The 90,846-nt window shown below is 39.1% G+C and carries 77 protein-coding genes and 3 pseudogenes (1 of these 80 only partly in view); 32 read left to right on the top strand and 48 right to left on the bottom strand.

Features of this window, described 5'->3' with window-relative positions; genetic code table 11:
- Positions 1-203 precede the first annotated feature (203 nt).
- Positions 204-371 carry a hypothetical protein gene (locus LG402_RS20625; RefSeq protein ID WP_162557025.1) on the bottom strand — a complete coding sequence of 56 codons (168 nt, stop codon included), beginning with the start codon at positions 369-371 and terminating at the stop codon, positions 204-206.
- A 383-nt stretch (positions 372-754) separates the two neighbouring features.
- On the opposite strand from LG402_RS20625, the gene rpmH reads away from it, so the two are divergent.
- The 7 genes from rpmH (at position 755) to LG402_RS20590 (ending at position 6,265) form a co-directional block, all read left to right on the top strand.
- Positions 755-898 carry a 50S ribosomal protein L34 gene (gene rpmH, locus LG402_RS20620; RefSeq protein ID WP_036933424.1) on the top strand — a complete coding sequence of 48 codons (144 nt, stop codon included), beginning with the start codon at positions 755-757 and terminating at the stop codon, positions 896-898.
- A 17-nt stretch (positions 899-915) separates the two neighbouring features.
- Positions 916-1,275, top strand: a complete 360-nt coding sequence (gene rnpA, locus LG402_RS20615; protein ID WP_071788569.1) for a ribonuclease P protein component — start codon at positions 916-918, stop codon at positions 1,273-1,275.
- Positions 1,239-1,499 (top strand): membrane protein insertion efficiency factor YidD, encoded by a 261-nt coding sequence (gene yidD, locus LG402_RS20610; protein WP_072070482.1) that lies wholly within the window; start codon positions 1,239-1,241, stop codon positions 1,497-1,499. The genes rnpA and yidD overlap by 37 nt, the downstream gene beginning before the upstream one ends.
- Positions 1,500-1,501: 2 nt before the next feature.
- Positions 1,502-3,142: a membrane protein insertase YidC gene (gene yidC, locus LG402_RS20605; RefSeq protein ID WP_109409833.1), complete on the top strand. Its 1,641-nt coding sequence runs from the start codon at positions 1,502-1,504 to the stop codon at positions 3,140-3,142.
- Between the two features lie 130 nt (positions 3,143-3,272).
- Positions 3,273-4,637, top strand: a complete 1,365-nt coding sequence (gene mnmE, locus LG402_RS20600; RefSeq protein ID WP_109409832.1) for a tRNA uridine-5-carboxymethylaminomethyl(34) synthesis GTPase MnmE — start codon at positions 3,273-3,275, stop codon at positions 4,635-4,637.
- Positions 4,638-4,840: 203 nt separating this feature from the next.
- Positions 4,841-5,020, top strand: coding sequence for a hypothetical protein (locus tag LG402_RS20595; protein WP_088494147.1), 180 nt, complete (start codon positions 4,841-4,843; stop codon positions 5,018-5,020).
- 783 nt (positions 5,021-5,803) lie between these two features.
- Positions 5,804-6,265 (top strand): DUF1097 domain-containing protein, encoded by a 462-nt coding sequence (locus LG402_RS20590; protein ID WP_166539278.1) that lies wholly within the window; start codon positions 5,804-5,806, stop codon positions 6,263-6,265.
- A gap of 100 nt (positions 6,266-6,365) precedes the next feature.
- Here the strand turns inward: LG402_RS20590 and LG402_RS20585 are convergent, their stop codons facing one another.
- The 11 genes from LG402_RS20585 to LG402_RS20535 all read right to left on the bottom strand — a co-directional run bounded on the left by LG402_RS20585 (position 6,366) and on the right by LG402_RS20535 (position 21,353).
- Positions 6,366-7,145 (bottom strand): ABC transporter ATP-binding protein, encoded by a 780-nt coding sequence (locus tag LG402_RS20585; RefSeq protein ID WP_227336228.1) that lies wholly within the window; start codon positions 7,143-7,145, stop codon positions 6,366-6,368.
- Positions 7,146-7,225: 80 nt separating this feature from the next.
- A complete protein-coding gene (locus LG402_RS20580; protein ID WP_166539276.1) occupies positions 7,226-9,307 on the bottom strand; it encodes a TonB-dependent receptor in 2,082 nt (693 codons plus the stop codon).
- Between the two features lie 147 nt (positions 9,308-9,454).
- Positions 9,455-10,495, bottom strand: coding sequence for a FecCD family ABC transporter permease (locus LG402_RS20575; protein WP_227336227.1), 1,041 nt, complete (start codon positions 10,493-10,495; stop codon positions 9,455-9,457).
- Positions 10,492-11,499 (bottom strand): FecCD family ABC transporter permease, encoded by a 1,008-nt coding sequence (locus tag LG402_RS20570; protein ID WP_227336226.1) that lies wholly within the window; start codon positions 11,497-11,499, stop codon positions 10,492-10,494. The genes LG402_RS20575 and LG402_RS20570 overlap by 4 nt, the downstream gene beginning before the upstream one ends.
- Before the next feature lie 6 nt (positions 11,500-11,505).
- The gene (gene fepB, locus LG402_RS20565) at positions 11,506-12,462 is read right to left on the bottom strand and encodes a Fe2+-enterobactin ABC transporter substrate-binding protein (protein ID WP_227336225.1); all 957 of its coding nucleotides are present in this window, start codon (positions 12,460-12,462) and stop codon (positions 11,506-11,508) included.
- 189 nt (positions 12,463-12,651) lie between these two features.
- Positions 12,652-13,446 (bottom strand): energy transducer TonB, encoded by a 795-nt coding sequence (locus LG402_RS20560; RefSeq protein WP_166539272.1) that lies wholly within the window; start codon positions 13,444-13,446, stop codon positions 12,652-12,654.
- Positions 13,447-13,473: 27 nt separating this feature from the next.
- Entirely contained in the window at positions 13,474-16,518 is a 3,045-nt protein-coding gene (locus LG402_RS20555) for a TonB-dependent receptor domain-containing protein (protein ID WP_227336224.1), read from the bottom strand.
- Between the two features lie 41 nt (positions 16,519-16,559).
- On the bottom strand, positions 16,560-17,921 hold the full coding sequence (locus LG402_RS20550) for a porin family protein (RefSeq protein ID WP_227336223.1): 1,362 nt from the start codon (positions 17,919-17,921) through the stop codon (positions 16,560-16,562).
- Positions 17,922-18,131: 210 nt separating this feature from the next.
- Positions 18,132-18,893 carry a Slam-dependent surface lipoprotein gene (locus LG402_RS20545; protein ID WP_227336222.1) on the bottom strand — a complete coding sequence of 254 codons (762 nt, stop codon included), beginning with the start codon at positions 18,891-18,893 and terminating at the stop codon, positions 18,132-18,134.
- A gap of 446 nt (positions 18,894-19,339) precedes the next feature.
- The gene (locus LG402_RS20540) at positions 19,340-20,209 is read right to left on the bottom strand and encodes a LysR family transcriptional regulator (protein WP_166539268.1); all 870 of its coding nucleotides are present in this window, start codon (positions 20,207-20,209) and stop codon (positions 19,340-19,342) included.
- Between the two features lie 175 nt (positions 20,210-20,384).
- Positions 20,385-21,353, bottom strand: a complete 969-nt coding sequence (locus LG402_RS20535; protein WP_166539267.1) for a nitrilase family protein — start codon at positions 21,351-21,353, stop codon at positions 20,385-20,387.
- Between the two features lie 199 nt (positions 21,354-21,552).
- Here LG402_RS20535 and umoA point away from each other — a divergent pair, with 199 nt between their 5' ends.
- Together umoA and LG402_RS20525 are read left to right on the top strand one after the other, a co-directional pair.
- On the top strand, positions 21,553-22,089 hold the full coding sequence (gene umoA, locus LG402_RS20530; protein ID WP_166539266.1) for a UmoA family flagellar biogenesis regulator: 537 nt from the start codon (positions 21,553-21,555) through the stop codon (positions 22,087-22,089).
- 251 nt (positions 22,090-22,340) lie between these two features.
- Complete coding sequence (locus tag LG402_RS20525; RefSeq protein ID WP_166539265.1) at positions 22,341-23,204, top strand: ATP-grasp fold amidoligase family protein; 864 nt, start codon at positions 22,341-22,343, stop codon at positions 23,202-23,204.
- A gap of 81 nt (positions 23,205-23,285) precedes the next feature.
- Here the strand turns inward: LG402_RS20525 and fdhD are convergent, their stop codons facing one another.
- Entirely contained in the window at positions 23,286-24,116 is an 831-nt protein-coding gene (fdhD, locus tag LG402_RS20520; protein WP_166539264.1) for a formate dehydrogenase accessory sulfurtransferase FdhD, read from the bottom strand.
- A gap of 178 nt (positions 24,117-24,294) precedes the next feature.
- Here fdhD and fdnG point away from each other — a divergent pair, with 178 nt between their 5' ends.
- From fdnG to LG402_RS20485, 7 genes are all read left to right on the top strand, one after another.
- Complete coding sequence (fdnG, locus tag LG402_RS20515) at positions 24,295-27,342, top strand: formate dehydrogenase-N subunit alpha (RefSeq protein ID WP_227336221.1); 3,048 nt, start codon at positions 24,295-24,297, stop codon at positions 27,340-27,342.
- An 11-nt stretch (positions 27,343-27,353) separates the two neighbouring features.
- Entirely contained in the window at positions 27,354-28,292 is a 939-nt protein-coding gene (fdxH, locus tag LG402_RS20510; RefSeq protein WP_036933457.1) for a formate dehydrogenase subunit beta, read from the top strand.
- Positions 28,289-28,945 carry a formate dehydrogenase cytochrome b556 subunit gene (gene fdoI / locus LG402_RS20505; RefSeq protein ID WP_227336220.1) on the top strand — a complete coding sequence of 219 codons (657 nt, stop codon included), beginning with the start codon at positions 28,289-28,291 and terminating at the stop codon, positions 28,943-28,945. The genes fdxH and fdoI overlap by 4 nt, the downstream gene beginning before the upstream one ends.
- Before the next feature lie 207 nt (positions 28,946-29,152).
- Positions 29,153-30,073: a formate dehydrogenase accessory protein FdhE gene (gene fdhE / locus LG402_RS20500; protein WP_109409811.1), complete on the top strand. Its 921-nt coding sequence runs from the start codon at positions 29,153-29,155 to the stop codon at positions 30,071-30,073.
- Positions 30,074-30,088: 15 nt separating this feature from the next.
- Entirely contained in the window at positions 30,089-31,480 is a 1,392-nt protein-coding gene (gene selA, locus LG402_RS20495) for an L-seryl-tRNA(Sec) selenium transferase (RefSeq protein ID WP_166539262.1), read from the top strand.
- Positions 31,477-33,339, top strand: a complete 1,863-nt coding sequence (gene selB, locus LG402_RS20490; RefSeq protein ID WP_227336219.1) for a selenocysteine-specific translation elongation factor — start codon at positions 31,477-31,479, stop codon at positions 33,337-33,339. Before selA ends, selB begins: the two co-directional genes overlap by 4 nt.
- Positions 33,340-33,446: 107 nt before the next feature.
- The gene (locus LG402_RS20485) at positions 33,447-35,096 is read left to right on the top strand and encodes an LTA synthase family protein (protein WP_227336218.1); all 1,650 of its coding nucleotides are present in this window, start codon (positions 33,447-33,449) and stop codon (positions 35,094-35,096) included.
- A 123-nt stretch (positions 35,097-35,219) separates the two neighbouring features.
- Here LG402_RS20485 and LG402_RS20480 read toward each other — a convergent pair whose 3' ends face one another.
- The 9 genes from LG402_RS20480 to LG402_RS20440 form a co-directional block, all read right to left on the bottom strand.
- Complete coding sequence (locus LG402_RS20480; RefSeq protein ID WP_227336217.1) at positions 35,220-35,648, bottom strand: TOBE domain-containing protein; 429 nt, start codon at positions 35,646-35,648, stop codon at positions 35,220-35,222.
- A gap of 314 nt (positions 35,649-35,962) precedes the next feature.
- Positions 35,963-36,991, bottom strand: a complete 1,029-nt coding sequence (locus LG402_RS20475; protein WP_166539258.1) for a glycosyl hydrolase family 8 — start codon at positions 36,989-36,991, stop codon at positions 35,963-35,965.
- Between the two features lie 72 nt (positions 36,992-37,063).
- Entirely contained in the window at positions 37,064-38,023 is a 960-nt protein-coding gene (galU, locus tag LG402_RS20470) for a UTP--glucose-1-phosphate uridylyltransferase GalU (protein ID WP_227336216.1), read from the bottom strand.
- A 170-nt stretch (positions 38,024-38,193) separates the two neighbouring features.
- Complete coding sequence (locus LG402_RS20465; protein WP_109409805.1) at positions 38,194-39,105, bottom strand: sensor domain-containing diguanylate cyclase; 912 nt, start codon at positions 39,103-39,105, stop codon at positions 38,194-38,196.
- A gap of 39 nt (positions 39,106-39,144) precedes the next feature.
- Positions 39,145-39,615, bottom strand: coding sequence for a cellulose biosynthesis protein BcsD (gene bcsD, locus LG402_RS20460; protein WP_036933477.1), 471 nt, complete (start codon positions 39,613-39,615; stop codon positions 39,145-39,147).
- A 15-nt stretch (positions 39,616-39,630) separates the two neighbouring features.
- Positions 39,631-43,329, bottom strand: coding sequence for a cellulose biosynthesis protein BcsC (locus LG402_RS20455; RefSeq protein WP_227336215.1), 3,699 nt, complete (start codon positions 43,327-43,329; stop codon positions 39,631-39,633).
- A gap of 11 nt (positions 43,330-43,340) precedes the next feature.
- Complete coding sequence (gene bcsB / locus LG402_RS20450) at positions 43,341-45,692, bottom strand: cellulose biosynthesis cyclic di-GMP-binding regulatory protein BcsB (RefSeq protein ID WP_227336214.1); 2,352 nt, start codon at positions 45,690-45,692, stop codon at positions 43,341-43,343.
- Between the two features lie 2 nt (positions 45,693-45,694).
- Positions 45,695-47,815 (bottom strand): UDP-forming cellulose synthase catalytic subunit, encoded by a 2,121-nt coding sequence (bcsA, locus tag LG402_RS20445; RefSeq protein WP_166539255.1) that lies wholly within the window; start codon positions 47,813-47,815, stop codon positions 45,695-45,697.
- 171 nt (positions 47,816-47,986) lie between these two features.
- Entirely contained in the window at positions 47,987-48,385 is a 399-nt protein-coding gene (locus tag LG402_RS20440) for a hypothetical protein (RefSeq protein WP_109410096.1), read from the bottom strand.
- A 1,363-nt stretch (positions 48,386-49,748) separates the two neighbouring features.
- Between LG402_RS20440 and LG402_RS20435 the strand changes: the two genes are divergently transcribed.
- From LG402_RS20435 to LG402_RS20425, 3 genes are all read left to right on the top strand, one after another.
- Positions 49,749-50,300, top strand: a complete 552-nt coding sequence (locus tag LG402_RS20435) for an NADAR family protein (protein ID WP_227336213.1) — start codon at positions 49,749-49,751, stop codon at positions 50,298-50,300.
- A gap of 157 nt (positions 50,301-50,457) precedes the next feature.
- Positions 50,458-51,369, top strand: coding sequence for an N-acetylglucosamine kinase (nagK, locus tag LG402_RS20430; RefSeq protein WP_166539253.1), 912 nt, complete (start codon positions 50,458-50,460; stop codon positions 51,367-51,369).
- A gap of 87 nt (positions 51,370-51,456) precedes the next feature.
- Entirely contained in the window at positions 51,457-52,041 is a 585-nt protein-coding gene (locus tag LG402_RS20425; RefSeq protein ID WP_109410099.1) for a rhomboid family intramembrane serine protease, read from the top strand.
- 19 nt (positions 52,042-52,060) lie between these two features.
- Here LG402_RS20425 and satP read toward each other — a convergent pair whose 3' ends face one another.
- Positions 52,061-52,624: an acetate uptake transporter gene (gene satP / locus LG402_RS20420; protein ID WP_109410100.1), complete on the bottom strand. Its 564-nt coding sequence runs from the start codon at positions 52,622-52,624 to the stop codon at positions 52,061-52,063.
- A gap of 346 nt (positions 52,625-52,970) precedes the next feature.
- Here satP and LG402_RS20415 point away from each other — a divergent pair, with 346 nt between their 5' ends.
- Both LG402_RS20415 and LG402_RS20410 read left to right on the top strand, forming a co-directional pair.
- A complete protein-coding gene (locus tag LG402_RS20415; RefSeq protein WP_413685695.1) occupies positions 52,971-53,378 on the top strand; it encodes a YgiW/YdeI family stress tolerance OB fold protein in 408 nt (135 codons plus the stop codon).
- Between the two features lie 467 nt (positions 53,379-53,845).
- On the top strand, positions 53,846-54,295 hold the full coding sequence (locus tag LG402_RS20410) for a DUF411 domain-containing protein (RefSeq protein ID WP_166539251.1): 450 nt from the start codon (positions 53,846-53,848) through the stop codon (positions 54,293-54,295).
- Between the two features lie 129 nt (positions 54,296-54,424).
- Here LG402_RS20410 and LG402_RS20405 read toward each other — a convergent pair whose 3' ends face one another.
- Positions 54,425-54,694 carry a DUF7000 family protein gene (locus tag LG402_RS20405; RefSeq protein WP_413685694.1) on the bottom strand — a complete coding sequence of 90 codons (270 nt, stop codon included), beginning with the start codon at positions 54,692-54,694 and terminating at the stop codon, positions 54,425-54,427.
- Between the two features lie 540 nt (positions 54,695-55,234).
- Between LG402_RS20405 and LG402_RS20400 the strand changes: the two genes are divergently transcribed.
- Positions 55,235-55,474 (top strand): BrxA family protein, encoded by a 240-nt coding sequence (locus LG402_RS20400; RefSeq protein WP_001353740.1) that lies wholly within the window; start codon positions 55,235-55,237, stop codon positions 55,472-55,474.
- A gap of 187 nt (positions 55,475-55,661) precedes the next feature.
- On the opposite strand, the pseudogene intI2 reads toward LG402_RS20400, so the two are convergent.
- Positions 55,662-56,639 (bottom strand): annotated as a pseudogene (intI2, locus tag LG402_RS20395) (class 2 integron integrase IntI2).
- 331 nt (positions 56,640-56,970) lie between these two features.
- On the opposite strand from intI2, the gene dfrA1 reads away from it, so the two are divergent.
- From dfrA1 to LG402_RS20355, 8 genes and pseudogenes are all read left to right on the top strand, one after another.
- Complete coding sequence (gene dfrA1 / locus LG402_RS20390; RefSeq protein ID WP_000777554.1) at positions 56,971-57,444, top strand: trimethoprim-resistant dihydrofolate reductase DfrA1; 474 nt, start codon at positions 56,971-56,973, stop codon at positions 57,442-57,444.
- A gap of 129 nt (positions 57,445-57,573) precedes the next feature.
- Positions 57,574-58,206 (top strand): type B-2 chloramphenicol O-acetyltransferase CatB2, encoded by a 633-nt coding sequence (locus LG402_RS20385; RefSeq protein ID WP_012477387.1) that lies wholly within the window; start codon positions 57,574-57,576, stop codon positions 58,204-58,206.
- A 71-nt stretch (positions 58,207-58,277) separates the two neighbouring features.
- Entirely contained in the window at positions 58,278-58,802 is a 525-nt protein-coding gene (sat2, locus tag LG402_RS20380; RefSeq protein ID WP_000704156.1) for a streptothricin N-acetyltransferase Sat2, read from the top strand.
- 57 nt (positions 58,803-58,859) lie between these two features.
- Positions 58,860-59,695, top strand: a pseudogene (aadA1, locus tag LG402_RS20375) (ANT(3'')-Ia family aminoglycoside nucleotidyltransferase AadA1).
- 28 nt (positions 59,696-59,723) lie between these two features.
- Positions 59,724-60,221, top strand: a complete 498-nt coding sequence (locus LG402_RS20370; protein WP_001444089.1) for a hypothetical protein — start codon at positions 59,724-59,726, stop codon at positions 60,219-60,221.
- A gap of 60 nt (positions 60,222-60,281) precedes the next feature.
- Positions 60,282-60,653, top strand: a complete 372-nt coding sequence (locus LG402_RS20365; protein ID WP_000119696.1) for a hypothetical protein — start codon at positions 60,282-60,284, stop codon at positions 60,651-60,653.
- 409 nt (positions 60,654-61,062) lie between these two features.
- Positions 61,063-61,440, top strand: a complete 378-nt coding sequence (locus LG402_RS20360) for a hypothetical protein (RefSeq protein WP_001271300.1) — start codon at positions 61,063-61,065, stop codon at positions 61,438-61,440.
- A gap of 22 nt (positions 61,441-61,462) precedes the next feature.
- A pseudogene (locus LG402_RS20355) lies at positions 61,463-61,615 on the top strand (IS256 family transposase); the annotation flags it as partial.
- Between the two features lie 55 nt (positions 61,616-61,670).
- On the opposite strand, the gene LG402_RS20350 reads toward LG402_RS20355, so the two are convergent.
- The 20 genes from LG402_RS20350 to asnC form a co-directional block, all read right to left on the bottom strand.
- Complete coding sequence (locus tag LG402_RS20350) at positions 61,671-63,287, bottom strand: Tn7-like element transposition protein TnsE (protein ID WP_000251879.1); 1,617 nt, start codon at positions 63,285-63,287, stop codon at positions 61,671-61,673.
- Positions 63,288-64,814 carry a TnsD family Tn7-like transposition protein gene (locus tag LG402_RS20345; protein ID WP_001243518.1) on the bottom strand — a complete coding sequence of 509 codons (1,527 nt, stop codon included), beginning with the start codon at positions 64,812-64,814 and terminating at the stop codon, positions 63,288-63,290.
- 2 nt (positions 64,815-64,816) lie between these two features.
- A complete protein-coding gene (locus LG402_RS20340; RefSeq protein ID WP_001276994.1) occupies positions 64,817-66,484 on the bottom strand; it encodes an AAA family ATPase in 1,668 nt (555 codons plus the stop codon).
- A complete protein-coding gene (locus LG402_RS20335; protein ID WP_000267723.1) occupies positions 66,481-68,589 on the bottom strand; it encodes a DDE-type integrase/transposase/recombinase in 2,109 nt (702 codons plus the stop codon). Before LG402_RS20335 ends, LG402_RS20340 begins: the two co-directional genes overlap by 4 nt.
- Positions 68,576-69,397, bottom strand: coding sequence for a TnsA endonuclease N-terminal domain-containing protein (locus LG402_RS20330; protein WP_001029679.1), 822 nt, complete (start codon positions 69,395-69,397; stop codon positions 68,576-68,578). Before LG402_RS20330 ends, LG402_RS20335 begins: the two co-directional genes overlap by 14 nt.
- A gap of 490 nt (positions 69,398-69,887) precedes the next feature.
- Entirely contained in the window at positions 69,888-71,714 is a 1,827-nt protein-coding gene (gene glmS, locus LG402_RS20325) for a glutamine--fructose-6-phosphate transaminase (isomerizing) (RefSeq protein ID WP_227336210.1), read from the bottom strand.
- A gap of 159 nt (positions 71,715-71,873) precedes the next feature.
- Positions 71,874-73,247, bottom strand: a complete 1,374-nt coding sequence (glmU, locus tag LG402_RS20320; RefSeq protein WP_227336209.1) for a bifunctional UDP-N-acetylglucosamine diphosphorylase/glucosamine-1-phosphate N-acetyltransferase GlmU — start codon at positions 73,245-73,247, stop codon at positions 71,874-71,876.
- 152 nt (positions 73,248-73,399) lie between these two features.
- The gene (locus LG402_RS20315; RefSeq protein ID WP_006534340.1) at positions 73,400-73,816 is read right to left on the bottom strand and encodes a F0F1 ATP synthase subunit epsilon; all 417 of its coding nucleotides are present in this window, start codon (positions 73,814-73,816) and stop codon (positions 73,400-73,402) included.
- A 21-nt stretch (positions 73,817-73,837) separates the two neighbouring features.
- Entirely contained in the window at positions 73,838-75,220 is a 1,383-nt protein-coding gene (atpD, locus tag LG402_RS20310) for a F0F1 ATP synthase subunit beta (RefSeq protein ID WP_023583323.1), read from the bottom strand.
- A gap of 34 nt (positions 75,221-75,254) precedes the next feature.
- Positions 75,255-76,118, bottom strand: coding sequence for a F0F1 ATP synthase subunit gamma (atpG, locus tag LG402_RS20305; RefSeq protein ID WP_036933511.1), 864 nt, complete (start codon positions 76,116-76,118; stop codon positions 75,255-75,257).
- Positions 76,119-76,176: 58 nt separating this feature from the next.
- Positions 76,177-77,718, bottom strand: coding sequence for a F0F1 ATP synthase subunit alpha (gene atpA / locus LG402_RS20300; protein WP_109410108.1), 1,542 nt, complete (start codon positions 77,716-77,718; stop codon positions 76,177-76,179).
- 14 nt (positions 77,719-77,732) lie between these two features.
- Entirely contained in the window at positions 77,733-78,266 is a 534-nt protein-coding gene (gene atpH, locus LG402_RS20295; RefSeq protein ID WP_072071086.1) for a F0F1 ATP synthase subunit delta, read from the bottom strand.
- 12 nt (positions 78,267-78,278) lie between these two features.
- Positions 78,279-78,749 carry a F0F1 ATP synthase subunit B gene (gene atpF / locus LG402_RS20290; protein WP_072071087.1) on the bottom strand — a complete coding sequence of 157 codons (471 nt, stop codon included), beginning with the start codon at positions 78,747-78,749 and terminating at the stop codon, positions 78,279-78,281.
- 61 nt (positions 78,750-78,810) lie between these two features.
- The gene (gene atpE, locus LG402_RS20285) at positions 78,811-79,050 is read right to left on the bottom strand and encodes a F0F1 ATP synthase subunit C (protein ID WP_004246596.1); all 240 of its coding nucleotides are present in this window, start codon (positions 79,048-79,050) and stop codon (positions 78,811-78,813) included.
- A 45-nt stretch (positions 79,051-79,095) separates the two neighbouring features.
- Positions 79,096-79,920, bottom strand: a complete 825-nt coding sequence (atpB, locus tag LG402_RS20280) for a F0F1 ATP synthase subunit A (RefSeq protein WP_072071088.1) — start codon at positions 79,918-79,920, stop codon at positions 79,096-79,098.
- 31 nt (positions 79,921-79,951) lie between these two features.
- Positions 79,952-80,329: a F0F1 ATP synthase subunit I gene (gene atpI / locus LG402_RS20275; RefSeq protein ID WP_109410109.1), complete on the bottom strand. Its 378-nt coding sequence runs from the start codon at positions 80,327-80,329 to the stop codon at positions 79,952-79,954.
- Between the two features lie 613 nt (positions 80,330-80,942).
- Complete coding sequence (gene rsmG / locus LG402_RS20270) at positions 80,943-81,569, bottom strand: 16S rRNA (guanine(527)-N(7))-methyltransferase RsmG (RefSeq protein WP_115351346.1); 627 nt, start codon at positions 81,567-81,569, stop codon at positions 80,943-80,945.
- A complete protein-coding gene (mnmG, locus tag LG402_RS20265; protein WP_109410111.1) occupies positions 81,566-83,464 on the bottom strand; it encodes a tRNA uridine-5-carboxymethylaminomethyl(34) synthesis enzyme MnmG in 1,899 nt (632 codons plus the stop codon). The genes rsmG and mnmG overlap by 4 nt, the downstream gene beginning before the upstream one ends.
- A 377-nt stretch (positions 83,465-83,841) precedes the next feature.
- Positions 83,842-84,282, bottom strand: coding sequence for an FMN-binding protein MioC (mioC, locus tag LG402_RS20260; protein WP_166539247.1), 441 nt, complete (start codon positions 84,280-84,282; stop codon positions 83,842-83,844).
- 100 nt (positions 84,283-84,382) lie between these two features.
- Positions 84,383-84,844 (bottom strand): transcriptional regulator AsnC, encoded by a 462-nt coding sequence (gene asnC / locus LG402_RS20255; protein ID WP_069367404.1) that lies wholly within the window; start codon positions 84,842-84,844, stop codon positions 84,383-84,385.
- A gap of 159 nt (positions 84,845-85,003) precedes the next feature.
- Between asnC and asnA the strand changes: the two genes are divergently transcribed.
- A complete protein-coding gene (gene asnA / locus LG402_RS20250; protein WP_227336208.1) occupies positions 85,004-85,996 on the top strand; it encodes an aspartate--ammonia ligase in 993 nt (330 codons plus the stop codon).
- Here asnA and viaA read toward each other — a convergent pair whose 3' ends face one another.
- Together viaA and ravA are read right to left on the bottom strand one after the other, a co-directional pair.
- Positions 85,997-87,454, bottom strand: a complete 1,458-nt coding sequence (viaA, locus tag LG402_RS20245; RefSeq protein WP_227336207.1) for an ATPase RavA stimulator ViaA — start codon at positions 87,452-87,454, stop codon at positions 85,997-85,999.
- Between the two features lie 7 nt (positions 87,455-87,461).
- Positions 87,462-88,961, bottom strand: coding sequence for an ATPase RavA (ravA, locus tag LG402_RS20240; RefSeq protein WP_227336206.1), 1,500 nt, complete (start codon positions 88,959-88,961; stop codon positions 87,462-87,464).
- Positions 88,962-89,241: 280 nt separating this feature from the next.
- On the opposite strand from ravA, the gene rbsK reads away from it, so the two are divergent.
- On the top strand, positions 89,242-90,171 hold the full coding sequence (gene rbsK / locus LG402_RS20235) for a ribokinase (protein WP_109410115.1): 930 nt from the start codon (positions 89,242-89,244) through the stop codon (positions 90,169-90,171).
- A gap of 68 nt (positions 90,172-90,239) precedes the next feature.
- Here the strand turns inward: rbsK and mdtD are convergent, their stop codons facing one another.
- Positions 90,240-90,846, bottom strand: the 3' portion of a protein-coding gene (mdtD, locus tag LG402_RS20230; protein WP_109410116.1) for a multidrug transporter subunit MdtD. It continues 788 nt past the right edge of the window; 607 of the gene's 1,395 nt are visible here — the last part of the coding sequence; the start codon falls outside the window, past its right edge — the gene reads right to left on this strand; it ends in the stop codon at positions 90,240-90,242.

The following is a 90,846-nucleotide window of genomic DNA, read 5'->3' as shown; positions in this document are numbered from 1 at the left end:
GGCGGACTCCCCTAAAAAAACAAGACTAAAAAATAAACAGGAAAAATGCAGTTGTACAATGTAGCTAAACACAGCGTGCTTAAACACAAAGTGCACAACATCGTTCCTCTTCAATTCTTAATAAGGAACAACTCTTGGTGACAACGATTTATTTACATCGTGATTCACGATCGCAGACTGGCTATTCTGATCGTGACGGGGGATCATATCGCAAAATGAAACGAAGATCCTCTTTCTTTTGCACAGTTTTTATGGTTTTTATCCACAGGCTTGATGATTTGTGATAATTCACCAAATGAAATATGCAAAGGCGTTCTAGTGTACTTGAGTCGCCCTATAAATAGCAATTGGGGATAACTTTCTCTTTGCATAAATCTCTCCTTCTTATAGTAAGTGATCAAATATCTCTCACTTGATCCACCAAAGATCCTTGCGCTTTCACCATGAGTCCGTATAATCTTGCACCCTGCGTGCTTGTACCAACAAAGTCACTTATTAAGGCTCTCTTTTAGGTCGCTAATAAGCGTACTCGTTGCGCATAAGTCAGGATTGATTATCGGGTTTGCTAAAAAAGACGACAAAAATCGGTACTTAAAGCGTCATCTTGATTGACGCATTTGAGTGATTTTATTACAATCCCGCATCTTTCCATCATTGATGCTGCGATTGAAGTACCGGTTTGTTTATTTATTGCACGCCTGTCTGTCAACGCATTTGCTGAATCAGTAATTATATTAAGTAGGTAGAAATCGCCATGAAACGCACTTTTCAACCGTCTGTACTGAAGCGCAACCGTAACCACGGCTTCCGCGCTCGTATGGCCACTAAAAATGGTCGTCAGGTTCTGGCTCGCCGCCGTGCGAAAGGCCGCTCTCGTCTGACCGTTTCTTCGAAATAATAAAAGCTAACCATTCCGTGGTTAAGCTCGCTTTTCCAAGGGAGTTACGTTTGTTAACTCCCAAGCATTTCAATTTTGTTTTCCAGCAGCCACAACGCGCGAGTTCACCAGAAGTTACTATTTTGGGTCGCCAGAATGAGCTGGGGCATCCCCGCATCGGTCTAACAATCGCAAAGAAAAACGTTAAACGTGCTCATGAGCGCAATCGTATTAAACGATTGGCCCGTGAATACTTTCGTTTACATCAGCATGAATTACCGCCGATGGATTTTGTGTTATTAGTAAGAAAAGGGGTTGCTGAACTTGATAACCACCAATTGACGGAAGTGTTGGGTAAATTATGGCGTCGTCATTGTCGCTTGGCTCAAAAGTCCTGATCTTGCTGATTAGGGGCTATCAACTGGGGATTAGTCCTCTGTTGGGGCCTCGTTGTCGTTTTAATCCTACGTGCTCTCATTATGGAATTGAGGCATTGCGCAGGTTTGGAATGATAAAAGGTAGTTGGTTAACAGTGAAACGCATATTAAAATGCCACCCTTTACACGAAGGTGGTGATGATCCTGTCCCACCTAGAAAAAACGACGATAACAGAGAAAATTAACGATGGATTCGCAACGCAATCTTCTATTCATCGCTTTGCTGTTCGTTTCTTTCCTGATCTGGCAGCAGTGGGAGGGTGATAAAGTTTCACAAAACACCACCACTACTACTCAGATCTCGCAACAAGCGGACATGCCAAGTAGTGATAGTCTTGCTGTAACTGGTAACAGCAATGAGCAGGCAAAATTGATTACCGTAAAAACTGATGTACTTGATCTTAGTATCAATACTCAGGGCGGTACAATCGATGAGGCTGATTTGTTAGCCTATCCCGCCGAGCTTAATTCACAGACACCTTTCCGTTTACTGGAAACTACACCTCAATTCCTGTATCAGGCTCAAAGCGGCTTAATTGGCCCAGATGGTCCAGATCAGAAATCTCGCCCAGTTTATACTGCTGATAAAAACGAATTTGTACTTGGTGAAAACCAGGATGAATTACGTGTACCTATGACTTTTGTGAATGAAGAAGGCGTAAAATTCGTCAAAACCTTTATTCTGAAAAAAGGTCAGTACGATATCGGTATTGAATACAAAATTGAGAATACAACAGATAAAACACTGACAATGAACTTCTACGGTCAGTTAAAACAATCTGTTAAATTGCCAGAAAGCCGTGATACTGGTAGCAGCAACTTTGCGCTACACACTTATCGTGGTGCGGCATATTCCTCAGATGAAACCAACTATAAAAAATATAGTTTTGGTGATATCGAAGATAAAAACTTATCTCTAACCACGAATAATGGTTGGGTTGCGATGTTACAACAATACTTCGCAACAGCATGGGTTCCTTCTAAAGATAGTCAGAACAATAACTTCTACTCAATTACTTTAGAAAACAAATCCATTGCTCTGATTGGTTATAAATCAGCACCTGTCACTATTGCACCAAATAGTACAGCTGACATCACCTCTACATTATGGGTTGGCCCTGAAATTCAGTCTGAAATGTCCGCTATCGCGCCACATTTAGACCTGTCTGTAGACTACGGTTGGTTATGGTTTATCTCTCAACCACTGTTTAAACTGTTGAAATTCCTTCACAGCTTTATCGGTAACTGGGGCTTCTCCATCATCATGATCACCTTTATCGTTCGTGGTATCATGTACCCGCTGACCAAAGCGCAGTACACCTCCATGGCGAAAATGCGTTTACTGCAACCAAAACTGGCTGCTCTGCGTGAACGTATTGGTGATGACAAACAACGTATGAGCCAAGAAATGATGGCGTTATACAAACAAGAGAAAGTGAATCCTCTGGGTGGTTGTTTACCACTGATTATCCAGATGCCAATCTTCCTTGCGTTGTATTACATGCTGATGGGCTCAGTTGAATTACGTCATGCTCCATTTATGTTATGGATCCAAGACTTGTCTGCGCAAGACCCATACTACATCCTGCCATTATTAATGGGTGTAACGATGTTCGTCATTCAGAAACTGTCTCCAACAGCAGTAACTGATCCGATGCAACAAAAAATCATGACCTTTATGCCGGTTGTGTTTACCGTATTCTTCCTGTGGTTCCCATCAGGTCTGGTTCTGTACTATATCGTCAGTAACTTAGTGACCATTATCCAGCAGCAGTTAATTTACCGCGGTCTGGAAAAACGTGGCTTACACAGCAGAGACAAAAAATAAGGTCACATGAGGAAAAACCTCTTCCTTGGTTACATTCAAAGGAAAGTGACATAAAATAGCGAAGGCGGTCTACAATGACCGCCTTCTGTTTTTTATATTGATATGATTATTCTGATTAAGCGAGTACACCATGCATAGCACTGATACTATCGTCGCTCAGGCCACACCTCCGGGAAGAGGCGGTGTTGGTATCCTACGCGTTTCTGGCCCAAAAGCGGCTCTTGTGGCACAAACCGTTCTAGGTAAGTTGCCTAAACCTCGTTATGCTGATTATCTGCCATTTCGCAATGATGACAACTCAGTACTTGATCAGGGTATCGCCCTTTTCTTCCCTAATCCGAACTCATTTACAGGTGAAGATGTTCTAGAACTACAAGGCCATGGCGGCCCCGTTATTCTAGATTTATTACTAAAACGTATTTTACAAATTCCTGGTGTGCGTATTGCAAACCCTGGGGAATTTTCTGAACGTGCATTTTTAAATGACAAACTCGATTTAGCACAAGCAGAAGCGATTGCTGATTTAATTGATGCTAGCTCAGAACAAGCAGCACGTTCAGCAATTAATTCATTACAAGGTGCATTTTCCTCTCATATTAACGAGATGGTAGAGTCGTTAACTCATCTACGTATCTATGTTGAAGCGGCTATTGATTTCCCTGATGAAGAGATTGATTTTCTTTCTGACGGTATCATTGAAGGAAAACTTAATACCGTTATTGCTGAATTAGATGATGTTCGTGCTCAAGCTCGCCAAGGTAGCTTGTTACGTGAAGGGATGAAAGTGGTGATCGCAGGTCGTCCAAATGCGGGTAAATCAAGCCTATTAAATGCATTAGCAGGTCGAGAAGCGGCTATTGTCACGGATATCGCTGGTACAACTCGTGATGTATTACGTGAGCATATTCATATTGATGGTATGCCTTTGCATATTATCGACACTGCAGGCTTACGTGAGGCCAGTGATGAGGTTGAACGCATTGGTATTGAACGAGCTTGGAAAGAGATTGAACAAGCAGATAGAGTGCTATTTATGGTTGATAGCACCACAACCGATGCAACAGCGCCTGAAGATATCTGGCCTGAATTTATGGCACGTTTGCCAGACACCTTGCCTGTTACTGTTATTCGTAACAAATCAGATTTAACCGGTGAGAATGCCGAGATCACGGCACAAGGTAACTACCCGATGATCCGCTTATCTGCTCGTGATGGAATGGGTATTGAGTTACTTCGTTCCCACCTAAAAGAAGCAATGGGCTTTAATAGTAATACTGAAGGTGGTTTCTTGGCTCGTCGCCGCCACTTACAGGCATTAAATACCGCTGCAGAACATTTACAGCAAGGCCATGAACAACTGGTTTATGCAAAATCCGGTGAATTGTTGGCAGAAGAGTTAAGACTGGCTCAGCAAGCATTAAGTGAGATCACCGGTGAATTTACCTCAGATGACTTATTGGGTCGTATTTTCTCTAGTTTCTGTATCGGGAAGTAACCACTAAATCTTACCTGCTATACCGTGTAACTTTCAATTTAACGGTTATGGCAGGTAGAGTTCGATTTACACACTATAGTCGTTTTTTAATAATTAAGTGATAGTTTTACTCCTCCTTGTAGTTCATTTTTCAAACAATTAATCTTTGTTTATACTAATCAACATTGCTATATTTTCCGGAAAGAAAATCATAGGAGATATCTATGGCCACGACTTCTTTTAGCAAAAATTTTATTGTTAAGGACAAACAGTCTATTGAACTTATACAGAATGCTTTAAGTTATCCTCGACATATAAAAATAGTAAAACGGAATTACGAAACAGAAAATAGACAAGGAATTGCGTTATTAAAACAACGATTGTCCAACTTGGAAAACTACTAAAAGAGTTTGATAAAGAAACAACAATTAAACTCTTAAGTAGTTTTTCTAATAATTTAAATTGTGATGTTGAGAAATTTTTAACTTCTTCTACTAAAGCAATAAGATTTGAGCAAACTAATAATGCACGAACCTATTTAATATTAAATGATAATGGTGAAATTCTTGCTTACTTCTCTTTATCCTTTAAAGAACTTATTCTTGATAATGCAAAAATAAGTAAAACAAAAATACAACAACTCGATGGAATTTCTAAAAAAGCTGAAAGAATTAAAGCTTTTCTTATTGGTCAAATTGGGAAAAACACATCTATAATAAATAACTCTATTTCTTTAAAGTTAATCTTGAATGAGATTTATGCTGTCTTATCAGAAGCAAAAGCCCTTATTGGTGGTAGGATCATTATATTAGAATGCGAAAATAATAAAAATCTAGTTCAACTTTATGAAAGACATGGTTTTACACTAATTGAAACCGAGAACAATTGTCCTTATTCTCTCCGCACTCTTTATATTCATATTATTGAAGAATAATAATAAATTAAATATCAATAAATAATACTTAGTTAAAATATTTATTTTTACATTTAATAAATAAAACTGATTACGCAATCGTTTACTTTTTACTTTTTCTATCTTGAATAAAGATCAATATATCTAACACGTATTAATACCATTATTAATGGTGCTTTTTAATGATCTAAATATAGAAAACCAGTCAATGACAATGCTAAACTTCGTTTTTAGTTAACTGGGTAAATATCCCCCTTATATTTAAGAGTCTACCGTGAGAACGCTTTATTTTACTGCGCTGACAACAGGCATTCTTTCTGCCATTTGGGCATTTGTTGCTAATCAATTTGATTTATTAAGCTGGGCTGGCTTTTTGGGTTGTACCGCCTATTTTGCTTATCCTAAAGAAGGTATTAAAGGATTAGCTGTCACCATGGCTACCATTATGAGTGGCGTGATTTGGGCATTGGCGATTATTTATGGTAGCCAAGTCTTTAGTGATATTTCTATTTTTGGCTATGCTGTCACTGGTGTTATTGCCTTTGTGATGTGTATTCAAGCTAAAAGTGCACTACTCGCTTATATTCCCGGCACCTTTATTGGAGCATGTACTATATTTGCCGCTCAAGGGGATCTCTATCAAACCATCCCTTCATTAATCGTTGGCGTTCTATTTGGGTATTCGATGAAAATGAGTGGACTTTGGGTTGCCAACAAATGGCCAAAAACAGCGTAATTTGTTTATGCTAACTCAAATCTAAAAGCGGTATTTAGTTATGCTAAAGCCGCTTTTTTATTTCTTAGCTATATAGCCAGCAATATAGTTGGTTATATAGTTAGCAAGGCACAATCATCGGTGTCCCAACAACAGGATCAGGAATAATTTGGCATTCCAAATCAAAAACCTGTTTGATTAACGCTTGATTGATAATAGATTTTGGCTCTCCTTGCGCAATGATTTTTCCTTTCACCATCACCACTAAATTATCGGCATAACGACACGCTTGGTTTAAGTCATGTAAAACAGCAACGACAGTGCGTCCTTGCTGCTGATTAAGTTTTCGAAATATATTGAGTAACTCAATTTGATAAGCAATATCTAAATATGTTGTTGACTCATCTAGCAGTAAAATCTCAGTTTGTTGCGCCAATATCATCGCCACCCAAACACGTTGCCGTTGACCGCCAGATAACGAATCCACTGTTTTATCTGCAAATTCCACAATTCCAGTCTCTTTCATTGCCGTTTCTACGGCTAACTTATCTTCTCGGCTCCATTGATGCATAAAACTTTGATGAGGAAATCGTCCTCTTGCGACTAAATTAGCCACAGTGATCCCAGAAGGTGCTTGCATCGTTTGTGGTAATAACGCGATTTGACGAGCGAGTTTTTTAGTCGGTAATGACGTTAAAGGCTGAGCATCTAATGAAACATGGCCTGATAATGGTTTTAATAAACAGCACAAGCTACGCAGTAGCGTTGATTTACCACAACCATTGGGACCTATAATGACAGTGACCTTTTTATCAGGAATAGAAAGCGAAATATCTTGGCAAATTGTTGTCTGCTGATATCCCAACTTTAAACTGTGTGTCTGTAATCGGCTATTATGCATAACATTATCTTTTTATTGAATGATCACATTAAGCAAAATAAGGGTGATAAATTAGCATCACCCTTTGCTGTGATTTATATTTAGAAACGAACTTCTACTGAAGCACCAACCATACGAGGACGCTGATAAATGGCAGTATCTTTATTATTATCTGGAATAAGAATTCGTTTATCAGAATCAAATAAATTCTGAGCAAATAACGTCGTTCTACCCCATTTAAAATTATAGCCAAGCTGTAAATTAGCTAACCAAAAACTATCTACTTTGCCGCTATCTGCATTATTTGCATTCGAGAAATAATCTCCCGAGAACTGAACATTACCGCTAATATCCATCGCCTGAGTTAATTGATATTTAGCACCGACATTCGCAGTATAACTTGGTGCTCGAGCTAATTCTTTCCCTTCAATACCACTGTTACCAAAATCTTTGATTTTAGTTTTTAATAAACCAACACCTGTATTTAATTCAAGCGAGTCTATTGGTTGATAAGCAATTGTTAATTCGGCACCGTAAGTTTCAACCTTTTTCGCATTACGAATAGTGGAAGAGTTTGGTCCTAAATAGAATGGCAGTTGCATATCTTTATAGTCGTTGTAGAACAAGTTTGTCATCACACTTAACTTGTTATCCAACAGGCTATTACGTGTATAAAGGCTATAGTTCCACACATATTCTGGAGAATAAACATAAGTGACAATTGGCTTACCAATCGTCACACCTGCGCCACCACCGTTATAGCCTCGACCGACAGCAAAACCGACGGTTTGATTCACACCCGGTTTCCATGCGATATCAGCTTTAGGCAAGAAGGTGTTATAGGTTTCATCAAAATCGATAGCAACAGCCGCACTTCCCCCATTACGAGTGTGGTGCTCTCGTTCAAAACGTCCTGATAACGTGACATCAATTTCAGGAAATAGTGCGTAAGTTAATGAACCATAAGCGGAAGCCGTTTCTGTTTTATCATCAAAATAGCTACCCCCAAAGATATTCACAAATTCATCTTGTTTGGCGTGGAAATAACGTAAACCAAAAATCCCGCTTAATGCTTCACTGTCCGTTTTAAAACGGAGCATAGGTTCAAATTCAAACTCTTTAGCATCAATATCTGCACGAGGGCTTTGTGCTTCCGTTAGGCGACGTGTTGAAAAATCAGTATAAATCAGTGTATTTTCAACACTTAAATTGTCATTCGCTTCCCATGTAGTATTTAAAATACCACTGGTTGTTTTACGTTTAATCACAGGACGAAAACGTGAAGGGGCATTTGGCGCTAAATTACTTGCCATATTGGCTTCATTTTGCGGTGATCGACTATCAAGATGGCTAACTGTTAGCTTGGCCTTAAAATCAGGATTATCTAAAGAGTCATAAAGTAGTTTCCCACGGAATGTATTGGAATGGATATCGCGCGGATCACCCGTTGGTGAATATTTATCCATATGCACAAAGCTTTCACGCTCTTGTCTTTCTGCGGTAAAACGAAACGCTAATTTATCTTCAATCAGTGGCCCAGAAGTCATGACTGCATATTCACGAAGATCTTGCTGACCTGCACCCAGTTTTACTGCATTTTCCCAATAGAATGTTGGGTCTTGAGTTTTAACCAAAATTGCACCAGCAATAGCATTACGGCCTTGCACATAACTTTGTGGATCACGGAAAATTTCAACCGTATTCACATCCCACAAGGATTGAGCACCATAACCAAATTCGTTATAGGTAAATGAGCGCCCATCAACAGAGAAATTAACTCTAGGTCGAGTACCACCGAGGAAAGCAATAGCACCTTGAGCTGGCCCTGAGCCATCAACACCACGAATAGCAGGTAAAGCATTGCTGTTTCCGTTATCAACAATATTCGGTGTCATTTGCAGTAAGGTGTTCACATCTGCATTCGGTGTGGCTTCTATTTTTTTCGCATCATAAACCGTGACACTCGAGCCTGTGTCATAGATAGATTTATTGAGTTTTTCACCAGTTACAATTAACACATCCACTTTTTCGTCGTGTTTTTTGTTATCTTGTGACGTTGATGTTTTTTCTATTTCTTGTGCATTTACATTAGGAACAGCAATACATAAAGTTCCTAATAAAGCCGTTTGCACTAGTGTTGTTATTGTGGCTTTTTTAGCGCGTAGTGTAAGAACAGTAGACATAAGTCTATACCTTTCATGCCATAGAGCATGCCATTAGACGATTTATAAAATACCCACATTACATCCCAAACGTTTAATTAGTCTTTCTGGCGACCATCCCATGACTTATCCTTAAGTTATTAAATATTTATTTCCTTTATTATTATTTTAAGTTCTCTGTTTTTTTGTCAGTAACCACAACAAATAAAGTCCACCAATAACACCCGTCATTAAACCTACTGGCATCGTGACATCAATAGGTAGGCGTTGTGACAATACGTCAGCAGAAAGCAAAAGAAGTGCTCCCATTAATGCAGAGCCGACGATGGGTAGCTTTCCTGAGTGGCTTAATCGGATCACTAATTGAGGTGCCGCGAGTGCAACAAAAGCAATCGGCCCTGCACTGGCAGTCGCTAATGAAGCGAGTAATACAGCACTAAAAATCATCACCCATCTTACTCGGCCAACATTGACGCCCAATTGTTGGGCCATATCATCGCCCATTTCCATTAAAGTGAGTGATTTAGCATAAAAAACAATAAGGGGAACAAGCAGCAGTAAACCGATAAAAGTAGGGTAAACATGCTGCCAAGTACGAGCGTTTAGTGAACCAGCAAGCCAAAGATTAGCCATAATGGCATTATCAATATTGCCTTTTACCAACAATAAACTATTAAAGGCATGTAAAATGGCACCGACGCCAATACCGATTAAAATCATGGTGTAACCAGACATAACACCATTTTTTAATGACAGTAGATAAACAATTAGCGCCGTTGCCATTCCGCCTATTAATGTAGAAATAGCGATATCCACAACCGTGCCATTAAAAATAATGATTTGAAGTAATGCCCCTGTTGCTGCACCTGTTGTAAAACCAATAACATCCGGTGAACCTAAAACATTACGAGAGATCGACTGGAAAATAGCGCCTGAAATACCTAATGCAGCTCCAACCCCCATAGCAGTAAGTAGACGAGGCAAACGGATATCCATGACAATTTTCTCTTTGATACCACCTTCTGATTGCCCGACAACAATATCTATTAATGTAGAAAACTCGATGGGAAACTTGCCCGTTGTCAATGCAAAGAAGGCGAGAGAAATCACCAATAAAAACAAGATAAAAGCGATGACGATATCTTTAAGAGAGAAGTGCCAAGACCATGTACCCAATTGGCAGATAATCTCATTATTTTTAGGTTTCATAATGTAATGATCCGCCAACGTTTAACCAGATAAATAAAGAAAGGCCCACCAATCAGTGAAATCATAATACCGACACTAATTTCGCCTGGTGTACCGATTAATCGCCCTAAACAATCTGCCATCAGCATGACTAACGCACCAATTAACATCGACATGGGTAAGATCCGCCGATATTCAGCACCGACTAAACGACGAGCAAAATGAGGGGCTGTTAAGCCTAAAAAGCTAATAGGGCCAACCGCTGCGGTAGCACTTCCAGCAAGAAGAACTATTGAAAATGCCGACAATAGCCAAACTCGTTTTTGGTTTGCACCTAACGCATGACTAATATCATCACCTAATGTCACGATATCTAACGAGCGTGTTAGCGAGTAAGCAATCACACTTCCAATCACAACCAACACAGTAATTGGGTACAGAACATCGAAACTACGCCCTTGCAATGAACCCACAACCCAATGACGGAATTGATCAAAAACACGTTCATCACTATTGACCGTAACAAGTTGAGTAATAGCGAGTAAAACGACAGAAAGGGCAACACCTGCAAGCACCATTCTCACAGGATTAAGTCCGTGTCTTACACCACCAAGAAGATAAACACCAACACCCGCGCAGAATGCCCCTAATAAACCAAACCACATATAAATAGTGACATCAGTGATCCCCGTTAATGCAATAACAGAGACGATCGCCACCATTGCTCCAGCATTAATGCCAAACAGCCCCGGATCGGCAAGTGGATTACGTGTTAAAGCTTGCATTAACGTTCCTGCTCCACCTAATGCAACGCCAATCACTATTGCTAATAATGTGCGAGGAAAACGTAGATAACGTACTAATAAGTGCTCACTATTTGTCGTATCAAAATTGGCAAAAGCCTGCCATGTTGTATACATAGAAACATGCCTGCTTCCAACAAATAAGCTTAATAGTGCAAAAAAGAACAATAGGAGAATAGCGCCTCTTATTCCCCACTTTATGCTGTGGTGAGAAGTAAACATACGTTATTACTTATGCTGACTAAAACGCGCGACCATATCACTGATAATTTCTTGCGCGCTGTAATAATCAATACGAAACGAGTTTGCACCTAAACCATAAACTTGCTTATTTTTAACAGAAGGCAGATTTGCAAGAATAGGATCAGCCATAAATATATCGGCTTCTTTAGCGGTTCCACTTAATAGAAACGTTGTAGGTGCAGTGAGTTGTGTTAAATGCTCATATTGAGCCCACACAAAATCTGAAACGGGTTTATCTTTCGGTTGCCAAGCAAGATCTACACTTTCAATGGTGAAACCGAGTTGTTGTAATAGTACTGCATGAGGACTGGTAGGTAATGAAACGGGATTAACAGTACCAGCACCAAAATAAGAGATAATATTGACCTGACCTTCCGGCAGTTGTAGCGCCTCTTTCCCTTCTTTTACTAAGCTTGCAAAATGCTGCAATAGTATATCCGTCTCTTTTTCTTGGCCTGTCGCTTGTGCCAATTGTAAAGCCAAGCTTTCCCAACTCTGTTTGCCGTAATCTAAAACAATAGTCGGCGCGATTTGTTGAAATTGTTCAACTTGTGGATAAACCGTATCACCACCATTTACGGAAACAACGATTAAATCAGGTGAATAAAGATAAGCCATCTCTAATGAAACACTGCCTGCTGACCATAATTTTTCAACCGCTCTTTCTTTTGCCACTTTATCCCATTGAGCAAAATATTGCCCATTTGCTGCGGTTGAACTTGCAACGACGGGGGCTTTCATTGCGAGTAATGTCCCTGTGATAGAAACCGATGCAGATAAAATACGTTGTGGTTTTGCTTTTATTTCAACTTTAGAACCATCCACGCTAGTAAATGTACGAGGCCAAGATTCACTATCTGCACCCACATCAGAAGCGCTAGCGGTATTAACAAAGAGAGAGAAAAGGAAAAAAAAGGTAGTAGAAACAGCGGATTTAAACATAACTAATTTCCAAGTAAGCAAGCTTTACTTTAAATAATAAATATAATTATTAATGTTAATCATAATCAATATCATTAACAACAAACATTTATGTGCTTGTAATTGGAAAAATGCGAATGAGTGCACAAAAAACAACTTTATAAAAAAGCACTTAAGTCTAAATTCAACTTAAGTGCTTTCGCTAGCTCACTAATTTAATTGAAAATCTAATGAGACAATTAAAGGGTTCAATAGGTTTTCAGGTTTAGGGCCTATGGGCTTTACACGTTTAACCGCAGCAATAGCCGCATTATCAAGAGAAGAAATACCTGAGGTACTTTCTATCTCAACCCTTGAAATTGTACCTTCTGATGTTAGTGAAAAACTCACCACCACCTGACCTTCATGTTGCATGCGACGAGCTTGTGATGGGTAGCGTTTATGACGCTCTATTTCTCGGCGCAGTGAACTAATATAGTGATTGTCAGATTCACCTTGCCCTATTCCTTTCTCGCTTAACGCATGACTTCTTCCTGCTAACGAGCTTGCCGTATGTTGCGTTAAGCTTTCTGCCGAGGCTTCTGAAGCTGTTTGCGCTATTTGGCTTTCTAAATCACGCTGTTTTGTCGGCTCTATTTTTTCTTGCACCACCTGTTTTTTTACGGGTGTAATTGGTTTTAGAGGTATGGGCTTTTCTTTTATTTTTTCAGGTGTTTTTTTTGGTGCTTCAACAAACTCCCCTTTTTCTGAACTTGGTAAAACAATGGCGCTGTCTTGAGGTTCAATTTTTTCAATCGGCTCAGGCACCACTGTAGATTGTTGAGGTGATGAAAATACCACTTGGTAAACGGATAATGTATTTTCTTGTTGCTGATGAATATGGTGTGCACTTTCTGTCATAGAAAGTGAACGCAACACCCAACTTAATACGCCGATATAAACTAACGATATGCCAATCAGCCAATAATAAATATTAAACGGATGCCTGACAGAAAGTGCCAACATAAATAAAAGCTCCTTACTCTCTTTTAATTAAAATTGTGCAGTCACACCTAATCGGAATGTTCTTCCCGGCGCAGGCATACCTGATCGCGTTAAAGGATCAATGTAGTATTCGTTTAATAAATTACTGCCTGTTATTTCAAAAGATAAATTAGGGCTATACTGATAGTTAATATAAGCATCAACGGTAAAGACTTTTGCCCAACGCATTGGGTTGTTATTTCTGCCATACATTTCTCGTGGTAATTTTTCTTTTAGCCATTTCTCATCTTTATTTTCCACTTCTGATGAATAAAGCCAACGACTACCAATTTCTAATTTATTGTCGAACCAACGAGTCCCTAAATGTAAATTAACCGAATATTTAGGTTGGATAGAAGTACGTAAAAAACCACCAGGATAACCGCCCGTCATACACTCTTTAATCCCCAAGAAACCAAAGGGATCATAGTGACTAAAGGCATTTTTATCACATACTTTATTTTTATGGCTATAAACTAAAGCCGTATCCATAAAAATAAATCCATTATCAAAGCGAGCTTGAACCTCTAATCCCTCTAATATTTGCTTTTCAAATTGTCTAATTTGCCAATTCGAATCTCTATCAAACACATTTTCAATATTGGTATGAAAATAATTTATTTTAATATCAGCATGGCGCTCCACATTTAGCCAATTTGTCAAATCGAAAACAACCCCAAATTCTGTACTTTTCGCACGCTCGGGTTTTAATTTAAAACCGTAATAACGCGCTTTTGACCCAGAAAAACCACTGGTATCTTCAAATAAATTAGGTAAACGTAGCTGCTCAGTATAACGCCCATAAAAACGCAATATATCGTTGGCATAAATCGTCGCAGACACTAAAGGGGAAAATGCGCCATGATGATAGCTGGGCTCTGGTGCAAAATTATCTTTATCATCAAGATAAATAGGTATTGGATTAGAAACACCCATTTCATATTTATTAACGGCTTTACCTGTAATTGGATCAGGTACTTTTTCATTAATATCAACATAGCCATTTAAGAAGATGTTTTTACTTTTAGGTAACTCTCCATTTTTGTCATAAAGTAAGACTGTATATTCAGTGATCATAGGACGTTTTTGAGAAGATTTTATGTTGAGATTTCCTTGTTCATCATGAAGAAAATCATCCTGCATCATATTAACTTGAACTCTTTTTATTTCATTTCTATTAATAGTCTTTTCTTTTATTTCTAATGATAAGTTTTCATATTCAGGATAAACAAACTTAGATTGCATAAACTTACGTATTTTTTTGTCTATTTCTGGATTATGTCGAAAATTTTTAAGTTCTTCCGGTAAACCCTCTACATCAATACTATGGTAGGCTCTATATAATAAATATTCCTCAGCAGTTAAAGTTCGTCGATAAGGAAGAATAAAACCTCTTATTGATGGGGATTTCCCATAACCTTTTACGTTATTCCGCCGCTTATTATTTAAAAAAGTATCGGTTAAATGATAGTAATGATATTTGCCGCCAGCAGTAATGGCTAACCAAGAAAGTGGCTTCCAATCTGTGGAAAGGGCTAAATTAATTTCATGACGTTGCCCTGCTCGCCCTGCGGTAACAAAATCAAAATTTTCAGGAATTTTAATTTCATCACTGTCTAATTTTTCAAATTGATAATTACTGGAAAATGAAATAGAAAATTGAGGTGATAATTTAAATATCGAGGATAAATCCACGCCATAGCGGTTATTTTTTTGATAAAGAGAAGCTGTATCAATAAAATGGGTATCTACTTTTGCATCCCATTTAGATAAATACCTTTCGTCATAATCAGTCTCCATTGAGACTCTGGGTTCACCACCACGAGTATTCGTATGCCCTGAAGTTAAATTACCCCATAAACGTAACAGTAAATCCGCTTGCTTATCTTCTGGTTTCCACTGATAAGTTAATATTCCCGCCTGTTGATTAATCGTTGCTAGTGGCCATTGAGTCACGACATTTTTTTCGTAACGAGCCCACTCTAATCTCAGAGGCATAATATCGCCAAACAGTAAGTCTGTGTATCGATAGTTAATTGAAAAACGATGTGTTGATTCAGGGAATAATGTTCCTTTTACTAAAAAGGAACGATTACGACTGGAGGTATTAGGGACTTCATTACCAGGACGATAAATATGAGCAATAAAAGGAACATAAGGCGTTAATCTTAATTTATAATCAATAGAATGGATTGCCTTCATATCATCCGTTTCTAGATAAGCTTTTGTATTTCTTTTTCCCGCTAAATAATTTCCTTTTTCTCGCAGTGCATAAGCAAATAATAAATTAAATTTTTCTTCTTCAAAACCAATCCCAAGTCGAAATGAATGGTCATGAAAATTCCAATCTTTATTTTTTTGAGGGGTTATTTCTAAAGCAGGATCAACGACCTTTGAACCATGATGATAGAAATAAGGATAATTGCGATAATCTCCAAGCATATCTAAATAGACTTCTTTATACCGTGTGGAGTTATTACTGATATCCCCTTTAAAATTGATACCAAAAGAATCGCCAATAGGCACAATATCTCGAATATCTAAGGTTTTTACCGCAATACCCCCGCCAATACCGGTTTTCATATCGGGTGTTAATGAGGGACCTTTTTCAATATAGATACTGCTAATCAGATTAGAATCAATATAGTTACGATTAGATGCACCACTATAACCTCGATAAACAGTAATTGCCTGCTCTGTCCCATCCACAGTAACAGGTATTCGACCTTGCCCTTGAATACCCCGAATATTAGGATCAAGTGCTCCCCCATTACGCGCTTCACCACTATAAACACCAATGGCGCTTTTTAGTAAATCAGCGGGAGAAACGCCTTGATAACGCTCTAGTAATTCTTTGCCTAAATAAACATTAGAGACATCTTTCTCATAAACTTGTGAATAACCCTGTTTATCTTTTTCTTTATTATCAGAAATCTGAATATGACCAAGATCGGTTTTATCTTCTTTGGCTTGCAGATAAAAGCAAGGAGAAAATAGCGATAGAGAAACGAAGATTGAAACAATTTTTCGCTTTCTAAAAAGCATTACATGCATTGTTTTACCTATTCAATTAATAAAGGAAGTAACTTATTTAATTAAAATTGTTTTTCTAATTTAAATAACACTTCATGTTGCTGATATTGATATAACCAATCCACATTGCTTAATCTTCGGGTATAACGTAATTCTATTGTTGGATAAAACCCTAAAGTAACAGGTGATTTATTTTTAATGTTGGTTGTAAAAATAAAACCATTATCTTTTCTTCTCTTCTTTAATAAAGAGTTATAGTTATTAAAGTATTTAAATTGATACTGTAAAAAGAGAGAGATATGCCAATTCACTGACAGTGGATAATAAACGCCAGTTTTTATACCATACAGCTGATAATTTAATAAAGTATTTTTTTTACGATCTAACTGATAATTTAATTGATTAACTAACTGCATTTTATTATTAAAATAATAGTTATGGTAAGTACTATAACTTACTCGCTTACTATTTAAATTATTTAACGCTTTTTGATATTTCTTTATTTTATAATCAAAACTTAAATTAATAGTTTGCTTTTTATTAATAAAATAATAAAACTGTGTTTCATTTCCCCACGCTTGATATTCATATTGTTCCCGTGATGATTTTATTTCGTAATAAGGTGTTATTGACCACTGATATTGCGGTTTTTGATAGCGGTAGCCCAGCTGTGTATATAATGCAAAAAAATTGGCGTTACGGTGAGAATGATAATCTATATATCGAGCATAAGTATAAGAAGAAAAAGTATGATGAGAATAAATAATAAAAGGTTGATAAAAAGAAAAATAATGAGTAATTCCTGTAGATGCAATAGGTTTTGCACCTCTTAGCGTCGTTTTTCCTTGAGTGGATTGAGAGACAATTTTTTCAGATAAGTAAGGTGCATGATTAATATTATCGTCATAAAAAAAACCAAGTTGATAGAAACGCTGGCCTTGAAAATAAGAGGCTAACTTAACCTTATAAAACTCAATAGATTGGATAATATTTTTAGATAAATTAACGATATTGCTCAGTTGATTAAGTTGTTGCTGTGCTTTTTTATATTCTCGTAAATGAAAATAAAGTTGAATTAGCCCGGTTTGGGCTGGGATAAAATCGGCTTTTTGCTTAAGTTGTTGCTGATAATAAAATTCAGCATTTAAAAAATCACCTCTATTTTGTGCCAGTAACGCCTTTGCGTAATTAACAAGTAACACTTCATGTTGGGGTTGTTGTTGATAATAAAGCAGTGAACTTTCTGCTTTTTGCCACTGTTGTTGTTGCAAATAGTGATAAAGTTGCTGACCTACTTTAGCTGTACTCGTTGTTTCAAAATAATAAAATGGCTTGTCACGCCTCTCTTTTGCACTCCCATTAAATGAAAATAAAATGAGCAGTAAAGCCAATACCCCTCTTATTAAGAGTTGATAATAATTCATGACATATCCTTATGATAATAAGAAAATAATTCCTTTAAATCAGCTTAATTTAGATAAAAAAAAACAGATAACCCTATACCAGATTATCTGTTGCTAACATTTAGCATAATGACCACTAATACCACTTTAAAAGAATTAACCGATTGTATTACCAGACAAATTTATAATATCTTTTTTGAAAAAATCAAGAAGCATCCATGCTGCTGTCATTTATTCGCTATCACTACTATCTTTCGTGCCACCAAAACTAATATCTTTTGTATGGTCAGAACTGAACACCATAATACCCGCTAATGCCTCTGCACTTTCACCAAAGAAAGCCCCTTCAACAACCCCTGATGTTGCCCCTTCATTTGCATCTGCAGAAAACGTCACTTCATTATTTGCGGTATAAAGATTTCCACCTGCTAACTCAACAGTACGTTGACTATTAACCAATGAACCTTCAATTTTCTTTTGTGAAAAATCAACATCAAATGTACCAGTCAGTAGGTTACTACCACTATATTGACTAATACCTGTTACGGTATAAGTAGCGCTATCTGTTGGTAATGTGGTTGTGACATCTTTACCGATATAATAGGTTTGATGTGTCGCATCCGTTGCTGATGTTGTTTTTGCCCAGTCACCAAAATAGACATTGGCATCAGTAATTTTGGCAAAGTGGAAAACCCCCATATCACTATGTTGATGATTGGATTGGACTGTATAAATTCCATTACTGTCCGCCCCACCACTCATTCTTGGCGATGTTAACGAAGCAAAGCTAAGTTTTGCACCATTCCCAATAGTTTTTATCCCAACACCTGGTTCTCCACCAACTGATTGATGAGGACCTCGATTAACTGCATCACTTGCTCCCACTTCCATTGTTGTAAAAGAACCACTTTGATTAGAATGAATTTCAGCTTGCACCGCATGTGTGCCCATTAATACGAATAACGCACAAGTTATTTTATTCAGTTTTTTCATAATAATTTCCATATTATTCATTGGAGGGTGTGGCTACTTATTATAAATAAAATAATAAGTAGCCACTTACAGAGGTAATTATATTTTATCTTTTCAACTTCACTGGCGAATATAAAGCTTGCTGTGTTGTCGGTGAACTATATTAAATAAATTTCTTTCATTGTAAATAACTCTTTTTAATAACAATGATTTTAATTAGCCTTATTTATGTCAGGGAGATAAATTTAATATGATGTTTTAATTTAACTTTTTATTAAAACACGTTAAAAAGTCATTATTATTTTATGTTATTTTTTGTGAGCAATCTCGCAATTAATTAAATCACTTTGTTTTAAAACTAATTAATATTTATTAGGTGTTTTATCTTTACTATAAGGCTATATATTAAAAATACAATCATCACTAAAATTAAAAACCATTATTATTCATAAGATTTTATTTATTTCCTAAGAAATTATATTTATAAGAAGATCACGCTCTTTATTTTTAATATTATTATTCCAAATAATACCTATTTCCCATTGTGTATATAAACCAGAAAGCGGTAATAGTGTTACTTTTTGTTTATCACAGATAAGTTCTGCACTTTTAGGAACAAGAGCTACCCCCAAACCTGCTGCAACTAACGCCAATTGTGTTTGAATATCTTGTGATTGTTGTAATACTCGAGGCTTTATTTGATGATATTTTAAAAAATCATGGATCTGCTGATAAAGCTTTTTTCCTTTTTCAGGCACAAGTTGAATAAGCCCAAGCGTCTCAAAATAGTGTAATGGATTATCATCCACCTCTAATACCGTAATATTTTGTATTGGAACAGCTAACATTAGTCTCTCTTGTGCTAATTGGAGACCTTTTAATGGCTCAGAAATAGGCAAACGTGAAAAAGCTAAATCCAATTCCCCTAAAAGTAATTTCTCTTCCATTATATTAGAGGGCATATCATCAATATGAACCGTAATATCTGGATAATCTTGCTTAAACTTAGCCAATAAAGGGGTAATAAAGCTTAATGATGACAAACCAAACCCAGCATAAAGCTCGATCTTTTGAGGCTCAATTAATTGGCGAGCCTGTTTTTCTAAAAGATAAACTTCTCTTAATACTGATTGACATTGATTGAGTAAATATTGCCCTTCTAGGGTAAGTTTTGCACCTTGGCGCCCACGTTGAAAAAGAGTAATACCCAATTGAGATTCTAATGTTTTTATTTGTTTAGTGAGTGCAGGCTGACTAATACAAAGCCTTGATGATGCTTCACCAAAATGTTCAGTTTCAGCCAATACAACAAATGCATTCAATAAACGAGTGTCCATGATTAATCATTAATCCCACATAGTTTTTCCTTTTATTATTCTATCATAGAATAAATAAATAAAATTAATAACCAAGACCAACAAGCTGATAAATAAAGTGTTCTATCTTCCTTTGAGATTATTCTCTAGCCAAAACAAAAACAGCTAACAAAATGTGAGCTGTTTTTTTATTAAATTATGCTTTACCAAATCGCACCGAAATAGGATCTTGCTCGTTACCAAATGTCGTTGTCAAAATCGAATACAGTTCAGGCTTTCGCCCTGTTAGCCAGCGTCTTCCTGTAGAGTTTTCTAATAATGTAAGGTCAATATCGGCAATTACCATATCATCGTTAATGGCGCAGCTTTCTTTTACGATCCTCCCATAAGGATCAATAATCATCGCATTACCTGTGCGAATTTCTTCCTCATCTCGCCCAACTCCATTACTAAAGAGCACAAACATCCCATTATCATGGGCTCTTGCTGGTAACCAACGCATTAACCAACCTCGTCCATGCTCTCCTTGAAAAGCATCTTGTAATGATTGTGGATCTTGATGTCTATTTTTCCAAAGAGCCATAGGAATGGGCTTCATGCTATATGGGCTACATGAATTTGTGCCTCCCGTTTGATGAGGCGCGAGCAAAATATCAGCACCTAATAATGCATTAGCTCGCGCATTTTCAACCAAATTATTATCCCAGCAAATGAGTATCCCCATTTTGATCCCCCAAGGGGTATCAAATACAGTGTATTGCTCACCACTATTGATGATCGGATGTTCGAAGGCATGTAATTTACGATGTTTATGTAATAAACCATCAGGCATACAAACAACCCATGTATTATAAAGAGAGTTATCTTCATCCCGTTCGATTAACCCAACACCGATCGCCATCTGATGCTCTATCGCTTTTTGTTTTATTAATGCTAATGATCTACTATCCGAAATTCTTTCACTTAATGCATACACTGATTGATCTGATAATTTAGGAACATGCCAATACCCCGTAATACACATTTCAGGAAAAACTAAAATATTTACCTTTTCAGTCGCCGCTTTATCAATAAACTGATGAATTTTCGCTAAATTATTAGTTTTATCGTTCGCCTTATGTTGAAACTGTACTGTCGCGACACGCAATGTTTGGAATGTATTCATACGTTTTCACCTATTAACTCTCATATTCTCTCATTATAAAAACGTATTTTTTGCTCAAAATACAATCACTTATTTTTTCTTTTAAATAACCATTTGGAATCGATAGGGGTTACAGCAAGAAATAACCGGGTTCTACATCTCTGTTTCACGGAATAGATACCTTATTTTCTGGCATCATAATGGCAATAAAGGAGTATTTATGTTTGCTAAGTTCCTATTTATAATTCTTTCATTATTAGGATCCTCTGTTTCCTGTTTTGCAGGAAATGGACTGGTGGACAGAACATGGAACGCCACAGGGCTTGATACACAAAGCTATCGACAAGCATTAAGACAACCTACGGCAAGCTCTCGGTATACTCTTTTTAATATCACCCCTGATATGCCTGTTCCTGGTGGTACAAACCACTCTGATCATCAAGGCATTCGTTATATTGCAATGAAATATGGCCCTTATGGTCAACCTGAACACTATAAAACCTACCAAATTATGTTTTCTCATTATTCAAATAGCAGTACAAAAAAAATTCGCTATTTAGGTGAGCTATATACCGTTGTCGGTGATATCTATTTAATCGATCCTTTTGCAACAACCAATGAATGGCAACGTGGTCGTAGTCAAATCGTTGAAGAATATTATGAAATATTAGATGCTCACGGAAATAGAACTGGCAAAGGATTACGCTTTAATAACTGGGATAAACCTATTCATATAACCAAGTGGTCGCCTAATTAATATATTCTTAATCAATCTTTACGTTTATTAATTATCTCTTAATGTCGCTATTTTTATATTAATTTAAAATAATTCCAGCCAATACTCTCTATGTTGACGTATTGATATCCATATTAATAAAAATTAAAAATAGATATTGTTTTTATATTACTCATTTAAAACCTTACCACTACATTGCTAAATTAATACTCCTTTAATATAAATTTAATTATTTCTTAATATAAAAAATAAACACATATATAAATTAGCTTATGAAAATTATAGAATATTATTTCAAACAATTTCGTACTATCGCATTACCTGATCGTGTGTATTTAAAGAATAAGTTTATTCGTAATTTAGGTTATCAACCTAATTTTAAAATACCAACATCACTTAATGAAAAAATCAATGCACGTATGTTATTTGATAGAAATCCAATTTATACGCGTTTAGCAGATAAGATTAAAGTGAGAGACTATGTGATAGATAAAATAGGCCCATCTTATCTTGTTCCTATTATTAAAACTTATTCACACCCTGATGAAATAGATATCTCTCAACTCCCTCCACGCTTTGTATTAAAATGCAATCATGACAGCGGAAGTACAGTGATATGCCTTGATAAATCAACCTTTGATTTTGAAAAAGCAAAGAAAAAACTCCATTTTCATTTAAAACGTAACCTCTATCCAGTAACGCGAGAATGGCACTACAAAAATATAAAACCTCAAATTCTTTGTGAAGAATATATTGATTTATTCAATACACAAAGCCCAATGATCCCAACAACTTGTCGTATTCATTGCTTTCATGGTCAACCTCATTATGCCGAGATTGATATCTCTGACACCAAAGGAAATGAGTATATAAATGTGTATGATACAGACTGGCGGCTACAACCCTTCACATTAGAAGATCCCAACACGCCAGAACCAGTTGAAAAACCAATCCAATTTGAAAAAATGTTGCAGTTAGCCACAAAAATGGCTGATAACTTTAATTATTGCCGTGTTGATTTTTTAATGTCTGAAAATAGACTTATATTTAGCGAAATGACCTTTACTCCAAATGCAGGGCGCATTCCGATTAAGCCACAAGAATGGGATTACACACTAGGTAAACTGTGGTCATAAATATAAATAAAGTGAAAGATCAAATAGGTGTAATGCGAGAATATATAGTCATTACACCTATTTTAATGTGTTTCATGCTCATTAATCAGTCAGTCGTTGTGGATGAGTAAACACGGTTGCTCTTCCTCGACGACAAAAACCCACCAGCGTCACATTATATTTATTAGCGACTTCGACAGCTAAAGAGGTTGCCGCAGAAACTGCAAATAATATTTCGGCACCACACATCGCCGCTTTTTGCACCATTTCATAACTGGCTCGACTAGAGACTAATACCGCACCTTCACTCCATTGCTCTTGTGCTTTCATACCTAAAAGCTTATCAAGTGCGACGTGACGACCAACGTCTTCACAGCCACCTTGCATTTCCCCCTCTGGTGATAACCAAACAGCCGCATGAGTACAGCCAGTTAATTCACCAATTTCTTGAACGGTTGTCATCTGCTCTAATGATTTATCAAGATTTGAAAGTGAAAATGTTTGTGTAAAAGGTAATGGCGTAATAGGACGAAAAATCTCTTCAAGTTGCTCCGTTCCGCAAATCCCACAACCTGTACGCCCGGTCATATTACGGCGTCGCTCTTTTAATCCCATAAAACGTCGGCTTGATAATTCAACTTGAACTTCAATGCCCCCGTTACAATTTTCAACAATTTCAATACTGCGAATTTCATTAGAAGACTTTATAATGCCTTCGGATAAAGAAAATCCGACAGCGAACAACTCTAAATTTTTAGGGCTTGCCATCATAACAACGTGAGAAATTCCGTTGTACACTAATGCAACAGGAACTTCGAGTGCAATATAATCGTCTTCTTGTCTGTTAAGCGATCCTTTGTGTTGCACAATTGTTTGATCTACGCCAATGATTACACGTTTAGTTAACAATTTTGTCGATTTTGTTTCATCCATAAGATGAATTCCTAAATTTATTAATACATAATAACAATATGGGTAAAACGATTTTACACTACCTATCAGGCAATGAACCTGATCCTATTAAGGATAATAGGAATAAAAAAACAATCAGCTCCATTTTCGTGAAGAAAATCAGAGTCAGTAAAAGCAATGTATGATGAGGAGAGACCCCATGCAGGTCAGCAGAAGACAGTTCTTTAAGATCTGTGCTGGCGGTATGGCAGGTACTACAGCGGCGGCGCTCGGTTTTGCACCAGCAGTTGCGCTAGCAGGCTCGCGTCAGTATAAACTACTGAGAGCCCGCGAAACCCGCAATACCTGTACGTACTGTTCTGTCGGTTGTGGACTATTAATGTATAGTCTGGGCGATGGCGCGAAAAACGCAAAAGAAACAATATTCCATATTGAAGGTGACTCAGACCATCCAGTAAACCGCGGTGCATTATGCCCTAAAGGTGCTGGTCTTGTGGATTTCATCCACAGTGAAGGTCGTTTAAAACACCCAGAATACCGTGCACCCGGCTCGGATAAATGGGTAAAACTTTCATGGGAAGAAACGTTTGATCGTATTGCGCGCTTAATCAAAAAAGACCGCGATGCCAACTTCGAGAAATTCAATAAAGAAGGTGTAGAAGTCAACCGTTGGTTAACAACTGGTATGCTTTGCGCCTCTGCAGCAAGCAATGAAACTGGGTTTTTAACTCAGAAATTCTCAAGAGCTCTTGGGATGCTAGCTGTCGATAACCAAGCGCGTGTCTGACACGGACCAACGGTAGCAAGTCTTGCTCCAACATTTGGTCGCGGTGCGATGACCAACCACTGGGTTGATATGAAAAACGCCAACCTTATCGTCGTTATGGGCGGTAATGCGGCAGAAGCACACCCTGTGGGATTCCGCTGGGCGATGGAAGCTAAAATCCATAATAACGCCAAGCTCATTGTTATTGATCCTCGCTTCACCCGTACTGCGGCTGTTGCGGATTTCTATACGCCTATTCGTTCTGGTACTGATATTACGTTCTTATCGGGCGTTATCTTATATCTGCTCGAAAATAAGAAATATCAAAAAGAATACGTTGAGGCTTATACCAATGCTAGCTTGATTGTCCGTGAAGACTATCACTTTGATGATGGTTTATTCAGCGGATATGATGCAGAAAAACGTAAATATGATAAAACCACTTGGAACTACGAGATGGATGAAAATGGTTTCGCAAAACGCGACACCACATTACAACATCCTCGTTGTGTCTGGAATCTGTTAAAACAACACGTTAGCCGTTACACGCCTGATGTGGTTACTCAGATTTGTGGTACACCAAAAGATGATTTCTTAAAAGTCTGTGAATATATTGCTGAAACAGCAGCGAAAGATAAAACAGCGTCTTTCCTGTATGCATTAGGCTGGACTCAACATACTGTTGGTGCCCAAAACATTCGTACCATGGCAATGATCCAATTACTGTTAGGTAATATGGGTATGGCTGGTGGCGGTGTTAACGCACTACGTGGTCACTCCAATATTCAAGGCTTAACTGACCTCGGTCTATTATCTCAAAGCTTGCCAGGCTATATGACTCTGCCTTCTGATAAGCAGACTTCATTAGAAACCTACTTAGCTGCGAATACGCCAAAAGCGACAGTACCGGGACAAGTTAACTACTGGGGCAATTATCCTAAATTCTTCGTCAGCATGATGAAGACATTCTATGGAGATAATGCTCAACGTGATAATGATTGGGGCTTCTCACTGTTACCTAAGTGGGACAAACCTTATGACGTTCTACAATACTTCGACATGATGGATAAAGGTGAAGTCAACGGTTACATCTGCCAAGGCTTTAACCCAGTTGCATCATTTCCGAATAAGAACAAAGTTGTTCGTTCATTATCAAAACTGAAATTCCTTATCACAATGGATCCGCTAAACACTGAAACTTCGTGTTTCTGGCAGAACCACGGTGAAGAGAACGACGTTAAAACAGCAGATATCCAGACAGAAGTCTTCCGTCTGCCAACAACCTGTTTCGCAGAAGAAGACGGCTCTATCGTTAACTCTGGTCGCTGGTTACAGTGGCACTGGAAAGGGGGAGATGCCCCAGGTGTTGCTATCCCTGATGCTGAGATTTTATCTGGTATTTTCCATCGTTTACGCCAACTCTACAAAGAAGAAGGCGGCGCGATGCCAGAGCAGGTGTTGAACATGACTTGGGATTACTTTGATCCTGATAATCCAACATCCTCAGAAGTTGCACAAGAAAGTAATGGTAGAGCATTAGTCGATTTAAAAGACGCTGATGGCAATATCATTCTGAAAAAAGGTCAACTGCTTAGCTCGTTCGCTCAGTTACGTGATGATGGTACCACAGCAAGTGGCTGCTGGATCTTCGCAGGTAGCTGGACAGAGAAAGGCAACCAAATGGCTAACCGTGATAACTCCGATCCATCAGGATTAGGTAATACATTAGGTTGGGCATGGGCATGGCCTCTTAATCGTCGCATTATTTATAACCGCGCATCGGCAGACCCACAAGGTCAACCATGGGATCCTAAACGTAAATTAATCGAATGGGATGGCAGCAAATGGACAGGTATTGATGTACCTGACTATAGCAACGCTGCACCGGGTTCTGATGTTGGTCCATTTATTATGCAGCCGGAAGGTATGGGACGTCTGTTTGCTATCGATAAGATGGCAGAAGGTCCATTCCCTGAGCACTATGAGCCAATTGAAACACCATTGGGTACTAACCCTCTGCATCCAAATGTGATTTCAAACCCAGCAGCACGTATCTTTAAAGATGACTGGAAAGATATGGGTAAAGCAGAAGATTTCCCATATGTCGGTACAACTTATCGTCTGACAGAACATTTCCACTTCTGGACTAAACACGCGCGCTTGAATGCGATTATTCAGCCACAACAATTTATTGAAATTGGTGAGCGTTTAGCCGCAGAAAAAGGCATTGTTCAAGGCGATACCGTTAAAGTCAGCTCAAAACGTGGTTATATCAAGGCCAAAGCTGTGGTGACTAAACGTATTAGAACTCTTGATGTGGATGGTCGTAAAGTAGATACCATTGGTATTCCTATCCACTGGGGCTTTGAAGGTGTTGCAGTCAAAGGCTTTATTGCTAATACGTTAACGCCATTTGTTGGTGATGCAAATACACAAACGCCTGAGTTTAAAGCGTTCCTTGTTAATGTGGAAAAGGTGTAAGGAGATAAATTATGTCACTGCAATCCCAAGACATTATTCGTCGCTCTGCCACCAATTCTCTTACTCCCGCACCTCATGTGCGGGATTACAAGGAAGAAGTGGCAAAACTTATCGACGTAACAACCTGTATCGGCTGTAAAGCCTGTCAGGTTGCTTGTTCTGAATGGAACGATATTCGCGATAAAATTGGCACTAACGTTGGTGTTTACGATAACCCAACTGACTTAACGGCAAAATCATGGACAGTAATGCGCTTCTCTGAAGTTGAAGAAAATGGCAAGCTGGAATGGTTGATCCGTAAAGACGGTTGTATGCACTGTGCTGACCCAGGCTGTTTAAAAGCTTGCCCAGCAGAAGGTGCCATCATTCAATACGCTAACGGTATTGTTGATTTCCAATCAGAACACTGTATTGGTTGTGGTTATTGTATTGCTGGTTGTCCTTTTGACGTGCCTCGCATTAACGAAGAAGATAACCGTGCTTACAAATGTACGTTATGTGTTGACCGTGTTGAAGTCGGCCAAGAGCCTGCATGTGTGAAAACGTGTCCTACAGGAGCGATTCATTTTGGTTCGAAAGAAGCGATGATCAATCTTGCAAGCGAACGTGTTTCAGAACTGCAAACTCGTGGTTATGACAACGCTGGTCTTTACGATCCACAAGGTGTGGGTGGTACACACGTGATGTATGTTCTCCATCATGCTGACAAACCAAACCTGTATCATGGTTTACCAGAAAACCCAGAAATTAGCTCAACCGTTAAATTCTGGAAAGGTATCTGGAAACCATTAGCAGCAGTTGGTTTTGCCGCAACCTTCGCGGGTGCAATTTTCCATTATTTAGGTGTCGGTCCAAACCGTACAACTGAAGAAGATGAAGAAGAAGCGCTCAAAGAGATGGAAGCATCTTCTAAAACACAGACCTCTGTGAATAAGGAGGAGCAGAAATGATGAAGAAGAAAGGCGATAAAATTCTTCGCCACACCGCTTCTGAACGTATTAACCATTGGTTAGTAGTGATTGTATTTCTGTTTACTGCTATCAGCGGATTGGGTTTCTTCTTCCCATCTCTGAACTGGTTTATGAATATTTTAGGTACACCAGAACTGTCGCGTTTATTACACCCATTCGTGGGTAGCGTGATGGCGTTTCTCTTTCTCTTTATGTTCTTCAGATATCTGAAGCACAACTTTATTGATAAAGATGACTTAGTCTGGGCTAAAAACATTCATAAAGTACTGCAAAATGAAGAAGCTGGTGATATTGGCCACTACAACTTAGGTCAGAAGGGCATTTACTGGACATTAAGTATCAGCCTGATCTTACTAACAGTCAGTGGTGTTATTATTTGGCGTCCTTATTTCGCAGATTATTTCTCGATCCCAGTGATCCGAATTGCCTTATTAGTCCACTCATTATCAGCAATCTTACTGATAATCACCGTATTTGTTCATGCTTATGCGGCGTTCTGGGTGAAAGGTTCAATTCGTAGCATGATTGAAGGCTGGGTAACTCGTGGTTGGGCTAAAAAGCATCACCCTCGTTGGTATCGTGAAATTCTCGAAGAAGAGAAAAAAGAAGCCGAAAAGCAGTCACAGAAATAATGCCCTAAAGTGTATTTCTGAACAAACGGAGGCTTGTTAGCCTCCGTTTTTTATTCAATTTACGTCTGGTTTTAAGGCGTAAAAAAACAATAAAATCACGCTATTATTACCCACTGTCATGGCTTCATGTCTGTATTTGATTTATTCTGAAGCCAAACCCTGTGGGTATTCACTATAAAATTTAAGATAATAGGAAGATAGAACGTTATGAGTATTCGCATCGTTCCTAAAGAGCAATTAGGTAAAGAGCAATCAGAAAAAGGGATTAGTTTCATTCCACCGGTATTATTCCCTAATCTAAAAAACCTTTATCAACGTCGTGCTGAACGTTTTCAAACGCTTGCAAAAGATAATCCTTTTGCAGACTACCTTGAATTTGCAGCTGAAATTGCTAAGGCTCAAGAAAAAGCACTCCATGACAATCCATTAGTCATTGATCTTGCGCCACTTCTCACACAGCAAGCGGGTATTGCACCTTTAGATAAAAAAACATTCAAACGTAGTAAACATTGGCATGCTTTATTAGCCTCGATTATTGCTGAATTACGTCCAGTTGTACCAGAAAGTGTCACTATCACATTAGAAAACCTATCTAAAGCTTCTGAAACTGAATTAGAAGAGATGGCGACAGCATTACTTAATGATGAATATTCAAAAGTATCTGCGGATAAATCAGTCTTTATTTGGTCTGCATTATCCCTTTATTGGGCACAATTGGCCTCTAATATCCCAGGTAAAGCAAAAACAGAATATGGTGAAAATCGCCAATTCTGTCCTGTTTGTAACAGTATGCCAGTGACAAGCATGGTACAAATCGGAACAACACAAGGCTTACGCTATTTACATTGTAATTTATGTGAAACCGAGTGGCATGTTGTGCGTATTAAATGCACCAACTGTGAGCTAACAGGTAAATTAAATTACTGGTCATTAGACAGTGAAAATGCTCCAGTTAAAGCAGAAAGCTGTGGTGACTGTGGAAGCTATCTGAAAATTTTATATCAAGAAAAAGATGCCAATGTTGATGCTGTTGCTGATGATTTAGCGTCTATTGTTCTTGATGCAAAAATGGAAGAAGAAGGATTTGCTCGTAGTAGCATTAACCCATTCCTGTTCCCAAATGAATAATAATTAGGTACTAGTATGACAAATGATACGCGCTCACTTTACAGCCAGCTACCGTCTATTGATAAGTTGCTGCATCAAGAAGAAATTCAGGCTTTAGTTACTTTTTATGGTCAGACATTTATTACTGAGCATTTACGAAAGTTACAAGAAGAAGCGCGTATCATTATTCGCCAAGATAATAACCTACCAGCATGGCATAACCAGTGGGCGAATGAATTACAAAATCGCATTACATTACAACGAAAATCGTCAATTAAACCTGTTTTCAATTTAACAGGGACTGTTTTACACACTAATTTAGGCCGAGCATTAATGGCTGAATCTGCTATCGAAGCCGTTAGCCAAGTTATGCGCGCCCCTGCAACCTTAGAATATTCTCTCGATGGTGCCTCAAGAGGACACCGTGATCGCGCTATCGCAGATTTGTTATGTGAATTAACGGGGGCTGAAGATGCCTGTATTGTTAATAACAATGCTGCCGCCGTTTTATTGATGCTTGCAACTGTTGCACCCAATAAAGAAGTCGTGGTTTCCCGTGGTGAATTAGTGGAAATTGGTGGTGCTTTTCGTATCCCTGATGTGATGACACAAGCGGGTTGTACACTCAAAGAAGTGGGTACAACAAATCGCACTCATCTTAAAGATTATCGTAACGCCATTAATGAAAATACGGGATTGCTGATGAAAGTTCATACCAGCAATTACGCTATTCAAGGTTTTACCGCAGAAGTTCATGGTGATGAATTAGCCGCTTTAGGTAAAGAGATGAATTTACCTACCGCTATCGATTTAGGCAGTGGCTCAATGACTAATTTAGCTGCTTTAGGTTTACCTTCAGAGCCGATGCCTCAAGATTATCTACAACAAGGTATCGATCTTGTTACTTTCTCTGGTGATAAATTATTAGGTGGCCCACAAGCAGGGATAATCCTTGGTAAAAAAGTGTGGATTGAGGCTATTCAGCGCCACCCTTTAAAGCGTGCATTACGTGTTGATAAAATGACATTAGCGGCATTAGGCGCCACATTACGCCTTTATCAGCAACCAGAAAAAATGGTAGTTGAAATTCCGACATTACGTTTGTTAACTCGGACACAAACAGAAATTAATGATATGGCGCAACGGTTATTGCCTCATTTTCAGGCATATTATGGGGATAACTACCATATCACGATATCCTCATGTGCTTCTCAAATAGGCAGTGGTTCGTTACCTATTGAAAGTTTACCAAGTGCAGCACTTACCTTTGAAGCCAAAGATGGAAAAGGTAGCCAGTTAGATGCGCTAGCTGCGCATTGGCGTAATTTAGAAAAGCCGATTATTGGTCGAATTACTGATGGTCGCCTGTGGCTTGATCTGCGCTGTCTTGAGGATGAAAATGCATTAATACAGGCACTTTTACTATGATTTTTGCGACAGCAGGTCACGTAGACCACGGAAAGACCACACTTATACAGGCCATTACTGGGGTAGATACTACTCATTTACCTGAAGAGAAAAAACGAGGCATGACCATAGATTTAGGTTATGCCTATTGGCGTCAAGATGACGGAACGTCTATTGGTTTTGTCGATGTGCCCGGTCATGAAAAATTTCTTTCCAATATGCTTGCTGGCGTTGGTGGGATCTCTCATGCACTGTTAATTGTGGCTTGTGACGATGGTGTTATGGCCCAAACCATTGAACATATTTCTATTTTACGCCTTGCTGGCTGTCCTCAAGTTACCGTTATTCTCACCAAAGCAGATCGTGTTACGCCCGAACGGATTGAAGAAGTTCGTTCACAAACAACTGATGTATTAGCCAATTTAGGCTGGCAACAACCTGATATTTTTGTCACCTCAGCCCCTTCAGGTGAAGGTATTCCAGCGCTTCGTGACTACCTTGTTGAGTTGCATCAACAAGAGCAACAACACCCTCAATGGCATAAGCGTTTTCGTTTAGCAATAGACCGTGTTTTTAGCATTAAAGGGGCAGGATTGGTTGTCACAGGTACCGCACTTGCAGGGCAAATTTCTGTTGGCGATACATTTTGGCTAACTGGCGCAGATAAACCCGTAAGAATAAGAGCCTTACATGCACAAAATCAACCAGTAAAAAGTGCTGGAGCCGGTCATCGTATTGCCATTAATCTCACTGGAGATGTCAGTAAAGATAATGTCTCTCGTGGCGATTGGTTGCTCTCTCAAGAACCTAACTACCAAGCCCATAAAATATTAGTCAGTTTAATTGCAGATGAACCTTTAAAGCATTGGCAGCCTGTACATATTCATCACGGTACTCGCCATATTACAGGCCGTGTTGCGCTCTTAAATGATGCTAACGAAACACCTCAATTAGCTGAGCTTATTCTTGATGAACCCCTTTGGCTGGTGGATAACGACAGGCTTATTTTACGTGATATTAGTGCCCAACGTACATTAGCCGCAGCGAAAGTCTTACATTTGCATTCGCCACGTAGAGGCAAACGACAAAGTGAGTTCTTAGCTTGGCTACATCAACTAGATAATGCTGATAGTGTCAGTGCCAATTTAGCGTTATGTTTACCAAAAGGTGAATTATCTCTAAATCAGTTTGCTTGGGCTCAGCAATTAACTGAAAGTGCGCTCACTCAGCTACTAGAAACATTTGATCTAATTAACGTTGCTGGCGTTATTATTTCTAAGGAAAATGCTGATAATGCAAAACAAAAATTACTCAATACACTTGAGGAATATCACCAACAACATAATGATCAAATGGGCATCGGACGTTCACGTTTAAAACGTATGGCGTTACCAACTTATCATGATGAGTTGGTTTATCACCTAATTGATCAATTACGAAAAGATGGTGCAATTAGCCAAAGTCGAGGTTGGCTTCACCTTCCCACCCATGGTCTTGCTTTTTCTCCAGAACAAGATGCGTTATGGCAACATGCTAAAGTCTATTTTGAGCAATCTGAACCTTGGTGGGTACGTGATCTTGCCAATGAAATGAAAAATGATGAAAAAGAAATTCGCTCATTATTACGCAAAGCCGCACAGTTAGGTTTAATTATCCCAATTATTGCTGATCGCTACTATACCCATACATCTATAGAAAAATTCGCCTCCATTATTGTGAAATATAATGAGAGTAATGGCAGTGTCACCGCAGCGGATTTTCGTGATGAATTATCTGTAGGGCGTAAATTAGCAGTACAAATCCTAGAATATTTTGACCGTACAGGTTTTACACGGCGCAAAAAAGATCTTCATATTTTACGAGATAAAGGGCTATTCTAAATAAAGAATATAATTAGGCTGAATAATCTATTCAGTCTAATTAAGGTTATCGCCTACAATATTTGTAAAATTTAAATCCATTCTTTATGGCTATACTCGGAAGAGATATGAAAAAACTATTAGGAAGTGCTTACCTTGCACTTATTCTTATTGGCTCTCTGTTTATTGTTTTTGAAAAAGCGAGCCTTATTTATACAGCCCTACTCTCTGTGGGTGCTTATTTTATTCTTTTTTCTCTTTTCTTTATTTTATCAGGACGTATTTTATTTTCTGTCATTACAACAGGTACGCTTTTCCTGATCACTAAGTTTATTAACCAACTTAAAGTCCATTATTACAAAGAGACATTAATGTTCTCTGACTTTGATTTAGCTTTTGATAGCTCGAATTTAGGGACATTAGGACATTATTGGGAAGCCGGTGTGGCATTGGTTGCAATGCTAATATGGCTTCTTATTAATATGTTGATTGCTTGGCGTTTTTCCAAAAAATCACGCCCAGCTTTACGTATAAGTAGCTTACTGCTAATGGTTGTTGGCGTCATTACTATCCATTTTACTGTTGAAAAGTGGCAAGCTGAATGGGAAGGCACATTACCTGGTGGCCGCGGTACCGTCACTAATTTGATTATGTCTGGTTACCAAACGACATATCACCCTCCTTATTTTAAAGAAAGTGCTGATTACTTCCTTGAAAAAGCAAATAAAACGGTATTACCTGAGACACAAACTGACATAAAGCCCGATATCATCGTTTTATTACAAGAATCGACGGTTAATCCTTCCATTTATCAATTTGATAAAGATCTCGCATTACCTAATTTATTCATGTTCCAAAAAGATGAAGGTGTGAGTGCTCAAAGCCCTTTACGTGTACAAACCTTTGGTGGTGGTACTTGGCTTTCTGAGTTTTCCATCTTAACTGGATTAAATACTGACGATTTTGGTGCCCGTAAGAATTCGGTATTCTATTTTGTTGTCGATAATCTTAATGAAAGTTTATTCCGTCAACTCAAAGCTGAAGGCTATTACACGGTTTTACTCACCCCATTTAATCGCAGTGCTTATCATGCTGGTTATGCTTACGAGCAAATGGATGTTGATGAAATTATCCAACCACAAGAGTTAGGTTATCCTGGGCATTTGGAAGAAAATCTTTGGAAAATATCAACACAAGATATGCTGGGTTATATCGAGGAAGTTCTTAAAAAACGAACAGATAAACCTTTATTTATATTTTCATTAACGATGTATGAGCATGGCCCTTATGATGAATCTCATACTGATGATTACCAAATTACGGGTCAAACAGAAAGCAGTAATGCACCGGGTAAATTTAGCCACTATATGGAAAAAATTATTACCAGTGATCCGGCAATTAAAGATTTCTCTAATTTTGTCGCCCAAAGAGAAAAACCGACAATGTTTCTCTATTTTGGTGATCATCAACCTAATATTGAATTAAATAATTACCAATCACCATTTACTAACCCTGCACATATCACTCAATTCACATTGAGAGACAACCTAACGCAAGGTGCGTCACTTTCAACGGGTGAGTTAACGGATATTAGCTTCTTAGGTGGCATGATACTGGAGCGCGCACGTTTACCATTATCACCTTTCTATAAAGCCAATATTCAAATGCGACACTTATGTGAAGGTAAATTAAATGACTGTGAAGACGAAAAATTAATTAACAGTTATAAAAATTATATTTACGACACTCTGAAAGTTGCAGGTGTCGCTGATGATTAATTTTTGTCACTTAAATAATGGATGATCGGGATTAAAAATCTGATTAATATCAACGAAAAAGAGGCTAGTTATTTAGCCTCTTTTTTTATCTCTAAACTTATTATCTCAAAAGATTGAATACTATTATTTACGCGTTGCAACGATCACACTAGATGCTTTCACTAATGCTAAAACATCACTGCCTTTTGCCAACTTCATCTCTTGTAAGCTTTCATTTGTAATAACAGCTGTCAGTTCTAAGCCTTTAGCTGTTTCTAAATGAACGGTCGAGTTCACTGCGCCTTGCGCGATTTGAGTTACTTTACCTGCAAATTGGTTACGCGCAGAGAAATTTAAACCGCAATCAGGTAGTGCTAAGACAACCCACGGTGCTTTAATGATGGCAATTGCTTCGCCATCTTTTTTGATCTTTAAACTGTCACAGCTCTCTTTAGTAATAATTGTGGCAAGTTTTTCACCATGCGCTAAAGATAAAATCACTTCGCTATTAACGGCACCTTCAATAATATCAATAACTTTACCAACTAACTGATTGCGTGCTGAAACTTTCATTTATCCACCTCTATTATTGATGAGAAATTATATTAATAACACTATTAAGTCACTGAGATAACTTTAGCATAAATATCATTAAATAAATTATTCTTAGATCATGGTTTAAAGTTTATTTATTATTTAAAAACATAGCGTTATAAATAAATAGAGATAGCGAAAACAAATAATAACCACGTAAACTAATAGAAATAAATTCAGGGAGTTATCTCTTTTTTTATTTTTATCATTATTGCCATAAACAAAATAGATAACTTAATTAACCTATTAATTAAAAGTAATTTAAGCTATCTATAATTTTTAATTAAAAATACTTATTGCCCGTTTTGAGCAAATGCTGCTAATAAATGTAAAGCGGAAGAGTAATAATCCGTATCTTTACTTAAATCAACATCTTCAATTGGGGTTTTCATTGTTAAATCTCTCACCGCCATCATACCTGGTGTGAGGTTATATTCCGCACGCTCTTGGCCATCAATACTGACCCAAGCTGGGGTTTTATAACGATCAAATTGTTGCCAATATTGCACAAAGGGTTGTAAAGCTAATTCATCATGTGCCCAAGCTAAATACAGCGGAATACGTATTGCATCAAAGCTAAATCGTGCTGGCCATTTCTCACTAGGCTCTATTTTTCCATCAGGATATAAACTCACCCAATCTGTTGGTAATTGATATTCACCAAAGTGCATATTTCTTAGCAAAGATTGGCTATCATTAATTAACGCTTTCCAGCGAACATCTTTGCTTGTACGGTAAAAATCTTTCCATGCCGGAAAAATAAAATAAGATGGATTAATAATAATTTCTTCCGGTGTTTTAAAACCATTAATACCCGGTAGTAAAACGGTATAGTTTTTTGTTTTAACTAAGGTGTGCTCTAAAATAGCGTGCTGAATAGAATCAGAGGCTGAAAGATAACTTTCATCATTCCATTTTTCACCAGCTTTTAATAATGCCCACGCAATTAAAATATCACCATCAGTGGCATTATTAGGATCAGGGGTATGTTCACTGTTTTCTGGCTCATAACGCCATTTAAACAGCCCTAAATCGCCTCGATAAAGAGAGGCTGCAGTCCAACGCCACAGCTTATTGAATGTCTCACGATCATCACTCATTACCGCCATCAACATCCCATAGCCTTGACCTTCAGAGTGCGAGATATTGTTATTGGCACTGTCTATAACACGCCCATCATCCTTAATATAGCGCTCTTTAAACTGCTGCCATCCGGTTTGAGTATCTGCTGCCTGTATTGAGGGAGAAACCATAAGCAACAAACCTAAAATAAAAAAGGTAAAAAATAGATAATTACAACGAGATAAGTGCCCAAAAGACATTGCCTTTCTCTCCTGCTATTGCCGACCGTTATCTTATTTCGGTCGGCACATTGCATGTTATTTCAAGGTAACTCAAAAGATAGCAACTATCTTTTGTTCTTCATTAATTTCGTCTTCTTCTATGACTTCTGTTTTGGGTAACAATGTTTTTTCACAAAAATCCTGCATCCAAGAAGCGAATTCTTCTTTTAAAACGGAATTATGTAAACCATATTCAACAAAGGCTTTCATATATCCCAGCTTATTACCACAGTCATGAGATTTACCCACTAAGGTGTAAGCTTCAGCCGTCTCTTTTTTCAATAATAAATCAATCGCATCAGTTAACTGAATTTCACCACCGACGCCTGCTGGTAAACCATCTAATAATTCCCAAATAGCAGAAGAGAAAACATAGCGACCTACTACAGAAAGATTAGAAGGTGCATCTTCTGGATTTGGTTTTTCCACGATACGACGAATAGGAGCCCAATTACCTTGAGGACAGAAAATTCCTTCGCAATCCACAACACCATATTGTTGCACTTGACTCATTGGTACTGGTTCAACCATGATTTGGCTACGTTCTGTTTTTTCAAAACGTTTGATCATTGCTGATAAATTATCATGTTTAGGATCACAATAGTGTGCATTCAATAAAACATCAGGGAGTAAAACAATAAATGGATTATCACCTATCACAGGGCGTGCACAGCAAATAGCGTGACCTAAACCTAATGCATGACCTTGACGAATTTGCACAATTTTGACATTTTCAGGGCAAATTGAACGTACTTCTTCTAATAATTTATTTTTAATACGCTGTTCAAGCATATTTTCTAATTCAAAGCTGGTATCAAAATGATCGGCAATTGAATTTTTAGAAGAATGAGTGACTAAAATAATTTCCTCAACACCCGCCTGAGCACACTCTTCAACAATATATTGAATTAAAGGGCGGTCAACGATAGGCAGCATTTCTTTAGGAATTGATTTCGTTGCAGGTAACATACGAGTACCTAATCCAGCAACAGGGATAACAGCTTTCATCATAATAAAATCCTCTAATAGATATTTATCTAAAACTAATATTTAGTATTATTTTAAATTACTTTTATATTTCATCAGAAACACGAGATATATTTTAAATATATAGTTATCTCTCTCTTCATTAAAAAGAGATAATATTATTTTATATATCTTTATTTAAAACTTTCTTCTATTTAAAACCCAGAATAAAACCCGTATTTATTACCACCCATCTCTTTTATGGAATAAAGTGTTTCATCTGCAGATTTTAATAATTCAGATAATGTCTTTCCGTCTTTAGGATATTCTGCAATACCTAAGCTAATGGAAGGCGTTAACATATAGTCTGAATTAATATTGATAGGCTTTTCCATTGATTTCCAAAGTGATTCTATGATTTCTAATAGAATCACTGAACAAGAACGTAATCCTTTAGGGAAAAGCACAGCAAACTCATCACCGCCAAGACGGCCACAATAAACTTCGCTGTTTTCTAATTGTGATAATCGCTTTGATATTTCACACAATACTTTATCACCGGCATGATGCCCAAATTGATCATTAATTGCTTTGAATTTATCACAATCAATAATACCAAGACAAAATGAAGATGGATGTGAAATATTTAATCGCTCATTTTCAATTTTTTCAACAATACTTAATCGATTTGATATTCCGGTTAATGAGTCAATATAGCTTTTACTAAATAACTCATTTCTTAACTCTACTTTATCAGTAATATCCAAGCTAATAAATACATAATGAGAAATTAAATTATCTTTATCAAATACAGGAATAATACTAATATCTTCCCATACTTCTTGTTGAGATTCATTATTTCTCTTTGCTTCTAATCGATAGACACCTTTATTATCATTATTACCGTTTACACAATAATTGATTTGATTCTTATCAATTAAATAAAACAAGTTGTATTTTTTATCTTTTATATTTTCAAAATGAACGTTATTAAATTCACAATATTTTTCATTAGCATAAACTATAGCGCCATTAATATCAGTTACTAACATCATAAAAACATTATTAGTAAACTGCTTTATTAATAAGCATTTAGAATTATCATCATTAAATATCATTTCATTCATTTTTGACCTCCGATGCTCATCAATAAAGCATATATATTATTATTCAGCTGATGAATTATGTGCATAGCGAAAAATAAAGACATCTTTAGCATCAGTAGGTTGACGATGCACTTGCATTTTTGCATTGCCACCTTGATGGGTTAACCAACCCTCATATAACCCCTCTAATACGCCAGCACTTGCAACACGCCACTGAACATCATCTTGGCTTTGCGTAAAATGAGGCCATGCACAGTGCACTAATAAAAGCTCACTCATTGCAGGAGATATGGTGACAAAACCCCATTTGAATAACGTTAATACGCGATTGATATGTGATTCAAGTAATTGAATGTTTTCACTTTCTGGCAAAGGATAGCGTAAGGCAATATCTTTACCAATATTTCTTAATTTACTTTCGGCGGTAGAAATATCATTGTCATTTAATACTTGAAAAAATAATAATTGAGTTAGATCTTGCCAGCCGCTTTCAAAAGGTAATTGTAAGATATCACTGTCATGCTTATTCATTATTTGTTTCCTTAATTATTTAGACAGAAAGTCTGGAGTATATTTTAGGTGTAACCACATATTATCTTCAGCATAATCACCGGATGTATCATGCGATAAGCTGACACCTAACTCGGTTTCTTTGTTTAAATAATATTTCGCGTCTAAACCTAATCTGTAAGTAATATTTGTTTCGTCTTTTTCTTCATAACGAGATTTAATACGAGGATCGCTCGCGTTATGTTTATTTAAGGCGTCCTGCATATAACTATGTGTTGGAAAATAATCACTGCCTTTTTGTTTGTAACTTTGTATACCTATCGCACCATTTAAGGACACTTCACCTTTTTCAAAACGGCGGGTATAAGCAACAGGTAATGAAACAGAAACATAATCTTGTGGACTAAAGTAACCGCCATGCCCTAATGAGAAGTTATTTTGGTTATTTCTAAAGTTCATATAATCAACATGCACACCAGCTTTCACCTCTTGCTGGTCATCTTTATAGAACTTAGCGTAAGATCCCATCCATGCTTTCACTTCATCATTACTCGCAACACTTTTACCTTCATAGTTATAAAAACCACCCCCGACATAAGCGCCAACTTTGCCATCATCCCAAGCATATTGAGCTTTGGCACCATTACGTGTTACACGGCCCCAGCTTTCACCCGTCGTAGGATCAGTGCGTCCCATATAAGAAAGTAGACTATCTTTGATAGCTCTGCGCTCTGCAGTCAGTGTTAATTGCCCATTTTGGCCAATTTTAGGTGAATATGTGAGACCACCGACAACCGTTGCCGTATCTTTACCTAATGGTGTTGAGCCAACATCAAAGCTGACATTCTTGTCAGATAAACGTAGTCCTAATTCAACACCAGAAGCACGTTGGCTACCGGCTTCATCGGTATTAATTTTGTTTTTCTCATCATGGTTATCGCTATTTTTAGCAAAACGTTCAGCATGTTGAAGCTGACCTGTACCAAAACGATTTGCTCTCTCACCAGAAACTGAGCCACTCGTCATAGAAACTGGAGTTACATTAAATTCCCAGCGGAACTCCTCTCCAGGAACACTTGAAATACTGATTGGTGCAGAAATTTCAGTGACATTAGATAATCCTTTATCACCATTACGATGACGTACAACAACACCGCCTTGTACCCACGGTGAAACTTTTTCTTCTAACTCACGGATAGAACGTTGAACAGAAGCCATCTCTTTACGTTCATAGATAGAACCTGCTATGGCTGTATTATCGCTCTCTAATGCGCGTAATTGGCCCGCAGAGGTATTCAATGCACTATCATTGCTTTGCCATTGTGCGCTGCGTAACAAGGTTAAAGCTTTACGGTTTTCACCGTTTAATTGTGCTATTTGCGCTGCTTGTAATAAATAAGCAGGTTGTGAAGAAGACGGAATTTGTTGCAATAACTGCTGTGCTTTTCGGCCATCTTGTTGCGCTAATGCAACTTCTATTTGAGCTTGGATTAATTTAGTATCTTTTCCTTGCTCTTTTTCCAAATAAGAGAGAATTTTATTCGACTGTTCAGGCATAGATTGCGCTAAATAAACACGACTTAATGCCATTAATAAATCAGGATCGTTAGGGGATGATTTTAAAGCAACAACGAGTGTGTCATAAGCCGCTTTAATTTCACCTTTTTCTCGTAAGCTATCAGCTTGCGCAACTTTAGTGGCAACTTCTAAACGTTTTTTCTCAACAATCGGTGTTTCTTGTTGTAAAGCGGGATCATTAATCAAGCTAGATGCCTGTGTATAATGGCCTAACTCATTGAGAACGTTGATGTGACCTGCGTAGTTTCCTACCGAGCCTTTAGTGCCTTTAGCAATATCATTTTCAACTAACTGCAACGCTTCATCGTTTAATCCACTGCTTACTAATCGTTCTGCTAATTCACCTACATCATTTGGATAATCAGCAACTTGATTAATTAAAGGACGCAAGGTATTACGTACAGCAACAAGATTGCCAGCTTGGCGATAATGCTCTGCTTGCGCAAGTTGACGATGAAAACGAGCGCGCTGTAATAACTCTTTTTCAGCTTCTGTCTGTTGATTATGACTACTTAACAAGTTAAAAACTTTATCCCACTCTTTTTGCTCAACATAAAATAGAGAAGCGACGTAGTCTGTATCTCTTGTTTTACGATTTTGTAATTGTGAAATAATATTTTTTGCACCAACACTATCGCCATCAGCAGCCATTAAACGAGCTAAATCAAGATAAACCCAGTTATTTTGTGGATTCTTACGTTGTGCTTGTGTCAGTAATTGTCTTGCTTGAACACGATTACCATTTTCTAACGCTTTTTGTGCTTCACGACGTAATGTCTCTGAAGGATCTGTATTTGCAGTAAGTTTTTGACGTAAAGAGGCTGATTGTTGAGCCAGTAATTGCTCTGCTTTCGTATTTTGCCCTTCCTGAACCAATAAATAGTAGTAAGCTGAAATGACTTTTTCATTACGACTATTTTGTTGATAAAGACTGGCTAATAATTGGTGAGCAGCGGGTAAATTACCTTGTTTACGTAATAAATCAGCTTGTAGCAAATTAGCGGATAATCCTTTCTCACCTGAAGCGCCCGTTAAAGGTGCTAACTTATCAAGTGCCTGTTGAATATTTCCTTGTTTAGCACGTTGTTGCGCATCACGTAATTGTGCATAGAAACCAGCATCTTCAGCTTGTTGTTTCCATTTACTGCCCTGCTCGCCACCTGATTGTGCGGCTTGATTTAATAAGCGCTGACCTGTTGCTAAATCACCTGAACGTAATGCGGTATAACCTAACCCTGCTAATGCTTGTGCATCATTATTATCCGCTGCTAATGCTTGTTTAAAATAACCTTCAGCTTCTTTTAATTTGCCTTTATTTAAAGCGGTATAACCTGCTTGACGAGCATTGCCTTGAATAGCGCCTTGGAAATGTTCAGCAACGGCTTTATCATTCGGATTTGCTTGTAAATAGGTTTTATATAACACCTCATCATCAGGGCGAACATTCAACCATAGTAGTGCTTGGCGAAGGCCTTTTTTTGCTGACTCATCACCTGAAACATTACCTAAAATTGTTATCCCTTCACGACGAGTTTCTTCATTATAAGTTAGCGTCAGCCCTAACGCTCTTTGTGTTTCTTTATTATCAGGCATTAATGCTGCTCGTTGTTTTAGCCCTGAAATGGCTTGTGGCAACATAGCCGGCACACCTGCCATTGTCTGATAATATTCTAATGCCAGTGTTTCTGGTGGCTCACTGCTAACAAATAAACGTTGATACGCTTTTATCGCTTCTTCATGTTGCCCTTTCTTTGCCAATTCCCTGGCATAACCTAATTGTTGATCACTAAATTGTGATGAGCGGATGTTCTTTAATCCTTCAATACGTGGATCTTGCGGTGCGACTTGTGCAAGTTTTTCGCGCCAATAGGTTGCTTGCTTTTCATTCCCTTGCTGTGCTGTAAAGAACGCCATTAAATATAAAGCGTCTTGGTTATTACTTTCCATAATCAACACTTTTTGCAGTGCTTCTACTGCACGCGCATCATGCGCTCTACCATGCCAATAATTAGCTTGTTCAATAAGAGAGCTTACAATATTTGGATCAGTAGCTGTTGTATTTACATCATTCGCTGTGGCTTGTACTTGGCTTGAAGCGCCTAAAATACAACCTGCATAAATAACTTTAACGATGATGTTAAGTGCGTGGTTTTTCATCCCATATACTCCTATTTACCTGAACGATGCTGTGATATCTGATGTAAACGACGAGTTGAACGACGTTGTAACCAGTAATAAGTCACTAAGCCCGTCAACGCACAAAAACCAACAGCTAAAAGACCAAGCAAATACACATGCCTAGAGCTATACCAAAGAAATTGTTGTAATAAAGGTAAGTCACCTTGAGAGAAGTGTTCTCCTAAATGGAAACTTCTTACCGTGTCTTTACCACTAATCAGAGTGATGTCGCCTTTTATGGCTGCATTTATTTCAGCTAAATTTAAATCGTTGATAATGGTCTTTATTGAATCATTACCTTTAGCAGTCACTAATACGACAACCCTATCGCTCGCCCAAGGTGAGATAAAACTCACCATGCCACGCCAGTTGTTTACGGAAGAGAGATAATTAGCGGCATCACCACTTTGAGATAAATAATCACCAGCAATCCAGCCTTTCGCTTTATCAAGCAACGACTGTGATTTGATCTCGATATTTTTATTTAAAAAAGAGAATGCCTGTTGTGAAAAACGTGCTGGTAAAAAATCGTCACTGTTTAATGAGCCAATTGCTAATATATCTTGTTGAGAAAGGTTATTTTTCTCTAGCGCTTTAGCCCCTAAGAAAACAGAAGCATGAGAAACTGGTGTACCCGTGGAATAGCCTGATCTCGCCATTAAATTGACTAAGGTATAAAGCTCTTCTGTTGTCGGATTTTCAGGTAATAACAGTGTGGTTTGTGAAAAATCAGCACGACGACTAAATGGGAATGAAGCCCCTGAAAAATACGCCAAGTTCGGCATTCTTGAATAGTGCCAAGTATTTTTAAATTGCAGCGTTGATTGCGGATCAATTCGGCTAATCAAGCTACTGCCATCCGTTAAAATACAAGGAGAATCATCAGGCTCACGTAAATCAAAATAAAACTGCAATTGATTTTGGCTATAAATTTGACGAGGGTTTAAATAGAGAGTGCTGTTTTGCTGTTCACTCTCCATACCTAGCCATTGTCTTAACATACCTAAAGGTTCTGAACGTGCTGGATATAACGCACCTAAGAATTGATTATTCAAAGAAGCAATCAATGAAGAACGACGGCTATTGAGCTTATCTGAATGAGGAAAAACATATTTCAATTCTAAAGGTAACGCATCACCATCCCACCAAAAAAGATCGGGTGATACACGAAATGAAAACTGATTCGGCGCATGATTAATACCTTGACGCGAGAAATCATCGCCACCATTAGCAATTTGACCCAATGTGACCGGTTTATTGGTATTTAACCAACGTGGTGCATCGTAATCTTTTCGTACAGCCAATGTTTGAGAAGGTACAACTAAGTGATCGTTTTGTGGCAGTTTACCGTTATTTAGCGCCCATACTGCTTGGCGTAATGATTTCTCATTATCACCACTGATCAGTAATAATTTGAAAACAGGATCAACGGGGTTATCAACAATAGTTAATTGCCCACTATTTCCTGAAGGTAGAGTAATACCAGCAATAGTTTGTCCGGAGTAACCAACTAAAATACCGTCACTTTCAGGTAATTGGTTCATTAGAACGGGTAAATCAACTTGCTTAATATCATGACTAAAACTACCAAACCATGATGCCGCAATCGCTGCTGTTGTTACCTCTGCATGGTCAGGTTTATCTGACAATATGATAGGTAACGAGGTCGCTGTCATTCTGTCGGGATCAAAGAACGGTAGGGGCAATCGTTCCAGACTGTACCCGCCATTAATCCAGCGACCTCGATAATCTAATGATGAATCAGGTGAAATAACGAGGCTAAGTCCTTCAGCTAATGGTGGTGTACATTGATTTTCATCTAATGCATCACGACTTGCTAAACGGAAACTCAGATTATTCACATTCGTCAACATCATTTCAGGGATTTCTAAAACATACTCATGCTCTTGCCCACCTTCTTCTAAAGGTAGAAATCCCATAGGTTGACCATTTAACATTAAATGAAGTGTTTGATCCGATTGAACTAATCCTTGAGATGCTTTCACTTTCATTGTTAGTGTGGCGTTATCGATAAATAAATCATTCGCCATATTAAAAGTCACACCAGAAAGTAATCGTCTTCCTGATAATACGATAGGCGATGGGTTTCCCATCTGTGCCAACGTTAATTGCTCTTCGATATTACGAGCTTCTGATAATGCCACATCTCCCATTCTGATAGGGTTATTGGCATTTTGTTGCACTGGTGATTGAGTATAAGAAGTCGGGTCAGGCAAAAATTCACCACCGAGTTCTAACATACCTGTCGCAGCTTGAGATAAATTAATACTCGCAATCGCTATAGCAGTCAGGCTTAGCATTAATGTCAGTTTCTTTTTCATGCTTAGTCATCCCCGTTAATAGATTGCACAGAGAGTGAAGTTTTAGCTTTGGTTCTTGTTGCTACTGGTTTTACTTTTTGACGACGACCAAAGAACAATTCAAAAATACAACGCGTAATTCCTGCCAATTCTTTAAAAGGTTTATCTTTGTAATCTGTTTGATGTATCCATGCATCTGCACGACCAAAGATAATGCGCACCAATTTACGGCGAACATTTAAACTGATAGGTAAGAATTCAAGGCGTAATTGATTGTTTTCTAAACTAACCATTTCAGCAGGAACTGAAACCTCATCACGCTGAACATTTAACGTGATTGATGTGACATTGCGTTGGCGTAATTCCGTCATTTTATTCACTGCGATACGAACACCACCCATTGAAATATCTTCAGTGGTAGTACTTAATTCCGCACCATCATCAAAATGCAATGTAATAGGAAGAGAGGCTTTAATTCGAGTATGTTTACGAATTTGGCGTGTCTCTTTACCAACAGCAATCGATGCAAGAATAATAAATAAGCTGTAAGTTGCCCAAGTCAGGTTTAAAACAATAACTAGAGGATCAATACCTTGGAAATCGTTTAATAAATAACGAATAACGACCCATGAAATACCCGTGATTAAAAGAAGAGCAGTAATAATCAAAGGGCGTACAGTGAGGTAATCCATATAGCTTTTATCTAATAAATCACCTTTATCTGTTACGTTGAATTTACCTAATTTTGGTGAAACTAAGCTGAGTAGCGTAGGTAAAACCAAGCCAAAAGCCATCACAGTTTCATAAATTTCACCCCAGAAAGAATAACGATATTTACCGATATTTTTTGAGTTTACATAAACCGACATGATTAAGTGTGGCAATGCATAGGCGAATATCATGCTGGCAGATGAAGCAATAATATTGAGGTTAAATAACATAAACAGTAACGGCGCAGTCAAAAAGATAATACGAGGCAAACCGTACTGAAAATGGAGCATGGCATTGAGATAACATAGGCGCTGAGGAAATGTTAAACCACGGCCTAACATTGGATTATCAACGCGGAATATTTGTGTCATTCCTCTCGCCCAACGAATACGTTGGTTAACATGTAATGCTAAACGTTCTGTGGCAAGGCCTGCTGCTAAAGGAATATCAATAAATGCAGAGTTCCAACCTAGACGCTGTAATTTCAGTGCTGTGTGGGCATCTTCTGTTACTGTTTCAACGGCGATACCACCGATTTCTTCAAGCGCACTACGACGCATAACCGCACATGAGCCACAGAAAAATGTCGCATTCCAGTTGTCATTACCACGCTGTACAGGGCCATAGAAAAGTGCGCCTTCATGTGGTGCATCTTTAGCGGCACTTAAATTACGTTCAAAGGGATCTGAAGAATAGAAATAGTGAGGTGTTTGAATAAGCGCTAATTTAGGATCTTCAAGGAAGCTACCGACTGTTGCTTGCAAGAAAATACGAGTTGAAATATGGTCACAATCGAAAACGCAAATTAGTTCACCATCTGTTAATCCCATCGCGTGGTTTAAGTTACCTGCTTTGGCATGATCATGAACTTCACGTTCAATATAAGTTACACCCACATCACCAGCGAATTGTTTAAACTCTTCACGACTACCATCATCAAGGATATACACTTTCATTTTATCTTGAGGGTAATCGATAGCCTGTGCGGCTAAAACTGTATCACGTACCACATCTAAACTTTCGTTATATGTTGGTATATAAATATCAACAGTTGGCCATTGAGAAACATCTTTAGGCAAAGGGGCTATTTTTCTATTTAATGGCCATGATGTTTGGAAATATCCTAAGACCAAAATAATCCAAGAATAAATCTCAGCCATAAATAAGCCACTACCTAAAACAGCTTCGATAGTTGTATTAAAATTAAGGGTATTTGTCGCACGCCAGTAAAGATAACGTGTTGACATCAACAACGATATAAAAACCATTGTTAACAATCGTTTTTTTGATTTTTTAAAGCCGATAACAAATAACAACAATATATTGATAATACCGAATATATATTGTTGCTCGGCGCTCATTGGCATAACAATGAGTGAAAACATTGTTATCAATAAGAAAGCCGTAATTAATATTTTAAATATTTTATTCATAAACCCATACCTTTGTCATCGCCATAGATCTTTTCTTAAGACAAAGGTTGCCCGTCGATATGAATAGATATCGAAAAGAAATAAACCTAGCTTAAAAAATAAAATAACAATGGCTAAAGATTGACACCAGTCAATATTATTTATTTATACAAAGAGTGTTACTTATTTGAATTAAACAGAGGCAATAAATGACAATATATCTTTTAGTGATATATTTTCATGTGCATGAACTCTATCTGTTTCATTGCTATCAAATATTTTATTATCTGCTAACAAATTTTTCTTACTCTTAATTAAATTGTCTTTCTTTGCTTTAACAACTAAAGCATCCTGGTGATAAGAAGGAGTTGGCGAAACAGTAATAGGTTGTTTTAGTTCATTTTTCACGGTGAGTGAAGTTTCTGAAAACGTATTATTACTTAAATTACTAATTTTATTATTATCTTCACTACTTATAATTATTGGTTCTATTTTATTATCAACATCTTGCGTTACAGAAGAAGGAAACTCTTGAAAAGCAAAAGCATCCTCCTGGAACTTATCTTTTAAGTTACTTATATCATCATACATAGTGTGGCCCCTTTAATAACAGCACATTAAATCTTGTTCAATAATTTGATGCTCATACAAAATAAGAGTGTGTGATCCTTAGAGATAAATTCAAAACAAATTTAAATATATCTTTATAAATCCACATTTAAACTCTTATTAAACTATCAATTAATGAACATCAACTATGTAGGGTAAATTAATCTTATAAATACTGATTTTTTTAATTTCAAATAAACACCATCTGATTAAGAGCAATGATTATTTAAATTAAATTGTATAATTATTTTAATCAAAAAGACAACATCAAAAAAAGCGTAAAAATTTAAGCGATACTCATTTTCACTTCATAAATTTGGGTATTTTTACTTAATTTCACATTCATTGTTATCATCGAAAATAGCGTCTTTTTTACCCCAAAAAACACAATTAAAAACCGGATAATAACTACTATTAACTAATAACAATTTGTATAAATTTTATAAAAATAAAATTCTAAAATAATCATTAATTAATATTATTTCCTCTAAAAACTAAAGAACCTTTCAAGATCAAATTAAAAAAATCCTCATATTTTAATTAAATTCATTCTCTAAAAAAGAGCAGAAAAAATGTTAAATATTATTAATTCATATTGATCATCATCAAAAATGATTTATTTTTTACACTCAAAAGGTGAATTTATTGCTTTTTATCATATTAAGATGAGCAGTTTTTATTGAAAAAAAATTAAATACATCAGAGTTGGTTAAGTTTTAGAAAAAACACCCTAATAAAATAGACAAAAATAGATTATCTAACTATGAGTAGTATCACTATTTGTTTATGGTAAATACCACTAAGAATAACCTGTATTTTAGGATAATTAACTTAAGTTATATTTTATACTTAAAACAGTATTGTTAATTTAGCTTAACAACCTAACAAGCGTGACCTAGTTCAAATTATAAATGTAACGATGAAAAAACACGATACAACAAACGTAACCATTTGAATTTTATTCAAAAATAATAAAATAATAGTTATATATACCAATAATTAGTACAAATACCCATAATTATATTTTTTTATATTAAAAATACTTAATCAACTACATCTTTATACTAATAAGATATTGTCATTTTGAGATAATCCTTTTATGTAACTATATAAAATAAAATACTTTTTAGATGGTTTTTTTAAGAACAATCCTACGGGTTTAAGTTCTATTTTTTTTATGATTTGATAGAAACTAATCAAAATAAGACGTGTAATTATATCAATATGAACAAATAGCGGAATCGCTTCACCTACTCACAGAATCACAAAAAGGCACTCTATCCTTCTTTACTTCTATGCTATCTTTATTAGATAAACAAAAAGCCTTCGTGATAATGGAAAGAAAATGGATTTAGAACAATTAAAGAAAGATTTCCGTACAGGTAAGAAAATAAAATTTGTTTACTTTTGGGGACACAAAAGTAAAACAGATGAAGTCACAAAAAGCTGCTTTAGCCAATGGTATCCAGCCCCCTTTATCTTAGATGATATTCGTTACATCAGTGCTGAACACTATATGATGGCAGAGAAAGCAAAGCTTTTTAATGATATAGAAATACGAGAGCGTATTATAGCAACATCAAATCCTGGTACAGCTAAAGCACTTGGTCGAGAAGTAAAAGGATTTAACCAAGAAATTTGGGAGCAGCAACGTATGGATATCGTTATTCGAGCCAATATCGCCAAATTTTCTCAAAATAATGCATTGGGTACTTTTTTAATTTCCACAGGCAATCGTGTGCTTGTGGAAGCAAGCCCCGTTGATAAGATATGGGGAGTAGGTTTAAGTGAACAAGACAAAGAGATCAGTAATCCCCTTTTATGGAATGGATTAAATTTATTAGGCTTTGCTCTAATGAAAGTACGTAGTGTTTTAATGGAAGGCAGTCATCAATAGGTAAAAAAAACTCAACTGTCACCAATCACTGTTACTTTTTACCTAGTGTATATAAACAGTAGAGATAACTTAAATATTGACTGAAATAGAAATGGCACGGTATCAACAATCTTGTTGTTACTATAAATAATATTTACAGAATAATTAAGAGACTGATATGTATTATGGTTTTGATATGGGCGGCACAAAAATTGAGCTTGCCGTTTTTGATAAAGATCTGACTCAAGTGTGGCAAAAACGTGTTCCTACACCTAAAAATGACTATCAGTCATTATTGAATGTTTTTAAGGAGCTAACTTTAGAAGCTGACAACGAATTAGGATGTAAAGGAAAGATCGGCGTAGGTGTGCCAGGCATTGTAAATGCAAAAGAAGGAACCGTGTTTACCACCAATGTTCCAGCTGCCAAATACAAGCCTATGGTTCATGATCTCGCACATATACTCAACAGGCCCGTTAAAGTTGAAAATGATGCCAACTGTTTTGCCTTATCAGAAGCTTGGGATCCTGAGTTTCGCCATCATCCTTCTGTACTTGGCCTTATTTTAGGTACAGGTGTCGGTGGTGGTTTTGTTGTTGATGGCAAAGTGCTTTCTGGAAAAAATGGCATTGCTGGTGAAATTGGCCATATGAATTTAAATGTAGATGCAGATAATGTCATAGGCGATACCATGCCAAAAATTATCTGTGGTTGTGGTAAAAAAGCGTGTTTTGAAACTTATTTATCAGGCCGAGGCTTTGAACGTATGTATAAAGCTTTCAATCATACGCCACAAAGAGCTGTTGATATCGTTGAGCAATATTATGCTGGGGATAAGAAAACAGAAGAACATGTTGATCGTTATATGAAAGTACTTGCGATTTACCTTAGTAATATTCTTACTGTACTTGACCCACATTTAATTGTTATTGGTGGTGGATTATCACAATTTAATGCATTGTATGACCAATTGCCTGAATATCTCTCACACTGTGTCTATGGAAATGCGCAAATTCCAGCAATAGAAAAAGCGCGTCACGGTGATGCAGGTGGCGCCCGTGGAGCTGCTTGCCTTAATTTATTAGACTGATAAACAAAAAAGAGCCTTTCTTCTTTTATTAAAGGCTCTTCTATCAAAACGGTTTTATCTACGTCACTCTGTATTAAGGCTATCGTTATGGATAAGATTTGGTTTAAAAAAAGATTAACCTTTCTTGGTGGATTAACGATCACATTAATCCTACTTCAATTAATTGGCTCTTTATTGCCTATTTCTCTTCTTCAATGGGGAATTATTCCAAGAACAGGAGAAGGATTAATTGGCATCTTTATCGCCCCTTTTGTACATGGTTCTTGGTCTCACCTTTTTAGTAATCTACTTCCTCTTCTTATTCTTAGCTTTTTATCCATGACGCAATCTTTACGAGAATATGTTTTATCAAGCTTATTCATTATTATCGTAAGTGGTTTGTTGGTTTGGATTTTTGGACGAAGTGCTATTCATGTTGGTGCAAGTGGCTGGATCTTTGGATTATGGTCTTTATTGATTGCTCACGCTTTTACTCGACGGAAAATTATCGATATTGTCATTGCCCTTTTTGTTTTATTTTATTATGGATCAATGGCCTATGGGTTAATTCCAGGTCAATTAGGTGTATCGACTGAATCACATATTGCAGGTGTGGTTGCTGGGTTACTTTATGCATGGTGTGCAAGAAAATTAGTACGACGAAAAAGCCAAGTAGTAGAAGTGGCTAAATAACCACTTCTTTATAAAACAGTTACTTGTGACCAATTGGCAGTATTGTTCTGCCATACATCTCATTTAATACTTCAGCCATTGCTAGATAAAAAGCACTGGCGCCACAAATAATACCTTCAAAGCCGGCAATTTTTAAAATCAGTGCATTACCAGTGATATTTCCAATCGCCAGTAGGGCAAATAAAATTGTCAGGCTTAAAAAAACAAACTGTAATGCTCTATTGGCTTTTAATGTGCCAATAAACATGAAAAAGGTAAATATTCCCCATAATGCTAAAAAGACACCTAAAAAGAGAGGGGTTGTTGGCTCACTTAAGCCCATCACGGGTAATAACCAAATTCCTACCAATGTTATCCAAAAGAAACCATAAGAGGTAAATGCGGTTGCGCCAAAAGTATTGCCTTTTTTGAACTCAAAAATACCAGCAATAACTTGTGCGATCCCACCATAAAAAATTCCCATACTCATAATGACTGAGACAACAGGGAAAAAACCGGCATTATGTATGTTCAACAAAATCGTTGTCATACCAAAACCCATTAAACCTAATGGACCCGGATTGGCAATGCGTTCGTTAGTCATAAAACCTAAAACCTCTAAAAATAATAGGGGAAAATTAAAAAAAATTTGAAGGCGCTGGATAATAAGAGGTAATAGATCTAAAAACAATGATCCCGAAGGGTATATTTTTGAATAACCGCTAGCACCGATCCCAAGGGGAAATAACCAGTGGATTTAACTTAGAGAAAAGAAGTATTTAGTGATAGATGCTTATATCAATAAAAAACACAAAGAAAAATAAAGAACTACAATTTAAGGGGTAATATCAATCAGTTGATATATTAATACTAAAATTTACCTTAACATGCGGTTTTATACATGAAAATGAAATAAAATCTAATTCATTAATTAGTTGAATTATTAACCTATAAGTGAGCTTGTTATGAAAAAAATTCTAGTATTATTAATTGGTAGTACGTTAGCGTTTGCATCTCAAGCAAATACAACACACCAAGGTGGTTTTCAAGGTTCAATTCAAGCACCAACAGAACAAGGTGGATTTAAAGGCCCTTCTATTAGTGAAACTACGGTTGCTAAAGCAAAAGATCTTTCTGATGACACATGGGTTATCTTAACGGGTAAAATTACCAAAAAAATTGGCGATGAGCTGTATGTTTTTGAAGATAGCACCGGCGGTATCAATGTAGATATTGATAATAAAAGATGGCGCGGACAAACAGTCACACCTGAGAATACAGTCAGAATTGAAGGTAAGGTTGATAAAGAGTGGACAAGTACTGAGATCGATGTAAAACAAATTACAATTATTAAATAATTAATATCAAATAATTTGCATCTAAAGCCAACCAATATACCTTACAAAAAAGCCAATTAATTGAATAAGTTGGCTTTTTTTATTTTTTAAATTCAATCAATAAAATTGTACACCTTATACAAATTTATCCGCTTTAACTTCAAGTTAAGCTTAGGTTTATACTCACTATCAGTTAAAGCACAATCACTCTTCGCAAGAGGTGATTTAACTAATGAGATACCCTCATAATCATTTACATCCTAACTCTATGTTTACCCTACTTTCTCCATTTTTAGCCTGCTATGCAGGCTTTTTTCTTTTTATATCAACAAATCATTAAGAAAAGAATAAACAGAGTATTATTTATATCTTTGTTTTCTATAAATATTTTTTTACAAAATTCTACGTGTTTATACCTTTATTAAATTGACCTTCCCGTAGGGGGAAAGATTATTGTCTCTCTATCAATTTAATGAAAGGAATAAACAATGAAAAATTTATTACTGACTTCTATCATTGCAATCTCAGCTTTTACAAGTACAGCTTATGCTTCTAATCATAATGTTGTTGAGGTTTATAAAACAGAGAGTTGTGGATGCTGTACTTTATGGGCTGATGGTGTAAAAGAAGCTGGCTTTAACGTTAAAGTGAATATCGTTTCAGAAACTCAATTAATGGAAAAATATCAACAAGCAGGCGTGCCAAATAATTTATTAAGTTGCCACTTGGCAACTTACCAAGGTAAGGACTTAGTTGGACATATCCCGGTTGATAGCTTAAAAAATATCGACTTAGTGGATAAATCGAAATCGGGCATTGCTGTTGGGGGAATGCCTGCGGGAAGTTTAGGTATGTATGCTGGTGATTATAAAGAGCCTTACCAAGTTATTGCTTTTGATAAGTCAGGTAATCAATCTCTATTTAAGTCTTACAACTAGGTTTTTCTTACTTATTTTTCTTAATTAGTTTTGTTCTTACTGTAGTGTTGTTTTAATAGCGATATATCTCTCCGATAGTGCTATTTTCCTCTGTCTGTTATCGATTTGCGGGCAGAGTTTTATCGCTTATCAAGATGCTTCTCGTTGCTTTATTTCATCTGTTATTTTTGTTGTTGTTTTTAAGGCTTCTTGAAAGATCTTGTCTGTCCGTTTTCTATTCCATTTACTTGTTTTTAGTAATTCCCAGTAATCTTGTTGAACAAGTGCATTTTGCCCCATTAACCATAATTCAAATTGAAGGGATTGGTGATTTAATACAATACCCAAACGTAATTTTCGCTCACGTAAAAAATCATCAAAAAAAGGAAAATAAGTAAAATCTAAATACCCAGGGGAAATATTATCTATCGAAAATGTATCTGGTAGATAGTGTGGGCGGACAAAATAGTTGGGAACTGGGAGGGGTGGAAATGGAGTTTTTAAGGATTATTTAGGGAAGAGTGACAAAATAGATGGGAACTGGGTGTAGCGTCGTAAGCTAATACGAAAATTAAAAATGACAAAATAGTTTGGAACTAGATTTCACTTATCTGGTTAACTAATCTAGCTAACCTGCCGCTCAGCTTAGTACGATCCTATATCCAACTGATCATAATCCTTTCATCAGTATCCCAAATTAAATCCCCCTCCTAGACTGCCTCACCAACACTTTACAGTGATCCCGTATTTCCGGACAGGTGATTGATTTTTTTCGCTTGTACAGGTGTTAAGCCACAGTTATCTTGATGTGGACATTATGCATTGTAATAGCCCATTAACATGCGCTAAGAGCATAAATTAATATACAGTAACAAGCATTACGAGGTGCTAATGTTTGGAAAGCAGCCTCTTCCAACTACAATAATAAGTTAACTATCCTCCACCCACAAATAATTACAAATGACCCCTTTCCGCTATAACTCCGATCTCACCAGCGGCTCGCTACAAACCCGAGAGTGTCGCATTATTACTGGCTTGTTACTCCAAGAGCTTGATGAAGCTGCCTGGGATAAAGCCATGTATAAGGAAAATGTGCTTCAGAAACGCACGCAATCTACGGTAAGACGTATTTCTTCAGCGCTTAGAAAACGCCTAGAACACCTAAGCTCTGACTTTTGGGCTTTTGCGTTTTTATGTTAGGCATTGTCTGGCAACTGGAGGAAGTGTAATGACCATGAATGGTCACTGTGATTGACAGTATCTTGCTTAAACTTATCTGAACAATGGTAGAACTGGCTCATATTTATCCCCTCTATGATTGTTTATCTTTTTCACCATAAAAAGTATCAGGGGCTACTCAGGGCTACATAAAGATATTTATCTACTTTTACTGATTGATAAGTAGCATCAGTCCATCCGCAGGACTGGTGGTGCCGGCAAAATGCTGACCCAACACATGCGTATAGATTTGCGTGGTCTTAACATCGTTATGCCCTAAGAGTTCTTGCACAGTGCGAATATCACGCCCCGCTTGTAATAGATGCGTAGCAAACGAGTGACGAAATGTATGACAAGTGACACGCTTGCTAACGATGCCTGCTTTTTGTACGGCTGCCTTCAATGCCTTTCGCGCAACGGAGTCATGCAGATGATGGCGGCATAATTTGCCGTTATACGGGTGGTTGCAGAGCGTGCTGGAGGGAAAGACAAACATCCACGCCGCTTGTCGATAAGCAGAAGGGTATTTGTGATCTAAAGCAAAAGGCAGCGATGGCCCTACGCCTTGTAAGTTGTCGTCTTGCTGAATAAGCCGCGCTTGCTCAATGAGTTATTTTATTGCTGGGATTAGGCGCGTGGGCAGTAGGCTGTTTCTGCTTTTCCCACCCTTACCGTCATGCACAGTGATGCAGCCATTATCAAAATCAAAATCTTTAACCCGCAAACGCAAGCATTCATTAATGCGCAAACCTGCACCATACAGCAGCGTAAAAATAACTTGGTTGCGAGTATCCATAACCTGCAAAATGCGTTGCACTTCATTTGCAGAGATAACAGAGGGTAGCCGTCTAGGCTTGCTTGCAGGGATATAATCAATATCGCCCAACGGCTGTTGTAAAAACCTGTTGTACAAAAAAGCTAGGGCATTTAAAGCGATTTTCTGCGTGTTTATGGCTACATGTCTGCTGTTTGCTAAGCTGGATAAAAACAGCCTGACCTCTTCACTGCCCATGGTCTGAGGATGACGTTTTTTGTGAAACAGAATAAAACGCTTAATCCAGTGCAGGTAAGTTTTTTCAGTTTTCAGCGCATAACCTTTTTGTCGCATATCCGTGCGTATAGAATTTAAAAATGGACTGTTAGACATAAAACGCTCCTTGTCTTGCAACTGTCTGCCTATACAGCCTATTCTAGCTGGGATTTAAAAAAGTGCCTGTTTTTTACGCCTAGAGATGCTTGTTTACCGGTAGAGTTTTAATTTAATGCTAAATAAATTAAAATGTTATGAGTTCTTTGGGTGAGATAATGTGCATCGTGCAAGCAGGATAGACGGCATGCACGATTTGTAATAACAGAGTGTCTTGTATTTTTAAAGAAAGTCTATTTAATACAAGTGATTATATTAATTAACGGTAAGCATCAGCGGGTGACAAAACGAGCATGCTTACTAATAAAATGTTAACCTCTGAGGAAGAATTGTGAAACTATCACTAATGGTAGCTATATCGAAGAATGGAGTTATCGGGAATGGCCCTGATATTCCATGGAGTGCCAAAGGTGAACAGCTCCTGTTTAAAGCTATTACCTATAACCAATGGCTGTTGGTTGGACGCAAGACTTTTGAATCAATGGGAGCATTACCCAACCGAAAGTATGCGGTCGTAACACGTTCAAGTTTTACATCTGACAATGAGAACGTATTGATCTTTCCATCAATTAAAGATGCTTTAACCAACCTAAAGAAAATAACGGATCATGTCATTGTTTCAGGTGGTGGGGAGATATACAAAAGCCTGATCGATCAAGTAGATACACTACATATATCTACAATAGACATCGAGCCGGAAGGTGATGTTTACTTTCCTGAAATCCCCAGCAATTTTAGGCCAGTTTTTACCCAAGACTTCGCCTCTAACATAAATTATAGTTACCAAATCTGGCAAAAGGGTTAACAAGTGGCAGCAACGGATTCGCAAACCTGTCACGCCTTTTGTGCCAAAAGCCGCGCCAGGTTTGCGATCCGCTGTGCCAGGCGTTAGGCGACGCGTGGAGTCGCTCTAGAATTTTCGGGTACAAATTTTATGACGAATTATTTTGAGAGTCCCTTCAAAGGGAAGCTTCTGACTGAGCAGGTGAAGAATCCGAACATCAAGGTAGGGCGGTATAGCTACTATTCCGGCTATTACCATGGGCACTCGTTTGATGATTGTGCTCGCTACCTTCTACCAGACCGTGATGACGTTGATCAGCTGATTATCGGCAGCTTCTGCTCCATCGGATCAGGCGCAGCTTTTATTATGGCTGGGAATCAAGGCCACCGATATGATTGGGTCTCTTCTTTCCCTTTCTTCTACATGAACGAGGAGCCCGCGTTTGCAAAATCAGTCGATGCATTCCAGCGGGCTGGCGACACAGTTATAGGAAGTGATGTGTGGATCGGTTCGGAGGCCATGATCATGCCCGGGATCAAGATCGGGCATGGAGCGGTGATAGGTAGCCGCGCTTTGGTTGCCAAAGACGTGGAACCCTACACCATAGTGGGGGGAAACCCTGCAAAGTCGATTAGGAAGCGCTTTTCTGAAGAAGAAATTTCTATGCTTTTAGATATGGCTTGGTGGGATTGGCCGCTGGAACAAATCAAGGAAGCAATGCCTTTTCTTTGTTCGTCTGGCATTGCCAGCCTGTATCGTCGCTGGCAAGGCACAAGCGCCTAACAATACGCTACACACGGACAAATTACTCGCTGCGCTCCTAATTTGCCGGTGAGCGTGGCGTTAGGCGTCATATGAAGATTTCGGTGATCCCTGAGCAGGTGGCGGAAACATTGGATGCTGAGAACCATTTCATTGTTCGTGAAGTGTTCGATGTGCACCTATCCGACCAAGGCTTTGAACTATCTACCAGAAGTGTGAGCCCCTACCGGAAGGATTACATCTCGGATGATGACTCTGATGAAGACTCTGCTTGCTATGGCGCATTCATCGACCAAGAGCTTGTCGGGAAGATTGAACTCAACTCAACATGGAACGATCTAGCCTCTATCGAACACATTGTTGTGTCGCACACGCACCGAGGCAAAGGAGTCGCGCACAGTCTCATCGAATTTGCGAAAAAGTGGGCACTAAGCAGACAGCTCCTTGGCATACGATTAGAGACACAAACGAACAATGTACCTGCCTGCAATTTGTACGCAAAATGTGGCTTTACTCTCGGCGGCATTGACCTGTTCACGTATAAAACTAGACCTCAAGTCTCGAACGAAACAGCGATGTACTGGTACTGGTTCTCGGGAGCACAGGATGACGCCTAACAATTCATTCAAGCCGACACCGCTTCGCGGCGCGGCTTAATTCAGGAGTTAAACATCATGAGGGAAGCGGTGATCGCCGAAGTATCGACTCAACTATCAGAGGTAGTTGGCGTCATCGAGCGCCATCTCGAACCGACGTTGCTGGCCGTACATTTGTACGGCTCCGCAGTGGATGGCGGCCTGAAGCCACACAGTGATATTGATTTGCTGGTTACGGTGACCGTAAGGCTTGATGAAACAACGCGGCGAGCTTTGATCAACGACCTTTTGGAAACTTCGGCTTCCCCTGGAGAGAGCGAGATTCTCCGCGCTGTAGAAGTCACCATTGTTGTGCACGACGACATCATTCCGTGGCGTTATCCAGCTAAGCGCGAACTGCAATTTGGAGAATGGCAGCGCAATGACATTCTTGCAGGTATCTTCGAGCCAGCCACGATCGACATTGATCTGGCTATCTTGCTGACAAAAGCAAGAGAACATAGCGTTGCCTTGGTAGGTCCAGCGGCGGAGGAACTCTTTGATCCGGTTCCTGAACAGGATCTATTTGAGGCGCTAAATGAAACCTTAACGCTATGGAACTCGCCGCCCGACTGGGCTGGCGATGAGCGAAATGTAGTGCTTACGTTGTCCCGCATTTGGTACAGCGCAGTAACCGGCAAAATCGCGCCGAAGGATGTCGCTGCCGACTGGGCAATGGAGCGCCTGCCGGCCCAGTATCAGCCCGTCATACTTGAAGCTAGGCAGGCTTATCTTGGACAAGAAGATCGCTTGGCCTCGCGCGCAGATCAGTTGGAAGAATTTGTTCACTACGTGAAAGGCGAGATCACCAAGGTAGTCGGCAAATAATGTCTAACAATTCGTTCAAGCCGACGCCGCTTCGCGGCGCGGCTTAACTCAAGCGTTAGAGAGCTGGGGAAGACTATGCGCGATCTGTTGAAGGTGGTTCTAAGCCTCGTACTTGCGATGGCATCGGGGCAGGCACTTGCTGACCTGCCAATTGTTTTAGTGGATGAAGCTCGTCTTCCCTATGACTACTCCCCATCCAACTACGACATTTCTCCAAGCAACTACGACAACTCCATAAGCAATTACGACAATAGTCCATCAAATTACGACAACTCTGAGAGCAACTACGATAATAGTTCATCCAATTACGACAATAGTCGCAACGGAAATCGTAGGCTTATATATAGCGCAAATGGGTCTCGCACTTTCGCCGGCTACTACGTCATTGCCAACAATGGGACAACGAACTTCTTTTCCACATCTGGCAAAAGGATGTTCTACACCCCAAAAGGGGGGCGCGGCGTCTATGGCGGCAAAGATGGGAGCTTCTGCGGGGCATTGGTCGTCATAAATGGCCAATTTTCGCTTGCCCTGACAGATAACGGCCTGAAGATCATGTATCTAAGCAACTAGCCTGCTCTCTAATAAAATGTTAGGCCTCAACATCTAGTCGCAAGCTGAGGGGAACCACTAGTGTCATACGAACCTCCAAGAGACGGTTACACAAACGGGTACATTGTTGATGTCATGTATGACAATCGCCCAAGTAAGTATCCAGCTGTGTTCAGAACGTACGTCCGAATTCCAGACTATGTCGAACTAGATAACGCGGAGGAGCTGGCCGACGCAATCATTCGAGAGGTTGAGTTAAAGGAGGCATGGCTCACAAGGGTCTTGGGGAACTCAGCCGATCCTGACGCTTCTGTGGGCAAGTGGGACCGGCGCCTAGCGCAGTGCGGTGGTATTGATGAGATGTCAAGTGGGGTGCAGGCAACATACTTCAGTCCAAACGGTCAGCTGGTCGGCTTAGTGGCATACATTGATGCCGAATGGATGGATGAATAGCTCTGACGTTACGATTCAGGTGAGACAACCAGATGGGCATTGCGTACAAGCTCAGTTGCCACCGATGTGGCTACGAGTCTGATCTTCTTTACCTAGGCCAAGGTATGGCGATGCTTCCTGAGCAAATAGTCGGAACGTGCACATGCTGCGACAATCTAACGACGATTTCTATAAATGAAAGCTACGGAGTATGCTCACTTTGTGGGGCTAAGGATCGTGTGATATTTACAAGCTATCAGCATGAGGCAAGGCCAAGAAATCCCTGCTATCTAGAGAGAAGTTTCAAATATCAATGCCCAAGATGCCATGCCTTCAGTATGGAGCCTCCGGATCTACCGGAGATGCTTTGGGACTAATGCTCCGCTTTGCCTCGGGTATCCGTTCGACCTATGTTTAAGAGGAAACGCACGTGTCTGCCGCCAAAGCTCTTGCCTATGCACTTTGTGACAAGTTGGAAAGCAAAAAAGTTGATGAAGTCGTACGAAATCTTGTTTCTAGCGGCTGGAATATTAGGGAAGTGGCCTGGGAAGCTTCGTCCTTTGATCATGAAATGCCCTACTTTGACACGGGGCGGGACTTCGATATTGGATTTCCTGACACGCTGTCATCCAAGATTGAGTTTTTGACCGCGAATGGATCAATCGTCCAAGCACGTGCTCGCCTGCACTTCAAGCAGGCTCTAATTTTTGCCAAGGCGTCCAAACATGTCGCCGCGCTCAAGAACTCATTGGATTACTACTATGGATCGTCTGTAATCCCCCCTCAAAACCACGGAGGCTATTTGTAGAAAATTCCATTAATATGAACTCAAGGTGTTCCCTACGGACGAATCAGCGATGAAGGTGGTGTACCTGGCTATCCAGGCGGCGACCAAGAAATGGACGATGCCGATCCGCAACTGGAAGCCGGCCATGAACCGTTTTATGATCGAATTTGGTGACCGTTTAAATGGCCACCTTTAACTGACCGGCAAAAGCACTTACACAAAAGGGTTTACAGGCTCTTTCAGTCATTCCTTTAATGCGTAAATTGCTCTCTAACCACTCTCTCAGCCCACCCTTCCATATCCTCTCTCGATACTTGCAGCTCCCCCAACCCCTTTGGATGATTCACCCCTCTATGCCCGTCTTGTCCATATAATTGATCAAACAAACTATTTGGCCAATTCAATGAGCTCTTCACCACTCCACGCCGTATCTTTTCAAAATCATTCCGCCATGTTTCGCTATCAACGCCACTCAACACTTTGGTAGAAAGCATTTTCACCCCATCCGATGCATCCACCTCTAGCAATACAAATTCACTGCCATTACGTTGCACCCCAACGGCTTTAATCACTCTTGGTGAGCCATCTTTACACAGATGTAATCGGCTACGCCCAACTTTTGGCAAAACCAAGGTTTCTTCAAAAAGCACCCGACATGCAAATTTAGTTTTTAGAATTGAAAGTAGCTCATCAAAAGCAGCAAATCGATTAGCAAAAATAGAGTTGTAATTGGTTGCATCCTGCTTCCCACCCACATCTGCCGCTGCTAGGACACCACCTAAGTGTGGCTCATCAGTACTAACCAAATTACTATTTTCACTTGTTGTTGCTTCTTCTTTTTCTAAAATAGTTTGGCTACTTTTTCTTGCCCTGCGAGATTTTTCAATTCGACTAGGTCTACTAAAACTTATCCATGTCGGCTCAGCCTCTATGACTCGTGTGTCTGTGTCTATATTGGCTGTTTCCTCATCGTCCAACTGTAGATGCTCATCATCAACAACTGACTCTGTTGAAACCGCTATGTGCTGCGTACTACCATCACCTGCCTCCTTTTCCTGAAAAGAGGCATGGCTAATAGCTGTTGTGCTAGGAAGCATAGCGTTGATTTCTAAACCTACTATTTCCTCAACTAAATAATCCTTATCCTCGTTAGAAGAACGTCCTTTTACATGTAATTTCCAACCCTGCATGGGCGGAGGGTCAAAGCTAAAGCACCAGCTTTCAACGCCGTTCTTAATTTCTCTATTTTGTTGATAGTGCCTAAAAATACTTTCATACGAATCCATAACATCTTGATCCGAAAACAACCAAACCAAAAGCTGCACTACGGCCGACTGCTCTAACGCCCCTTTAGGAAACGATGAACTGGGTAAGATCCTTATCTCTAAATGATCTCGCTCAACCTCATACTGAACGTCGAACTCTTGCTGTAAAGCGGTACTGCTCAAACAGCTTCGACAGAAATAGGAGTTAATTAAAAATAATGACCGAGCTAGCTCTAACTGTGGGATGTGATAACGAGTCTTGCTATATGGTGTTTCAGCTTCGTAAATAAATGAACTCTGCGCTCCATCCTTGTTGCGTACGGAAGCAAAGGACGAGAGATTAGGAAAATCGATTATTTTGGCTCGTTGAAGATCCGATGCTTCAAACTCAATCACACGATCCGCCTTATTTATTTGCTTTGTTGTACTGTTAACCACCTTAGCTCGACTTAATAAAGGCAAATGAGTAAATCGAGTCCATTTCCGTTCTTGCATTGGATTAAACCAAACAAAAATACGCCACTCCTTATGACCCGAGTTACGGAATAAATGACCAATATGTACAACCTGCACATTGTCATTAAATGTAGCTAGCCTAACCACTCACTCTTCCCCATAAACCATTTCCAAGAATCTTTGTGCTTCCTCAGTTATCCGCTCTTTAGATAACGTTGCACTTCTTAATAATCGCCAGCGCCTAAGCTCAACATCTTCCTGTTTAAGCTTAATAAAAGCTTGGCTAATCCGTCTAATTTGATAATCTTCCACACTCTCTGAGTAACGCTTTAAGCAAAGCGCTACCAAAGGCAGTTTCTGTAGATTTTTTGCAAGAGAGGTTCCGTTAGGAGTTTGCTTTAACAGCCAGCTCGATGTCGCTCTTGGGTGATCAAGGCTACTATCTAGACGCTTTATGATTCTTAATAGTTGTCGTACAGCAATTCGATCTCTTTGGTTCCAATCAACTCTAGGGGCGGGTGCCAGACGCTCTTGTTGATGCTGTTGATTCCAGTGAACTAGCCAATCCCTGTCATGTCGGTAAAGCCAAGCGTATAGCACCCCACCCTCTAAAGACTGTCTTGCCGCCTTAATTCCTTGGTATTTATGCACTAGTTGCTGCCAGTCTTTATGCTTAACAGATAAATCTTCAGAGTTAGGTTGCACAGACTGGCTAACAGGTCTTGTCGTTATAGAGTGCTCAGTAAGAGCACTTGCCTGCTGTAGCGCTTCTATAACCGTTAGTTTTGGCAATAAGGCTTGCCACACAATACTATGCTGTAAATAACTAAAGGCTTTTCTATGCTTACGGAATATACTTTTCAGCCAACACGTGTCCTTGTTCTCTGCCAACTTTAAATCCAGTTTCTCTAGTGCCTCATCACTAAAAGTCTGCCTCACTCTCTCCGCCACCAAGTCATGACGAATGTGCTTGCTTTTGGTTAGCCCTAGATCCTGCGCTAAGCGCTGATAAAACAGCGTCCACTGCTCAAGGCTTGGGGAAAGCTCTTGCGCTCGTGGAGCATCTAACAGAGGGGCTATATAAGCAGCTAGTGCTGTTAATTGAGATAGGGAGTCTTTGGGGTAGTCTGAAAGCAGCTCAGTATGACCCAAAGCCCAAAATTGATGTCGGTGATCATCTACAGCTCTATCAAAGAAGACTAAAGCACCGTGTTTTGGACAATATGGCAAAGCGGGCAAATACCAATCTCGTTGCCAAAAGGCTTCCCCATACCTATTTAGCTGAAGAGCAACGCAATCAGGGCAGTATCTAAAGCGGTTATCGCTCTTAACTCTAGAAGCAGCGACTCCTAGCATTAAATGCACCGCACCTTGCGCTTGGTACTCCATTAACCGAATAGCTTCGTCTCGGCGCTCCTTGCCTACAAACGGAGCATATAAAGGGAATAAGGTATGCTCATAAATAAGCTGCTGAACAGCGTAACGTCCTGTTTGATGTAGATGTCTTGCTATCACACCTAAATGCGAGGGCAGACCTAAGGTAGCGACCACCTTGCGGTTGCCATACACCTCATCCAACAGCTGCTTAGGACTAACAATCCCTTGATAAACGCCTGCCCGTGCAATAGTGCTATAAATCAGCTCATTCGAGTACGGAACAGGAAAGTTTCTCATGGCTAACCTGCTTGTTTAAATAAGCTCGCCATATCCACTATTACCCCTTTCCCTTTTAACCGTTCATGCATGGTTTTTTCAGGTTGGCGTTGTGAATAGATATAACGTAAATCCGTATCAGGCAAGCTATCCCAGTCGCTGGGCTTGACTACCTTTATAGCCGAAACCTTTTTACTCTTGGAGGGCTTTTCTAGTTCTGACACTACCGTTTCGCCTTCCATCAACCACTGCAAAACAAGAGGCAGTAACTTTTGTCTTGTCATCGTTGGATTCTGGCTAAACGCTTTTTTAATAGTGGGAATTAACAGGCTTGAATCGTAATCCTCTTTCAGCATCAGATATAAATGACGCTGATCTTCGGTATCTAACTCTTGAAGGGCTTTTTCTTCTGGTGTTTGTTCTTGTATCGCTGCGATATCTAGCTGAAGTTGGATTAACCGTTTATCAATCTCGGGAACGACTAGATCAGAATAACGAGCAATGCGTTCTGGGATACCCGAGCGTAATGCCTCTAGCATGGGGTGCACAGGCTTTAACTCATCTTGATACACTTGCCGCAATAAACCAGCGGTAATACGCTCATTGCCTAAAGCTAGCGCACGGAGCTGAGCGAGTACAAAAAGTTTTACTACAATGTCCATCACTCCTTGGCTTAGCTCATACCACACATCACGGACCTCATCCGATAACAGCGCATCTTTGCGTTGTAAAAGCTGTAATTGCCAAAGATTATCCGTAAAAGCGATCCACTCTTGATTGGGCTTTCCACGTTGCGTTTGTTGTATAGGATCCCAGAATATAGCTCCAAACCCTGCCCCTCTACGTGCAGACCGCAAATCAGCCTCAAAAATCTCTCGTGCTTTAGGGGTACCAATCAACATCACTGGTACGCCAATAATATTCACCATCGTCACAAAAAAGTTCAGCATCTCTTGAGATCCACCCGAACGAGAGCGGCTTAAATGCTGAATTTCATCAATAACCAACAACCCTAAAGCATGTGCATTGGCTATTTGCGACATCAAAGCCAACATGGTTTCTATACCATGACGTTTTAAGCCATAACGACGCTCATAGTTCGAGCCCAAGGCTCGATCCAACGCTCTGAAAAAATTCAAGCAGATTTCTTTTAGCGAACCATTATGCGAGCAGTCTATTTTCAAATACACCACCTGCTCTACATTGAGTTCACGATGGTAAATCACCTGAGGATACGTGGCTAGAATACGATGAAGAGAGGTCGTCTTCCCACTACCAGAACAACCAATTAACAATAAGCTTTGTGCCGTAGATCGTGCCTCCTCAAAGCGAAATGTCTCCAACTCTCCCGTTTGAACACGCTCATAACCATTTTGTAAATGCTTTTGTAAATCTCCTGTTTTAGGATTTCTGCCTACGTAGCCACCTCGAATCATGACCGAAATACGCTCACTTAGTAGCAAATGCGTACCTAATGGCTGAAAATAGTCATCTGGAATACGACAAATGGTATGAGCTCTGATAACACGGGACTTTTGCAAGTCAGAGGAAGTAAGCTGTAAAGAGGATTTCAGTGATGCAGCACTATTCACTGACTCTTGTAATGGTGGTAAGGCCTCGATAAAAGGATTATCACGATAAGCCTCTACCCCCGTATCACGATAAACTGCTTGAATCCGGGTAGCACTCATGACTCATCCTTTTCTGGTGGATCCTGAAATAATTCAGGCACGTATGTGGGTAGGCTGTAATCTTCTTGATCATCCGCTTCCACTGCGTTGAAAGGAATAACTTTAGCCTCATCACCTGAAGAGCTTGGCTTCAAATGCTCCGCACGTTTTTTACGCTCCGAGGTCACGGCTTCTTTTTTATTAGTTTTAATCTGCTTAATGCGTGTTGATTTGGGCTCAGTAGTACTGGGCGTTAACTTATTCGCTTTCTGAATGGTTTGCTGAATAAACGCCTCAAGCTCCCTGCGTTTAGTTAACTCATCCTGCTTCGCATTGGCTTTATTGTGTTTTTCTTGTGCTTGTATATCCCAAACCTCCCAAAATGAGAGACCTTTAAACTGCCGACTACGTTCCGTCAGATTACAGCGCCAAAATACACGGCTGCCAACTTGCGGAAACAAATAAATCGTATCAACCAGCACTGGGTCATAAGCCGCTTCTAAATGTTGAGGTCTAGCTATATCAGTGCTCCGCTGCAACCAACCCTCACGCAGAATCTCTGACCCCGAGTAATACAAACCCCACAAATTAACGCCAAATGAAGAAATAGAGACCTTTCGGCGAGGCAGTAACGCTACTCGCAACTGCTCTTGCTCCACAGCCCTTAAACTACCTGTACGATGCTGCATACCCCATTGCCATAGCTGGACAGGAATAGACGGTAAATCTGTAGGAAAATCAGCATCTCGATCGTATTTATCCATCACCAGATGGTTATTTCTGAATAAGATCGTACGCAAAATAATTTGTGTGAACTCAAATACCGACAGAGATGCATCTAACCTATAGTCTGTTTCACCATGGCTTTTGATCCGACTGCCCTCTACAATGCCAGGTGCAAAGGACTTAAACTCGGCTTGTAGTGTTCTAAAAGTGCTTTCCACTATGCCTTTAGCATCGCCACGTCTAGGTGGAGCACTTTCCACTCGCACATTAAAACTAGAAACTAAGGCTTCGACCTGATGACTCATTAATTCGCCACGGTCCGCTAGCAACACATCTGGCAAACCTACACACGGCCAGTCTGAGCTACTAATCTCAATATCATGCTGGGCACAAATGGCCGTTTTGTCAGAGCAAGCATTTACAAAAGCCTGCATCGCCACCACATAAGACGGATTTTCAAAGCCGATATAAAAGCCCGTGATCATCCGACTAAACACATCAATCACAATGTAAAGCGTTGGTCTTCCTATGATTTTTTGGCGATCATGATGATCCACTAAATAAATATCAGCAATCGTGGCATCAATCTCATAACGACTCCCAGGGCCTAACGCCTGAGAAGTGGCTGTACTACTTAAGGGTCGTACGTCTTTTTTATATACCCCTGCTTTAACTCTAGACTTTAAGCGCTGAGCTTTAGGGTATTCTCGATCATAAAAATAACGAAACTGACGTAGTGTTGGGTAATCCTCTTGGGGAATGCGAGGAAAATACTGAGCAAACAAGTCCACAAATCGTCTATAGGCAACGGTGGTCTTTGTACCTTTTTGATTTAACAGGTGCTTTTCTATGGTCAACCTAAAAAGGCGTTCAATCTCGGGCGTTACCTTGGTTCCTTCACCCTTACCATATTCTCTGGCTCGGCCAATCTTTGCTGTTCCTGTCGCTGAACGTCTTTCCCCTGGTGCACCGCTGTTTTTGTAGTCAGGAATTAATGCATTAGGCGTTTGACCACGCTGCCAGTAACGGCGTAACAACTTATAAACTGTAGCCTTAGTAACCTTATGTTCTTGGACCACATGCTCAACGAGTTCGCTTCTGACTTTAGGGTCGAAACGATCCTTACTATTAATAATAGGAAGAATTTTTCGATAATCCTCCTCGCGCTTCTGGAAGCTGACAGAATCTACAGACGGCTCTTCTAAATCAAGATGTACATAAGGGTCATCAGTTCTAACTAAGCGGCCTTCATCTAAATACTGCATTAGCAACAACTCAGCCCTAGCTTGTGGAACTCCTTTATCAGCGCTTATTTGCATCCAGACAACTTGGCCATCCTCTATAGCCAAAATGCGATACGGATCATTATCAAATAGCACAACCTCATTAATTTGCCACATAGCGCAACTCCTCCATATTCACTACTTGGCTAATACAGAGATCTGCACACTTATTTGCCCTGAAAGACTTATAAATATTGAACTTAATAAAACCATTTGCGGTTAAGGCTCGTATCTCACTCAATGTTTTGCCTAACTCCAAATCATAAGCAATATCAACCTGCTTACAGACATTGATAATGTTTTCATCTCCTTTTTCTTGCAGGATATGGGCCAATGGGGATAGTTGTGCTAAAAGCTCCGCAGAAACTTCTTCTGTTTTCACTGAATAAAGCCATTCAATATTTTCTTTTACTACGGGATTTATTTCTTTATCAGTAAAAATGAACCAAGGAATTTGCTTTTGCTGCCAATAGCGACGCTCTAGTTCTAGTTTTTCTAAGGTACGCTCGTCTTGTAAGGCTGCTGCAGGTTTGACTTGAATAGCAAACTGCTCAAAAGGACCATCTTTGCAGTCCACTAAAAAATCAGTAGACATAACCTGATCTACACCACGAATAACAGGATGCTTAATACCACTATCTATTGCAATCTGCCTGGTATCACTAGGTAATAAGGGGAACTGCTCGCGTATATCTAGCACGCTGCTCTCCCACTCAAGACTGAGAAAAACAGCAAGCTCTAAGTCAGATAGCAAATGATGGACTCGTCCCGTCTTATGAGAATAAATACGGTGGGAACGACCTGAAGAAGGAACTTCTTGTACTGTTAGCCATGGAATATAGTCTTTACCATGCCCTTGGCCACGCCCCTCTTTAATACGACGGGCAATTTGCACTTCAGAAAATGAAGAGTTTGCTTTAGCCATAACAAAAGTCCAGTATGCTTTTTCACAGCATAACTGGACTGATTTCAGTTTACAACTATTCTGTCTAGTTTAAGACTTTATTGTCATAGTTTAGATCTATTTTGTTCAGTTTAAGACTTTATTGTCCGCCCACAGATAGCGAGAAAAATAAGCCTTTAAATGCATCATATAACGCATAAGGTAATGATAGGCTTTTTGTATATCACCCTATTCTATCTGTATTTTATACAAAGCGAGGAAATGACTAGCTTCTTCTTGTTGAAGCGATATTTAAACTTGAAAGGGACATGCTCAATATTGATGTATTCTCTTCTTCATTCGCCATAGTGTTACTCCTTTATCACAACAATATAAAGATAATCCTAGGCAACCTATGCCATTGCTTCAATCATGATATAGAGAGTAAATGTGCTTTATTTTTTTATTTACCCATAAAAAAACCAGCCTGCTTTTTACAGCATGACTGGTTCTTTTAGAATAAAGCTAATCTTTATTCAACTGTAACTGATTTTGCTAAGTTACGAGGTTGGTCTACGTCTGTGCCTTTAATTAAAGCAACATGATAAGACAACAACTGTAATGGTACGGTATAGAAAATCGGTGCGATAAGCTCTTCAACGTGAGGCAGAGAAATTAACTTCATCGTTTCGTTTTCTTCAAAGCCTGCATCTTGATCAGCAAACACATACAGCAAACCACCACGTGCGCGAACTTCTTCGATATTAGATTTTAATTTTTCTAATAATTCATTGTTTGGCGCAATAATGATAACCGGCATATCCGCATCAATTAATGCTAATGGACCATGTTTTAACTCACCAGCAGCATAAGCTTCAGCATGAATATAAGAGATCTCTTTTAGCTTTAATGCACCTTCTACCGCAATCGGGTATTGGTCACCACGACCTAAGAATAAAGCATGACTTTTTTCTGAGAAATCTTCAGCTAAGGCTTCAATCACTTTATCTTTCGATAACATGCTTTCAATACGGCTTGGTAATGCATGTAATGCTGTTGAAACTTCGTGTTCTAATGTTGCAACACCTTTAATGCGTCCCATATATGCCACCAGCATTAATAGAACTGTTAACTGTGTTGTGAACGCTTTAGTTGATGCAACACCAATTTCAGCACCTGCTTTAGTCATTAAAACAAATTCAGATTCACGCACTAAAGAAGATCCAGCCACGTTACAAATCGCCAGTGATGATAAATATCCTAACTCTTTAGATAAACGTAGCGCCGCTAACGTATCTGCGGTTTCACCTGATTGGGATAATGTGATCAATAAGCTATTACAGCGAGTTGCTGGTTTACGGTAGCGATATTCAGATGCAATTTCGACATCACAAGGAATGCCCGCTAACGATTCAAACCAATAACGAGAAACCATACCTGCGTTATAAGAAGTCCCACAAGCTACTATTTGAATGTGTTCAACTTCAGATAAGATCTCTTCAGCTTTAGGGCCTAATTCACTGAGATCGATCGAATCTGATTTTAAACGACCTTCAAGGGTGTTTTTAATCGCCAGAGGCTGTTCGTAGATCTCTTTTTGCATGTAGTGGCGATAAACACCTTTATCACCCGCATCGTATTGAACGTTAGATTCAATCGTATCACGATTAACTTCTTCACCATTTACATCAAAAATATGGACATGACGGCGTGTAATTTCAACAATATCCCCTTCTTCAAGGTAGATAAAGCGACGAGTCACTGGCAATAATGCTAATTGGTCAGAAGCAAGGAAGTTTTCTCCCACACCAAGACCAACCACCAGCGGACTACCAGAACGTGCGGCAACTAATAATTCTGGTGTGCGACTATCCATAATTACAGTACCGTAAGCACCACGTAATTGAGGAATAACGCGCTGTACAACTTCACGTAATGTGCCGCCTTGGCGCTGTTCCCAGTTTGCCAAGTGAGCAATCACTTCGGTATCTGTTTGAGAAGCAAACTGATACCCTTTTTTAATTAATTCTGCTTTCAGGTCTTGGTAGTTTTCGATAATACCATTGTGTACCACGGCAATAGTGCCAGATACATGAGGATGTGCATTATCTTCACAAGGTTCACCATGTGTTGCCCAACGTGTATGAGCAATACCTGTGCCACCAATGACTTGTGTTTTTTCTGCTTCATCAGCCAACATTTGTACTTTGCCAGCTTCACGCAAACGTGTCATTTTGCAGTCATTATCAACAACGGCTAACCCCGCAGAATCATAACCGCGGTATTCTAGACGACGTAAGCCTTCAATTAAGATTTCAGCGATATCGCGTTGTGCAACTGCACCTACTATTCCACACATTGTGTTATTCCTAAAACTGTGCGTTTATTCGCACTTGGATGTCTTATACCTGATTGGTCTTTTCCCCAAGCCATTGTAGAAAGCGGAGATATTTTTTGTTTTTAGAATAATAGAGTACAAGAAAAGGGCGCTAATTAAATATACGCCCTTCTCTTAAAATTATTGTTTTTTCTTCACTGGACGTTTCCATCCACTGATATGAGTTTGCTTAACTCGACTGATCACTAATTCGTTTTCATTTACGTTTTTAGTGAGTGTTGTTCCTGCACCAATGGTTGCACCATTAGCAACAGTAACTGGCGCCACTAATTGAGTATCTGAACCAATAAAGACATCATCACCAATAACGGTTTTGAATTTATTCGCCCCATCATAGTTACAAGTGATAGTACCTGCGCCGATATTAACGTTAGCTCCCACTTCTGTATCGCCTAAGTAAGTCAAATGACCTGCTTTAGAGCCAATACCTAAGCTGGCTTTTTTCATCTCAACAAAGTTACCCACGTGAGCTTTATCAGCTAATTCACTACCTGGGCGAAGACGTGCAAATGGGCCAACTGTACACTCTTGTGCTAAGTTTGCATCCTCGATCACCGTATATGGGCTAATAATAGAATTATCACCAATCACACAGTTTTTTAGAACACAACCTGTACCAATTTCAACGTTATTTCCCAACGTCACATTACCTTCAATGATAACGTTGGTATCAATCACCACATCTTTACCATGAGTTAATGTTCCACGTAAATCAAAGCGCGCAGGATCAAGCAACATAACACCTTCTAATAATAAGCGCTCTGCTTGTTCTGTTTGGTAAATACGCTCTAATGCAGCCAGTTGTAGACGGTTATTCACACCTTCCATTTCACTATGGCGACGAGGATGAGCCGTTTCAATTTTACGACCTTCTTTATGCGCTAACGCGATAATATCAGTAATGTAATACTCTTTTTGTGCATTGTTATTATCGAGCTTACCTAACCAACGTTTTAAATCACCACCATTGGCCACTAAAATGCCAGTGTTGATTTCATTAATTTTGAGTTGTTCTTCAGAAGCATCTTTTTGTTCGATGATGCCAGTTACTTCACCATTTTCACGAACAATACGACCATAGCCAGTTGGATTATCTAAAATAACCGTTAATAAACCAATACCGCCTTCTGGTTTAACTTCAATTAAACGTTCTAATGTTTCTTTGGTTATAAGAGGAACATCACCATAAAGCATCAGGATATCTTCATCATCAGCAAAGAAAGGCGCGGCTTGCTGCATTGCGTGACCCGTTCCTAGTTGCTCTGCTTGTAGTACCCAATTAACAGGTTGTGAACCTAATTTTTCTTTCATTAGCTCACCACCATGTCCATAGACAAGGTGTGTTTGTTGAGCACCTAATGACTTAGCAGTATCAATCACATGTTGAACCATGGATTTACCCGCAAGTTTATGAAGAACTTTAGGTAACTGTGAATACATGCGGGTGCCTTTTCCCGCAGCAAGAATAACAACGCTTTTAGCTGAATTAGACATAATTAACCCGATAACTCCCGTAAAGAATGGCAAGTAAACCTGTTTATGCTAAATAATACTACATATTTCGTCACACAAAATATTTCATGACGCAAAAAAGCCAGTTAGCTAAGAACCAACTGGCTTTTTTATTCATAGACTGCCTATTTACATCAACGTCGAGTCAGTTCGATTACACGTAGTTTTGCAATCGCTTTGGCTAATTCTGCTGATGCTTGAGCATAATCAACATCACCATGAGAGGATTGAATGTGTTCTTCAGCTTTACGCTTAGATTCCAACGCTTTCGCTTCATCCAAATCACGACCACGGATAGCTGTATCTGCCAGTACAATGACGCCAGTCGGCTGAACTTCGAGAATACCACCTGAAAGGTAGATAACCTCTTCTTCGCCCGATGTTTTTACGACACGTACCATGCCCGGTTTTATGGCAGTTAATAACGGGGTATGCTGCGGATAAATACCGAGCTCACCTTCGCTACCAGTTACCTGAATTCGTTTGACTTCGCCGTCATATAACTGCTTTTCAGCGCTGACAACTTTCAGGTGGAACGATGTATCGGCCATATCAACCTCCCGTCAGCCGTATTAAAGCTTCTTAGCTTTTTCTACTGCTTCTTCGATAGTACCAACCATATAGAACGCCTGCTCTGGCAGGTGGTCATAATCACCGTTCAGAATACCTTTAAAGCCACGGATAGTGTCTTTCAGGGAAACGAACTTACCTGGTGATCCGGTAAATACTTCAGCAACGAAGAATGGCTGTGACAGGAAGCGCTGGATCTTACGCGCACGCGCAACAACCAGTTTATCTTCTTCTGACAGTTCATCCATACCTAAGATAGCGATGATGTCTTTCAGTTCCTGATAACGTTGCAGGATAGACTGAACACCACGAGCGACATCATAGTGCTCTTGGCCAACTACCAGTGGGTCTAACTGACGACTGGTAGAATCCAGTGGGTCAACCGCAGGGTAGATACCTAATGAAGCAATTTGACGGCTCAGTACAACTGTTGCATCTAAGTGAGCAAACGTTGTTGCTGGTGATGGGTCAGTTAAGTCATCCGCAGGTACGTATACAGCTTGTACAGAGGTGATTGAACCTGTTTTGGTTGAAGTGATACGTTCTTGCAGAACACCCATCTCTTCAGCCAATGTTGGCTGGTAACCTACCGCTGATGGCATACGACCTAACAGTGCTGATACTTCTGTACCGGCTAAGGTGTAACGATAGATGTTATCGACGAATAACAGTACGTCACGGCCTTCATCACGGAATTTTTCAGCCATAGTCAGACCAGTCAGTGCTACACGTAGACGGTTTCCTGGTGGCTCATTCATCTGACCATAAACTAACGATACTTTGTCAAGAACGTTAGAATCTGTCATTTCATGATAGAAGTCGTTACCCTCACGAGTACGCTCACCAACACCGGCAAATACAGAGTAACCTGAGTGCTCGATCGCGATATTACGGATCAATTCCATCATGTTAACTGTTTTACCAACACCCGCACCACCAAACAGACCTACTTTACCACCTTTAGCAAACGGACAGATTAAGTCCATTACTTTGATACCGGTTTCAAGCAGTTCTTGTGAGTTTGATAACTCTTCGTAGGTTGGTGCTTCACGGTGAATTGACCAACGTTCTTCAGTTGCAATATCACCTTTCATATCAATAGGTGTACCCAGAACGTTCATGATACGTCCTAGTGTTGCTTTACCTACTGGTACTTCAATTGGGTGGCCTAAGTTTTCAACTTTTAAGCCACGGCTTAAACCGTCTGATGTACCCATTGCGATACAACGAACGATACCACCGCCTAACTGTTGCTGAACTTCCAGCACCAGTTTTTCTTTACCATTCATAACCTCAAGAGCGTCGTATACTTTAGGGACGCTATCCTGAGGGAATTCGGCGTCCACTACGGCGCCGATTACCTGGACAATCTTTCCAGTAGCCATCTTGAATCCTCTACGTAATTCGTAAACCTAGCTGTTATACCGCGGCTGCACCAGACACAATTTCTGTAAGTTCCTGAGTAATGCTTGCTTGGCGTGCTTTGTTGTACACCAATTGCAGCTCTTTAATCAGGTTACCACCGTTATCTGTAGCGGCTTTCATCGCGACCATTCGGGCGGCCTGCTCACTCGCTAAGTTCTCTACGACGCTCTGGTAAACCTGCGATTCGATATAACGACGCAGTAAAGTATCCAGTAACGCCTTAGGATCAGGTTCGTACAGATAATCCCAAGATTTTTCTTTCAGCTCTTCATCATCACCTGGTGGTAATGGTAAAACCTGAAGAATTTTAGGCTCTTGAGCCATGGTATTGATGAACTTATTTGCCACCACATACAGTTTATCTAAACGACCTTCGTCATAAGCCTGCAACATGATATTGACTGGACCGATAAGGTCTGACAGTTTTGGATCATCGCCCATGCCGGTTACCTGACCAACAACATTTCCGCCCACAGAGCCGAAGAATGAAGCTGCTTTAGAACCCACTAGAGCTAAATCTACCTGTACACCTTTTTCAGACCACTCTTTCATGTCTGCCAGCAGTTTTTTGAACAAGTTAATGTTCAAACCACCACACAAACCACGGTCGGTCGAAACAACCAGGTACCCGACACGTTTAACTTCACGCTCTTCGAGGTATGGATGTTTGTATTCCAGATTCCCTAACGCAAGGTGACCAATCACACTGCGCATGGTTTCTGCATAAGGACGGCTGGCTGCCATGCGTTCCTGCGTTTTACGCATTTTCGACGCGGCGACCATCTCCATCGCTTTAGTGATCTTCTGTGTGTTTTGCACACTGGCGATCTTCGAACGTATCTCTTTTGCGCCGGCCATTTCTGCTTCTCCTCATGAACCAGACGGCCTAATGTTTAACTATTAGGCCGAATAGTTATTACCAGGACTGAGTCGCTTTGAAGTTTTCTAGCACGCCTTTCAGCTTCGCTTCGATTTCTTCGTTATAAGTACCAGTCTGGTTGATTTCTTTCAATAAATCAGCATGTTCACGAGAGGCATAAGCTAATAAAGCCGCTTCAAATGGCACAACTTTTGAAATTTCAACATCTTCCAGATAACCACGTTCTGCGGCATACAGTGCTAAAGACTGTTGTGCAACAGACATTGGTTCGTACTGTTTCTGTTTCAGCAATTCAGTCACTTTCTGACCGTGGTTCAATTGTTTACGGGTAGCATCATCCAGATCTGAAGCGAACTGTGAGAATGCTGCCAGCTCACGATACTGCGCAAGTGCAGTACGAATACCACCAGAAAGTTTCTTCATGATCTTAGTCTGAGCTGCACCACCTACACGAGATACGGAGATCCCTGGGTTAACAGCTGGACGGATACCTGCGTTAAACAGGTTAGATTCTAAGAAGATCTGACCATCGGTAATAGAGATTACGTTCGTAGGAACGAATGCAGAAACGTCCCCTGCTTGCGTTTCGATAATTGGCAACGCAGTCAGAGAGCCGGTTTTACCTTTAACTTCACCATTAGTGAATGCTTCTACGTACTCAGCATTAACGCGAGCAGCACGCTCAAGTAAACGGGAGTGCAAGTAGAAAACGTCACCAGGATATGCTTCACGTCCAGGTGGACGACGAAGTAATAGTGAAATTTGACGGTATGCGACAGCCTGTTTAGACAGGTCATCATAAATAATCAGGGCATCTTCACCACGGTCACGGAAGTATTCACCCATTGCGCAACCTGAATAAGGAGCGAGGTATTGCAGTGCTGCTGATTCTGATGCAGAAGCAACAACAACAATGGTGTTTTCTAACGCGCCATGTTCTTCTAATTTACGAACAACGTTCGAAATAGTAGAGGCTTTCTGACCGATAGCGACATAAATACATTTAATGCCAGAGTCGCGTTGATTGATAATCGCATCGACAGCCAGAGCAGTTTTACCTGTTTGACGGTCACCGATGATCAATTCACGCTGACCACGACCGATTGGGATCATGGCATCGACGGATTTGTAACCTGTTTGTACAGGCTGATCAACAGATTGACGGTCGATAACACCAGGAGCAATCATCTCAACAGGTGAGAATCCATCATGCTCTACGGCACCTTTACCATCAATCGGCTCACCCAGTGTGTTTACCACACGGCCAAGCAGACCACGCCCAACAGGTACTTCCAGAATACGACCTGTACATTTAACTTTCATGCCTTCTGCTAAGTCAGCATAAGGACCCATCACAACCGCACCAACAGAGTCGCGCTCTAAGTTCAGTGCGATAGCGAAACGGTTACCCGGCAGTGCGATCATCTCACCCTGCATAACTTCGGCTAAACCGTGGATACGAATGATACCGTCACTGACGGAAACAATCGTACCTTCATTGTGAGCTTCACTCACTACATTGAACTGAGCAATGCGCTGCTTGATCAGTTCGCTGATTTCAGTGGAATTCAGTTGCATATGCTCCAGTCCCCTTAAGACTGCAAGACGTCAGTTAATCGCTCTAAACGGCCACGAATACTGCCATCGATGACGAGGTCACCGGCGCGTATAATCATGCCTGCGATAACAGACTTATCAATTTTGCAATTCAGCTTCACTTTGCGTGATAGACGATTTTCCATCGCTGCAGAAATGTTAGCTAGCTGCTGTTTAGTTAGCTCAATGGCAGAAGTTACTTCAACGTCAACCGTTGACTCTAGTACTGCGCGCAATTGAATAAATTGGCTCAATACTTCAGGCAACGTTGATAAACGGCCATTCTCAGCCATAACACGAATTAAATTCTGAGCATGTTCATCTAATTGATCGCCACAAAGGTCAGCGAAGATGTTAGCCAGTTTTTCTGATGCTAAAGAACCAGAAAGTAATTCGGTTACCTGCTCATTGCGTGCTACTTCAGCGGTGAACGCCAGCATAACCTGCCATTTATCGACAGCCTGGTTTTCCACAGCAAAGTCAAAAGCTGCTTTGGCGTAGGGGCGAGCTACAGTTGCTATTTCAGACATGCCCCTCCCTCCTTACAGTTCAGCGACCAGTTTATCAACGATGTCGCTATTAGCAGCTTCATCCACGGAACGTTCAATAATTTTCTCGGCACCTGCGATAGCCAGCATTGCGACTTGTTTACGAAGTTCTTCACGAGCACGTTTACGCTCTGCATCCAGTTCGGATTGAGCTTGTGCAACGATCTTACTACGTTCTTGCTCTGCTTCTGCTTTAGCTTCTTCAATCATTTGAGTGCGTTGTTTATTCGCTGATTCAATGATTGCTTGTGCTTCTGCTTTTGCTTTCGCTAGCTGATCGCCTGCATCGGCTTTCGCTAAATCTAAGTCCTTTTTAGCACGTTCTGCAGATGATAAACCGTCAGCAATTTCTTTTTGACGTTTTTCAATGGCCGCCATAATTGGTGGCCATACGAATTTCATGCAGAACAAAACAAACAGGACAAATGCGACGGCCTGGCCGAGGATTGTTGCATTTAAATTCACAGCACAATACCTCTTTTTTGGTTATAAACTAACTTGATGCTGTTACTGCTCATTACCATCATTAGGCAACAGCAAACATCACGTAAAGGCCCAGACCCACAGCAATCATTGGGATGGCGTCAACCAGACCCATAACGATAAAGAACTGTGTACGCAGAAGAGGGATCAGATCAGGCTGACGAGCAGCACCTTCTAAAAATTTGCCTCCGAGGATTCCGATACCGATTGCAGCACCGATTGCAGCTAAACCCATCATAATAGCGGCAGCCATGTACAGCAGATCCATACTCAGGTTTTCCATGACAGTCTCCAGTTTGTTTCAGTTATTTCTTCAAAGAGTTAATAATTAATGTTCTTCAGATGCCATCGACAGATAAACAATCGTTAGAACCATGAAAATAAAGGCTTGTAACGTAATAATCAGTATGTGGAATATCGCCCAAGGAAGGCTTAATAACCACTGTGACCACCACGGTAACAGACCAGCAATAAGAATAAAGATCAGTTCACCTGCATACATGTTACCAAACAGTCGAAGACCGAGTGAAACAGGTTTTGATAGCAGGCTTACCCCTTCCAAGATTAAGTTGACAGGAATAAAAATTGGGTGATTAAAAGGCTGTAAAGTCAGCTCTTTAGTAAACCCTTTTATGCCTTTCATCTTAATGCTATAGAAAAGGATCAGGATAAATACACCAATTGCCATCGAAAGAGTAATACTCACGTCCGCAGTCGGAACGATGCGTAACGCTGGTAACCCTAAGATGTGTTCACCGATATAAGGGATGAAGTCGATTGGTAATAAATCCAGGGCATTCATTAACAGCACCCAAACGAACACAGTCAATGCCAAAGGTGCAATGACCTTGCTCTTTCCGTGATACATATCACGAACGCTGCTATCAACGAAACCGATGATCATTTCTACTGCAGTCTGGAATTTTCCCGGTACGCCACTGGTTGCTCTTACTGCTACTTTTCTAAACAGCCATAGGAATAATGCTCCCATTAATACTGAAAAGAAAAGTGAGTCAATATTTAACACCCAGAATGATGGCGCATTTTCAGCATGGGGATTGACCAACTCGAAAGTACGTAGGTCCAACTGAAGGTTATTCAGGTGGTGACCTATGTAGTCTCTAGTGGTTAATGCTTCTCCTGATGCAGACATGATGCCAATTACCCTTTTGTTGTTAAAAACGCTAACCGTTAATGACGGCTGGTGCAACGACCTGCATAACAAGCACCGCTAAGTAGGTCATGACCAGTGGTGCAAATGCCGCTTTAAACACTCCTAAAGCAACAATCAGCAAGGCTATTGATAATATAACCTTCAACCCTTCACTGAAAGCAAAAAGCCAGTTTATGCGAACTGGAGCTTCTTCTTCATTGACTTTTTGTAAGCGCATTAACAAAAGAAAAGCAATATTGGGTAACCAACATGCCATTCCGCCTAAAAAAGCTGAAAAACTCCAGTCTGTACTCTTTAAGTAGAAACTCGCACTGAGAATAACAAAAGTCATAAACTGCAAAAATAACAGTTTCAGTGCAACTTTCCCGTTGTAGAGGGAGACAGACATGACGTTTGTATTCTCCAGACTAGCTATCGTAAAAGGTATTACTGAATGATGTATCAAACTGTCTTTGCTATAAAGTGTCAAGTGACAAAAACGAGCAAATTATACGGGGCGTGGCAATGAATTCAATCAATAAGTAGCGAAAAAGTGAAGATTAATTTAAATTTCTTACCAAGGTTCCATTTATGAAAAATGATTAAGGACAAAAAGAGTAAAAATAATAGAGCCGAATAAAATAAATAGCGTGATATAAATCACAAATATAAAAGTATAAATAAAGCTTATTTCATAAAATATATAACTAAGTTAACAATTAACTTCCCTTTTATGAACAATTTAGTGTCAATTGGAAAAGAATTGACCCATTTTCAATTAAATAAATTCAATATTTTTATAATGCACAGAATTATTAATTTATTTTGGAAATAAAATAAGGAAAACTCAGGCTACAAAGCGAATTAACGCAAAAGATAATAAAATGTTAATTTATTGTTCCATTAAGGTGAAATTTAACACTACCTATAATTCCCCATAAAACAAATGGCGATAACATTGTAAATATTATCGCCAGAGCACAAAAAATGAAAAAAAGATCAATAATGCAGGTAAGTTTTGATTAAATAATCACCAAATGTCTTTGTTCATTCAATTCAGGAATGGATAAACTGATCACTTTCTTAGGTGCTTTTAATCCATTATCAGCAAGTTCATCTAACTCTTCTTGATGAATTTGTCCTTTTAATGCATAAAAATACCCTTGTTCTTCAGCCACCAAATGAGAACACCAAGAAAGCATGTCTTTCATAGATGCAAATGCACGGCTGATAACACCATCAAAAGGTTTCTCAGGTTGGTACTCTTCAACACGATATTGAACCGGCTCGATGTTATGAAGCCCTAACTCATGCTGAACTTGCTTCATAAAGCGAACTCGCTTACCTAAACTATCCAATAAGACAAAGTGATGATCGGGACGCATTATAGCCAAAGGAATACCTGGTAATCCGGGCCCTGTACCTACATCAATAAATCTTTCACCTTCAAGGTATTGGCTAACCACAATACTATCCAATATATGGCGGATTAGCATTTGCTGTGGATCTCTGACAGAGGTCAGGTTATACGCCTTATTCCACTTATCAAGCATCATCACATAACCCGTTAGCTTTTCAGCTTGAATATCTGTTAGCTCAATATTGGCTTGCTTAGCCAGCTTTTTTAGCCGATTAAGTAAGTCACTCATGATGCACTCCTGCGTAATAAGCCTTGTTTTTTTAACCACACTAATAAAATAGAGATAGCAGCAGGTGTTACACCTGAGATCCTTGATGCTTGACCGATAGACGTCGGTTTATGATCGTTAAGTTTGGCAATAACTTCGTTAGATAACCCACTTACTTGCTTGTAGTCGAGATCTATCGGTAATGCCGCGTTTTCGTTACGCTGTTTCTTTTCGATCTCTTCTTGTTGGCGATTAATGTAACCTTCGTATTTAACTTGGATCTCAACTTGTTCTGCCGCTTGTGGTTTTGAATCGTCAATACCAGGTGCAAAACGAGGTATTTTTTTCAGTATCTCGTATGTCACTTCAGGACGACGCAATAGATCTTCACCATTGGCTTCTTTGGATAATGGGGTATTTAGTAATTCATTGATTTCAGAAAGGTTATCTGCTTGAGGATGAACCCAAATATTTCTTAAACGTTGACGTTCTTTTTCAACAAGTTCAACTTTTTCACTAAATTGAGCCCAGCGGTTATCATCAACCATGCCTAATTCTCGAGCAATTTCTGTCAGACGTAAATCTGCGTTATCTTCACGTAGCATCAAGCGATATTCCGCACGAGACGTAAACATACGGTATGGCTCTTTTGTACCAAGAGTACAAAGATCGTCAACTAATACACCAATGTAAGCTTGATCACGACGTGGGAACCAACCTTCTTGATCATAGGCATAACGTGCAGCATTAAGCCCTGCAAGCATACCTTGAGCCGCAGCTTCTTCATAACCCGTTGTACCGTTAATTTGGCCAGCAAAGAATAACCCGTTGATAAATTTACTTTCTAGAGTTTGTTTTAGATCTCTAGGATCGAAGAAGTCATATTCAATGGCATAACCAGGTCTAATGATCTTCGCATTTTCCATACCTTTCATAGAATTTACGATTTGCATTTGAACATCAAAAGGTAAACTTGTTGAAATACCATTTGGGTAAATTTCGTTACTGGTTAAACCTTCAGGCTCTAAAAAGATCTGATGTGAATTACGATCAGCAAATCGCATCACTTTATCTTCAATAGATGGGCAATAACGAGGCCCTATTCCTTCGATGACACCTGCATACATTGGGCTACGATCAAGATTATTACGGATAACGTCGTGGGTTTTTTCGTTAGTGTATGTGATATGGCAAGGCATTTGCTCTGGGTGCTGATCCACATTACCTAAAAACGAAAAAACAGGCATTGGTGTATCACCTAACTGAACTGCCAATTGGCTAAAATCAATAGTTCTAGCATCTATTCGAGGTGGCGTTCCTGTTTTTAAGCGACCAACACGTAAAGGTAATTCGCGTAATCGGTGTGATAGTGAAACTGAAGGTGGATCTCCTGCACGACCACCACTGTAGTTTTCTAAACCAATGTGGATTTTTCCATCAAGGAAAGTTCCTACAGTTAAAACTACTGATTTAGCACGGAATTTTAATCCCATACGAGTAACTGCACCCGTTACTTGGTCATTTTCAACAATCAGATCTTCTACTGGTTGTTGGAAGATCATCAAATTAGGTTGATTTTCAAGTGTGGTACGAACAGCTTGGCGGTAAAGAACACGGTCTGCTTGTGCTCTTGTTGCTCTTACAGCGGGTCCCTTACTTGCGTTAAGGGTTCTAAATTGAATACCGGCATGGTCAATGGCTGTTGCCATTAATCCACCCATGGCATCGATCTCTTTTACCAGATGCCCTTTACCAATCCCACCAATAGCTGGGTTACAAGACATTTGGCCCAAAGTATCAATATTGTGGGTCAGTAATAGGGTTTGACGCCCCATACGAGCTGCAGCCATAGCGGCTTCTGTACCGGCGTGACCACCACCGATGACAATGACGTCAAAGTGTTCTGGATAAAACATGTGTGAACCTTAAATGTTACGAATGCTGAATGTGTTGCATTGGGAAAACGAATTCTACTCAACTTTTTGACAGATACAAGCGAGCTGATCCGCAGGTAATTATTTAAAGATCTTTTTATTTAAAGATCTCTTTATTAGATCTTTTATTAAGGAAGCGATCCTCTGTGGATAAGTGGATTTTCTATTTAAAGATCATAAAAGTGTAAAGGATCATATACTGTGAATGATCCGTGATCTATCTGCTGATAAGCTGGGATCAAAATGACGAGTTATGCACAGGTCATTTCTTGATAGAGGCTTATACAATGGATAACTACGGGTTAACCCCTGCTTTTGAGCAGAGTTATCCACATCTGTTTGCTGTTTTTTTGTGCAAATTAAAGTAAATTTTTCCAAGAAGCTATCCATTCTTCAGCTGGATCTTCCGGAATGTCATACTTTTGAATATCAATTTCGAGACGATCACCAAGGCGAGTAGCCCCTTTTTCTATTAATTTTTGATCCAATGTTCTGATCGCACCACAGAAAGTGTCGTATTCACTACTTCCTATACCGATAGCACCAAAAGAGATATTGCTAAGATCAATAGAGTCTGCCGAAATCTCATCAGCAAAAGGCTGTAGGTTGTCAGGAATATCACCTGCACCATGTGTGGAAGTAACCACCAGCCAGATCCCTTCATTAGAAAGATCATTAAGTGAAGGGCCATGGTGTAAATCAGTCTCAAAACCTTCCTCAGATAAGATCTCTGCAAGGTGTTCTGCGACATATTCAGCACTACCCATGGTACTGCCACTAATTAGAGTGACTTTTTTCATTAATGATCTCCTTATGTTCAAGACGCGCTATTGTACGCTGTGAATCACTTGGGATCTACCTGTGGATAATGTGGTTATAAAAAAAAATAAGAATTTACCCTTATGGCTTGATCGTCCTTATTATCGGGTTTTGCAGAGAGATCAATGTTTCTGTTGATTGAATTTCATCAATCGTCTGAATTTTGTTGATAAGTACGTCTTGTAGTGCTTCTATGCTTTTACACATCACCTTAATAAAAATGCTGTATTGTCCTGTTGTGTAGTACACCTCTACGACTTCATCTAACTTATCTAACTTATCTAATGCTGTATGGTAATCTTTTGCACTCTTTAAAATGATGCCAATAAAGCAACAGACATCAAAACCTAATTGCTTTGCACTGATATCAACACGGGTTCCCGTAATAATTCCTGCTTGCTTCATTTTCTCTACACGAACATGAATTGTGCCCGGGCTTACTTCGAATTTTTTGGCTAATTCAGCGTAAGGTGTTCTCGCATTAGCCATTAATGCGTGAAGTATGTCACGATCGAGATTATCGATCTGATAAATATTGTCCATAAACTCCTCCTATTTTTAACGATAATACATTTTTATAGCGTTATTTTTAACGATTTAAAACAAGAAAGGCTATTTTTAATGAAGTATATTGAATTTAGTACCTGTTTTGTTGCTTAATCTATATCAGCGAAACACGACATCACCACTAGGGATATAAAAATGGAAAAATCATTCATTCAGACTCAACAGCAAATTAGCTTTGTTAAATCATATTTTTCTCGTCTGCTGGAAAAAGAATTAGGACTGATTGAAGTTCAAGGACCGATCTTAAGTCGCCTTGGTGATGGAACTCAAGATAACTTATCTGGGCATGAGAAGGCGGTACAAGTTAAAGTCAAATCTTTACCAGATTCTACCTTTGAAGTTGTCCATTCATTAGCAAAATGGAAACGTAAAACATTAGGTCGTTTTGGATTTAGTTCTGGTCAGGGGCTTTATACACATATGAAAGCGTTGAGACCAGACGAAGATCGCTTAACTCAGATCCACTCTGTCTATGTTGATCAGTGGGACTGGGAAAAAGTGATGGAAGCTAAGGATCGTACAGTTCCTTATCTTAAGCAGACAGTGGGTAAAATCTATCAGGCAATAAAAGAAACTGAAAAAGCCGTCAGCGAAGAATTTGGTCTGGTACCGTTCCTGCCAGATCAAATTCAATTTATCCACACTGAAGAGTTATTGCGCCGTTATCCTGACCTTGATGCCAAAGGTCGTGAAAAAGCGATTGCGAAAGAATATGGTGCCGTTTTCTTAATTGGTATTGGTGGAAAACTTTCAAGTGGTGAATCTCATGATGTTAGAGCACCTGATTATGATGACTGGACGACACCAAACGAAGATGGATTTGAAGGTTTAAACGGTGACATTTTAGTCTGGAACCCAGTATTACAAGATGCTTTTGAATTGTCATCAATGGGTATCCGTGTCGATCCTGAAACATTAATGCGTCAGTTAACATTAACCGATGATACTAAGCGCCTAGAACTTGATTGGCACAAAGCATTAATGCATGGCTATATGCCACAAACCATTGGTGGTGGTATTGGCCAATCGCGTTTAGTGATGCTACTTCTGCAAAAAGAGCATATTGGTCAAGTACAGTGTGGTGTGTGGGAAAAAGACACCCGTTTAGCTTTCGCTGATATGCTGTAATTATTGGCGCCAGCGTCGAAGTAAGCGACTTTTTAATCCAGTATCAAAACGCCATATATGGTCAAAGATTTTCATGATACTGGGTTTACCGTAATTGGATAGGGTAACCGCATGGAAGCGATTGTGCTGTTGCTGTTGGCTTTTTTTGATTTTGTTGATTAGGTTTTCGGGTAACCTTTGGGCGACAAAGTCAGAAATAACAACAGCATCAGCATCTTTCCATGCTGGGCTATTTAGTTTTTCTGCAACATCATCCAAACATGCACTTAAATCCGTGCCCCCTCTAAATGATTGATTTAAGAATTTGATAAGATCTTGTAGGCCGTTAGATGAGGATAACTGGTAATGAACCGTTTCCGTTGAAAATAACATCACATGACACGAACGATTGTCTGCAAGCGCTATTTTCATCAATGCTAACCCAAAAGCTTTAGCACACTGTTCATTAAATCCTCCCATTGAACCTGATGTATCAATACATACAATAAAAGGCCCTCTTGGTCTTTCTTCATCATGATGATGAGTTACTGGACGCAATACAGTACGCTCTTGCCAATTATCTCCTTGTAATCGGTAAGTATTGAGCTGCTTTTCTACCAGCTTTCTATAAAACTCATACTCAATTTCATTAATACCTAACAAGGCGAGCTCAGCGGGAAGTAAGCGTAAAATATCATCACTGAGCCCAATTCCGTTGACTTGCTCCGGTGTTGTATCCGGCGCTTTTTCAACAATAGTTATAGGTTCAAAAATAACACTCTCTTCAGGGAGAGATTTGGCTGTTTTGCTACGACCTAGTAAACTTGCTAGTTTGTGTAATTCAGGTTGTTGATCGAGAAAATCGCTATAACGCTGAATAATCTTCTCATCGAAAGGGGTTTTTGTTAAAACACCTTTACTCATATCCCATAAACGCCCTGCTGCACGCTCATTTTCAGAGAATGTATTACTTAAACTCCCGCTTAGCGCTAAACGTTCCTGAAGTTCAGCCAGGAGTTGCTCTTGCTCTTGGTCAAATAAGGCTTTGTGTAATGCTGTGACTTGGAAAATTAAACTTATCCGCCAGTGTTGGATAAACAACGCTTGCTGAGCAGGAGAAAACGGTTTGTTTGTTTTGATAAGCTGAGAGGCTTCTTCAATAAAAGAGGAATCTAATTTATTTAATTCAGCAAGGATGTGTTCAACTTGCTGATTAAATATCGCATTACCTAATGATTGCGTTTGTTGGTAAAGAGCAAATTCATCAGCAATCATAGTCGGTACTAATGTTTCTTTAACTCTTTGTTGTAGGCTTTTTTTCCATTGATGGATATCTTTAAGTAATGCTTTTTTTAATCTTGGGTGCTTTTCAAAAAAAACAGCTAATTGAGGAGAGGCTAATATAGCAATAATAACTTCTTCGATAAGTTGTCCTTCATTTATAGCTAAAAGCATATCTAATGTTGAAAGTGTCAGCATAATCACATCACTTTATTTGGCTTTTTAATTGAGAGAGTTTTTCATTTAGCTGAACAAAACTTTGCTCGATGGTAATAAGCCAATCATTATCAATAAATAAATTTGGTTGATGATGATTAAATTTTTCTTGTTCACCATAAATTTCTTGAGTCAGATCTTTTAATTTGTCTTGCCACTCTTTGTTATTTTCAATAAGAGGCGTAGGTGCTGTTTCTTGTTGTTGGTAAAGAGAAGTTGTGCGTCGACTTACATCTAAAATTTCTAATACGCCATCTGGACGAATTTGAGCATGAATAGATTGAGGAAAACCAATGCCATTTAAACGTGCAGACAATTCTTCTCCTTTGGATAAGAAGTTTTCCAAGGCTTTGTGTTCAAATGTAATAAAATTAACTTGAATACTATGAATATGCAGAGGTATGTGTAAAAACAGTGTGTATTTATCTGCCTGTATTTTTTCTGGCAGATTAAAATGAACATTACGGCCAAACATTCCACTTTGTTTTTCAAAACGAAAAGCTTGTTGATCTTGTTTGCTTCTCGTTGATTGCATCCACTCAGCCCACAAACCCTCTGTTTTTCTGATCAATTCTAGCTGGTGGTAAGCTTGTTCTGTTAAAAGGCTTTGTAATAATTTATCTAATAATGCAAATGATGCTTGGTCATGCCACAGGCAATCTTTTAATAAAATAAGATCTAATGGTGAAATAACATTACGGCCATTAAAAAAAGCGCTAGCTTGTAAAAGGCGTACCGCTTTTTTCCAACGTCTATCAGAAACATAAGGAGCTGCATCACTTTTATCTAAAGACTCACGAAGTTGATAAATTAAATCAAATAAGTGGTCATCTAATGTGATTTTTTCTAATTCTGACTGCCAGCGTGAAAATTCTTCTGTGGTAATTTGAAGATGAGACGGAATATGAAAAGAGCCAACTTCTTTATTAACGAGTAAAGCGCGAAAGTTTTTCTTATCTTGAACTTTTGTTAGCCAAATACGAATAAGCATTCGGTCATAAAGCGCTTCAAGGCTACTATCTGAATCAGGTAATTCATTCGAAGCTGAAACTAATAAGCGCATTGGGATGTTGACTTCAGTTTCCCCATTTCTAAATTTACGCTCATTAATCGCCGTTAATAACGTATTAAGAATAGCGGGTCCGGCTTTCCATATTTCATCAAGAAAGACAACTTCAGCATCAGGCAAATATCCCTCAACCAAACGCTGATATTTCCCTTCATCTTTTAAAGCTTGAATAGATAAAGGACCAAAAATTTCTTCAGGTGTTGAAAAACGCGTCATTAAGTATTCAAACGCTTTAGCCTCTTTAAAGGCTTCTTTCATTCTTCTGGCTATTAAACTTTTAGCGATACCTGGAGGGCCAAGTAAGAAAACACTCTCACCACTGAGTGCTGCAAGTAAACAAAGACGGATAGCTGATTGTCGCTCATAAAGCCCAGTTTCAAGATATTGGCTAAGTTGTGAAATCCGCTCTGCAAGTTGCATAAACACTCCTAATAGTGGGTACTTATTTTCATTATTCCCCGAAAATATCAGAAAAGGATTGCTGACATATAGTCAAACATTCTATTAGCACACAAATTGTTTATAACAAAAATCGATTCAGCTTCCTACTGCTTATTTTTGGTTCTTTTTTGTTTTACTAGCGAAACGTTTCGATGGTGATCACGTTTTTTCATTAATGTTGCTGAGATGATCGGTTTAAAATATTGCATGTTATTTATTCAGTGCATTTAGAATTTATTATTGAGAGTAAGGAAAAATCATGGAAGCGAAGAAACTTGTGATTTTAGGTAGTGTTAATGCTGATCATATTCTTAATGTTGCTCATTTTCCGCTTCCTGGTGAAACCATTTCAGGTAACCAATTTCAAATGGTATTTGGTGGTAAAGGAGCTAATCAGGCGGTCGCAGCTGGGCGTTGTGGTGCGAATATTTCTTTTCTTGCTTGTTTAGGAAATGACGATATTGGTAAAAAAGCCAAAGCTCAATTAATGACAGATAACATTGATACCAAGAGTATTGAGTTAATTGACGATGTAGCAACAGGTGTTGCGTTGATTTTCGTTAATCAACAGGGTGAAAATGTTATAGGTATTCATGCTGGTGCTAATGGGCGATTAGATACAAATTACGTTCAGTGCCATGGGAATATTATAAAAGAAGCTGATGCTCTGTTAATGCAATTAGAATCGCCACTTGATTCTGTATTAAAAGCGGCTGAAATAGCGAAACAAGAAAATGTGCAAGTAATACTAAATCCTGCACCTGCTCAAGCATTACCTGATGAGTTGTTATCTCTTGTCGATATTATTACTCCAAATGAAACAGAAACTGAATATCTGACAGGAATTAAAGTCATAGATGATGAAAGTGCTCAACAAGCAGCGGATGTTCTACATCATAAAGGCATTAAAACAGTTCTGATTACATTAGGAAGCCGTGGAGTTTGGGTTAGCGAGCAAAATAGTAAAGGTTGTATTGTTCCTGCATTTAAAGTGAAAGCTGTTGATACTATCGCAGCAGGCGATACATTTAATGGCGCATTAATTACCGCTTTATTAGAGGGGCAATCTATGATGCCAGCGATTAGGTTTGCTCATGCTGCTGCTGCCATTGCTGTTACTCGAGCAGGCGCTCAGCCATCAGTACCTTGGCGTCATGAAGTGGATACTTTTTTAGCATCATCCTTGTAGAGCATTTTTTCTATCTATATATAAAGAAAAAGAGAGCATAAGCTCTCTTTTTAGTTTGAATAAAACTATCAGGCCTTTTTCTTTTTATTCGTTAGGTTATCGCCATCATGTTTATCGAGGAGTAAAAACACGAAGGAGGACAGTAATGTAATAATACCTACCGTAATAAAAGTATAGTGGAAGTTATCAACAGTAGTGCCAACGTTTTCAGTATCAAAATATCCTAAGATAGACGCACTGACAGCAATACCAAAACTAATAGCCAGCTGTTGAGTAACAGCTAAAACACTATTTCCTGAACTTGCATTATTATCTGTTAAGTCAGCCAATGAAATTGTATTCATCGATGTAAATTGTATCGACATGACCACACCTAATAAAAAGAGTGGGATAACAAGATAGTAAATAGACATGTCAGGAGATTGAAGTGAAAATTGAGCGATCATCAAACCAATAATAATAGTGATAGCAAAGAGCGTTCGGCGATAGCTAAATTTCACTAAGATCTTTGTGACAAATGATTTGGCTAAAATAGAGCCCAGAGCCATTGGTGCCAGCATCATACCGGAAACAATTGCAGGGTAGCCAAAGCCAACTTGTAACATAAGTGGCATTAAAAAAGGAATACAGCCAGTTCCTAGCCTTGTTGCAATGTTGCCTGCAATCCCGACAGAG

It is taken from the genome of Proteus sp. NMG38-2, assembly GCF_020640995.1.
Lineage (GTDB): Bacteria > Pseudomonadota > Gammaproteobacteria > Enterobacterales > Enterobacteriaceae > Proteus.
This window is presented reverse-complemented; position numbering and strand designations above follow the sequence as displayed.

Bases quoted from the DNA above. Each gene is read 5' to 3' on its own strand.
- asnA (WP_227336208.1), top strand. From the start codon at position 85,004: ATGGAAAAATCATTCATTCAGACTCAACAGCAAATTAGCTTTGTTAAA.
- LG402_RS20330 (WP_001029679.1), bottom strand. From the start codon at position 69,397: ATGGCTAAAGCAAACTCTTCATTTTCTGAAGTGCAAATTGCCCGTCGT.
- LG402_RS20535 (WP_166539267.1), bottom strand. From the start codon at position 21,353: ATGAATACATTCCAAACATTGCGTGTCGCGACAGTACAGTTTCAACAT.
- LG402_RS20555 (WP_227336224.1), bottom strand. From the start codon at position 16,518: ATGCATGTAATGCTTTTTAGAAAGCGAAAAATTGTTTCAATCTTCGTT.
- yidC (WP_109409833.1), top strand. From the start codon at position 1,502: ATGGATTCGCAACGCAATCTTCTATTCATCGCTTTGCTGTTCGTTTCT.
- LG402_RS20340 (WP_001276994.1), bottom strand. From the start codon at position 66,484: ATGAGTGCTACCCGGATTCAAGCAGTTTATCGTGATACGGGGGTAGAG.
- LG402_RS20435 (WP_227336213.1), top strand. From the start codon at position 49,749: ATGGATTTAGAACAATTAAAGAAAGATTTCCGTACAGGTAAGAAAATA.
- LG402_RS20570 (WP_227336226.1), bottom strand. From the start codon at position 11,499: ATGTTTACTTCTCACCACAGCATAAAGTGGGGAATAAGAGGCGCTATT.
- LG402_RS20385 (WP_012477387.1), top strand. From the start codon at position 57,574: ATGACGAATTATTTTGAGAGTCCCTTCAAAGGGAAGCTTCTGACTGAG.
- ravA (WP_227336206.1), bottom strand. From the start codon at position 88,961: ATGCAACTTGCAGAGCGGATTTCACAACTTAGCCAATATCTTGAAACT.
- LG402_RS20370 (WP_001444089.1), top strand. From the start codon at position 59,724: ATGCGCGATCTGTTGAAGGTGGTTCTAAGCCTCGTACTTGCGATGGCA.
- LG402_RS20465 (WP_109409805.1), bottom strand. From the start codon at position 39,105: ATGAATGAAATGATATTTAATGATGATAATTCTAAATGCTTATTAATA.
- rpmH (WP_036933424.1), top strand. From the start codon at position 755: ATGAAACGCACTTTTCAACCGTCTGTACTGAAGCGCAACCGTAACCAC.
- LG402_RS20425 (WP_109410099.1), top strand. From the start codon at position 51,457: ATGGATAAGATTTGGTTTAAAAAAAGATTAACCTTTCTTGGTGGATTA.
- bcsA (WP_166539255.1), bottom strand. From the start codon at position 47,815: ATGAATAAAATATTTAAAATATTAATTACGGCTTTCTTATTGATAACA.
- LG402_RS20580 (WP_166539276.1), bottom strand. From the start codon at position 9,307: ATGTCTACTGTTCTTACACTACGCGCTAAAAAAGCCACAATAACAACA.
- fepB (WP_227336225.1), bottom strand. From the start codon at position 12,462: ATGTTTAAATCCGCTGTTTCTACTACCTTTTTTTTCCTTTTCTCTCTC.
- LG402_RS20315 (WP_006534340.1), bottom strand. From the start codon at position 73,816: ATGGCCGATACATCGTTCCACCTGAAAGTTGTCAGCGCTGAAAAGCAG.
- LG402_RS20345 (WP_001243518.1), bottom strand. From the start codon at position 64,814: ATGAGAAACTTTCCTGTTCCGTACTCGAATGAGCTGATTTATAGCACT.
- atpI (WP_109410109.1), bottom strand. From the start codon at position 80,329: ATGTCTGTCTCCCTCTACAACGGGAAAGTTGCACTGAAACTGTTATTT.
- fdhE (WP_109409811.1), top strand. From the start codon at position 29,153: ATGAGTATTCGCATCGTTCCTAAAGAGCAATTAGGTAAAGAGCAATCA.
- mnmE (WP_109409832.1), top strand. From the start codon at position 3,273: ATGCATAGCACTGATACTATCGTCGCTCAGGCCACACCTCCGGGAAGA.
- nagK (WP_166539253.1), top strand. From the start codon at position 50,458: ATGTATTATGGTTTTGATATGGGCGGCACAAAAATTGAGCTTGCCGTT.
- LG402_RS20400 (WP_001353740.1), top strand. From the start codon at position 55,235: ATGACCCCTTTCCGCTATAACTCCGATCTCACCAGCGGCTCGCTACAA.
- atpA (WP_109410108.1), bottom strand. From the start codon at position 77,718: ATGCAACTGAATTCCACTGAAATCAGCGAACTGATCAAGCAGCGCATT.
- glmU (WP_227336209.1), bottom strand. From the start codon at position 73,247: ATGTCTAATTCAGCTAAAAGCGTTGTTATTCTTGCTGCGGGAAAAGGC.
- atpD (WP_023583323.1), bottom strand. From the start codon at position 75,220: ATGGCTACTGGAAAGATTGTCCAGGTAATCGGCGCCGTAGTGGACGCC.
- selB (WP_227336219.1), top strand. From the start codon at position 31,477: ATGATTTTTGCGACAGCAGGTCACGTAGACCACGGAAAGACCACACTT.
- LG402_RS20540 (WP_166539268.1), bottom strand. From the start codon at position 20,209: ATGGACACTCGTTTATTGAATGCATTTGTTGTATTGGCTGAAACTGAA.
- viaA (WP_227336207.1), bottom strand. From the start codon at position 87,454: ATGCTGACACTTTCAACATTAGATATGCTTTTAGCTATAAATGAAGGA.
- atpG (WP_036933511.1), bottom strand. From the start codon at position 76,118: ATGGCCGGCGCAAAAGAGATACGTTCGAAGATCGCCAGTGTGCAAAAC.
- fdhD (WP_166539264.1), bottom strand. From the start codon at position 24,116: ATGGATGAAACAAAATCGACAAAATTGTTAACTAAACGTGTAATCATT.
- rbsK (WP_109410115.1), top strand. From the start codon at position 89,242: ATGGAAGCGAAGAAACTTGTGATTTTAGGTAGTGTTAATGCTGATCAT.
- fdxH (WP_036933457.1), top strand. From the start codon at position 27,354: ATGTCACTGCAATCCCAAGACATTATTCGTCGCTCTGCCACCAATTCT.
- glmS (WP_227336210.1), bottom strand. From the start codon at position 71,714: ATGTGTGGAATAGTAGGTGCAGTTGCACAACGCGATATCGCTGAAATC.
- LG402_RS20550 (WP_227336223.1), bottom strand. From the start codon at position 17,921: ATGAATTATTATCAACTCTTAATAAGAGGGGTATTGGCTTTACTGCTC.
- LG402_RS20595 (WP_088494147.1), top strand. From the start codon at position 4,841: ATGGCCACGACTTCTTTTAGCAAAAATTTTATTGTTAAGGACAAACAG.
- selA (WP_166539262.1), top strand. From the start codon at position 30,089: ATGACAAATGATACGCGCTCACTTTACAGCCAGCTACCGTCTATTGAT.
- LG402_RS20410 (WP_166539251.1), top strand. From the start codon at position 53,846: ATGAAAAATTTATTACTGACTTCTATCATTGCAATCTCAGCTTTTACA.
- mnmG (WP_109410111.1), bottom strand. From the start codon at position 83,464: ATGTTTTATCCAGAACACTTTGACGTCATTGTCATCGGTGGTGGTCAC.
- LG402_RS20545 (WP_227336222.1), bottom strand. From the start codon at position 18,893: ATGAAAAAACTGAATAAAATAACTTGTGCGTTATTCGTATTAATGGGC.
- galU (WP_227336216.1), bottom strand. From the start codon at position 38,023: ATGATGAAAGCTGTTATCCCTGTTGCTGGATTAGGTACTCGTATGTTA.
- atpH (WP_072071086.1), bottom strand. From the start codon at position 78,266: ATGTCTGAAATAGCAACTGTAGCTCGCCCCTACGCCAAAGCAGCTTTT.
- bcsD (WP_036933477.1), bottom strand. From the start codon at position 39,615: ATGAATAAGCATGACAGTGATATCTTACAATTACCTTTTGAAAGCGGC.
- asnC (WP_069367404.1), bottom strand. From the start codon at position 84,844: ATGGACAATATTTATCAGATCGATAATCTCGATCGTGACATACTTCAC.
- atpE (WP_004246596.1), bottom strand. From the start codon at position 79,050: ATGGAAAACCTGAGTATGGATCTGCTGTACATGGCTGCCGCTATTATG.
- LG402_RS20625 (WP_162557025.1), bottom strand. From the start codon at position 371: ATGCAAAGAGAAAGTTATCCCCAATTGCTATTTATAGGGCGACTCAAG.
- LG402_RS20585 (WP_227336228.1), bottom strand. From the start codon at position 7,145: ATGCATAATAGCCGATTACAGACACACAGTTTAAAGTTGGGATATCAG.
- mioC (WP_166539247.1), bottom strand. From the start codon at position 84,282: ATGAAAAAAGTCACTCTAATTAGTGGCAGTACCATGGGTAGTGCTGAA.
- LG402_RS20485 (WP_227336218.1), top strand. From the start codon at position 33,447: ATGAAAAAACTATTAGGAAGTGCTTACCTTGCACTTATTCTTATTGGC.
- yidD (WP_072070482.1), top strand. From the start codon at position 1,239: ATGGCGTCGTCATTGTCGCTTGGCTCAAAAGTCCTGATCTTGCTGATT.
- fdoI (WP_227336220.1), top strand. From the start codon at position 28,289: ATGATGAAGAAGAAAGGCGATAAAATTCTTCGCCACACCGCTTCTGAA.
- bcsB (WP_227336214.1), bottom strand. From the start codon at position 45,692: ATGAAAAAGAAACTGACATTAATGCTAAGCCTGACTGCTATAGCGATT.
- satP (WP_109410100.1), bottom strand. From the start codon at position 52,624: ATGACTAACGAACGCATTGCCAATCCGGGTCCATTAGGTTTAATGGGT.
- LG402_RS20525 (WP_166539265.1), top strand. From the start codon at position 22,341: ATGAAAATTATAGAATATTATTTCAAACAATTTCGTACTATCGCATTA.
- LG402_RS20440 (WP_109410096.1), bottom strand. From the start codon at position 48,385: ATGTATGATGATATAAGTAACTTAAAAGATAAGTTCCAGGAGGATGCT.
- LG402_RS20575 (WP_227336227.1), bottom strand. From the start codon at position 10,495: ATGAAACCTAAAAATAATGAGATTATCTGCCAATTGGGTACATGGTCT.
- LG402_RS20475 (WP_166539258.1), bottom strand. From the start codon at position 36,991: ATGTCTTTTGGGCACTTATCTCGTTGTAATTATCTATTTTTTACCTTT.
- atpB (WP_072071088.1), bottom strand. From the start codon at position 79,920: ATGTCTGCATCAGGAGAAGCATTAACCACTAGAGACTACATAGGTCAC.
- umoA (WP_166539266.1), top strand. From the start codon at position 21,553: ATGTTTGCTAAGTTCCTATTTATAATTCTTTCATTATTAGGATCCTCT.
- rsmG (WP_115351346.1), bottom strand. From the start codon at position 81,569: ATGAGTGACTTACTTAATCGGCTAAAAAAGCTGGCTAAGCAAGCCAAT.
- LG402_RS20560 (WP_166539272.1), bottom strand. From the start codon at position 13,446: ATGTTGGCACTTTCTGTCAGGCATCCGTTTAATATTTATTATTGGCTG.
- sat2 (WP_000704156.1), top strand. From the start codon at position 58,278: ATGAAGATTTCGGTGATCCCTGAGCAGGTGGCGGAAACATTGGATGCT.
- LG402_RS20455 (WP_227336215.1), bottom strand. From the start codon at position 43,329: ATGAAAAACCACGCACTTAACATCATCGTTAAAGTTATTTATGCAGGT.
- LG402_RS20480 (WP_227336217.1), bottom strand. From the start codon at position 35,648: ATGAAAGTTTCAGCACGCAATCAGTTAGTTGGTAAAGTTATTGATATT.
- LG402_RS20335 (WP_000267723.1), bottom strand. From the start codon at position 68,589: ATGTGGCAAATTAATGAGGTTGTGCTATTTGATAATGATCCGTATCGC.